The sequence below is a fragment of the Streptomyces sp. NPDC090798 genome (assembly GCF_044768965.1).
In the GTDB taxonomy this organism is placed as follows: Bacteria; Actinomycetota; Actinomycetes; order Streptomycetales; family Streptomycetaceae; genus Streptomyces.
The window spans coordinates 1-112782 of record NZ_JBIVXA010000013.1 but is presented as its reverse complement, the minus strand read 5'-3'; the positions used below and the strand labels follow the sequence as shown (position 1 = coordinate 112782).

General features: G+C 71.1%; 103 protein-coding genes, 1 tRNA gene, 3 pseudogenes and 1 riboswitch (1 of these 108 only partly in view). Of the genes and pseudogenes, 50 read left to right on the top strand and 57 right to left on the bottom strand.

The features are described from left to right. Window positions 1-2142: the 3' portion of a cation-translocating P-type ATPase gene (locus ACIQTP_RS27505; protein ID WP_403404373.1), read on the top strand. The gene continues 258 nt to the left of window position 1, outside the view; only the last 2142 of its 2400 coding nucleotides appear in the window; its start codon lies off the left edge, out of view; its stop codon occupies window positions 2140-2142. 36 nt (window positions 2143-2178) lie between these two features. Beyond that, window positions 2179-2409 carry a hypothetical protein gene (locus ACIQTP_RS27500; protein WP_403404372.1) on the top strand — a complete coding sequence of 77 codons (231 nt, stop codon included), beginning with the start codon at window positions 2179-2181 and terminating at the stop codon, window positions 2407-2409. A gap of 86 nt (window positions 2410-2495) precedes the next feature. Here ACIQTP_RS27500 and ACIQTP_RS27495 read toward each other — a convergent pair whose 3' ends face one another. From ACIQTP_RS27495 to ACIQTP_RS27480, 4 genes are all read right to left on the bottom strand, one after another. After that, window positions 2496-3428 (bottom strand): hypothetical protein, encoded by a 933-nt coding sequence (locus tag ACIQTP_RS27495; protein ID WP_403404369.1) that lies wholly within the window; start codon window positions 3426-3428, stop codon window positions 2496-2498. Between the two features lie 224 nt (window positions 3429-3652). After that, on the bottom strand, window positions 3653-4432 hold the full coding sequence (locus ACIQTP_RS27490) for a calcium-binding protein (protein WP_403404366.1): 780 nt from the start codon (window positions 4430-4432) through the stop codon (window positions 3653-3655). A 284-nt stretch (window positions 4433-4716) separates the two neighbouring features. Beyond that, on the bottom strand, window positions 4717-7917 hold the full coding sequence (locus tag ACIQTP_RS27485; protein ID WP_403404363.1) for a sacsin N-terminal ATP-binding-like domain-containing protein: 3201 nt from the start codon (window positions 7915-7917) through the stop codon (window positions 4717-4719). A gap of 465 nt (window positions 7918-8382) precedes the next feature. Beyond that, window positions 8383-9309 (bottom strand): DUF3027 domain-containing protein, encoded by a 927-nt coding sequence (locus tag ACIQTP_RS27480; protein ID WP_403404360.1) that lies wholly within the window; start codon window positions 9307-9309, stop codon window positions 8383-8385. A 476-nt stretch (window positions 9310-9785) separates the two neighbouring features. On the opposite strand from ACIQTP_RS27480, the gene ACIQTP_RS27475 reads away from it, so the two are divergent. From ACIQTP_RS27475 to ACIQTP_RS27460, 4 genes are read left to right on the top strand one after another with little or no spacing between them, the layout of a single operon-like run. Continuing rightward, on the top strand, window positions 9786-11216 hold the full coding sequence (locus tag ACIQTP_RS27475) for an MFS transporter (RefSeq protein WP_403404357.1): 1431 nt from the start codon (window positions 9786-9788) through the stop codon (window positions 11214-11216). Between the two features lie 59 nt (window positions 11217-11275). Further along, entirely contained in the window at window positions 11276-11761 is a 486-nt protein-coding gene (locus ACIQTP_RS27470; protein ID WP_403404354.1) for a DUF2771 domain-containing protein, read from the top strand. A 26-nt stretch (window positions 11762-11787) separates the two neighbouring features. Beyond that, window positions 11788-12525 (top strand): futalosine hydrolase, encoded by a 738-nt coding sequence (locus ACIQTP_RS27465; RefSeq protein WP_403404351.1) that lies wholly within the window; start codon window positions 11788-11790, stop codon window positions 12523-12525. After that, window positions 12503-13366, top strand: a complete 864-nt coding sequence (locus ACIQTP_RS27460) for a 1,4-dihydroxy-6-naphthoate synthase (RefSeq protein ID WP_403404348.1) — start codon at window positions 12503-12505, stop codon at window positions 13364-13366. The genes ACIQTP_RS27465 and ACIQTP_RS27460 overlap by 23 nt, the downstream gene beginning before the upstream one ends. A gap of 89 nt (window positions 13367-13455) precedes the next feature. Here the strand turns inward: ACIQTP_RS27460 and ACIQTP_RS27455 are convergent, their stop codons facing one another. After that, window positions 13456-13839, bottom strand: coding sequence for a cold-shock protein (locus ACIQTP_RS27455; protein ID WP_054235168.1), 384 nt, complete (start codon window positions 13837-13839; stop codon window positions 13456-13458). A gap of 207 nt (window positions 13840-14046) precedes the next feature. Between ACIQTP_RS27455 and ACIQTP_RS27450 the strand changes: the two genes are divergently transcribed. Continuing rightward, on the top strand, window positions 14047-14313 hold the full coding sequence (locus ACIQTP_RS27450) for a hypothetical protein (protein ID WP_403404345.1): 267 nt from the start codon (window positions 14047-14049) through the stop codon (window positions 14311-14313). Here ACIQTP_RS27450 and ACIQTP_RS27445 read toward each other — a convergent pair. Together ACIQTP_RS27445 and ACIQTP_RS27440 are read right to left on the bottom strand one after the other, a co-directional pair. After that, window positions 14289-14960, bottom strand: a complete 672-nt coding sequence (locus ACIQTP_RS27445) for an HAD family hydrolase (RefSeq protein ID WP_403404343.1) — start codon at window positions 14958-14960, stop codon at window positions 14289-14291. The two genes, ACIQTP_RS27450 and ACIQTP_RS27445, sit on opposite strands and share 25 nt — an antisense overlap. Before the next feature lie 55 nt (window positions 14961-15015). Next, on the bottom strand, window positions 15016-16026 hold the full coding sequence (locus tag ACIQTP_RS27440) for a hypothetical protein (protein ID WP_403404340.1): 1011 nt from the start codon (window positions 16024-16026) through the stop codon (window positions 15016-15018). Window positions 16027-16374: 348 nt separating this feature from the next. Here ACIQTP_RS27440 and ACIQTP_RS27435 point away from each other — a divergent pair, with 348 nt between their 5' ends. After that, a complete protein-coding gene (locus ACIQTP_RS27435; protein ID WP_403404337.1) occupies window positions 16375-18963 on the top strand; it encodes a helicase-associated domain-containing protein in 2589 nt (862 codons plus the stop codon). 75 nt (window positions 18964-19038) lie between these two features. Next, window positions 19039-20682 carry a DNA repair helicase XPB gene (locus ACIQTP_RS27430; protein ID WP_402044686.1) on the top strand — a complete coding sequence of 548 codons (1644 nt, stop codon included), beginning with the start codon at window positions 19039-19041 and terminating at the stop codon, window positions 20680-20682. On the opposite strand, the gene ACIQTP_RS27425 is transcribed toward ACIQTP_RS27430, so the two are convergent. Together ACIQTP_RS27425 and ACIQTP_RS27420 are read right to left on the bottom strand one after the other, a co-directional pair. Continuing rightward, window positions 20640-21728 carry a glycosyltransferase 87 family protein gene (locus tag ACIQTP_RS27425; protein WP_403404645.1) on the bottom strand — a complete coding sequence of 363 codons (1089 nt, stop codon included), beginning with the start codon at window positions 21726-21728 and terminating at the stop codon, window positions 20640-20642. The two genes, ACIQTP_RS27430 and ACIQTP_RS27425, sit on opposite strands and share 43 nt — an antisense overlap. A 174-nt stretch (window positions 21729-21902) precedes the next feature. Beyond that, the gene (locus tag ACIQTP_RS27420; protein WP_402044689.1) at window positions 21903-22097 is read right to left on the bottom strand and encodes a hypothetical protein; all 195 of its coding nucleotides are present in this window, start codon (window positions 22095-22097) and stop codon (window positions 21903-21905) included. Window positions 22098-22514: 417 nt separating this feature from the next. On the opposite strand from ACIQTP_RS27420, the gene ACIQTP_RS27415 reads away from it, so the two are divergent. Beyond that, entirely contained in the window at window positions 22515-24479 is a 1965-nt protein-coding gene (locus ACIQTP_RS27415) for a HelD family protein (RefSeq protein WP_403404643.1), read from the top strand. Here the strand turns inward: ACIQTP_RS27415 and ACIQTP_RS27410 are convergent. Then, a complete protein-coding gene (locus ACIQTP_RS27410) occupies window positions 24476-24757 on the bottom strand; it encodes an ArsR/SmtB family transcription factor (RefSeq protein ID WP_403404333.1) in 282 nt (93 codons plus the stop codon). The two genes, ACIQTP_RS27415 and ACIQTP_RS27410, sit on opposite strands and share 4 nt — an antisense overlap. On the opposite strand from ACIQTP_RS27410, the gene ACIQTP_RS27405 reads away from it, so the two are divergent. After that, window positions 24756-25085 carry a hypothetical protein gene (locus ACIQTP_RS27405; protein ID WP_403404330.1) on the top strand — a complete coding sequence of 110 codons (330 nt, stop codon included), beginning with the start codon at window positions 24756-24758 and terminating at the stop codon, window positions 25083-25085. The genes ACIQTP_RS27410 and ACIQTP_RS27405 overlap by 2 nt on opposite strands. Window positions 25086-25119: 34 nt before the next feature. Here the strand turns inward: ACIQTP_RS27405 and ACIQTP_RS27400 are convergent, their stop codons facing one another. Together ACIQTP_RS27400 and ACIQTP_RS27395 are read right to left on the bottom strand one after the other, a co-directional pair. Continuing rightward, a complete protein-coding gene (locus tag ACIQTP_RS27400) occupies window positions 25120-25824 on the bottom strand; it encodes a copper homeostasis protein CutC (RefSeq protein WP_403404327.1) in 705 nt (234 codons plus the stop codon). Window positions 25825-26605: 781 nt separating this feature from the next. Then, window positions 26606-27280: a maleylpyruvate isomerase family mycothiol-dependent enzyme gene (locus tag ACIQTP_RS27395; protein ID WP_403404324.1), complete on the bottom strand. Its 675-nt coding sequence runs from the start codon at window positions 27278-27280 to the stop codon at window positions 26606-26608. 46 nt (window positions 27281-27326) lie between these two features. On the opposite strand from ACIQTP_RS27395, the gene ACIQTP_RS27390 reads away from it, so the two are divergent. From ACIQTP_RS27390 to ACIQTP_RS27380, 3 genes are read left to right on the top strand one after another with little or no spacing between them, the layout of a single operon-like run. Continuing rightward, window positions 27327-28010: a hypothetical protein gene (locus tag ACIQTP_RS27390; RefSeq protein ID WP_403404322.1), complete on the top strand. Its 684-nt coding sequence runs from the start codon at window positions 27327-27329 to the stop codon at window positions 28008-28010. 29 nt (window positions 28011-28039) lie between these two features. Next, window positions 28040-29269, top strand: a complete 1230-nt coding sequence (locus tag ACIQTP_RS27385; RefSeq protein WP_403404640.1) for a Cmx/CmrA family chloramphenicol efflux MFS transporter — start codon at window positions 28040-28042, stop codon at window positions 29267-29269. A 20-nt stretch (window positions 29270-29289) separates the two neighbouring features. After that, on the top strand, window positions 29290-30393 hold the full coding sequence (locus ACIQTP_RS27380) for a GNAT family N-acetyltransferase (protein WP_403404319.1): 1104 nt from the start codon (window positions 29290-29292) through the stop codon (window positions 30391-30393). A 33-nt stretch (window positions 30394-30426) separates the two neighbouring features. Here the strand turns inward: ACIQTP_RS27380 and ACIQTP_RS27375 are convergent, their stop codons facing one another. Both ACIQTP_RS27375 and ACIQTP_RS27370 read right to left on the bottom strand, forming a co-directional pair. After that, entirely contained in the window at window positions 30427-30693 is a 267-nt protein-coding gene (locus ACIQTP_RS27375; RefSeq protein ID WP_403404316.1) for a DUF4031 domain-containing protein, read from the bottom strand. Then, a complete protein-coding gene (locus ACIQTP_RS27370; protein WP_099921988.1) occupies window positions 30690-31085 on the bottom strand; it encodes a hypothetical protein in 396 nt (131 codons plus the stop codon). Before ACIQTP_RS27370 ends, ACIQTP_RS27375 begins: the two co-directional genes overlap by 4 nt. Before the next feature lie 55 nt (window positions 31086-31140). Here ACIQTP_RS27370 and ACIQTP_RS27365 point away from each other — a divergent pair, with 55 nt between their 5' ends. The 4 genes from ACIQTP_RS27365 (at window position 31141) to ACIQTP_RS27350 (ending at window position 35280) form a co-directional block, all read left to right on the top strand. Continuing rightward, window positions 31141-32064, top strand: coding sequence for a MurR/RpiR family transcriptional regulator (locus ACIQTP_RS27365; RefSeq protein ID WP_403404313.1), 924 nt, complete (start codon window positions 31141-31143; stop codon window positions 32062-32064). Window positions 32065-32220: 156 nt separating this feature from the next. Continuing rightward, window positions 32221-33171 carry an N-acetylmuramic acid 6-phosphate etherase gene (gene murQ / locus ACIQTP_RS27360; RefSeq protein WP_403404310.1) on the top strand — a complete coding sequence of 317 codons (951 nt, stop codon included), beginning with the start codon at window positions 32221-32223 and terminating at the stop codon, window positions 33169-33171. Window positions 33172-33187: 16 nt separating this feature from the next. Continuing rightward, window positions 33188-34696, top strand: a complete 1509-nt coding sequence (locus ACIQTP_RS27355) for a PTS transporter subunit EIIC (RefSeq protein WP_403404307.1) — start codon at window positions 33188-33190, stop codon at window positions 34694-34696. Further along, window positions 34693-35280, top strand: coding sequence for a hypothetical protein (locus tag ACIQTP_RS27350; RefSeq protein ID WP_168492901.1), 588 nt, complete (start codon window positions 34693-34695; stop codon window positions 35278-35280). Before ACIQTP_RS27355 ends, ACIQTP_RS27350 begins: the two co-directional genes overlap by 4 nt. A gap of 30 nt (window positions 35281-35310) precedes the next feature. Here the strand turns inward: ACIQTP_RS27350 and ACIQTP_RS27345 are convergent, their stop codons facing one another. The 3 genes and pseudogenes from ACIQTP_RS27345 to ACIQTP_RS27335 form a co-directional block, all read right to left on the bottom strand. After that, window positions 35311-36684 carry a phosphoribosyltransferase family protein gene (locus ACIQTP_RS27345; RefSeq protein ID WP_403404304.1) on the bottom strand — a complete coding sequence of 458 codons (1374 nt, stop codon included), beginning with the start codon at window positions 36682-36684 and terminating at the stop codon, window positions 35311-35313. After that, a pseudogene (locus ACIQTP_RS27340) lies at window positions 36671-37808 on the bottom strand (CapA family protein). The gene ACIQTP_RS27345 and the pseudogene ACIQTP_RS27340 overlap by 14 nt, the downstream one beginning before the upstream one ends. Window positions 37809-37910: 102 nt before the next feature. Next, entirely contained in the window at window positions 37911-39443 is a 1533-nt protein-coding gene (locus tag ACIQTP_RS27335) for a subtype B tannase (RefSeq protein WP_403404637.1), read from the bottom strand. Window positions 39444-40022: 579 nt separating this feature from the next. Between ACIQTP_RS27335 and ACIQTP_RS27330 the strand changes: the two genes are divergently transcribed. Further along, entirely contained in the window at window positions 40023-40571 is a 549-nt protein-coding gene (locus ACIQTP_RS27330; RefSeq protein ID WP_403404302.1) for a hypothetical protein, read from the top strand. After that, complete coding sequence (locus ACIQTP_RS27325; protein ID WP_403404299.1) at window positions 40568-41236, top strand: hypothetical protein; 669 nt, start codon at window positions 40568-40570, stop codon at window positions 41234-41236. Before ACIQTP_RS27330 ends, ACIQTP_RS27325 begins: the two co-directional genes overlap by 4 nt. 100 nt (window positions 41237-41336) lie before the next feature. On the opposite strand, the gene ACIQTP_RS27320 is transcribed toward ACIQTP_RS27325, so the two are convergent. The 8 genes from ACIQTP_RS27320 to thrC all read right to left on the bottom strand — a co-directional run bounded on the left by ACIQTP_RS27320 (window position 41337) and on the right by thrC (window position 50109). Further along, window positions 41337-42026 (bottom strand): hypothetical protein, encoded by a 690-nt coding sequence (locus ACIQTP_RS27320; RefSeq protein WP_403404297.1) that lies wholly within the window; start codon window positions 42024-42026, stop codon window positions 41337-41339. Beyond that, window positions 42023-42538: an RNA polymerase sigma factor gene (locus ACIQTP_RS27315; protein WP_403404294.1), complete on the bottom strand. Its 516-nt coding sequence runs from the start codon at window positions 42536-42538 to the stop codon at window positions 42023-42025. The genes ACIQTP_RS27320 and ACIQTP_RS27315 overlap by 4 nt, the downstream gene beginning before the upstream one ends. A 149-nt stretch (window positions 42539-42687) precedes the next feature. Next, a complete protein-coding gene (locus tag ACIQTP_RS27310) occupies window positions 42688-44274 on the bottom strand; it encodes a carboxylesterase/lipase family protein (protein ID WP_403404292.1) in 1587 nt (528 codons plus the stop codon). A 139-nt stretch (window positions 44275-44413) separates the two neighbouring features. Continuing rightward, on the bottom strand, window positions 44414-45538 hold the full coding sequence (locus tag ACIQTP_RS27305) for an NADH:flavin oxidoreductase (protein ID WP_403404289.1): 1125 nt from the start codon (window positions 45536-45538) through the stop codon (window positions 44414-44416). Between the two features lie 190 nt (window positions 45539-45728). After that, window positions 45729-47351: a chaperonin GroEL gene (gene groL / locus ACIQTP_RS27300; RefSeq protein WP_403404286.1), complete on the bottom strand. Its 1623-nt coding sequence runs from the start codon at window positions 47349-47351 to the stop codon at window positions 45729-45731. A 365-nt stretch (window positions 47352-47716) separates the two neighbouring features. Further along, on the bottom strand, window positions 47717-47923 hold the full coding sequence (locus ACIQTP_RS27295; RefSeq protein WP_019057200.1) for a cold-shock protein: 207 nt from the start codon (window positions 47921-47923) through the stop codon (window positions 47717-47719). A gap of 460 nt (window positions 47924-48383) precedes the next feature. Beyond that, window positions 48384-48659: a MoaD/ThiS family protein gene (locus tag ACIQTP_RS27290; RefSeq protein WP_030941262.1), complete on the bottom strand. Its 276-nt coding sequence runs from the start codon at window positions 48657-48659 to the stop codon at window positions 48384-48386. Window positions 48660-48780: 121 nt separating this feature from the next. Continuing rightward, window positions 48781-50109 (bottom strand): threonine synthase, encoded by a 1329-nt coding sequence (thrC, locus tag ACIQTP_RS27285; protein ID WP_217567469.1) that lies wholly within the window; start codon window positions 50107-50109, stop codon window positions 48781-48783. Between the two features lie 17 nt (window positions 50110-50126). Next, a riboswitch (SAM riboswitch) is annotated at window positions 50127-50274 on the bottom strand. Between the two features lie 178 nt (window positions 50275-50452). Between thrC and ACIQTP_RS27280 the strand changes: the two genes are divergently transcribed. Then, on the top strand, window positions 50453-51397 hold the full coding sequence (locus ACIQTP_RS27280; protein WP_403404283.1) for a glucosyl-3-phosphoglycerate synthase: 945 nt from the start codon (window positions 50453-50455) through the stop codon (window positions 51395-51397). A gap of 126 nt (window positions 51398-51523) precedes the next feature. Further along, window positions 51524-52912, top strand: coding sequence for a trehalose-6-phosphate synthase (locus tag ACIQTP_RS27275; protein ID WP_403404280.1), 1389 nt, complete (start codon window positions 51524-51526; stop codon window positions 52910-52912). Window positions 52913-53023: 111 nt separating this feature from the next. Here ACIQTP_RS27275 and otsB read toward each other — a convergent pair whose 3' ends face one another. The 3 genes from otsB to ACIQTP_RS27260 all read right to left on the bottom strand — a co-directional run bounded on the left by otsB (window position 53024) and on the right by ACIQTP_RS27260 (window position 55442). Beyond that, on the bottom strand, window positions 53024-53899 hold the full coding sequence (otsB, locus tag ACIQTP_RS27270; RefSeq protein WP_403404277.1) for a trehalose-phosphatase: 876 nt from the start codon (window positions 53897-53899) through the stop codon (window positions 53024-53026). 63 nt (window positions 53900-53962) lie between these two features. Continuing rightward, window positions 53963-54190, bottom strand: coding sequence for a DUF3263 domain-containing protein (locus ACIQTP_RS27265; RefSeq protein WP_067371767.1), 228 nt, complete (start codon window positions 54188-54190; stop codon window positions 53963-53965). A 34-nt stretch (window positions 54191-54224) separates the two neighbouring features. Then, the gene (locus ACIQTP_RS27260) at window positions 54225-55442 is read right to left on the bottom strand and encodes an ABC transporter substrate-binding protein (protein ID WP_403404274.1); all 1218 of its coding nucleotides are present in this window, start codon (window positions 55440-55442) and stop codon (window positions 54225-54227) included. Between the two features lie 210 nt (window positions 55443-55652). Between ACIQTP_RS27260 and ACIQTP_RS27255 the strand changes: the two genes are divergently transcribed. From ACIQTP_RS27255 to ACIQTP_RS27245, 3 genes are all read left to right on the top strand, one after another. Further along, a complete protein-coding gene (locus ACIQTP_RS27255) occupies window positions 55653-56609 on the top strand; it encodes an ROK family protein (RefSeq protein ID WP_403404271.1) in 957 nt (318 codons plus the stop codon). Next, a complete protein-coding gene (gene nagA, locus ACIQTP_RS27250) occupies window positions 56609-57754 on the top strand; it encodes an N-acetylglucosamine-6-phosphate deacetylase (RefSeq protein ID WP_403404268.1) in 1146 nt (381 codons plus the stop codon). Before ACIQTP_RS27255 ends, nagA begins: the two co-directional genes overlap by 1 nt. Before the next feature lie 147 nt (window positions 57755-57901). After that, window positions 57902-58831, top strand: a complete 930-nt coding sequence (locus ACIQTP_RS27245; protein WP_403404266.1) for a 1-phosphofructokinase family hexose kinase — start codon at window positions 57902-57904, stop codon at window positions 58829-58831. Between the two features lie 204 nt (window positions 58832-59035). Here the strand turns inward: ACIQTP_RS27245 and ACIQTP_RS27240 are convergent, their stop codons facing one another. Together ACIQTP_RS27240 and cdgB are read right to left on the bottom strand one after the other, a co-directional pair. Beyond that, window positions 59036-60025, bottom strand: a complete 990-nt coding sequence (locus ACIQTP_RS27240; RefSeq protein WP_403404263.1) for a carbohydrate-binding protein — start codon at window positions 60023-60025, stop codon at window positions 59036-59038. Between the two features lie 140 nt (window positions 60026-60165). Further along, the gene (gene cdgB, locus ACIQTP_RS27235; RefSeq protein ID WP_402044777.1) at window positions 60166-61896 is read right to left on the bottom strand and encodes a diguanylate cyclase CdgB; all 1731 of its coding nucleotides are present in this window, start codon (window positions 61894-61896) and stop codon (window positions 60166-60168) included. Between the two features lie 430 nt (window positions 61897-62326). On the opposite strand from cdgB, the gene ACIQTP_RS27230 reads away from it, so the two are divergent. Beyond that, entirely contained in the window at window positions 62327-62836 is a 510-nt protein-coding gene (locus ACIQTP_RS27230; protein ID WP_403404260.1) for a flavin reductase family protein, read from the top strand. Window positions 62837-62867: 31 nt separating this feature from the next. Here the strand turns inward: ACIQTP_RS27230 and ACIQTP_RS27225 are convergent, their stop codons facing one another. The 3 genes from ACIQTP_RS27225 to arfB form a co-directional block, all read right to left on the bottom strand. Further along, window positions 62868-63842, bottom strand: coding sequence for a sigma-70 family RNA polymerase sigma factor (locus tag ACIQTP_RS27225; RefSeq protein WP_403404257.1), 975 nt, complete (start codon window positions 63840-63842; stop codon window positions 62868-62870). Between the two features lie 84 nt (window positions 63843-63926). Beyond that, window positions 63927-64214 carry a hypothetical protein gene (locus tag ACIQTP_RS27220; RefSeq protein ID WP_067371743.1) on the bottom strand — a complete coding sequence of 96 codons (288 nt, stop codon included), beginning with the start codon at window positions 64212-64214 and terminating at the stop codon, window positions 63927-63929. A 97-nt stretch (window positions 64215-64311) separates the two neighbouring features. Further along, complete coding sequence (arfB, locus tag ACIQTP_RS27215) at window positions 64312-64740, bottom strand: alternative ribosome rescue aminoacyl-tRNA hydrolase ArfB (protein WP_402044785.1); 429 nt, start codon at window positions 64738-64740, stop codon at window positions 64312-64314. A gap of 204 nt (window positions 64741-64944) precedes the next feature. On the opposite strand from arfB, the gene ACIQTP_RS27210 reads away from it, so the two are divergent. The 4 genes from ACIQTP_RS27210 to ACIQTP_RS27195 all read left to right on the top strand — a co-directional run bounded on the left by ACIQTP_RS27210 (window position 64945) and on the right by ACIQTP_RS27195 (window position 67847). After that, entirely contained in the window at window positions 64945-65520 is a 576-nt protein-coding gene (locus tag ACIQTP_RS27210) for a TerD family protein (protein ID WP_101404331.1), read from the top strand. A gap of 219 nt (window positions 65521-65739) precedes the next feature. After that, window positions 65740-66375 carry a hypothetical protein gene (locus tag ACIQTP_RS27205; protein ID WP_403404253.1) on the top strand — a complete coding sequence of 212 codons (636 nt, stop codon included), beginning with the start codon at window positions 65740-65742 and terminating at the stop codon, window positions 66373-66375. A gap of 4 nt (window positions 66376-66379) precedes the next feature. Further along, complete coding sequence (locus ACIQTP_RS27200; RefSeq protein WP_403404250.1) at window positions 66380-67201, top strand: SgcJ/EcaC family oxidoreductase; 822 nt, start codon at window positions 66380-66382, stop codon at window positions 67199-67201. 127 nt (window positions 67202-67328) lie between these two features. Beyond that, a complete protein-coding gene (locus ACIQTP_RS27195; protein ID WP_403404248.1) occupies window positions 67329-67847 on the top strand; it encodes a GNAT family N-acetyltransferase in 519 nt (172 codons plus the stop codon). Window position 67848: 1 nt separating this feature from the next. Here ACIQTP_RS27195 and ACIQTP_RS27190 read toward each other — a convergent pair whose 3' ends face one another. After that, window positions 67849-69270: a M1 family metallopeptidase gene (locus ACIQTP_RS27190; RefSeq protein WP_403404245.1), complete on the bottom strand. Its 1422-nt coding sequence runs from the start codon at window positions 69268-69270 to the stop codon at window positions 67849-67851. A 116-nt stretch (window positions 69271-69386) separates the two neighbouring features. Here ACIQTP_RS27190 and ACIQTP_RS27185 point away from each other — a divergent pair, with 116 nt between their 5' ends. Beyond that, on the top strand, window positions 69387-69887 hold the full coding sequence (locus ACIQTP_RS27185) for a hypothetical protein (RefSeq protein WP_403404242.1): 501 nt from the start codon (window positions 69387-69389) through the stop codon (window positions 69885-69887). Between the two features lie 33 nt (window positions 69888-69920). Here ACIQTP_RS27185 and ACIQTP_RS27180 read toward each other — a convergent pair whose 3' ends face one another. After that, on the bottom strand, window positions 69921-70622 hold the full coding sequence (locus ACIQTP_RS27180) for a pentapeptide repeat-containing protein (protein WP_403404239.1): 702 nt from the start codon (window positions 70620-70622) through the stop codon (window positions 69921-69923). A 161-nt stretch (window positions 70623-70783) separates the two neighbouring features. On the opposite strand from ACIQTP_RS27180, the gene ACIQTP_RS27175 reads away from it, so the two are divergent. After that, complete coding sequence (locus ACIQTP_RS27175) at window positions 70784-71764, top strand: zinc-binding dehydrogenase (protein WP_403404236.1); 981 nt, start codon at window positions 70784-70786, stop codon at window positions 71762-71764. 57 nt (window positions 71765-71821) lie between these two features. Then, window positions 71822-73330: an MFS transporter gene (locus ACIQTP_RS27170; protein WP_403404233.1), complete on the top strand. Its 1509-nt coding sequence runs from the start codon at window positions 71822-71824 to the stop codon at window positions 73328-73330. Here the strand turns inward: ACIQTP_RS27170 and ACIQTP_RS27165 are convergent. Genes ACIQTP_RS27165 through ACIQTP_RS27155 form a run of 3 tightly spaced genes read right to left on the bottom strand, consistent with a single transcriptional unit; the run spans window position 73319 to window position 75944 of the window. After that, window positions 73319-73810 carry a GNAT family N-acetyltransferase gene (locus ACIQTP_RS27165; RefSeq protein WP_403404230.1) on the bottom strand — a complete coding sequence of 164 codons (492 nt, stop codon included), beginning with the start codon at window positions 73808-73810 and terminating at the stop codon, window positions 73319-73321. The genes ACIQTP_RS27170 and ACIQTP_RS27165 overlap by 12 nt on opposite strands. A 60-nt stretch (window positions 73811-73870) precedes the next feature. Continuing rightward, window positions 73871-75280: an NAD(P)/FAD-dependent oxidoreductase gene (locus tag ACIQTP_RS27160; protein ID WP_403404227.1), complete on the bottom strand. Its 1410-nt coding sequence runs from the start codon at window positions 75278-75280 to the stop codon at window positions 73871-73873. 10 nt (window positions 75281-75290) lie between these two features. Then, window positions 75291-75944: a rhomboid-like protein gene (locus tag ACIQTP_RS27155; RefSeq protein ID WP_403404224.1), complete on the bottom strand. Its 654-nt coding sequence runs from the start codon at window positions 75942-75944 to the stop codon at window positions 75291-75293. Here ACIQTP_RS27155 and ACIQTP_RS27150 point away from each other — a divergent pair. After that, window positions 75943-76926, top strand: a complete 984-nt coding sequence (locus ACIQTP_RS27150) for an aminoglycoside phosphotransferase family protein (protein ID WP_403404221.1) — start codon at window positions 75943-75945, stop codon at window positions 76924-76926. The genes ACIQTP_RS27155 and ACIQTP_RS27150 overlap by 2 nt on opposite strands. A gap of 13 nt (window positions 76927-76939) precedes the next feature. Here ACIQTP_RS27150 and ACIQTP_RS27145 read toward each other — a convergent pair whose 3' ends face one another. Together ACIQTP_RS27145 and ACIQTP_RS27140 are read right to left on the bottom strand one after the other, a co-directional pair. Then, window positions 76940-78691, bottom strand: a complete 1752-nt coding sequence (locus tag ACIQTP_RS27145) for an HEXXH motif domain-containing protein (protein ID WP_403404219.1) — start codon at window positions 78689-78691, stop codon at window positions 76940-76942. A gap of 11 nt (window positions 78692-78702) precedes the next feature. Further along, the gene (locus ACIQTP_RS27140) at window positions 78703-78873 is read right to left on the bottom strand and encodes a hypothetical protein (protein WP_402044824.1); all 171 of its coding nucleotides are present in this window, start codon (window positions 78871-78873) and stop codon (window positions 78703-78705) included. Window positions 78874-79054: 181 nt separating this feature from the next. On the opposite strand from ACIQTP_RS27140, the gene ACIQTP_RS27135 reads away from it, so the two are divergent. From ACIQTP_RS27135 to ACIQTP_RS27120, 4 genes are all read left to right on the top strand, one after another. Next, a complete protein-coding gene (locus ACIQTP_RS27135) occupies window positions 79055-79357 on the top strand; it encodes a trypco2 family protein (RefSeq protein WP_054232450.1) in 303 nt (100 codons plus the stop codon). Window positions 79358-79360: 3 nt separating this feature from the next. Further along, the gene (locus ACIQTP_RS27130) at window positions 79361-80476 is read left to right on the top strand and encodes a trypsin-like peptidase domain-containing protein (RefSeq protein ID WP_403404215.1); all 1116 of its coding nucleotides are present in this window, start codon (window positions 79361-79363) and stop codon (window positions 80474-80476) included. 131 nt (window positions 80477-80607) lie between these two features. Further along, complete coding sequence (locus tag ACIQTP_RS27125; protein WP_403404212.1) at window positions 80608-80778, top strand: hypothetical protein; 171 nt, start codon at window positions 80608-80610, stop codon at window positions 80776-80778. A gap of 17 nt (window positions 80779-80795) precedes the next feature. Next, complete coding sequence (locus ACIQTP_RS27120) at window positions 80796-82610, top strand: HEXXH motif domain-containing protein (protein WP_403404210.1); 1815 nt, start codon at window positions 80796-80798, stop codon at window positions 82608-82610. A gap of 10 nt (window positions 82611-82620) precedes the next feature. Here ACIQTP_RS27120 and fxsT read toward each other — a convergent pair whose 3' ends face one another. From fxsT to ACIQTP_RS27105, 3 genes are all read right to left on the bottom strand, one after another. Then, a complete protein-coding gene (gene fxsT, locus ACIQTP_RS27115; protein WP_403404207.1) occupies window positions 82621-86496 on the bottom strand; it encodes an FxSxx-COOH system tetratricopeptide repeat protein in 3876 nt (1291 codons plus the stop codon). 403 nt (window positions 86497-86899) lie between these two features. Then, window positions 86900-88321, bottom strand: coding sequence for a hypothetical protein (locus ACIQTP_RS27110; protein WP_403404205.1), 1422 nt, complete (start codon window positions 88319-88321; stop codon window positions 86900-86902). Window positions 88322-88495: 174 nt separating this feature from the next. After that, window positions 88496-88572: transfer RNA gene (locus tag ACIQTP_RS27105), tRNA-Thr, on the bottom strand. 225 nt (window positions 88573-88797) lie between these two features. Here ACIQTP_RS27105 and ACIQTP_RS27100 point away from each other — a divergent pair. From ACIQTP_RS27100 to ACIQTP_RS27090, 3 genes are all read left to right on the top strand, one after another. Beyond that, on the top strand, window positions 88798-89934 hold the full coding sequence (locus ACIQTP_RS27100) for an ABC transporter ATP-binding protein (protein ID WP_403404202.1): 1137 nt from the start codon (window positions 88798-88800) through the stop codon (window positions 89932-89934). Window positions 89935-90193: 259 nt separating this feature from the next. Next, a complete protein-coding gene (locus ACIQTP_RS27095) occupies window positions 90194-90643 on the top strand; it encodes a hypothetical protein (RefSeq protein WP_054232443.1) in 450 nt (149 codons plus the stop codon). 95 nt (window positions 90644-90738) lie between these two features. Further along, window positions 90739-91470: an NDP-sugar synthase gene (locus ACIQTP_RS27090; RefSeq protein WP_402044845.1), complete on the top strand. Its 732-nt coding sequence runs from the start codon at window positions 90739-90741 to the stop codon at window positions 91468-91470. A gap of 107 nt (window positions 91471-91577) precedes the next feature. Here the strand turns inward: ACIQTP_RS27090 and ACIQTP_RS27085 are convergent, their stop codons facing one another. From ACIQTP_RS27085 to ACIQTP_RS27060, 6 genes are all read right to left on the bottom strand, one after another. Then, on the bottom strand, window positions 91578-93263 hold the full coding sequence (locus ACIQTP_RS27085) for a DoxX family protein (protein WP_403404199.1): 1686 nt from the start codon (window positions 93261-93263) through the stop codon (window positions 91578-91580). 154 nt (window positions 93264-93417) lie between these two features. Then, window positions 93418-94359: a 23S rRNA (guanosine(2251)-2'-O)-methyltransferase RlmB gene (gene rlmB / locus ACIQTP_RS27080; RefSeq protein ID WP_402044851.1), complete on the bottom strand. Its 942-nt coding sequence runs from the start codon at window positions 94357-94359 to the stop codon at window positions 93418-93420. 143 nt (window positions 94360-94502) lie between these two features. Continuing rightward, window positions 94503-95903 carry a cysteine--tRNA ligase gene (gene cysS / locus ACIQTP_RS27075; protein WP_403404196.1) on the bottom strand — a complete coding sequence of 467 codons (1401 nt, stop codon included), beginning with the start codon at window positions 95901-95903 and terminating at the stop codon, window positions 94503-94505. A 130-nt stretch (window positions 95904-96033) separates the two neighbouring features. After that, window positions 96034-96543, bottom strand: a complete 510-nt coding sequence (gene ispF / locus ACIQTP_RS27070) for a 2-C-methyl-D-erythritol 2,4-cyclodiphosphate synthase (RefSeq protein ID WP_403404193.1) — start codon at window positions 96541-96543, stop codon at window positions 96034-96036. Continuing rightward, on the bottom strand, window positions 96533-97309 hold the full coding sequence (gene ispD, locus ACIQTP_RS27065; protein WP_402044860.1) for a 2-C-methyl-D-erythritol 4-phosphate cytidylyltransferase: 777 nt from the start codon (window positions 97307-97309) through the stop codon (window positions 96533-96535). Before ispD ends, ispF begins: the two co-directional genes overlap by 11 nt. 431 nt (window positions 97310-97740) lie before the next feature. Beyond that, on the bottom strand, window positions 97741-98223 hold the full coding sequence (locus tag ACIQTP_RS27060) for a CarD family transcriptional regulator (RefSeq protein WP_003953493.1): 483 nt from the start codon (window positions 98221-98223) through the stop codon (window positions 97741-97743). A gap of 646 nt (window positions 98224-98869) precedes the next feature. Between ACIQTP_RS27060 and ACIQTP_RS27055 the strand changes: the two genes are divergently transcribed. Then, window positions 98870-99559: a DUF461 domain-containing protein gene (locus ACIQTP_RS27055; protein WP_403404190.1), complete on the top strand. Its 690-nt coding sequence runs from the start codon at window positions 98870-98872 to the stop codon at window positions 99557-99559. A gap of 64 nt (window positions 99560-99623) precedes the next feature. Here the strand turns inward: ACIQTP_RS27055 and ACIQTP_RS27050 are convergent, their stop codons facing one another. Both ACIQTP_RS27050 and ACIQTP_RS27045 read right to left on the bottom strand, forming a co-directional pair. Further along, on the bottom strand, window positions 99624-100304 hold the full coding sequence (locus ACIQTP_RS27050; protein ID WP_009340348.1) for a response regulator transcription factor: 681 nt from the start codon (window positions 100302-100304) through the stop codon (window positions 99624-99626). After that, window positions 100301-101578 (bottom strand): sensor histidine kinase, encoded by a 1278-nt coding sequence (locus ACIQTP_RS27045; RefSeq protein WP_403404187.1) that lies wholly within the window; start codon window positions 101576-101578, stop codon window positions 100301-100303. The genes ACIQTP_RS27050 and ACIQTP_RS27045 overlap by 4 nt, the downstream gene beginning before the upstream one ends. A 237-nt stretch (window positions 101579-101815) precedes the next feature. Between ACIQTP_RS27045 and phoU the strand changes: the two genes are divergently transcribed. Further along, the gene (phoU, locus tag ACIQTP_RS27040) at window positions 101816-102505 is read left to right on the top strand and encodes a phosphate signaling complex protein PhoU (RefSeq protein ID WP_403404185.1); all 690 of its coding nucleotides are present in this window, start codon (window positions 101816-101818) and stop codon (window positions 102503-102505) included. A 188-nt stretch (window positions 102506-102693) separates the two neighbouring features. Then, on the top strand, window positions 102694-102846 hold the full coding sequence (locus ACIQTP_RS27035; protein ID WP_167552125.1) for a hypothetical protein: 153 nt from the start codon (window positions 102694-102696) through the stop codon (window positions 102844-102846). Between the two features lie 160 nt (window positions 102847-103006). Here ACIQTP_RS27035 and ACIQTP_RS27030 read toward each other — a convergent pair whose 3' ends face one another. After that, window positions 103007-103279: a hypothetical protein gene (locus ACIQTP_RS27030; RefSeq protein ID WP_403404182.1), complete on the bottom strand. Its 273-nt coding sequence runs from the start codon at window positions 103277-103279 to the stop codon at window positions 103007-103009. A gap of 814 nt (window positions 103280-104093) precedes the next feature. On the opposite strand from ACIQTP_RS27030, the gene ACIQTP_RS27025 reads away from it, so the two are divergent. Together ACIQTP_RS27025 and ACIQTP_RS27020 are read left to right on the top strand one after the other, a co-directional pair. Continuing rightward, window positions 104094-104237 carry a hypothetical protein gene (locus ACIQTP_RS27025; RefSeq protein WP_403404179.1) on the top strand — a complete coding sequence of 48 codons (144 nt, stop codon included), beginning with the start codon at window positions 104094-104096 and terminating at the stop codon, window positions 104235-104237. A 259-nt stretch (window positions 104238-104496) separates the two neighbouring features. Then, the gene (locus tag ACIQTP_RS27020) at window positions 104497-104883 is read left to right on the top strand and encodes a VOC family protein (protein WP_402044881.1); all 387 of its coding nucleotides are present in this window, start codon (window positions 104497-104499) and stop codon (window positions 104881-104883) included. Window positions 104884-104995: 112 nt separating this feature from the next. Here ACIQTP_RS27020 and ACIQTP_RS27015 read toward each other — a convergent pair. Both ACIQTP_RS27015 and ACIQTP_RS27010 read right to left on the bottom strand, forming a co-directional pair. Continuing rightward, window positions 104996-105271 (bottom strand): annotated as a pseudogene (locus tag ACIQTP_RS27015) (transposase family protein); the annotation flags it as partial. Between the two features lie 7 nt (window positions 105272-105278). Beyond that, window positions 105279-105947 (bottom strand): HAD family hydrolase, encoded by a 669-nt coding sequence (locus tag ACIQTP_RS27010; protein WP_403404176.1) that lies wholly within the window; start codon window positions 105945-105947, stop codon window positions 105279-105281. 573 nt (window positions 105948-106520) lie between these two features. Between ACIQTP_RS27010 and ACIQTP_RS27005 the strand changes: the two are divergent. Beyond that, window positions 106521-106827: pseudogene (locus ACIQTP_RS27005) on the top strand (tyrosine-type recombinase/integrase); the annotation flags it as partial. A gap of 100 nt (window positions 106828-106927) precedes the next feature. Here ACIQTP_RS27005 and ACIQTP_RS27000 read toward each other — a convergent pair. Then, window positions 106928-107689, bottom strand: coding sequence for a phosphoglyceromutase (locus tag ACIQTP_RS27000; RefSeq protein WP_402044890.1), 762 nt, complete (start codon window positions 107687-107689; stop codon window positions 106928-106930). 152 nt (window positions 107690-107841) lie between these two features. Between ACIQTP_RS27000 and ACIQTP_RS26995 the strand changes: the two genes are divergently transcribed. Further along, a complete protein-coding gene (locus ACIQTP_RS26995) occupies window positions 107842-109095 on the top strand; it encodes an MDR family MFS transporter (protein WP_403404173.1) in 1254 nt (417 codons plus the stop codon). Between the two features lie 174 nt (window positions 109096-109269). Here the strand turns inward: ACIQTP_RS26995 and ACIQTP_RS26990 are convergent, their stop codons facing one another. Beyond that, on the bottom strand, window positions 109270-109746 hold the full coding sequence (locus tag ACIQTP_RS26990; RefSeq protein ID WP_403404170.1) for a DUF2000 family protein: 477 nt from the start codon (window positions 109744-109746) through the stop codon (window positions 109270-109272). On the opposite strand from ACIQTP_RS26990, the gene ACIQTP_RS26985 reads away from it, so the two are divergent. Then, window positions 109745-110545, top strand: a complete 801-nt coding sequence (locus ACIQTP_RS26985) for an AraC family transcriptional regulator (RefSeq protein ID WP_403404167.1) — start codon at window positions 109745-109747, stop codon at window positions 110543-110545. The genes ACIQTP_RS26990 and ACIQTP_RS26985 overlap by 2 nt on opposite strands. A gap of 187 nt (window positions 110546-110732) precedes the next feature. Next, on the top strand, window positions 110733-110990 hold the full coding sequence (locus ACIQTP_RS26980) for a hypothetical protein (RefSeq protein ID WP_403404164.1): 258 nt from the start codon (window positions 110733-110735) through the stop codon (window positions 110988-110990). Between the two features lie 83 nt (window positions 110991-111073). Here the strand turns inward: ACIQTP_RS26980 and ACIQTP_RS26975 are convergent, their stop codons facing one another. Then, complete coding sequence (locus ACIQTP_RS26975; RefSeq protein ID WP_403404634.1) at window positions 111074-112576, bottom strand: glycosyl hydrolase family 28-related protein; 1503 nt, start codon at window positions 112574-112576, stop codon at window positions 111074-111076. Between the last annotated feature and the right edge of the window lie 206 nt (window positions 112577-112782).

The window sequence follows — 112782 nt, the reverse complement described above, 5'->3', positions numbered from 1 at the left end:
GGGTACGTGATCATCGCCAACACCGGGATCGGCATCATCCAGGAGTGGCGGGCCAAGAAGACCCTGGACTCCCTCGCGGTGATCGGCGAGGCGAAGCCGACGGTCCGCAGGGACGGGGTCGCGGGCGAGGTCAGCACGTCGGAGATCGTGCTGGGCGACATGATCGAGATCGGGCCCGGGGACAAGATCGTCGTGGACGGCTCGTGCGTCGAGGCCGACGGTCTGGAGATCGACGAGTCACTGCTCACCGGTGAGGCGGACCCGGTGGTCAAGCACCCCGGCGACGCGGTGATGTCGGGCAGCTTCGTGGTCGCGGGCGGCGGCGCGTTCACCGCGACGAAGGTGGGGCGGGAGGCGTACGCGGCACAGCTCGCCGAGGAGGCGTCCCGCTTCACGCTGGTCCACTCCGAGCTGCGCAGCGGTATCTCCACGATCCTCAAGTACGTGACGTGGATGATGATCCCGACCGCGATCGGTCTGGTCATCAGCCAGCTCGTGGTCAAGCAGCACGGCTTCAAGGACTCCATCGCCCGTACGGTCGGCGGGATCGTCCCGATGGTCCCCGAGGGCCTGGTCCTGCTCACCTCCGTGGCCTTCGCGATCGGCGTCATCCGGCTTGGCCGGAAACAGTGCCTCGTGCAGGAACTTCCCGCCATCGAGGGCCTCGCCCGCATCGACACCGTCTGCCTCGACAAGACCGGCACCCTCACCGAGGGCGGCATGGACGTCACCGAGCTGCGGCCGATCCAGGGCGCCGACGAGACGTACATACGCAAGGCCCTCGGGGCGCTCGGCGAGTCCGACCCGCGCCCCAACGCCTCCCTCCAGGCGATCATCAACTCCTACCCGGACAGCGAGGACTGGCGCTGCACCGAGTCGCTGCCGTTCTCCTCGGCCCGCAAGTACAGCGGGGCGTCCTTCAGCGAGGGCAACGGAGAGTCGAGTACGTGGCTGCTCGGCGCCCCCGACGTGCTGCTGCCCGACGGGGACCCGGCGCTCGCCGAGACCGGGCGGCTGAACGAGGACGGGCTGCGGGTGCTGCTGCTCGCCAAGGCCTCGAAGGACCTCGACGACCCCAAGGTGACGGAGGGCGCCCGGCCCACCGCCCTGGTGGTCCTGGAGCAGCGGCTGCGCCCGGACGCGGCGGACACCCTGCGCTACTTCGCCGAACAGGACGTCAAGGCGAAGGTCATCTCCGGCGACAACGCGGTCTCGGTGGGCGCGGTGGCCGGGAAGCTCGGCCTGAGCGGCGATGTCGTGGACGCGCGCCACCTTCCCGACGAGAAGGAGGAGATGGCTAAGTCGCTGGACAAGGGCACGGTGTTCGGACGGGTCACCCCGCAGCAGAAGCGGGACATGGTGGGCGCGCTCCAGTCGCGCGGTCACACGGTCGCGATGACGGGCGACGGCGTGAACGACGTGCTCGCCCTGAAGGACGCCGACATCGGCGTGTCCATGGGCTCGGGCTCGGAGGCGACCCGGGCGGTGGCCCAGATCGTGCTGCTCAACAACAGCTTCTCGACGCTGCCCTCGGTGGTCGCGGAGGGCCGCCGGGTCATCGGCAACATCACCCGCGTCGCGACCCTCTTCCTGGTGAAGACGGTCTACTCGGTGCTGCTGGCCATCCTGGTGGTGTGCTGGCGGGTCGAATACCCCTTCCTGCCCCGGCACCTGACCCTGCTGTCCACCCTGACCATCGGCATCCCGGCGTTCTTCCTCGCGCTCGCCCCCAACACGGAGCGGGCGAGACCGCACTTCGTCCAGCGGGTCATGCGGTACGCGATCCCCGGGGGCGTCGTCGCTGCCGTCGCCACCTTCATCACTTACCTGGTGGCCCGTCACCACTACACCGGGCCCGGCGAGTTGGACGCGGAGACCAGCGCCGCCACGCTGACGCTGTTCCTGATCTCGATGTGGGTGCTGGCGATCATCGCCCGCCCGTACACCTGGTGGCGCATCGCCCTGGTGGCCTCGATGGGCCTGGCGTTCCTCGTCGTACTGATCGTGCCGTGGCTCCAGCACTTCTTCGCTCTGAAGCTGGTGGGCGTGCAGATGCCGTGGATCGCGGTGGGCATCTCGGTGGCGGCGGCGGCCACTCTGGAGTTCCTGTGGAGATGGGTGGACCGCCGGTTCCCGGCGTAACCTTGCCGTCCGTCCCACCACGCGGAAAGTGATGCCATGCGGTTCGTTGTCGCCCGCTACAAGAAAGACGCGGACTCTCCGGATTCGGTCACGGAGCTGTCCACCGTCGACGTGAACGCCGTGTCGGCGATGCTGGGAGTTCCGGCCGCCGAACTCACCGACGTTTATCCCTTGGAGAAGCCCCACGGGAGTGAATTGCGGCGCCTTACGGGAGTCGGCCTCGACCTCGACCACTACGAGTATTTTCTTGAGGTCCTGGCCGACTGAGGGTCGACGCACACCGGGAAGAGCAAAGGCCGGGTGCCGCCCGTCAACGGGGCGGCACCCGGCCTTCGTGTCGCGGCTCGCGCGCGTCAGCGCACGTCGATGTAGTCACCCGCGGCGCTGACGGCCGGGGTGGTCGAGGTGCCCGCGAAGCTGTAGCGGTAGTAACCGTCGACGGACGCCGTGGTGGTCGTCTTCAGGTTGCCGTAGCCATCCGTCTTGATCGTCTTGATCGTGGTGTAGGTGGTGCCGCCCTTCTTGCGGAACTGCAGCTTCACGGACTGGCCGGTGTAGCCCGCGTACTTGTTCGTCTCCCAGTTGGCGCGGGTCAGCTTGCCCGTGACCGTGATGGTCTTGCCCTTCTTCACGGGCTCCGGGGAGGCGTTGACCGTCAACTTGGAGTAGCGCTGCACGTTCGGGGAGGTGAAGCCGCCCTTCTCGGCGACTCCGACCTTGGTGATGTCGAAGCTGGAGCTGCTCGGGTCCTGACCGTTGAGCGCGATGGCCAGGCCGGCGGCCTTCCAGGCACCGGCGTCCGAGTTGATGAGGTCGCCCTCGGCCGGGTAGATGTCGATGTTGCCCTTGCAGGAAGCGGCGGTCGACGAGGTGACGGTGCACTTCGCGGCGTCGACGCCGAAGAGCATGTTGTCCGGGTCGCTGAAGGCGCCCTTGTAGATGTAGGGGCCGGTCTGGAAGTCGGCGGCCGTGATGTCGACGTCGGCGCCGTGGGTCAGGGTGTACGTGACCGGAACGGCGACATGGTTGGTGGTACCGACCGCGATGGCCTTGCCGCTGTTCACCTTGAGGTTGGAGAAGGTGACGTCGAGGGCGTAGGGCTCGGCGTCAGCGGCGGTGGTGGCACTGAACGCGGTCCTGCCGGACGCAGAGTGCGCGGCTTCCAGGACCTTGGCGACGTCCGCGCGGTAAGAGGAGGCGGAGTCGGCGGCGTGCGCGGCCGGCACGACGAACGCGGAGAGGGCCAGGGCGCCGGAAACGGCAGCCACAGTGGCTCGAATGCGCATGCGATCCCCAAGTGGAGAAAGGGGCCCCGCCGGTGGTCGTTCCTCACGGCTCGTCGTCACTCGGGGCCCAAGTGATGTGGAGTCTCTTGACTCGGATGATCAGATCCGTGACAGGAGCGAATGGTTGTACGAGTGATGAAAAATTTGTGCCCACATGGCCAGAGACCACGTCCCGCGGCGCGCCGGGTCCTCCCGACTGCGCCGCGGGACGGTGATGGACCGTCTTACTGCACGTCGACGTAGTCACCCGTGGCGTTGACCGCCGGGGTGGTCGAGGTGCCCACGAAGGAGTAACGGAAGGTGCCGTCGACGGACGCCGTGACCGTCGTCTTCAGCGCACCGGTGGTGGACGTCTTGATCGTCTTGACCGTGGTGTAGGCGGTCGCGCCCTTCTTCTTGAACTGCAGCTTCACCGACTGAGTGCCATAACCGGAGTACTTGGCGGCGTCCCAGTTGGCACGGGTCAGGGCACCCGTAACCGTGATGGTCTTGCCCTTCTTCACCGGCTCCGGCGCGGCGTTGACCGTCAGCTTCGACAGGCGCTGCACCTGGAAGCCCTTGGCGTTGTCCTTCTGGACGTAGTCGGCGTCCTTGCCCGTGGCGACCGCCCAGACCTTCCAGCCGCCGGCCACGGAGTTGATCAGGTTATAGGCCGGCTTCATGTCGAAGGTCGACTTGCAGGTCGACGTCGTGGCGTTGACCTTGGTGCAGGTGGCACGGCCGTCGCTGCTGTTGGCGACGGCACCGCTGTCGGCCGCGTCGATGTTCGCGCCGTGGTACAGGATCGCCTGCGCCCAGTCGACGCCCGAGGCGTCCTTGACGGTGAAGCTGACGGTGATGGTCTTCTTCGCGGTCGCGCCGACGACGACCGGCTTGCCGCCGTTCACCACGACGTTCGAGATCGCGGTGTCTCCGTGGACCTCGTCGGCCTGCGCGGCAGGCACGGCGAAAGCGGAGAGGGCCAGGGCGCCGGTGACAACGCCGAGGGTGGCACGCATGCGCATGTGTTCCCCAGGTCGAGAAGGGGCCCCGACGCTCCTCGTTCCACAGCTCGCGGTCACGTACGGGGCCCAAATGATCATGGAGTCTGTTGACTCGGGTGATCAGATCCGCGACGAGAGCGAATGGTTGTACGGGTGATGGAAACTTCGTGCGGGTATGACGAAGGTCACAACACGGGCCCGCCGGAGGGGAGTCGGACGACCGCGCACGCCCTCCGACGGGCTCGCACCCAGCGCCCTCGACGGGCCCGCAGCCAGCTCCCCTCCGACGGGCCCGTACCCCGGGCTCAGTCGAACCAGCGGTCCCGGGCCAGTTCCTCCGTGCGGGACGGGTCCTCCAGCAGGGCCGCGACCTCGAAGCGGCGCGGCCACTGTCCGGCCGCCCAGGCGAGGCCGGCCGCCACGCCCTCCACGGTGGCGGCGTGCAGCACCCCGTCCCGCGTGCGGCGCCAGTCCAGTTCGGTGCCGTCGACGACGAGTTCCTCGTGTTCGACGTACGAGGTGGGGGTCGAGGGACCCAGCAGGACCCGTACGGACTCCGGTACGTCGTGCTCGGTGCCCTCCGAGGTCACCTCGCCGGTCACCGACTCGCTGAGCCGCCGCACCTGGAAGAGCTCGGCGAGATCGGCGGCGCGCGTGGGCCGTACGGGGAGCAGCGGCATACCGCCGGTGAAGGGCAGCAGGTCGGGCGAGTCGACGACCACGGCGTCGGCGGCGTCCACGACGACCACCTCGCCGTCCACCACGGCCCGCAACTCGTCCGGCAGGGTCACCTGTTCGGGTTCGAGGTCGGCCAAGGCCCCGTAGAGGGCGTGGAGTTGTGACCCGGAGACCTCGCGGGCGGGGTCGGCCAGCCGGTCGAGGAGTTCGGCGGCGCCGCCGGGCTCGCCCAGGAGGGCGGCCACGGACGTGCGTACGCCCAGGGCTCGCAGGACCTGCTCGTCGTCGAAACCGGTGGCGTCGGCGGCGTCGTACAGGCCGTGCAGGAGGGGGTCGCCGCCCTCCGCCCGCAGACCGGCCGGGCGACGGCCGTCGAGGACGGGGTGGTCGCGCAGCCACCAGGCCGTGTACGGCCGGACGATCTCGTGCGTGCCGTCCGGGAGGAGGATCCGCACCGGCTGGGTGAGCGCGTCCCGCAGGGGCGGCCGGGAGAGCAGGGCGAGTGCCTGCGGCCAGCGGTCGTCGTCGACCAGGTCCAGGTCCCGTACGGCGACGATCTCCGTGGCGACCGGCGGCACCGGCGTGTCGGGCAGCCGGTCGAGGACGTCCTCGCACCACACGTCGACGGCGTCCAGCAGACCCGCGTCGTCGGGTTCGGCGAAGTCCGAGTCGCGGGGCTCCAGTTCGTCCGGGTCGAGGACGACGTCGGTGGTGCGCACGAGGGTGAAGTTGGCGAGCACACCACAGGCCGCGAGCGGCTGTTCGCCCCAGCGGTCGGCCAGCTCGCCGTCGACGAAGGCGAGTTCGTCCTCGCGCATGACCTGCGCGAAGGGGCTGCCGGGCAGTACGAGCTCGCCCGCGGGGAGGAGTTCGCCCTCCTCGTCGGGCAGGGCGAGGGCGCCGAGCCAGGGTTCGTCGCCGGGTTCGAGGGCGGCGTCGCGGACGAGGGCGAGGACGAGGTCCGCCAACTCCTCGGTGTCCGGGGTCTCCTGGTCCCAGGCCGCCCCCTCGTCATCGAGGGAGGCGGCGACGGCGGCACGCACCTGCGGGGTGGTGAGGACGGCGCGGGGGGTGGCCGGGAGGGCGCCCAGCTTCTCCAGGAGGGGGTGGGCGGCGTCCGGGTGGGCGACCTTGAGGCCGAGGCGGGCCAGCGTGTCGGGGGCGGCGTGCTGGGCGCCGCCGTCGGGGTCGGGCAGCAGGACCTGGCGGGGGCCGATGGTCGTACGGCCGTCGGCAAGCGGTACGGGCAGGCCGGAGAGCCGGTCCGGGTCGACGCCGGCGAGGCTGTCGTAGAGCCGCCACCACCAGCCCGGGTCCTTCTCCAGGCCGGCCAGCCGGTCCACGGCCTCGGTGAGCGGGACGCGGGCGACCCCCAGCGTCCGCAGCTCCACCCGGCGTTCCAGCCCGGCGGGCAGCAGGCTGGGGATCACCTCGGCGAGGACGCGGACGGTGTCGGCACCGGCGCCCTCGACGACCTCCGCGTCGCGCGGCCGGAGGGCGTCCGGGTTCTCCACGATCTCCGCGAGACCGATCCCGGCCCCGGTCCCGCCGTCGCTCTCGGGCCAGTCCGCCGGAGTGTCCTGGTCCTTGGCCCGCGGGACGGCGGGCGGCAGGAAGGCGGTACGCGGCAGCCGGTCCAGGATCGCCTGGCGCAGGGTGCCGTCCAGCTCGCCCTTGCCGAGCGGGCCGGGCACGAGGTCGATGATCCCGGCGTCCACCGGGCGCCAGGCGGCGAGGAGTTCGGCGTAGGCGTCCGCGGCGCGCTCCACCAGGAACTCGGTGAGCGGGCCCGGCGCGGCGTGGCGCCGGGTGGTGTCGAGCGGGAGGGAGGCGATGAGGAGGGCCGGCACGCCGAGGGGTTCGTCGCTGGGCGTGGGCGCGTGCACGACGGGGCTGGTACGGGGCCGGGCGGGCGTGCCGTCCGCGCCCACCGGGACGGCCCAGGTCACGGACCAGTGCGGGCGCAGGCGCTCCTCCACCGGGCGGTCGGCGAGGAGGGCGGGGTCGAGGGGACCGTGGTGGGAGACGGTGCGGTAGGGCGTGGTGCCGTGGCGGGAGTCCTCGATGGTGACGCCGTGCTCGTCGCCGCGGCGCCGCAGCGTGCGTACGTCCTCGCCGCCCTCCCCGAGCTCGACGATCACTTCCTCCAGGCCCGGGAGGGCGAGCAGGAGGGCGTCGTCGACGTTCTGCAGGAGGCGCTCGGCGAGGCCCTCGGCGGCGGGGTCGCGCAGCGGGAGGATCACGACGGTGTCGTACGGGTCGGGGGCGGTGCCCTCGGCCGCGAACGGCAGCCGGAGCAGCGGCACATGGCCGTCGCGCCGACGGATCTCATCGCCCAGCCCCGGGCTGTGGCGGGCGGTGTCCGCCGCCAGTTCGCGGGCCTCGGCGAGGGACCAGCGCACGCCGCCGTGCCGGCCGACCACGGCGGGCTCGTCGGTCACCGCGAGGACGGCCGCGAAGCCGACGCCGAAGCGGCCGACGGCGGTGTCGTGCGCGTCCCGCTTCGCGGAGGCGCGGAGGGTGGCGAGCGATTCGACGCCGGCCGCGTCGAGGGGGGCGCCGGTGTTGGCCGCGAGGAGTACTCCGTCGCGGAGGGTGAGGCGGAGACGGCCGGGGACGCCGGCGCGGGCTGCCGCGTCGGCGGCGTTCTGGGCGAGCTCGACGACGAGCCGGTCCCGGTAGCCGCCGAGGACGAGGTCCTCTTCGGCGTTGGCGTCCTCGCGGAACCGGGCCGGGCTGGTGGCCCAGGCGTCCTGCACGCCGCGGCGCAGGCGGGCCGTGCCGAACGGGTCCGCGCCCTCGGCTGCCGGCCGCACGAACTTGCTCACGGTTCACTCTCCCTCTCGCTTCACGCGATCGCGAGCGCTGGGCTCGGCCGCCGCACGAAGGTACCGCGCGGCGGAAGGGGTTCCGGCCCGGCCCACGGTGCGTGCGAGCCACCGCGGGCCTCTGAACCGGGGCTACGCCCCGGATCCCCGCCCGCAGATCTCCTGTCTACGGGCCGGTGACGGCTGGTCGCGCGGTTCCCCGCGCCCCTGAAAACCCCGAGGCACCCGGCCTTCCAGGGCCCGCACCTCCGCCCCCCCCCGATTCGTTTGGCTGCGGGCCCGGTGGGGGCTGGTCGCGCAGTTCCCCGCGCCCCTGAAGGGGCGCTCGCGCATCTTCAGCCCGTCCGGCGTTTGAGGACGAGGCCGTCAGGCGATGCGGGGGTCCAGGGGGCGGCAGCCCCCGGCGGGGTCGAAGGGGCGCAGCCCCTGGGATGGGACGGGTAGGGGCGGCGGGGGCGAGGGGACCTACGAGTGGCCCAGTTCCGCTGCGGTTTCGTCGGGGGTGAGGGAGACCGAACCGGAGTCCGGGGAGGGGCGGAGCGGGAAGGGGTCGACCTGGGTCTCGTCGATGACCGGAGGGGCCGGCCGGGGAGTTTTGGGCATGACCGCGGCCTCGGAGTGACCGCCACAGCCGTAGGAGAGGGAGACGACACGCCCGTCCGCCGGAGAGAACTCGTTGGCGCACACGCCGAACGCCTGCCCGAGCGAGCCCCCGATGGGATTCAGGAAGCCGCAGCTGACGCAGGACGCGGGGGCGGCCTGGGCCATCGCCGTCTTGGGGCCGTACGACTCCTCCCAGCGGTCGGCCGCGACATGCAGGCCGTACCGGGAGAGGACACGGGCCCGGCGCAGGCCGAGTTCCTCCGCGACGGCCGCGATCGAGCCGCGGCGCGGAGCGACCGGCAGGTGCGCGGGGGTGCCGGCGGTGACCTCGGCGTCCTCCGCCTCGACCAGTTCCGCCATGTCCTGGGAGACCGCGGAGTTCGGCGCGGGCTCGTCCTCCCCGGAGAAACCGGGCTCAAGACGGAGGTCCTCGGCGTCGGTGGGCAGCAGGTCGCCGGGGCCCATGTCCCCGGGGCGCAGCCGCTCGCTCCACGGCACCCACTCGGGGGCGAGCAGGGAGTCGGGGCCGGGCAGCAGCACCGTCTCGTCGAGGGTGACGACCTTCGCGCGGGAGGCACGGGTGACGGTCACGGCCCAGCGCCAGCCGCGGTACCCGAACTCCTTGCACTCGAAGTAGTGCGTGACAACGCGGTCCCCCTCGGAGACCAGTCCCACGTGCTCGCCGACGACGCCGGGGGCGGCGGCCTCCTCGGCGGCGGTACGCGCGAGGTCGACGGCCTCGGCGCACAGGCGGTCAGGGGTGCGGCTTCGCGTTGTCGCTGCGCTCACAGGTATCGCTTCTCTCCTACGCCGTCTCACGGGTGCGCCATTCCTCGGCGGGAGTGCGGACGGAGCGGACCGGTGGGCCGCGTCGACGTCCACGCCCGATCGCACTCGGGCGCACCTACGTCATCCATTCTGCGGGATGACCGAGAGGCGCGCGGCCGAGAACAACCGCCGCAGGCGCGCTACGCACGCTACCTTCTCCTGAGCCCTGGGCCCACACCGGCGGGGCTCTTCCGCACTCCGCGCCGGGTTTCCGGACCGCTCCGAGGCAGTGTTTTCCCACCCCACACCCCCTCTCGTACGGATCGAAAAGAACCTCGCACAACTGTCGCGGTCGGCCGGAAAACGCTCCTCGCCCCCGCCCCGGTCCGGTTCGGCACCCCGACACGCGACCCGCGTGCGGCCCGTCACCAGCCCACTCGGCCGCTATACGCGTGGTAACCGCACTACGTTCGCACTTCTCGGGGCACTATTGCGGGGTGGCAGCCGCGAGGTCGCCCCAGGGAGCCGCCGGTGTCGGCGCTGCCAAGGGCGGCACCAGAAGTGGCGGATCGGGCCGGATGACCGGTTCCGTCCGCGCGGTGGGCCGTGCCCTGCACTTCCCGGTGACCGGAACGGCGCGCGGGATCCGCAAGGCGACGCACGCGCACGGGGCGGGCGAATCCGGGCTCGGGAAACTGATCGAGCTGCACGCGGTGAACGGCGCCGGCGATGTCATGATCACCGTCGCGCTCGCCTCCACCGTCTTCTTCTCGGTGCCCACCGACGAGGCGCGCGGGCGCGTCGCTCTCTACCTCGCCATCACCATGGCGCCCTTCACCGTCCTCGCCCCGGTGATCGGCCCGCTCCTGGACCGTCTCCCGCACGGCCGCCGGGCCGCGATGGCGGGCGCCATGTTCGCGCGGGCCCTGCTCGCGCTGCTGCTGTCGGGCGCGGTCGTGACCGGCAGCCTGGAGCTGTATCCCGCCGCGCTGGGCGTGCTGGTCGCGTCCAGGTCGTACGGGGTCGTACGCAGTGCCGTGGTGCCGCGGCTGTTGCCACCCCGGTTCTCCCTGGTGAAGGCGAACTCCCGGGTCACCCTGGGCGGCCTCCTGGCCACCGGTGCCGCCGCGCCGATCGGGGCGGGGTTGCAGGCCCTCGGCCCGCGCTATCCGCTCTACGGTGCCTTCGTCATCTTCATCGCGGGCACGTTCCTGTCGTTCACGCTGCCTCCCAAGGTCGACTCGGCCAAGGGCGAGGACCGGGCGCTGCTCATCGCGGACGAGGAGCATCTGCACGGACCGCAGCTCATCAGGGACAAGCTGCGGCGGCCGGGCCTGCGCACCGTCGGTACGGCCGTCACCCACGCCCTCGGCGCCAACGCCGCCCTGCGCTGTCTCTCCGGCTTCCTGATCTTCTTCCTCGCCTTCCTGCTCCGCGAGCACCCGCTCACCGGCGAGAGCGCGGCCGTCTCGCTCGGGATAGTGGGCGTCTCGGCGGGCGCGGGCAACGCGCTCGGCACGGCGGTCGGGGCCTGGCTGAAATCGCGCGCCCCGGAGATCATCATCGTGACGGTCGTCGCGGGTGTGCTGGGGGCCGCGATCACCGCCGCCATATTCTTCGGGGCCTTCCTGGTGGCCTGTCTGACGGCGGTCGCGGGGTTCTCTCAGGCGCTCGCCAAGCTCTCCCTGGACGCGCTGATCCAGCGGGACGTGCCGGAACTCGTCCGTACGTCGGCGTTCGCGCGCTCGGAGACGCTGTTGCAGGTGGCCTGGGTGTTCGGCGGCGCGATCGGCATCGTGCTGCCCCTCAACGGCACGCTCGGCCTGTCCGTGGCCGCCGCGATCGTCGCCGTCGGATGGCTGACCACCGTGCGGGGGCTGCTCGGCGCGGCGCGGCACGAGGGCCCGGTGCGGTCACGCGTGGCCTGAGGGCGGCACGCCGTACCCCACGTGGGGGGAGCGGTGGACGTGCCCGATAGCCTTCGGCCATGACCTCCCTGCCCCGCGGCAGAGCCGCCAATGGACATCGCCGTCGCGCCGTTGCCGCTCTCGGCGCCGTTTCCGCCGGACTTCTCGTCCTGTCCGCCTGTGACAAGCCGACGCCGCTGGCCACCATCACGGTCGGCAAGAACTCCGTGAGCTCCGAGACCGCCTGCTACAACGACGGCAAGGCGGTGAAGACCGCGGACCTGGCCAAGTGCCTCAAGGGCACGGACATCAAGTCCATCAAGGTCGACCCCGACGAGACCGTCCGGTTCGGTGTGGACCCGAAGATCGCCGACAACGGCTGGACGATCCTGATGAACGGTCAGCCGCTGACCGACTCCAGCAAGAAGACGTACCGCACGATCCCGGGCAGCGTGTTCTTCAACGCGCAGTACGGCGCGAGCGGCAACTCCACGCTGGTCTCCATCAAGGAGGGCGACAAGACCGTGACCGGGCTGTGGTCCTTCAAGCTCAAGAAGGACGCCTGATCGCTGCCGCTGGGCTGAAGGTGCTGGTGGCCACCGCCGTTCCCGTGGAGAGGGACGCGGTGGCCGGGGCGTTCACTGCCGCCGGCCGTTCGCTGCGGCTGCCCGGGACGACCCTGGAGCGGCTGTCCCCGGCCTCCCGCGACAGCGCTGAAGCCCGCGTGACCCTCGATCTGCTGGCCGCCGGGGTGGGGCCCGCTCCGGCCGCGTCGTCCACCGCGGGCGCGCTCACCGCGGCCGCCCTGGACGGCGCCCCCTACGACCTCGTCGTCTCCACCGGCATCGGGGGCGGTTTTCAGCCTGAGGCCCCGGTGGGATCCCTCGTCGTCGCCGACGAGATCACCGTGGCGGACCTGGGCGCCGAGACCGCGGACGGGTTCCTGCCGGTCACCGAGCTCGGGTTCGGGACCGTCAGCCACCGTCCGCCACCATCACTCGTACGAGACGTCGTGTCGGCCACGGGTGGACGCGCCGGAACCGTACTGACCGTGTCCACCGTGACCGGCAGCGCCGAGCGCGCCGCCGAGCTGCGGGCCCGCCACCCGCGCGCCCTCGCCGAGGCCATGGAGGGCTTCGGGGTGGCCGAGGCGGCCGCCGCGCACGGTGTGCCCGTCCTGGAGATGCGCGCGGTCTCCAACCCCGTCGGCCCGCGCGACCGCGCCGCCTGGCGCATCGGCGAGGCTCTCGCGGCCCTCACCGAGGCGTTCGGGAAGCTCGCGCCCGTCCTGGAGAGTTGGAACCCACATGACCCAGACCACCAGCCCTGACAAGACGCTGCAGATCGCGTACTCGCCCTGCCCGAACGACACCTTCGTCTTCGACGCCTGGGCCCACGGCCGCGTCCCGGGCGCGCCCGCGCTCGACGTGACCTTCGCGGACATCGACATCACCAACGGCATGGCCGAGCGCGGCGAGTTCGACGTGCTGAAGGTGTCCTACGCCGTCCTGCCGTACGTCCTCGACGAGTACGCGCTGCTGCCGTGCGGGGGCGCGCTGGGCCGGGGCTGCGGGCCCCTGGTCCTCACCAGCGAACCGGACGCGGACCTCACCGGGCGCACGGTCGCCGTGCCGAGCGAGCGGTCGACCGCCTACCTGCTCTTCCGCCTCTGGGCCGCGGACACCGTTCCCGGCGGGGTCGGCGAGATCGTCGTCATGCCCTTCCACGAGATCATGCCGGCGGTACGGGACGGGAAGGTCGACGCCGGACTCGTCATCCACGAGGCCCGTTTCACCTACCAGAACTACGGGCTGCACAAGCTCGCCGACATGGGCGAGCACTGGGAGCGCACCACCGCACTGCCCATCCCCCTCGGCGCGATCATCGCCAAGCGGTCGCTGGGCGAGGAGCGTCTGAAGGGCCTCGCCGACGCCGCCCGCGCCTCGGTCCGCGCCGCCTGGGACGACCCGGAGGCCTCCCGCCCCTACGTCCTCGAACACGCGCAGGAGATGGACCCGGCCGTCGCCGACCAGCACATCGGCCTGTACGTCAACGAGTTCACCGCCGACCTCGGAGAGGACGGCTACGCCGCGATCCGGGGCCTGCTCACCCGCGCCGCCGCCGAAGGACTGGTCCCGGCGCTCGGACCCCACGCCCTGTCATTCCCCTGATCCCCGGCCGACGGCATGGACGGGGCCGAGGGGCTGATCACGCCCCTCGGCCCGCATACGCTTCCGGCGCTTCCGTCCGTCCGCGGGGGCTATACGTCGAGTTGGTCGGCGACCGCTCGCAGGAGGCCCGCGATCTTCTTGCCGGAGGCCTTCTCGGGGTAGCGGCCCTTCTCCAGCATCGGCGTGATGTTCTCGAGAAGGGTCGTCAGATCCTGCACGATGGAGGCCAGTTCGTCCGGCTTACGGCGCTGGGCGGCCGCGACGGAGGGGGTCGGGTCCAGGATGGTCACCGAAAGCGCCTGGTCACCGCGCTGGCCGGCGACGACGCCGAACTCCACGCGCTGGCCGGGCTTGAGCACATCTACTCCGGCGGGCAGGACCGAGGAATGAACGAAGACGTCGCCGCCGTCGTCGCGGGAGAGAAAGCCGAAGCCCTTCTCGCTGTTGAACCACTTGACCTTGCCGGTAGGCACGTCTGTCCTCGTCCTCGTACTCGTCGGAAACTGCTCTGAAAACTGCACGGGCGCATACTCGGGCCGTTGCACGGGCAACGGTCGGAAACTGCCCCGGATAGCACTACAGCGGGTCGTCGGACCCGCCGGTACCAAGGCTAATGGTCCCGGGGCCGGTGACAAGACGTCGCCGGATTGTTCCTTCGCGCTGGGAACTACCCTGGTCCGGTGCGTGACAAAACCCAACCGAATTCCGCCGAGCCCGGTGACCGGCTGATCCGTGCCGGTGCCATCGTGTTCTTCGCCGGAGCCGTGGCCACACTCGTCACCGTGGCCCCGCTACTCCTCCATACAAAGCCTTTTCCGACGTACATGTTCGGCCTGAGCATGCTCATGGGCGTCGGGTTCCTGATCGCCGCGGCGGGGGTGCTGCGGTCCGTCGCCGCGGGGCGCCGTCAGGCCCGCGCGGTTCAGGCCCGTACGGCCTCCCGGTAGTCCCCGCGGTAGTCGCTCAACCACGCCGGGAACTCCGTCAGGTCGGCCAGCACCACGTCCGCGCCCGCCGCGCGCAGCTCCGCCGCGTCGCACGGGCCGGTGGCGACCGCGACGGAGTACGCGTCCGCGGTGCGCGCGCCGCGGACGTCGCCGGTGTGGTCGCCGACGTACACGCTCGCGCCGTGCTCCCGCAGCGCCTGCGCCTTCTGCTCGGCCCACAGGTTGCCGACGACCGCGTCGGCGTCGATGCCCAGGTGGTCCAGATGCAGCTTGGCGTTGGGCTCCCACTTCGCGGTGACGACGACCGCGCGCCCGCCCGCCGCGCGGACCGCCGTGACGGCCTCGCGGGCGCCGGGCATCGCGAGCGTGCCGGTGATGGCGTGCTCGGGGTACATCTCGCGGTAGAGGTCGGCCATCGCGGGGACCTGGTCCGCCGGGAACCAGTTGATCAGCTCCTCCGCCAGCGGCGGTCCGAGCCGCGTGACGGCCAGGTCGCAGTCGATGTACGTCCCCGTGCGCTCCGAAAGTGCCTGGTAGCAGGCGTGGATGCCGGGGCGGGAGTCGATCAGGGTCATGTCGAGGTCGAAACCGACGGTCAGCAGGCGGGGAGTTCGGGGCGTCGTCGATGCGATAGGCATATGGACCATTGTGCCCACCTGCTCACGTGCCCATGTGGTGGCCCGTGGCGGTCGGTCGCGCGGGTCAGCGGCGTCGCTGTGAGCGCCACACCAGGTACAGCGCCGAGGCCACGGCCGCGCCCCTGACCACCCACGGCCAGGTCTGCGCGACCGCCTCGTTCATGTGCCCCTTGACGATGGGATCGCCCCAGCGGCCGTCCGTACGGCCCCACAGCCAGACGACGCCCGCCGTCACGGCCAGCCCCGGCATGCCGAGCACGGCCCACTTCGACTCGACGGGGCTCAGCCGGCGGGAGGCCCAGGCGATGAGCCAGCCGAGGCCGAGGGCGAACCAGTTGCCGAGGGCGGCGCCGACGACGAGGAGGACGGCGGCGAGCAGGAGGAGGGGGTTGCTCCAGTTGCCTGGACGGGGGAGCCGGCGACGGGGCGCGACGGCGACGTCGGCCTCTTCGACGGGGGCGGCCTTCTCGGCCTTGGGCGCCTTCTCTGCGGAGTCGGTATCGTCCTCGTCCCCGGTCGCGTCCCCGTCCTCGTGCTTCGGTGGCGGCTTGAGGAGTTCGGGGATCTCCACGCCGCCGACGAATCCCGGCACGCTGTCCCCCAGCCCGAACGGGCTGGTGTCCTTGCGCCACCAGTCCGGATCCGCGGAGCTGTCGCCCAGTTCGTGCGTGCTCGCGAGGTGGGGCGGGGAGGGGGCGTCTTCGGCCGCGGTGGGGCGGGGCGTGGGTTTCGGTTCCGCCGGGCGCGGCCTCGGGACGACTCGGCGCAGGCCCTTGGGGCGGTCGTCGGCCTCACCGGCGCGCTGGGTGGGGACGGCGGCCCAGGTGTCCGTACCGGCCTCGGGGGCGCCCTCGCGGGCGGCGGCGACGATGTCGTCCGGGGTGCCGAGGCGGGAGAGGATGCGGCGGACGGCGGCCGGGCTGTCGACGGGGGCCTTCGCCCGGCGTCGGTCGATCTCGTTGCGCAGCTCCGAGACGAGTCGCATGCGGGTGGCCGAGGGCAGCTGGCGCTGCTGGGCCAGGTCTCCGACGCGGCTCAGATAGTCGAATACGAGCTGGTCGCTCTCAATCCCCACGAAGTCCCCTCCGGGGCGCGCACGTTGTAAACCCCGTGGCCACGACGGTACCGCGTACACCCCGAGTTCTTCGCCCCCGCCGCCCCTACCCGACCCATCCCCACTCGGGGGCTCCGCCCCCAAACCCCCGGGCGGGTTCGTCAACCGCGGCTGGGTGGGGGCTGGTCGCGCGGTTCCCCGCGCCCCTGGAGCACGGGGCTACGCCCCGGCCCCCCTTCCGGGGCGCGGGGAACTGCGCGATCGGCCCCGCCCACCCGCAGCCGGACAACACACCCGGGGTCCGGGGCGTAGCCCCGGGGATGGGGTGGGTAGGGGCGGCGGGGGCGAGAAACCACTACCGTTGAGCGGATGAGCACAGAGGAGCACCCCACGCCGGACCCCGCCCCGCAGGGCACCGCTCCGCGCTCCCTCGCGGAAGCCCTCCGCGCCCGGGACGACGCCTCCCTGTCGGCCCTCCTCCACACCCGCCCCGACCTCATCACCCCCGTCCCCACGGACCTCACCCAGCTCGCCACCCGCGCCGGCACCCGCGCCTCGGTGGTCCGCGCCCTGGAGCGCCTGGACCGGTTCGCACTCCAGACCGCGGAGGCCCTCGCCGTCGCGTCGGACCCGGCGACGCACGACGAACTGCTCGCGCTGCTGGCGGGCGACGACAACGACCCGGCGGTCACGGCGGCGTTCCCGCGCGCTCTGGGGACGCTCCGCGAGCAGGCCCTGGTGTGGGGCCCCGACGACCGCCTGCGCCTCGTACGGACGGCGCGCGAGCTGCTCACACCGTCCCCCCAGCACCCGTCCCCCACGGGCCTCGGACCGACCGTCGCCGAGGCCACGGCCGGGATGTCCCCCGGGCGTATCCAGGAGATCGTGGCCGAGGCCGGACTACCGACCACCCACGACTCCGTCTCCGCCGTCGCCTCGCTCACCGGACTGTTCACCGACCGGGCGCGGATGTCGGCGCTCCTCGACACCGCCCCGGCCGAGGCGGTGGACGTGCTGTCCCGGCTGGTGTGGGGGCCGCCGTACGGCCAGGTGACCGCCGACCCGGCACGTCATCTGCGCTGGCTGATCGACCGCGGCCTGCTGCTGCCGACGGCGCCCGGCACGGTCGTACTGCCCCGGGAGGTCGCCCTGCATCTGCGGGCGGGACGCGCGCACCGGGCGACGGAGCCGGTCGCCCCGGCGGTCGAGGCCGCGCGGACGCACCGTCCACAGGTTGTGGACAGTGCGGCGGCGGGCCAGGCGTACACGGCGCTCGCCACCGTCGAGGAGCTGCTGAAGGACTGGCACGAGGGCGGGCCCGCCGTACTGCGCGCCGGTGGGCTCAGCGTGCGGGACCTGAAGCGGACGGCGGTGGCGCTGGACGTCGCGGAGCCGATCGCCGCGTTCTGGGTCGAGCTCGCCTACGCGGCGGGGCTGCTGGCCTCGGACGGGGAGGCGGACGAGCGGTACGCGGCCACCCCGGGCTATGACGAGTGGCTGGAGAGGCCCGCCGCCGAGCGGTGGGCCGCGCTCGCCTCGGCGTGGCTGACCGCGACCCGTACGGCGGGCCTGATCGGCGGGCGGGACACGAAGGACCGTACGTTGTCGGCGCTGGGCCCCGGGCTGGACCGGTCGGCCGCCCCCGAGGTCCGCCACCGCGTCCTCACCCTCCTCGCCACCCTCCCCGAGGGCGCCGCCGCCACCCCCGACTCGGTCCTCGCCCACCTCCAGTGGGAGCGTCCCCTGCGAGGGGACCGGGGCACGGCCGAGGATCTGCGGGTCCGGCTCGCCCGGTGGACGCTGTCCGAGTCGGAGCTGCTGGGAGTCACCGGCCGGGGCGCCCTCTCGGCACAGGGGCGGGCGCTGCTGGGGCTGCCCGCGGCGAGCGTGCGGGAGACCGGGACGCGCGCCCCGTCCGGTCCCGGCGACAAGCTCCCCGCCCACAAGCACCACCGCCCCGCCGTCGAGGCCCCCCTCTCCGTAACCCCGCACTCCCCCGCCGAGCAGGCCGCTGCCGCCGCCCACGCCGCCCGGCTCCTCGCCCCGCTGCTGCCCGAACCCCTGGACCACGTCCTCCTCCAGGCGGACCTGACCGCCGTCGCCCCCGGCCCGCTGGAACGTCCCCTCGCCGACGCGCTCGGCGTGCTCGCGGACGTCGAGTCGAAGGGCGGGGCGACGGTCTACCGCTTCACCCCGGGGTCGGTACGGCGGGCCCTGGACGCGGGCCGGTCGGCCTCGGACCTGCACGCGTTCCTCGCGGCCCACTCCCGCACGCCCGTCCCGCAGCCGCTCGCCTATCTGATCGACGACGTGGCGCGCAGACACGGCCATCTGCGGATCGGGGCGGCCTCGGCGTACGTCCGCTGCGACGACGACGCGCTGCTGAGCGAGATCCTCGCCGACAAGCGCTCGCAGGGACTGCGGCTGCGCCGCCTCGCGCCCACCGTGCTCGCCGCCCAGGCCGACCCGGCGGCCCTGCTGGAGGGCCTGCGCTCCATGGGCTTCGCGCCCGCGGCGGAGTCCGCCGAGGGTGATGTGCTGATCACCCGCGCCCACGCCCACCGCACCCCGCCGCGCTCCGCCCCCGTGCCGGTCCCGGAGGGCCCGCCGGTGCCCGACGCCACGCTCCTCGGTGCCGCGGTCCGCGCCATCCGCGCCGGTGACCTGGCCTCCACGACCCCGCGCAAGGACACGCAGACACCGGCGCCGGGCAACGGCGAGCTGCCGCGCACCAGCTCCGCCGAGACCCTCGCCACCATGCAGGCCGCCGTCATGACCGGCGAGGCGGTGTGGATCGGGTACGTGAACGCCGAGGGCGCCGCCAGCCAGCGCGTGATCGCCCCGATCCGGGTGGAGGGCGGCTTCGTGACGGCGTACGACCACACCGCGGACGAGGTCCGCACGTACCCGTTGCACCGCGTGACGGGGGTCGCCGAGCTCGCCGACGACCAGCCGTGATCACCGCCCCTTGAGGCACACTGGACGTTTGGCCGGTCATCCGCGCGGGGTGACGGCACGCAGAAAGGGACGGGTGTGAACGGACCCCTCATCGTCCAGAGCGACAAGACCCTGCTCCTGGAAGTCGACCACGAGCAGGCCGACGCCTGCCGTCGGGCCATCGCGCCGTTCGCCGAGCTGGAGCGGGCGCCCGAGCACATCCACACCTACCGGGTGACACCGCTCGGCCTGTGGAACGCGCGCGCCGCGGGCCACGACGCCGAGCAGGTCGTCGACGCGCTCGTCGAGTTCAGCCGCTACCCCGTGCCGCACGCGCTGCTCGTCGACATCGCCGAGACGATGGACCGTTACGGTCGTCTCACCCTCAGCAAGCACCCGGCCCACGGGCTGGTCCTGACCACCACCGACCGGCCCGTCCTGGAGGAGATCCTCCGGTCGAAGCGGATCATCCCGCTCGTCGGCGCCCGGCTCGACCCGGACACCGTGGCCGTGCACCCCTCCGAGCGCGGGCAGATCAAGCAGACGCTGCTGAAGCTGGGCTGGCCTGCCGAGGACCTCGCCGGGTACGTCGACGGGGAGGCGCACCCGATCGAGCTGGCCGAGGACGGCTGGGCGCTGCGGCCGTACCAGAAGCAGGCCGTGGAGAACTTCTGGCACGGTGGGTCGGGCGTCGTCGTCCTGCCCTGTGGAGCCGGCAAGACGCTCGTCGGGGCCGGGTCCATGGCGCAGGCCAAGGCCACCACGCTCATCCTCGTCACCAACACCGTCTCCGCCCGGCAGTGGAAGCACGAGCTGGTGAAGCGGACCTCGCTGACCGAGGACGAGATCGGCGAGTACAGCGGCACGAGGAAGGAGATCCGCCCGGTCACCATCGCCACCTACCAGGTGCTGACGACCAAGCGGAAGGGCGTCTATCCCCACCTGGAGCTCTTCGACTCCCGGGACTGGGGGCTCATCGTCTACGACGAGGTGCACCTGCTGCCCGCGCCCGTCTTCAAGTTCACGGCCGATCTCCAGGCGCGGCGGCGGCTGGGCCTGACCGCGACCCTGGTCCGCGAGGACGGACGCGAGTCGGACGTCTTCTCGCTCATCGGGCCCAAGCGGTTCGACGCGCCCTGGAAGGAGATCGAGGCGCAGGGCTACATCGCGCCCGCCGACTGTGTCGAGGTCCGCGTCAACCTCACCGACTCCGAGCGGCTCGCCTACGCGACCGCCGAGACCGAGGAGAAGTACCGCTTCTGCGCGACGACCGCGACCAAGCGGAAGGTGACCGAGGCGCTGGTGCGGAAGTTCGCGGGGCAGCAGATCCTCGTGATCGGCCAGTACATCGACCAGCTCGACGAGCTGGGCGAGCACTTGAACGCGCCCGTCATCAAGGGCGAGACCAGCAACGCGCAGCGGGAGAAGCTGTTCGGCGCCTTCCGGGAGGGCGAGATCAGCGTGCTCGTCGTGTCGAAGGTCGCCAACTTCTCCATCGACCTGCCGGAGGCGACTGTCGCGATCCAGGTGTCGGGCACCTTCGGCTCGCGCCAGGAGGAGGCCCAGCGGCTTGGCCGCGTGCTGCGCCCGAAGGCCGACGGCCACCAGGCGCACTTCTACTCCGTGGTCGCCCGCGACACCATCGACCAGGACTTCGCCGCGCATCGGCAGCGGTTCCTGGCGGAACAGGGGTACGCCTACCGGATCGTCGACGCTGACGAGCTCCTGGCCGACAACTGAACCAGCAGCACCAACCCCAGCAGGGGGTACGGCGAGGCAAACGGCTGCTGCCACCAGGGTAGATGGAGGTCCAGATCGCCCTGGTGCGGGACCAGCCAGAGGGTGCGGGCCGCGAACACCGCGGCGGTGGCGGCGGCCGGGCGCGGGCCGTGTTCGGCGTACAGCACGGCGATCAGCGGGACGCACCACACCCAGTGGTGCGACCAGCTGATGGGCGAGATCAGCAGGGCCGTGAGGGCGGTGACGAGGACGCCCTGGCGGTCGGTGCGCGCGCGGCGGGCCAGGCACAGCCCCGCGGCCGCGACGGCCAGCGCGGGTGCCGCCCACAGCGGACCGGGCGCCGGATCCCCCAGCAGCCGGGCGATCAGCCCCTGGAGCGACTGGTTGTCCACGATCCACACCTTGCCGACGCGGCCGGTCTCGTAGAGCCGCCGGGTCCAGAAGTCGACGCTCGCGGCGGGAAGGGCGAGCGCTCCCAGGAGTACGGTCCCGGCGAAGGCCGCCAGGGCGGTGGCCGCTTCCCGTCGCCGGCCCCTGAGCAGCAGATACGCCACGAAGACGGCGGGGGTCAGTTTCACCCCGGCCGCGATGCCGAGAGCGATGCCCTTGCCCGGGGCGCCGGGCGGCCGTGTCAGGTCCCAGAGGATCAGGCAGGCGACGGCGAGGTTGATCTGGCCGAAGAGCACGGTCTGGAAGACGGGTTCGAGCCACAGGGCGAGCGCGGTGGCGGCGCAGAGCGCGGGCAGCCGCGTCGGCAGGCCCGCGAGACGGCAGGAGAGCCGGACCAGCACGGCCAGCAGGGCCACGTTCCCGGCGACGAAGGCCGCCTTGAGAAGGGGCAGCGGGAGCCAGGCCAGCGGGACGAAGAGAACCGCCGCGAAGGGCGGGTACGTGGCGGGCAGATGCCACTCGGTGACGGTGAACCCGTAGAGATCCGTGCCGTGGACGACGGCCGCACCCTCGGCCCGGTAGACGAGCGCGTCGGCCATCGGGGTGCGCCGGAGGAGACACAGCGCGGCGAACGCCGCGAGGGAAGCGGCAAGCAGAAGGACGGGCAGAAGGAAGGGCGGAAGGGAGCGGGGGAAACGGGAGGCGGAGAGGCGGAGGACGGAGAAACGGGGGACGGAGAACGGGAGAACTTCGTCGAGTGAGCGATCGGTCACGTTCCGCTGAAGCACGGAGCGACCCTAGTGCCGGGGCGGTTCACCCCGGGGGACGGCTCACCGGCGTCGTACGCCCGCCTCCTCCTCGTACTCACCGAGGAGCACCACGCCGAACGCCGCGCCCACGAAGACCTTGACGGCGCGCAGGGCGTCGCCGACACGGTGGCGGTGGTGGCCGACGGAGAAGGCGGTCGCGCCACGAGCGGCGGGACCGCGTTGGGAAGGGCCTGGGGTGAAGGTTGCTGCGCTCATGTATCCATGATGAAATGCGCGACCCCTTATGGCGTCGGCCTATGGACCGAACCTCGGCGGCCCCTCGTACGCCTCCAGGCCTCTGCGTGTACGCCTCACGACGGACGGCGACCCCTAGAGATATGGGGGTCGCATCCCTGATGCCGCGCATGACGCCGCGAGCGATCCGCGAGCGATCCGCGAAAAAGGGTTGGCCCGGACCTCCTCCCCTGACCTAGAATCTCCGCTCTTGCCCGCCTCCCTCGACGGAGTGCCGCCGCCCGGCCGGAAACCGGACAGCATCCAACGGCTCGACCGCCGTACCCACTCACACGCAGCAGGTCTTCCGGAGGCACCACGTTGTCCACCCCACCCGCCCACGACCCCCTCTCCCGCGAGCGCGCCCACCTCGGCGAGTCCCGCGCGGCACTGCGCGCGATGCGCGAGGACGTGGAGAACCTCGACATCCGGGACGTCACCGCGAACTGGGTGAACGCCGCGGTCCTCCAGCACCAGATCGACGAGCGGATCAAGGCCCTCGCCGACCTCAGCCACACCCCGCTGTTCTTCGGCCGCCTCGACTATCTGCACGCGCCCGGCGCCGACAAGGCGGAGGGCGCGGAGGGGGAGCGTTTCTACATCGGGCGCCGACATGTGCACGACGCCGAGGGCGACCCGATGGTCATCGACTGGCGCGCGCCGGTGTCGCAGCCGTTCTACCGGGCCTCCAAGAAGGACCCGATGGACGTCGGACTGCGCCGCCGCTTCGGGTACACCGCCGGCGACCTCACGGCGTACGAGGACGAGCACCTGTCCGACCCCTCCGAGGCCGCGGGGACCAGCAAGCTGCTCCAGCAGGAGATCGAGCGCCCGCGCGTCGGCCCGATGCGGGACATCGTGGCGACCATCCAGCCGGAGCAGGACGAGATCGTACGGTCGGGTCTCGCGGGCTCCGTGTGTGTGCAGGGCGGCCCCGGCACCGGGAAGACGGCCGTCGGCCTGCACCGCGTCGCCTACCTCCTCTACGCCCACCGGGAGCGGCTGGCCCGCACCGGCACCCTGGTCATCGGGCCGAACAAGTCCTTCCTGCACTACATCGAGCAGGTGCTGCCCGCGCTGGGCGAGCTCGAGGTCAAGCAGGCGACGGTCGACGACCTCGTCGCGCATGTGGAGGTACGCGGAACGGACGACGCGACCGCCGCCGTCGTCAAGGGCGACGCCCGGATGGCCGAGGTGCTGCGCCGGGCCGTCCGCTCGCATGTGACGCTCCCGACCGAGGGCGTCGTGGTCGTGCGCGGCTCGCGGCGCTGGCGCGTCCCGGCGTACGAACTCGAGACGATCGTCGCGGAGTTGCTGGACCGCGACATCCGGTACGGCGCCGCCCGCGAGGCCCTTCCGCAGCGGATCGCGCACGCCGTGCTGGTCCAGATGGAGCGCTCGGGCGAGGCGCCGGACGACCGGGTGCAGGACGCCGTGGCCCGCAACACCGCGGTGAAGGCGGCCGTCAAGGCGATCTGGCCGCCGGTCGACCCCGCCAAACTGGTCCTGCGGCTGCTCACCGACGCCGACTTCCTCGCCGTCCACGCGGAGGGGCTCCTCGGCGAGGACGAGCGGAAGGAGATCCTCTGGCCGAGGCCGGTGCGGTCGGTGAAGTCGGCCAAGTGGTCGGCCGCCGACGCCGTCCTGATCGACGAGGCCACCGATCTCGTCCAGCGCACCCACTCACTCGGCCATGTCGTCCTCGACGAGGCGCAGGATCTGTCGCCGATGCAGTACCGGGCGGTGGGGCGGCGCTGCACGACGGGTTCGGCGACCGTGCTCGGCGATCTCGCCCAGGGCACGACCCCCTGGGCGACGCGGAGTTGGGACGAGGCGCTCGCCCACCTCGGCAAGGGGGAGGCGGTGATCGAGGAGCTGACCGCCGGTTTCCGCGTCCCCACCGACGTCATCGCCTATGCCTCCCGACTGCTGCCGCACATCGCGCCGGGCCTGACCCCGGTGGCGTCGGTCCGTGAGAACCCGGGCTTCTTCGAGGTGCGGCCGACGACCGCCGACGAGCAGGTCGTGAGCGCCTGCGAGGAGTTGCTGCGCAATGAGGGTTCGATCGGTCTCATCGCCGCCGACGCCCGGATCCCGGCGCTCGCCGAGGCACTGTCGGCGGCGGGCCTGACATACCTGGGCCCCGGCGAGGAGACGACGGCACAGACCCGCCTCACCCTGGTTCCGGCCTCACTCGCGAAAGGGCTGGAGTACGACTATGTCGTCTTGGACGAGCCGCAAGCCGTGGTGGACGGCGAACCGGACGAACGCACCGGCCTGCGGCGCCTGTACGTGGCCCTGACCCGAGCGGTGTCGGGCCTGCTCGTCACCCACGCGGCGCCGCTGCCGGAGCAACTGACTTAGTCAGGAAGGGACTTCAGCAGCGCGTCCAGGAGGCCGGGGAACCGGGCGTCGAGGTCGTCGCGGCGCAGCCGTACGAAACGGTTGCGGCCGACGGCCCGCGTCGAGGTGAGCCCGGCCTCACGCATGATCCGCATGTGGTGCGAGACCGTCGACTTGTGCAGATGTTCGTCGGCGGGCGGACGGCTGGTGGACCAGTGGGGCCCGCGGACGGTGATCGTGTGGGGCAGCGCGGCGTACGTGGTGCTCGCGGCCGCCTCACCCTGGACCCTGCGCACCATGCCGACGGCGCTCGCGGCCTCCGCGCTCACCCCGCTCGTCGGCTGGGCCATCGCGGTGGCCCTGATCACCCGCCTCGCCTCACTCGACCCGCCGAACGCGCCGGTCCTGGTCTCCCTCAACAGCAGCGCGCTCTACCTGGGCGTGGCGGCGGCGGGCGGCACCGGCAGCCTGGCGATCACGCTGTTCGGGGACCGCTGGTTCCTGCTGGTGGGGGCGGGGCTGATGACCGTGGCGACGGCGGTGGCGACGATCACGACACGGACACCACGGGCGGCCTCCGAGGGTGCGCACCAAGGCCCACCACAGCTCAAGCGCGCGCTGCCGTGACAGTCGGGAAGGCCCGGCCGCCCGGCCTCGTCCGCTACGCGTCCAGGGCCTGCCGCCACTCCCGTACGGCCGCCACCGCCACCGGGCCGTGCCACCCGCCGGGCCGGGCCGCCCCGCCGATGTGGAAGGCGTCGATCCCCGCGGCCCTCAGCCGGGGAACATGATCGAGACGCAGCCCGCCGCCCACCATGATCCGGGGCTCGTAACCGGGTTCGGTGCGGCGGGTGGCCTCGGCGAGGAGGGTCGGGAAACCGTCGTCCACACCGTCCGGGGAACCCGCCGTGAGGTACGCGTCCAGGCCCGGCAGGTCCGCGAGCTGCTTGCGCAGGGAGTCGCGGTCGGCGGCGCGGTCGATCGCGCGGTGGAACGTCCAGGGGCAGCCGTCCAGTTCGGCGACGATCCGCTCCACGGCGGACAGGTCGGGGCCGCCGTGCTCGTCGAGGAACCCGAGCACGAACTCGTCCGCTCCGGCGGCCCGCATCTCCCCCGCGATCCGTACGAGCGCGTCGACGCCCTTGGCGCCGCCCGCCGCGAAGCCGTCCGCGCGCCTCAGCATCACGCGCAGCGAGATGTCGACGGCGGCGCGGATCCCGACGAAGGTCTCCACCGCCGGGGTGAGCCCGTCGGCGGCCATGTCGGTGACCAACTCCAGCCGGTCGGCGCCTCCGGCCTGGGCGGCGACCGCGTCCTCCACGCCGAGGGCGATCACCTCCAGAACTGCACGCTTGCGCTCGCTCATGGGACCTCTTCCTCTGGGCGGCTACAGGTCTAGTCCAATCCCAGCGTACGCCGGGCCCACCGACCACCGCGAGAAGGCCTCGCCCTTTACCGAGGGCACAAAGTCGGGGCTCCGCCCCGATGCCCCGTCCACTCGGATCCGTTCACCTGCGGGTGGGCGGGCGCTGGACGCGCAGTTCCCCGCGCCCCCAGACGGGGCTCCGCCCCGATCCCCGTCCGCGCGGAGTGCTTCGACTGCGGCGCGGTGGGGGCTGGACGCGCAGTTCCCCGCGCCCCCAGACGGGGCTCCGCCCCGATCCCCGTCCGCGCGGAGTGCTTCGACTGCGGCGCGGTGGGGGCTGGGCGCGCAGTTCCCCGCGCCCCCAGACGGGGCTCCGCCCCGATCCCCGTCCGCGCGGAGTGCTTCGACTGCGGGACGGCGGGCGCTGGGCGCGCAGTTCCCCGCGCCCCGGAAAACATCCGCCCGGCCCGGCGTCCGAGGGACCCCTGATCCCGGGGGCCACACCCCACCCACCCCCGCCCGCACCCTTCAGCCCGTCCGACGCCTGAGGACCAGGCCGGGGGCCGAACCCCACCCACCCCGGCCGCACCCCCTCAGCCCGTCCGGCGGTTGAGGACGAGGTCGTTCAGGGCGATGCGGGGGGCCGGGGGGCGGCAGCCCCCGGTGGGGTGCAGGGGCGGAGCCCCGCGGGGTTCGGGGTCGAAGGGGCGGAGCCCCTGGGGATGGGACGGGTAGGGGCGGCGGGGGCGAGGAACGGCTGGGGGGCTGCCGTCCCGACACGTCAGCCGAAGATGTTCAGGTCTCGCTCGGCCGCCCCGGCCAACTCGTACCCCGTGCCGGAAACAGGACGTCCGGCATACAGCCGAATCAGCGTCGGGGCGTCGCCGATGTAACGGGCCGGCGGCCGGTCCCCCGCCGCGCCCCCCAACCGCAACGGCTCGTCCAGATCATCGAGGTCGGCGTGCACAGGAACATGCCCCCTCTCGCGGCTGACGCGCGCGAGCAAGGTCAACGCATAGGGAAGCCCCGCCCCCGCATACGCCCCCGGCTCCCCGAACGCCTCACGCACATCCCCCGCATGCACCCACTCCCCGAGCGCGACCCCATCCAGCACCCCACCCGCCTCGGCGATGACCACCCCCGCCTCATTCATCCCCCGCTCCAGCTCGTCCACGATCTCCCCCACGGACCAGCCGGCCCGCTCGGCGATGTCACGGTCGTTCGCCTCGGGCGAGAACACCCCCTCCTCGAACCGGCTCTCCACCACCCGGGTCAGCGCGGCCCCGCAGTGCGCGAGCACATCCCGCACGGTCCACCCAGGACACGCGGTCGGCAGCCCGAAGTCCGCCCCCGGCCGGCCCCGCAGCAGCGGTATCAGCACGTCTCGCTCCACGGTCAGCAGCCGCCCCGGCAGCCCGGGGTCCCTCGCCTCGTACACGTCAGCAGAAGTCGTCATGCCCTCCACGCTAGGGCCGGCGAAGCCCGAGCGGGAGAATCGACGCATGCCCGACCTCGACGCGCTGCGCACCCGCTGGTCCCACGCCCTCGACGGCGCCCGCTCCCCCGGCGGCCCCGACCCGGCCCCGTACGCGGACAACCTCCTCACCCGCTGGCAGGAACCACAGCGCCGCTACCACACCGTCGCGCACCTCACCGCGGTCCTCGACCACATCGACGTACTGGAGGAGTACGCGGACGACCCCGCCCTCGTCCGCCTCGCCGCCTGGTTCCACGACGCCGTCTACCTCCCCGACCGCTCCGAGAACGAGGAACGCTCCGCCCGCCTCGCCGAACGCGCCCTCCCCGAGGCCGGGGTGAGGAAAGACGAAACAACCGAGGTCGGTCGTCTCGTCCGGCTCACCGTCAGCCACGCTCCGACCGACGACGACCGCAACGGCCAGGTCCTCTGCGACGCCGACCTGGCGATCCTCGCCTCGCCCCCGGACACCTACGCCGCCTACACCGCCGCCGTCCGCGAGGAGTACGCCTTCGTCCCGGACGAGGCGTTCCGGGCGGGCCGGGCCACCGTACTGCGCCAACTCCTCGACCTGCCAAGGCTGTTCAGAACGCCACACGGAACACGGGAGTGGGAGGAGCGGGCCCGGGAGAACATCCGGCGCGAGCTCGCCCACCTCACCGGACCCACCCCGGACTCACCCAACCCACCCCGGAAGGCCGCCAAGTGACCCGCCCCAGTCCGCCGTCCGGCCCCCGCATGCCCCTCGCCGTCTACATCCTCGCCCTCTCCGTCTTCGCCCTCGGGACCAGCGAGTTCATGCTGTCGGGGCTCCTGCCGCCCATCGCCGACGACATGGGTGTCACGATTCCGCAGGCGGGTCTGCTCATATCGGCGTTCGCCATAGGCATGGTCGTCGGCGCGCCACTGCTCGCCGTGGCCACCCTCCGCCTCCCCCGCCGTACCACCCTCGTCTCACTCATCGCCGTCTTCGGCCTCGGCCAGATCGCCGGCGCGCTGGCGCCGACGTACGCCGTGCTCTTCGCCTCCCGGGTCGTCAGCGCCCTCGCCTGTGCGGGCTTCTGGGCGGTGGGCGCGGCGGTGGCGGTCGCGATGGTCCCGGTGACGTCCCGGGCCCGCGCGCTCGCGGTGATGATCGGCGGGCTGTCGATCGCGAACGTGCTCGGGGTCCCGGCCGGTGCCTTCCTCGGCGAGCACCTCGGCTGGCGGTCCGCGTTCTGGGCCGTCGGCACGGCCTCCGCGATCGCCCTGGCCGGAGTCGTCACCCTCATCCCCCGTATCCCGCTCCCCGACGAGAAGCCGCAGCTCAGGCGGGAGGTCACCATCTACCGTGACGCGCAGGTCTGGCTCACCGTCGCTCTCGTGATGCTCGCCGCGGGCGGGGTCTTCTGCACGTTCAGCTATCTCTCGCCGCTGCTCACGGATGTCGCCGGGCTCGACGACGGCTGGGTGCCGAGCGTGCTCGCGCTCTTCGGGGTCGGGGCGCTGATCGGTACGACGATCGGCGGGCGGGTCGCCGACGCGCACCTCTTCGGGGTGCTCCTCTCCGGTACCGCGGCCTCGACCACCGTCCTCGTGGCGCTCGCGCTCCTGGGGCAGTACGCGATCGCGGCCGTGGCTCTTTCCTTCCTCCTCGGCGTCACCTGCTTCTTCACCGCCCCGGCGCTCAACGCCCGGCTCTTCGACGTCGCCGGGGCCGCCCCCACCCTGGCCGGTGCCACCACCACGGCCGCCTTCAACCTCGGCAACACCGGCGGCCCCTGGGTCGGCGGCACGGTCATCGACGCGGGTCTCGGCTACGCGGCGACGGCCTGGGCGGGCGCTGCCATCACGGTGACGGGCCTGGGGGTGGCCGCGGTCTCGCTGCGCCTCCAGCGCCGTACCCGGGCCTCCCGTGTGGTGGTGTCCATGAACAAGAAGGCCGAGAACGCCGACAGGACCAACAATCCAGTACGTAACGACGTCTGACCGCGCCTATCCTCAGCCGCATGCGATCCATGGGTGGGGACCAGGTGGAGGAAGCCGTCGCCGGCGCCGTCGCGCTGCTGCGGGCGGTGGCAGGGCGGGACTGGGACGGGGTCGGGGCGGGCCGTCTCGAGTGGAGTTGCCGCAGGACCGCCGAGCACATCGCGGACGATCTCCTCGCGTACGCGGGGCAGTTGGCGGGGCGGGCCAGCACGGCGTACGTGCCCTTCGGGATCACCCTGGACGACGGCACCGACAACGCGGGCGTCGTCGACGTGATCGAGACGACCGGCGCCCTGCTCGCAGCCGCCGTGCGCACCGCGCCGCGCGAGGTGCGCGCCTTCCACCCGTACCCGTTCCTCAGCGCGAACCGCGAGGGCTTCGCCGCGATGGGTGTCACCGAGGTGCTGCTGCACACGCATGACATCGCGCAGGGCCTTGGGATCGCCTACGAGCCGCCGACCGAGCTCTGCGCGGACGTACTCTCCCGGATCTTTCCGCACGTCAGGCCGGGGTCCGACCCATGGCCCACCCTCCTGTGGGCGACCGGCCGCGGCGACCTGCCCGGCCGCGCCCCGCTCACCGAGTGGCGCTGGAGCAACAACCTGGTGATCGAGGCCGAACGGCTCACGCTCCAAGGAGTCAGCCCGGCGGCCGCCGCCGATCTGCGCGCGGGTGGCACCGGTGGCTTCGAGTGGATCGAGGGCGGCCCGTTCGACGGCACGCGGGACGCCGCCGGCATGGTCATGAAGGCGTACGAGAGCGGGGTGCACCGCCCGGAGTGGGGCATGTTCGTGCTCGTACGGAGCGAGGACGGCCGGGCGGTCGGCGCGATGGGCTTCCACGGCGCCCCCGACGAGGACGGCCGCGCGGAAGTCGGCTACGACCTCGCCGAGAACGCCCGCGGCCACGGCTACGCGACCGAGGCCCTGCGCGCCCTGGCCGCCTGGGCCCTCGCCGGCGACGAGCTCGACATCCTCTTCGCGGCCATAGAGCGGACCAACGCTCCCTCCCAGCGGGTCATCGCGCGCGCCGGGTTCACTCGGGTGAGCGAGGACGAGGAGAAGTACGCGTACGAGCTGCGCGCGCTGGATCCGTCGCTGCGGGTGTACGCCCGTACGGACTGACCTCTGCCCAGCGGGGCGGGCCGACCGGCCCTGCTACCGGTTGACGTACTTGCGCCGGCGCAGCCCCGCTCCGTACAGCAGCCGCACCACCTCGCGGCTGCTGACCTCCACCGCCCCGGCGCGCACGGCGTCCGCGTACCGGTGGGAGGGAAGGTCGTAGTGATCGCGCTCGAAGGCGCGCGGAGGTACGCCCAAGTCCGTGGCGAACAGGTGCAGTTCCTCGTACGAGACGTCGCTGACCAGGTGGGACCAGAGCCGCCCGTGCCCCGGCCAGGTGGGCGGGTCGATGTAGACGGTCACGAGGACGGCGTCTCGCCGGTCGCCGACCCCAGGCACCCCACGGACGCGACCTTCACGCCCGCCTTGTGGCAGACCCAGTGCGGGTCGGGCCCGAGCTCCGGCTCGACGTCGAGGGCGTGCGGGTCGCCCGAGCCGCAGACCGGGCACAGCGGCCACCGCCCGTACCGCTCCAGCAGCGCGTCCTGGACGTCCTGGGCGACGAGCCCGGCCACATAGCCGACGCCCTCCGGCCACTGTTCGACCCACCATCGGCGCTGCACCACCGAGTCCTCGACGAGCGAGACGACATCCGCCTCGGCGACCTCACCCGCGACGAGATCGGCGAGAACGAGGGCGCGGGCCGCGTGCAACGCCTGCTCCAAGGGGCTAACGGGATGGCTGGTGGGGTCCATGCACCCATTGTGCGCACCCTTGACCGCATACCCCAGCAGAAAATATCTTTCACAAGTGACCCCAGACGTGAAGGAAATTTTCGCCGGTGAGGCTCCGCCCGCTCCCGCCGCCCTCGCGGCCAAGGTCCGCACGCTCGCCCCGTCGATGACCCGTTCCATGCAACGGGTCGCCGAGGCCGTCGCCGGCGACCCGGCCGGCTGCGCGGCCCTCACGGTCACCGGCCTCGCCGAACTCACCGGCACCAGCGAGGCCACGGTCGTGCGCACCGCCCGCCTGCTGGGCTACCCCGGCTATCGGGACCTGCGCCTCGCGCTCGCCGGCCTCGCCGCCCAGCAGCAGTCGGGCCGCGCCCCGGCCGTCACCGCGGACATCGCGGTCGACGACCCCATCGCGGACGTCGTCGCGAAACTCGCGTACGACGAGCAGCAGACCCTCGCCGACACCGCGGCGGGGCTCGACACGGTCCAGCTGGGCGCGGCCGTCACCGCGCTCGCCGCCGCCCGCCGGATCGACATCTACGGCGTCGGCGCGTCCGGGCTTGTCGCCCAGGACCTGGCCCAGAAGCTGCTGCGCATCGGACTCATAGCCCACCCGCACAGCGATCCGCACCTCGCCGTCACCAACGCGGTGCAGCTGCGGGCCAAGGACGTGGCGATAGCGATCACCCACTCCGGCTCGACGGGCGACGTCATCGAGCCGCTGCGGGTCGCCTTCGAACGCGGGGCGACGACGGTCGCGATCACCGGCCGCCCAGACGGGCCCGTCACGCAGTACGCCGACCACATACTCACCACGTCCACGGCCCGCGAGAGCGAGCTGCGGCCTGCGGCGATGTCGTCGCGCACCAGCCAGTTGCTGGTGGTGGACTGTCTGTTCGTGGGGGTCGCCCAGTGGACGTACGAGACGGCGGCGCCGGCGTTGTCCGCGTCGTACGAGGCGCTGGCGCACCGCCACAGTCCTCGGGGACGTATGCGGTAACGCTCCGCTGGGAGCCTGTGAGAACTGGATGCCGTCGTCACTCTGCGGGCCCGTTGTGGCTGGTCGCGCCCACGCGGCGGAGCCGCATATGTTCGCAGCCCCGCGCCCCCCAAGGGGCGCGCCTTCACCACCCAGCACTGGAAAGAGCCGTTCGTCATGACCTTTTCCACCGCCGACGCCTCCTCCAACCACCACTCCCTGCGGGCCGAGTTGGAGACGTTGACCACTGAGGCGTTCCGTCCTGAGCTGTCCCAGATCGACCGGCTGTCGACGCTGGAGATCGCGAAGATCATGAACGCCGAGGACGCGACCGTGCCGACGGCCGTCGCGACCCAGCTGCCCCGTATCGCCGCCGCGATCGACGCCGTCGCCGAGCGCATGTCCCGCGGCGGCCGGCTGATCTACGCGGGCGCGGGCACCGCGGGCCGCCTCGGGGTGCTGGACGCCTCCGAGTGCCCGCCCACCTTCAACACCGACCCCTCCGAGGTCGTGGGCCTGATCGCGGGCGGCCCGGGCGCCATGGTCACCTCGGTCGAGGGCGCCGAGGACTCCAAGGAGCTCGCCGAGGCCGACCTGAAGGAGCTCTCCCTGACCCCCGACGACACGGTGGTCGGCGTCTCCGCCTCCGGCCGCACCCCGTACGCCGTCGGCGCGGTCGAACACGCCCGCGCGCGCGGCGCGTTGACGATCGGCCTGTCCTGCAACGCGCACAGCGCGCTGGCCGCCGCGGCCGAGCACGGCATCGAGATCGTCGTCGGGCCCGAGCTGCTGACCGGCTCGACCCGCCTCAAGGCGGGCACGGCGCAGAAGCTCGTCCTGAACATGCTCTCGACGATCACGATGATCCGTCTCGGCAAGACGTACGGGAACCTGATGGTCGACGTCCGCGCCTCGAACGAGAAGCTGCGGGCCCGCTCCCGCCGTATCGTCGCCCTCGCGACCGGCGCCTCGGACGAGGAGATCGAACGCGCCCTCGCGGCCACCGACGGCGAGGTGAAGAACGCCATCCTCACCATCCTCGGTGGGGTGGACGGGCCCACCGCGGCCCGCCTTCTGGAGGAGAGCGACGGCCATCTGCGCGCGGCACTCGCGGCATCGACGGGCTGACCAGCACCCTCGTGGAGTGCGCACAACGAACGACCTCACCCCCCATGCCGCCACGGCCGCCGCGATCCTCCCCCTGGTCGGCGGCGCCGCGAACGTCGCCTCCGTCGCCCACTGCATGACCCGCCTGCGCCTGGGCCTGCGGGATGGGACGCTCGTACGCGAGGACGCTCTCAGGTCCCTGCCCGCCGTACTCGGCGTGGTCGCGGACGACGACAGCTACCAGATCGTCCTGGGACCGGGCGCGGTCGCGCGGGTGACCCCCGAGTTCGAGGCACTCGTCGCCGGCACGGCCGGTGCGCCGGTCACCGGCACGGCCGACGCGCTGGCCGCACGGGGCGCCGAGTGGAAGGCGGCCCGGCAAGAGCGCAACGCCACCCCCCTCAAACTCCTCCTCCGCCGGATCGCGAACATCTTCGTCCCCCTGATCCCCGCCCTGATCGGCTGCGGAGTCATCGCGGGCCTGGGCGGCCTGCTGGTCAATCTGGGGTGGCTCCCCTCCCTCACCCCCGCCCTCGCCGCGATCGCCTCCGGCTTCATGGCCCTGATCGCGGTCTTCGTCGGCCACAACACGGCGAAGGAGTTCGGCGGCACCCCGGTCCTGGGCGGGGCGGTGGCGGCGATCGTCGTGTACGCGGGGGTCGCGAAGGTGACGGTCTTCGGCATGACCCTGGCGCCGGGCCAGGGCGGGGTACTCGGCGCACTGGCCGCCGCGCTCCTGGGAACGTACGTAGAGAAGTGGTGCCACCGCCGGGTCCCCGAAGCCCTCGACGTCCTCGTCACCCCCACCCTCACCGTCCTGTTCACGGGCCTGGTGACGCTCTACGCCCTGATGTACACGGCAGGCGAGCTGGCCACGGCCATCGGGACGGGCGCGAACTGGCTCCTCGACCACACGGGCGTCTTCGCGGGCCTGGTCCTGGGCGGCCTGTTCCTCCCCCTGGTGATGCTGGGCCTTCACCAGGCCCTGATCCCGCTCCACACCACCCTCATCCAGCAGCAGGGCTACACGGTCCTGCTCCCCGTCCTGGCGATGGCGGGCGCCGGGCAGGTCGGCGCGGCCCTCGCGGTCTACGTCCGCCTCCACCACGACCAGTCCCTCCGTACGACGATCAGGTCGGCGCTGCCCGCGGGCCTTTTGGGCGTCGGCGAACCCCTGATCTACGGCGTCTCGCTCCCCCTCGGCCGCCCCTTCGTCACCGCCTGCGCGGGCGGGGCGGCGGGCGGCGCCTTCGTCGGCTTCTTCTCGATGCTCGGCGACAAGATCGGCTCCACGGCGATCGGCCCCTCGGGCTGGGCGCTGTTCCCCCTGCTCAAGGGCACGGGCGGACTGGCCCTGACGGCGGCGATCTACGCGGGCGGCCTGCTGACGGGGTATGTGGTGGGGTTCGCGGCGACGTACTTCTTCGGCCTCGGGAGGACGGTCGGGGGTGTGGGGGCTGTCGGAGGCGGGGGCGCTGTCAGTGGCGTGTGCGATTCTTCGAAGGAGGGGCAGGACACCGAACCGGGAGGGAATCCACCACCGTGAACCACGCACAGCTGACCGCTCTCGGCCGCGCCCTGCGCGTGCTCGGCGAGCACGGCGACGCGCTGAACGCCGACACGCCCGACGCGAAGCTGCACGAGGTGAAGGCCGACCTGAAGCGGGCGCTTGACCTGCTGGAGGAGACGGTGACGACGGCGGTGCCCACGACGCGCTGCGCCGAGCACCCCAATGGCCCGGTGGACGAGGGCGCCGTCGACCTCTGTCTGCTCTGCGAGACCCGGCGGCGCACCGCCCGCCGCACCGAGGTCAACGACGCCTTCCCGCAGGGCCGCCCCAGCGGCGCCGACGAGGCACCCGAGCGCACGATGTCCCGGTACGGCGTGCGGGCCGACCGCCCCCAGCCCCAGCAGCGCTGGCTGCCGGAGGTATGGACCGGGCAGGCGTGGCAGCTGTGCGGGACCCCGCGCCGCGACCGCGTCGAGGCGGAGCGGTATCTCGCCGCGGAGCGCCGCACCCCGCGTCCCGGCATGGCCTACCGCCTGGTCCACGAGTTCACGGACTACGAGGTGCTGCGCATCTGGGGCACCCCGGTGAAGGTGGACATCGAACCGATGGGCAACCTGTAGCCGGTCCAGACGCGTTGATCACAGTGTTGATCACAGGCGCCCGGGTCGCCTGCGGGCTCCCGCGCTCGGGACGGCAGAGGCGAGATGCCTGCTGAACCAGTCCGTGGCCAGCTCGGCGGCCGATTCCAGGGTGCCGGGTTCCTCGAAGAGATGGGTGGCACCGGGGACGACGGCCAGCTGATGCTCACAGCTCAGGCGCGCCGCGGCCTGCCGGTTGAGGTCCAGTACGACATGGTCACGGCCCCCGACGACGAGCAGCGTCGGAGCCTTCACCTCCGGCAGCCTGGCGCCGGCCAGGTCCGGCCTGCCCCCGCGGGAGACGACTGCCGCGACGTCCGCCGCGGGCTCCGCCGCGGCCCACAGCGCGGCGGCGGCGCCTGTGCTGGCACCGAAGTAGCCGAACTCCATGCCCTCGGTGCCGGGCTGCTCACGCAGCCATTCGGTCGCCCGGATCAGACGGCGGGCGAGCAGCGCCGTGTCGAACACGTTGTCCCGGTTCACCGCCTCGGACTCGGTGAGCAGATCGAACAGAAGGGTGCCGAGACCGGCGCGGTTCAGCCCGGTGGCGACGAAGCGGTTGCGTGGGCTCTTCCTGCTGCTGCCGCTGCCGTGGGCGAAGAGGACGATCCCGGGGGCGTCGCGGGGTACCGTCAGCCGCCCGTCGAGCGCGGCGCCCGTGGCCGGTATCCGGACCTCCCCCTCATAGGGCGCGGGAGCGTGCTCCGGGGAGGCGCTGCCCGCGGCCGGCGGTGCGTCGGACGTGGCGTGCGCCGCGCGGTTGTGCTCCAGACAGGCGATGACCTCCTCGTCGCTCGTCTGCCCGAAGTCCGTGTAGAACTGACCGATCGCGTAGAACAGCCGGGGGGTGTGCAGACAGACGCCTTCGTCTGCCGCGCTTCCGAGGCGGGCCGACCAGTCGTGCGGCGCCACGGGAACCGCCAGCACGATCCGCGAGGCGCCGCGGGCGCGCGCGATCCGGCAGGCCGCGAGTGCCGTGGAGCCGGTCGCCAGCCCGTCGTCCACCACCAGGACCGTCCGGCCCTCGTACCGGGCCGGCTGCCGCTCGCCCCGGTACTGACGGGCCCGCTCCTTCAGGACGCCGCGTTCGTGTTCCTCCACCGCCGCCAGATCACGGTCCGTCACACCCGTCGCACGCAGCACCTCTTCGTTGATGACGCGGACGCCTTCCTCGCCGATGGCGCCCATGGCCAGCTCCGGCTGGAAGGGCACCCCCAGCTTGCGCACGAGGCAGACGTCGAGCGGGGCGCCGAGGACCTCGGCGACCTGCGCGGCGACCGGGACGCCGCCGCGGGGAAGTCCCACGACCACGAGGTCCTGGCCCTTGAGGTGGTGCAGCCGGGCGGCGAGCCGTCGGCCCGCGTCGGTTCGATCAGCGAAAATCATGGTCGCCTCCCAGGGCCGGCCGGACGGTGAGGGTGCCGTCCGGGTCGAGTTCGACGCGTGCGCCGTAGGGCCGGCTGATCCGGCTCAGAACGTCCCGCATCCATCGCGAGTCCTCGACCGTCGCGCGCTCCAGCCGCATCCGCCGGGATCGCGTCGGGACGATGCGCACGTCGTGGAACCTGCCGTCGTCCGGGTCCACGGTGACGAAGTACAGCAACCGGAGATCGTCGCGGTACTCCTTGTAGCCGTCGATGCCCTCGTAGTCGTTGATCAGGTCGCCGCAGCCGTGGGTGATGAGCTTTCCCCGGTACGACTCCAACGGCCGCGGATGGTGCGAGGAGTGCCCGTGCACGACGTCCGCGCCGCCGTCGACGAGCGCGTGGCCGAAAGCGGACCTGGTCACGCGGGACGAGGTAGCCCCAGTTGGAGCCCCAGTGGACCGAGACGACCACGATGTCGCCCGGCCGCCTGGCCGGGCGCAGCCGGGTTGCGATCCCGGCCGCGGCGGCTTCCGACGGCTCGGCGACGAAGTCGACCCCGCTGCGCGCTGCCGTGGCGGCCCAGCTGCTGGGTATGCCGCTGGAGGCCAACCCCACGGAGAAGACCAGGACGCGCCGGCCGCCTGTGAGGGGGACGATCGCGGGACGCCGGGCCTCGTCGGCGTCGCGTCCCGCTCCTGGCGCGCGAAGTCCCGCGTCCGCCAGGGCGTCGAGGGTCTCCTCCAGACCGCGGCGGCCGTAGTCCAGCACATGGTTGTTGGCCAGGGCGCAGGCGTGCGGACGGGCGGCGGTGAGGCAGGGCAGGTTGGCCGGGTGCATCCGGTAGTGGACCTCTTTGCCGGGCGCGGCCTCGTCGTTCCGCGTGACGGCGGTCTCCAGGTTGAGGATCCGGGCGTCGGGTGCCGCCGCCGCGAGCACGTCCAGCGCGTCGCCCCAGGGCCAGGAGAAGGCGGCCGGTCGGGGAATCGTGCCGTTCGCCGCCTCGGCCAGCTCCACATAGGCGCGGGCATCCTTGATGTACGACTCCCGCAGCTTCGGATCGCCGGGGTGCGGAAGGATCTGGTCGACGCCGCGGCCGAGCATCACATCGCCGGCCAGGAACAGCGTGACGAGGTCACCGCCCATTCCTCCAGGCTAGGCCGGTTCGGCGGGTATCGCCGCCGGACGGCAAGGGGCCCGCCCGGGGCCCCTTGCCGTCCGTTCCCGGGGTGCGGGACGCTCGGCGTTCTAGCCCTTGTAGCCCTTGTAGCCCCTGTAGCCCGACACCGTGGCGATCCACTTGATGAAGTCGCCCGGGTCGTTGTCCGCGCCGTGGCCGGCGTCCCAGTAGTACGAGGTGTCGACGTCGTCGCCGAGGTTCTTCAGGCGGGCGGCGAGGTTGCTCGCGACGGTGAGCGCGGTGTCGCTGTCCTTGGTGCCGAGGCGGATCCACCAGTGCTTCGACCGGTTCCCGTTGACCTTGTCCACGAGGTGGTACATCGGGTTCATCAGGTGGAGCTTCGCGGGGATGTCACTGTCGAGGCGCGCACTGGCACCCGCTTCGTGGCGCAGGCTGTAGAGGGTGAAGTGCCGGTTGGCGGTGGTCCCCGTACCGAACTCGTTGTTCTCACCGGCGGACAGGTCGAAGGCGTCGAACGCGGGGGTGTCCTTCTTGCGGGCGCCCACGTGGGTGAGGAAGTCGGCCCAGGAGAAGGCCGCCCTGCCGTCGGACCACGTGATGAACGAGTTCGCGGCCAGGTAGGTCGAGCGGTCCGCGTCCGACAGCGCCGCGAGGTACTTGGTGGCCGACGGCTCCAGGTGGGTCTTCACCAGGTACGCGTCGAGGTTGCGCGCCGTTAGGGTGCCGAAGCCCTTCGCCGTCAGCCTCAGGGAGGCGAGGTAGTCGCCGTACGCGGTGGTCAGCGCCTTGGAGACGGTCTGGTCGACGGTCGAGCCGCTGCTCAGCGCGTTGGCGCCCCAGTTCCACTCGTACGCCATGTCGGCGTGTTCGAGGTCGGTGATCGGGCACCAGGCACCGGTGGCGAAGATGGCGTCGCTCGCGTCGGCCGCGCCCAGCTCCTCCAGGTAGGAGTCGTAGACCGGACTGTCGCCGGACGCACCGAGCAGCGAGGACAGCGCGCCGCCGGCGCTGACTCCCGCGGAGACGATCCGGTCCACGTTGCCCGGGATGCGCCCCCTGTTGAACTTCACGTACCGCACCGCGGCCTTGAGGTCGACGATGGCGGCGGGCGCGGTGCCGTAGTACGTCCCGCCGGAGTCGACCAGCGACCGCCCGCGCGCGCCCGGCTCCACGACGACGTACCCGGCGGCGAGCGCCAGCTGCTGGCGGCTCGCGGCGGAGTCGGCGGCGGGAGCGGGGCCGCCCGGGCCGCCGGGACCCATGGCTCCGCCGATTCCGGTGGCGTTCGCGACGGACGACGGCATGTAGCCGCCGATCTGGTTGGCGAAGAGGATGGGAGCGCCGGACGCGTCCACGGCGCTCCCGTCGATCTGCACCGGAACGCTGACGTTGAGGGACTGGTAGGTGGCGTTCACCGGGTTGGCCACGTACGAGGCCACTTTGTAGAAGTGGTAGACGACCTCGTGGGCGGTGCCGGCGGTGTCCGTGATGGTGGTGGTCAACTCCGTGTAGCCGCTCGGATCGAAGACCAGGGAGGAGTCCGTGGACGCCGCGGACGACGCCGCGGACGTTCGGCTCGCCGCCTGCGCACCGGAGGCGAACCCGACCGCGGGCACCGCGGCACCCACGGTGAGCCCCATGACCACTGTCCTGCGCTTCACTGACTTCACTACCGTCTCCTGTCTTCGCGGCTCGTTCGAACAACGAGGCCCCAGGACAACAGCCGTTCCTTAGGCCCTCCTTTGTGTCTCCAGTGACAGCACCGGAACCGGCCACCGCCCTGACCAGCCGCAACCACGCTCACCCTGCTTTGTCGGTCTGCAAACCGAACCAATCGCCCGCAAAATTGTCAGCAATTTTGGCGCGATCTGACGCCCGGCCGAGGCCCCCTCGGTGCACCGACCACGAAGTGCCGCGCGTCCAGGGCGTATCACGAACTCGAGCAGCCGCCCTGTCAACTCCCTTACCGCAATAGCCAATTGGGCCCACGAACCCCATTGACCACCCTTTAATTCGCACATACGATCCGTTTACGTGGCCTGCCGAGACACGGGGGAAGCTCGGCCCTTTCTTTGATGCAGAACCGGAATCCGCATCCGCCACTTCTCCCACGGTCTCCGTTTCCGGGGGACATGGACTGATCACCCATGCTCCGGCCGCGAACACACGACCATGCGCGGGGCGCTGCCGCCCGCGAACACAGACACGGGGAAGTCTCTTTGACGATCAAATACGCCCGAACCGCAGCCAGACTGGCCGCCGGAACCGCCCTGACCACGGCGATCGCCATCGGCGGAGCGACGGTCGCCCATGCCGACTACTACGACGGCGGCATGCCGTCGCGCAGCTGGAACGTCAAGGCGGTCGGCATCAATGACACCTGGGTCGGATTCCTCGACACGGGACGGAAGAACTGGAACAACGCGGGCGCCGGAGCGAGCATCGGACGGACGTCCGGTGCCAAGGCCGAATTCACGGCGGGACGCTATTCCCAGAGTTGGTACGGGCTTTACTCACCGTCCGGCTTCCGCCACATCAACCGCGTCTTCAAAATCAAGGTCAACGCACGCACCCTGGAGCGCGACTCCGGCTCCCACATGACCGAGTGGTGCCGCAGCACGGCCACGCACGAACTCGGGCACGGGCTCAGCCTCGACGACAACCCGAACACGTCGAGGGCGTCGCTCATGAAGCACAGCCGCAACCGCACGACCGTGCAGAAGCCGCAGCCGTACGACGTCTCCGAGGTGAAGGGGATCTACTCATGACCGCGGTCAGGAACGTCCTCGTGGCCGGTTCGGCGCTGCTCGCCGCCGTCGTCCTCGTCGGCTGCTCCGCCGATGGTCCGGCCAAGGAGAAGGCCGGGAACAAGACCGGTGCCGCGGCGGCGGACGTCGTCCCGTACGAGGCCGACTACCCGTCGTACGACTCGGTCGACGCACTGGTGAAGCAGTCGGACGTCATCGTCCGGGGCACCGTCGTCGGCTCCCAGGTACGGGAACTGAGCCCGGAGGCGCCCACCGGCGACGACCCGGTGGCCAACCCTCAGGCGGGGCTTTCGCCCGAGGAGGCCGCCGAGTCCGACCCGGTGGTCGTCACCGTCTCCACGGTCAAGGTCGCCCAGGTGCTCTCCGGCGCCGGCGACGTGAAGGTCGGGGACACGGTCGAGGTGTCCCAGCTCGGCGGCACGCTGGACGGGGTCACGTTCCAGGAGAAGCAGACCACCACCCTGGCCGAGGACGACACCCAGTACGTCCTCATGCTCGCCGACCAGGGCGACAAGAACCCCTACGACCTGCTCAACCCCGAGCAGGCTCTCTACACCGTCGGTTCCGACGACCAGGTCACACCCGTGGTCGACGGCGGGTTCGACGGCATCGGCAAGGTGGACGAACTCGCCGCCAAGGCCGCGGCGATCGACGAAGCGAAGTAGCTTCGCTGATCCCACTGGTTCCACTGGTTCCACTGGTTCCACTGGTTCCGCTGGTTCCGCTGGGGGCGGCCGTCGCTCGCGGCGGCCGCCCTCGGCTCCGTCAGGGCGTCAGCTTCAGGGCCTTGAGCACTCCCGCGCTCAGGGTGACGTCGTTGTCGGCGCCGGCGACCGCGTGCCCGCCATCGACCCCGTACACGCCCTGGGTGGTGTTGACCGGGGTGAAGCGCCCGCCGTCCAGCTCGTCGAGCAGCAGGACGTACTCCTTCCCGGCGGCGAGGTCCGCCGTCTCGGGCCCGGACCCGGGTGTCGTGTAGGCCAGCTCGATCCTGCCGCCCGTCGGGGACGTGCCCTTGGCCGTTGCCAGCACCTGAGCCGTGGCGACGGTCTCGGTGAGGCCGTCGGACGTCTCCTCGTGCCCGGCACCCAGCCGCGCGCGGACGATCAGGACCGAAGCGGACTCCAGCTCTGCGGTCGTCTTGAAGTACGGCTCGTCCGCCAGCGGGTCCCCGCCGCCCCCGCCGGGCTCCTTCGGGTCGTTCAGGGCGAAGACGGCGACTCCCGCGACCACCGCGGCGGCCGTACAGGCGACGGCGGCCACGAGGACCCCCCGGCGGGACGGCCTCCGGGCCGGTCCCCGCCGCTTCGTCTCGACGGCCCCGACCAGGTCGGACCCGATCAAGTCGGACCCGATGAGGGCGGCGAGTTCGCCCCGCGCGCGCGCCGACATGCCGTCCGTGGGCGCATCCGGCACCGGATTGACGTGCTGGACAAGGGATTTCACATTGATCATGCCGACTCCTCGGATGGGAGGGACGCGGGTGAGGAGTAACCGTCGCGGAAGGCTTCGCGGGCGCGGTGCAGCCGGACCCAGACCGCTGGGCCACTGCACCCGAGGACCTCGGCGGTCTCGGCCGTGCTGAGGCCGTCCCAATAGCGCAACAGCAGGACGTCCCGGTGTCGTTCGGGAAGCCGTTCGAGGGTTTCGAGCACCACGGAGTCCTCCGTGGACGCCGGCGCACGGTCCAGTTCGTCGGTGATGCGCCGGTGCAGCTCGGTCAGCCGGGTCGCGGCGCGGTGGTGATTGCTCAGCAGATTGCGCGCGGTGATGAACAGCCAGCCGGTGGTCGCCTCCGTGCCCCCGAGCGCGCGTTCCCAAGCGATCCGGAAGACCTCGGCCGTGAGCTCCTCCGCCGCATCGCGGTCGCCCACCCGCCGGTGCACGAAGGCGGACACACGCGGGTGGTCGCGGACATACAAGGCCGTGAACCGTGCGGCGCGTTCACGGTCGGTCGCGGTCTTCATGTTCTCCACACCCTGTAGATGTCATGAGCCCGGCATTTCCTTACAGGCGCCGCAGTCTTTCTCTCTTCGGCAACCACCTCACGGCAGCCGCCCCTCCTCGAACTCCCGGCGCCCGTGCACATCACCCTGGAAGCCGAGAAGCTCAAGGACTACGCCGACTGACCGATCAACGGCAGCGCCCCGAAGGCATGGTGCTCCCAGAGGCGGCGCGAGGTCTCGTGCGGGTACGGGGTGACCGCGGAGTCCGTGTCGAAGACCTGGGTCGGCCGCCGCTCGGTGTCGTACGCGGGCCAGCCCGGGTCTCCGGTCGTGGCGAACACCGTCCAGACCGCGCGGAAGCGGGACGACAGGGCCTCGGCCTCCGGGGACGCCCCGACCCCCGCGAACAGCATCAGGCCGAGGTCGGCGGCGAAGGTTCCGAACAACAGCGGTATGTCGAGGCCGTGGCAGGCGCCCAGCGCGCCTCCGTAGGCGGGGGCGGCCCAGGCCAGCTCGTAGACGTGCGCACGGCCACCGCCCCCGATCTGCGCCTCGGCCAGGCGCAACGAGGGCATACGGAACACCGCGTCGGAGTGCACCCACTCGTACAGCTCCTCGGGCGAGGCGTCGGGGAAGGCGGCGCGGTAGGCCCGCTCACCGTCAGCCCCGGAGCCCGGATCCGACCCCAGCCCCACTCCCGCTCCCGACCCCAGCCCCGCTCCCGGTCCGAAGACGCGCAGTGCCGCCGTCGCCTGCTCGTCGGTGATCGTCCCGAGTTGGCCGCCCAGCGCGGCGAACAGCCGGTACTCGTCCCGGGTGTGCCCGACGATCAGCTCCACGTCCCGTGCCGAGCCGGCCGCCAGCGCCTGCCAGGGGGCGGTCGGCAGTACCTCTCCGTCGACGACGGGCGAGAAGGCGGTCCGCGTGTGGGCGACCATGCCCCACCTGTCCTCGAACTCCCGCATCTTGGGCCCCAACGCCTCGCCCACGGCGGGCAGTCGGCGCGGATCCACCGAGGACAGGTCGGCGGCCGTCGGGCGCAGGCCCGCCTCGGCGGCGATGGCGGCGGCGATGTCGCGGGCGAGGTCGTCGGAGAAGAAGGGGCCGGGCACGCTCTGCGCGATCGCCCGGCCGAACAGCCCGGCCGCGCTCGGCATGGCCAGCAGCGAGGCGACGGACCCGGCGCCCGCGGACTCGCCGAAGACGGTGACCCGGCCGGGGTCGCCGCCGAAGGCCGCGATGTTCTCCCGTACCCATTCCAGGGCGGCGACCTGGTCGAGCAGTCCCCGGTTGGCGGGGGCTCCGTCGATCCGGGCGAAACCCTCCACGCCGAGGCGGTAGTTGAGGGTGACGACGACCAGGTCGCCGTCGCGGGCGATGCGGCGCGCGTCGTATCCGGGGCTGCCGGAGTGGCCGAGCTTGTAGGCACCGCCGTAGATCCAGACCATCACCGGACGGCGGGCGGCCGGGTCCGGATCGGGCGTCCAGACGTTCACGGTCAGCCAGTCGTCGCCCATGGGGGCGTCGATCACCCCGGTACGGCCCTGGAATCCCGACTCCTGCGGGGGCGGCGGCCCGAAGGCGAACGCGTCCCGGGTGCCGTCCCAGGCGGTCACCGGACGCGGGGCGGCGAACCGCGCGTCCCCCACCGGCGGTTCGGCGAACGGAATGCCCCGGAAGACCGCCAGCCCGTCCTCCCGGCGGCTACGCACCGCACCGGCGTGGGTACGCACCACGCTCGCTTCCGCTGACGTCACGACGGCTCCCTGGGTACGGGTGGAACGGAACGGGTCCTTGAGGGAACAGCGTGCTACGAAACAGTCAGGCGATCACCCCCCGGGCATGGGGAGGTGATCGCCTGGATGCGGTTTCGGACAGACCGGGCCGGCCCGAGGTTCAGCTGAGTGTGCTCAGCGCCTTCGGGTCGTACGACCCCAGCTCCTCGATCCGTCCGTCCAGTACCTTCGCCGCCCACTCCGGGTCCTGGAGGAGGGCGCGGCCCACGGCGACGAGGTCGAACTCGTCGCGCTCCAGGCGGTCGAGGAGGTTGTCGAGGGAGGCCACCGCGGAGCCCTCGCCCATGAAGGCCTTGATGAAGTCGCCGTCGAGGCCGACCGAACCGACGGTGATGGTGGGCTTGCCCGTGAGCTTCTTGGTCCAGCCCGCGAGGTTCAGGTCGGACCCGTCGAACTCGGGGAGCCAGTAGCGGCGGGTGGAGGCGTGGAAGGCGTCGACGCCGGCGGCGGCGAGCGGCGTCAGGATGGCCTCCAGCTCCTCCGGGGTCTCGGCGAGCCGGGCGTCGTAGTTGTCCGACTTCCACTGCGAGTAGCGGAAGAGGACGGGGAAGTCGGCCGAGACCGAGTCACGGACCGCGGCGACGATCTCCGCCGCGAACCTCGTACGGGCGACGGGGTCGCCGCCGTACGCGTCCGTACGCCGGTTGGTGCCCGCCCACAGGAACTGGTCGAGCAGGTAGCCGTGAGCGCCGTGCAGTTCGACGCCGTCGAAGCCGATGCGCTCGGCGGTGGCGGCGGCCTCGGCGAACGCGGCGATGACCTCGTCCAGGTCGGCCTGGGTCATGGCCTTGCCGGTGCCCTCGGTACCGTCGAGACGGATGCCGGAGGGGCCGACCGCGGGGGCGTCGGCGTACGGCGGCTTCCCCGCCTTGCGCACCATGCCGATGTGCCACAGCTGCGGAACGATCGTGCCGCCCGCCGCGTGCACCGCGTCGGCGACCTTCGTCCAGCCCGCGAGCTGCTCCGTGCCGTGGAAGCGCGGGACGCGGTCGCTCTCGCCCGCCGAGTCGTGGCCGACATACGTGCCCTCGGTGACGATGAGGCCCACGCCCGCGGCGGCGCGGCGGGCGTAGTACCCGGCCACGTCCTCACCGGGGACGCCGCCCGGGGAGAACTGCCGGGTCATCGGTGCCATCGCGATCCGGTTCGGGACGGTCAGGCCGTTCAGCGAGACGGGGCGGGACAGGATCTCGGCCGCGCGGGAGGCGGGGGCAGTCGTAGACACGTGTGGGGGCTCCTCGGGTACCGGATGGTATGTGCGTATGCATCGATCATGCTTCAACGACAACTCCCCGGCCGGTCATGTCATTCCGGCCGCCCGGCACCTCGCTCTGTGACCCCGGACACGCCCGAGGGCGGTACCCCCTGTTTCCAGGGAGTACCGCCCTCGGCAGGAAACCCGATCCTCGGAAGGATCAGAAGTCCATGTCACCGCCCGGCATGCCGCCCGGAGCGGCCGCGGCGGCCTTCTCCGGCTTGTCGGCGATGACGGCCTCGGTGGTCAGGAACAGCGCGGCGATGGAGGCGGCGTTCTGCAGAGCAGAGCGGGTCACCTTCGCCGGGTCGATGATGCCTTCGGCGATCATGTCGACGTACTCACCGGTCGCGGCGTTCAGGCCGTGGCCGACGGGCAGGTTGCGCACCTTCTCGACGATGACGCCACCCTCGAGACCGCCGTTGACGGCGATCTGCTTGAGCGGGGCCTCCAGGGCGAGCCGCACGGCGTTGGCGCCGGTCGCCTCGTCACCCGTCAGCTCCAGCTTCTCGAAGACCGAGGAGGCCTGGATGAGGGCCACGCCACCACCGGCGACGATGCCCTCCTCGACGGCCGCCTTCGCGTTGCGAACGGCGTCCTCGATGCGGTGCTTGCGCTCCTTGAGCTCGACCTCGGTGGCGGCACCGGCCTTGATGACGGCCACGCCGCCGGCCAGCTTCGCCAGGCGCTCCTGGAGCTTCTCGCGGTCGTAGTCCGAGTCGGAGTTCTCGATCTCGGCACGGATCTGGTTGACCCGGCCCTGGACCTGGTCGGCGGAGCCGGCGCCGTCCACGATCGTGGTCTCGTCCTTGGTGATGACGACCTTGCGGGCACGGCCCAGCAGGTCCAGACCCGCGTTCTCCAGCTTGAGGCCGACCTCCTCGGAGATGACCTCGCCGCCCGTGAGGATGGCGATGTCGCCGAGCATGGCCTTGCGGCGGTCACCGAAGCCCGGAGCCTTGACGGCGACGGACTTGAAGGTGCCACGGATCTTGTTGACGACCAGGGTCGACAGGGCCTCGCCCTCGACGTCCTCGGCGATGATCAGCAGCGGCTTGCCGGACTGCATGACCTTCTCGAGAAGCGGCAGCAGGTCCTTGACGTTGCTGATCTTCGAGTTGGCGATCAGGATGTACGGGTCGTCGAGGACGGCCTCCATACGCTCCATGTCGGTGGCGAAGTACGCCGAGATGTAGCCCTTGTCGAAGCGCATACCCTCGGTGAGCTCGAGCTCCAGACCGAAGGTCTGGGACTCCTCGACGGTGATGACGCCTTCCTTGCCGACCTTGTCCATCGCCTCGGCGATGAGCTCGCCGATCTGGGTGTCGGCGGCGGAGATGGAGGCCGTGGAAGCGATCTGCTCCTTGGTCTCGACATCCTTGGCCTGCTCGAGCAGGGCACCGGAGACGGCCTCGACGGCCTTCTCGATACCGCGCTTGAGAGCCATCGGGTTGGCGCCGGCGGCTACGTTGCGCAGGCCCTCGCGGACGAGCGCCTGGGCGAGGACGGTCGCGGTGGTCGTACCGTCACCGGCGACGTCGTCCGTCTTCTTGGCGACTTCCTTGACCAGCTCGGCGCCGATCTTCTCGTACGGGTCCTCGAGCTCGATCTCCTTGGCGATGGAAACACCATCGTTGGTGATCGTGGGGGCGCCCCACTTCTTCTCGAGGACGACGTTGCGGCCCTTGGGGCCAAGGGTGACCTTGACGGCGTCGGCGAGCTGGTTCATCCCGCGCTCGAGACCGCGCCGTGCCTCCTCGTCGAACGCGATGATCTTGGCCATGTGAAGTGGTCCTCCCGGACTGGGGTGGATTGCTCCGGACCGCGCTGGCGCCCGCGACGGACGGCCTGCCTGCCCCGTGGTTCCTTGCACCACCTGGCCTGCGGGCCTCACCGACCCGGTCCTTCGTTATCACTCTCACCTTCAGAGTGCTAACGCCAATGATTAGCACTCGCCCCTGCCGAGTGCAAGCGCCTCACCTTGATCCGCAGGTGAGAAGGGGCGCGCAACCCGCGCGTCGCGCCGGGGCGCGAGCGGGCCCGCGCCGACGGTCCGGACAGCCGCGCCGCCGGACGGACAGACCGAAGGGCTCGCACCCCATGGGATACGAGCCCTTCGTCACGTCGAACAGTCAGTCGGCGCGTGCTTCAGCTGGTCGCGAGTCGGACCATGTCCGCCTGCGGCCCTTTCTGGCCCTGCGAGATCTCGAAATCGACCCGCTGACCCTCTTCCAGGGTGCGGTAGCCGTCCATCTGAATCGCGCTGTAGTGGACGAATACATCCGCACCACCGTCGACCGCGATGAAGCCGTACCCCTTCTCCGCGTTGAACCACTTGACGGTGCCCTGAGCCATGCCTAACTCCCCTATTACTGGCCCTTGCACAGGACCGCACTTCGCGGACCCGGGTCAGACCTCACCCCCCAACGGTTGGGGGTGTGCGCCGGAACGCGTCGACCGCGGCTGAATGTATCTGTCCAACTGCCGTCTGCAACAGGTCAATCGGACGAGAATTCCGGGCACGACTGATCGGGAATATGGGGAGAATTTGCGAATATTCAGGGCAAGTCGGGCCCCATAAAAGCCATATAAGGCTCAAAAACGCGGGACACTTTGGCTACTTCTTGCCGGACTTCGGGCGCGAACTCATATGCGCCCGGCATGCGAAGTGGAGCGGGTTCCCCAACTGTACCGCGCTCAACCATGCAGAATTGCCCCCTCCGCTTCTCTCACGGAGGGGGCAATTCGATGAACTCTCGGTAATTGGCATTACCAAGGGTAACAATCTCACCCTGGGTAACGGCCCGCGAGGCGGTCAGCCACCGGCGACGGCGGGGATGATCGAGACGCCCGCGCCGTCCGGCGTCGCCGTCTCCAGGCCCTGCTCGAAACGGACGTCGTCGTCGTTCACGTAGACGTTGACGAACCGGCGCAGCTTGCCCTGGTCGTCCAGGACGCGCGCGGCGATACCCGTGTGGTTCTTCTCCAGGTCCGCGATGACCTCACCGAGGGTCCCACCCTCGGCCGTCACCTCGGCCTGACCACCGGTGTAGGTGCGCAGGATGGTGGGGATGCGGACGTTGACGCTCATGCGGTGACCTCCCGGTCGGATTTTGGCGTACGGATGGGGAGCGCCCCGTCAGGGGCGCGGGGAACTGCGCGACCAGCCCCCACCAGCCCGCAGCCGAAAGACAGCCCTTCCAACGAAGCGCTTACGCAAGCCCAGCTTCCCGGAAGGAGTCCAGGCTCGGACGAATGGTCGCCGTCAGACCCGTACCGGCCACCGCGTCCAGCGTCTTCAGACCATCACCGGTGTTCAGGACCACGGTCGTCAGACTCGGGTCGAGCAGCCCGTTCTCGATCAGCTTCTTGGTGACACCCACGGTCACCCCGCCCGCCGTCTCCGCGAAGATCCCCTCGGTACGCGCGAGCAACTTGATCGCGTCGACGACCTGCTCGTCGTTCACGTCCTCCACGGCCCCACCCGTGCGCCGCGCGATGTCCAGCACGTACGGCCCGTCGGCCGGGTTGCCGATGGCGAGCGACTTGGCGATGGTGTTCGGCTTCTGGGGCCGTACGACGTCGTGGCCCGCCTTGTAGGCGACGGACACCGGCGAGCAGCCCTCGGCCTGGGCGCCGAAGATCTTGTACGGCTTGTCCTCGACCAGTCCGAGCTTGATCAGCTCCTGAAGACCCTTGTCGATCTTCGTGAGCTGGGAGCCGGAGGCGATGGGGATCACCAGCTGGTCGGGGAGCTTCCACCCCAGCTGCTCGCAGATCTCGTACGCGAGGGTCTTGGAGCCCTCCGCGTAGTACGGCCGCAGGTTGACGTTGACGAAGCCCCAGCCCTCGCCGGCCGGGTCGCCGATCAGCTCGGAGCAGAAGCGGTTCACGTCGTCGTAGTTGCCCTCGATGCCGACGAGCTCGCCGCCGTAGATCGCGGCCATGACGACCTTGCCCTGCTCCAGGTCGTGCGGGATGAACACGCAGGAGCGGAAGCCGGCGCGGGCGGCGGCGGCACCCACGGCGCCGGCGAGGTTGCCGGTGGAGGAGCAGGAGAGGGTGGTGAAGTCGAACGCGCGGGCGGCCTCGATGGCCTGGGCGACGACGCGGTCCTTGAAGGAGTGCGTCGGGTTGCCGGAGTCGTCCTTGACGAAGAGCTTGCCGGCCTCGACGCCCAGCTCGCGGGCGAGGTTGTCGGCCTTGACGAGCTTGGTCCAGCCGGGGTTGATGTTCGGCTTGTCGGCGACGTCGGCCGGGACGGGCAGCAGCGGCGCGTAGCGCCAGATGTTCGCGGGGCCCGCTTCGATGCGCGCCCGGAGCTCTTCGGTTTCGTAGGCCGAGAAGTCGTACGCGATCTCCAGCGGGCCGAAACACTCCTCGCAGGCGAAGACCGGGCCGAGCGGCACGCGGTGCCCGCACTCGCGGCAGGAAAGCGCGGCGGCGGGTCCGAGATCCACACCGACTACGGTGGTGGTGTCGCCCGCGACAGGGTTCGTGGTGCTTGCAACGGTCGAACTTGCAACAGTCTGCGCAGCCATGGAGGCGAGGCCCTTTCTCCTCATCTTCCTCACGACGCACTTCGCCGTGAGACGGATTTGGCACCTTCCCTAGCCGGGAGCCTCGCCACATCAATGTGACAGGAACCAGCTGGAGGGTTGCCGGGGCTTCATCGGGCCGTATCCCTCTGCCCCTCTGGATGAGCGGTATTCGGTTGTGTCGTGCGGTGGTGCGGTGGTCCGCAAATGATCTACGACATGCGATGGTCATCCGCGTTGTTCAAGACTGTAACCGAAGGCCAGGACAGTTGAGATAGTCGTCCGAACCGCGAGATGGATCACACCGTGAGACACCGGGTGATCAGACAGTGAGGAGCCGCAGACTGTGCTGAAGGAAACTGAGCGCTGGCTGAGCAATCGCTCCTGGTCCGTGACCGATCGCCCGCTCCACCAACTCATGTCCGCCAAACGGGCCACGGGCTCCTCGGTGAGCGTCGTCCTGCCGGCGCTGAACGAGGAGGAGACGGTCGGCGAGATCGTCGCCATCATCCGCCACGACCTGATGCAGCAGGTGCCCCTCGTCGACGAGATCGTCGTCATCGACTCGGGCTCGACCGACCGCACCTCGGAGGTGGCCGCCGCGGCGGGCGCGCGCGTGGTGCACCGGGACGAGATCCTGCCGCGCATCCCGACCGTGCCCGGCAAGGGCGAGGTGCTGTGGCGTTCCCTCCTCGTGACGAGCGGGGACATCATCTGTTTCATCGACGCGGACCTGAAGGAGTTCTCCTCGGACTTCGTCGCCGGGATCGTGGGACCGCTGCTCACCGAGCCCGGTGTGGACCTCGTCAAGGCGATGTACGACCGTCCGCTCGGCGGTGCGGCGGGCCAGGGCGGCCGGGTCACCGAACTCATGGCCCGCCCCCTCCTCAACATGCACTGGCCGCAGCTGGCCGGCTTCGTGCAGCCGCTCGGCGGGGAGTACGCGGCCCGCCGCTCGCTGCTCGAACAGCTCCCCTTCCCCGTCGGGTACGGGATCGAGCTGGGCATGCTGGTCGACGCCCTGCACCTGGTGGGCCTGGACGCGCTCGCCCAGGTCGACGTGGGCGTGCGCAAGCACCGCCACCAGGACGGGCAGGCACTGGGCCGGATGTCCGCCGCGATCTACCGCACGGCCCAGCTCCGGCTGGCCCGCGGCCACCTGATCCGCCCGGCCCTCACCCAGTTCGAACGGGGCGGGGACGGTTTCGAGCCGCGCACGTACTCGGTGGACACGGAGGAACGTCCCCCGATGGTCGAAATCGCCGAGTACCAGAAACGAAGGGCGGCGTAGCAGCGCCCCCGCAAGGGGCGCGGGGAACTGCGCGCTCAGCCCCCACCGGCCGGAAGATCACATACGACCCCTCATATGGCCAACGGGAACGTTTGAGCGTTTCCATGCGGGGCTAAGTTTCGAGGCATGGTTTCAACGCAAGGCGCCCACCACATCCTCGTCGCGTCCAACCGCGGCCCGGTCACCTACGAGGTCCAGGAGGACGGCTCGCTGCGCGCCAAGCGCGGTGGCGGCGGGCTGGTCTCGGGCCTCTCCGCGATCGGGCCGGACGCGGGGGCCCTGTGGGTGTGCTCGGCGCTCGGCGACGGCGACCGCGAGGCGGTCCGGCGCGGGGTCGCCGAGGAGGGCGTACGGATGCTGGACATCGACGCCGACGTGCACGCGGACGCGTACAACGGCATCGCGAACTCCGTGCTGTGGTTCGTCCACCACATGCTGTACCAGACCCCGCTGGAGCCGGTCTTCGACGCGGAGTTCCGGCGCCAGTGGGCGTCGTACGAGGCATACAACCGCGCGTTCGCCGAAGCGCTGGCCGCGGAGGCGGCGCAGGGCGCGGTGGCGATCGTCCAGGACTACCACCTGACCCTCGTCCCCGGGATGCTGCGCGAGCTCCGCCCCGACCTGCGGATCGGCCACTTCTCGCACACCCCCTGGGCGCCGGTCGACTACTTCCGGATACTGCCCGACGACATCGCCGAGCAGGTGCTGCGCGGCATGCTCGGCGCGGACCGGCTCGGCTTCCTCACCCGGCGCTGGGCGGACGCGTTCACCGCCTGCTGCGACGCGCTCGTCGGCGGGCTCGGCGACACCCGGATCGGCGTGCACGGGCTCGGCGCGGACGCCGACTTCCTGCGCAGGCGCTCGCACGAGGCGGACGTCGCGGACCGTATGGCCGCGCTGCGCGAGCAGGTCGGCGAGGGCCGCAGGACGATCGTGCGGGTCGACCGGACCGAGCTGTCGAAGAACATCGTGCGGGGTCTGCTGGCGTACCGGCAGCTGCTGGAGGACCACCCCGAGTGGCGCGAGCGCGTCGTCCACGTGGCCTTCGCCTACCCCTCCCGCCAGGACCTGGCCGTCTACCGCGACTACACGGCCGAGGTGCAGCGCGTGGCGACCGAGATCAACGCCCGCTACGGCACACCGGGCTGGACCCCGGTCGTCCTCCACGTCAAGGACGACTTCGCCCGCTCCCTGGCCGCGTACCGGCTCGCCGACGTCGCCCTCGTCAACCCCATCCGCGACGGCATGAACCTCGTCGCCAAGGAGGTTCCGGTCGTCTCCGACGAGGGGTGCGTGCTGGTGCTCTCACGGGAGGCGGGGGCGTACGAGGAGCTGGGCGAGGACGCGGTGGTGGTGAACCCGTACGACGTGGTCGGCACCGCGCGGGCGCTGAACGCGGCGCTGACCATGCCGGTGGGTGAGCGGGCGGAACGTACGAAGCGGTTGGCTGCCGCCGGGACCGCGTTGCCTCCGGCGCAGTGGTTCTTGGAGCAGTTGCGGGAGTTGGAGGGATAGCGGGGTCGGTCGTCTGTCGGTGCGGGTCGCGTGTGGCTGGTCGCGCCCACGCGGCGGAGCCGCTATGTCACAGCCTCGCGCCCCTGACGGGGCGCTGTAGTCGGCCGGGGATCAACGGTCCAGGCGACTCGCCAATGCCTTCAGCAGGCGTACCACTCCCGCGGGGCCGTCGACCACAAGATCCGCTCGTTCGGTCAGTTCGGTGACTTCCGCGCTGCCGCTGCACACCAGCAGGCCCGGGACGCCGTCCGAGCGGAGTTTGTCGACGGCGGCGAAGGCGGGGAGGTCGCCCAGGTCGTCGCCGGCGTACATGACGGCTTCGGCGTGGACCTCGCGGACGTACTCCAGGAGGGCGACGCCCTTGTCCATGCCCGGGGGACGGAGTTCGAGGACCATCCGACCGGGTTCGACGATCAGGCCGTGGCGGGTGGCGAGGTCGGTGAGGGGTTCGCGCAGTGCCTCGAACGCGGCCTGGGGATCCTCCGCGCGGCGGGTGTGGACGGCGACCGCGCGGCCCTTCTCCTCGATCCAGGTGCCGTGCCAGGCACCGATGCTGTCGAGGACCCCGGGCAGCTCGGCGCGGACGGCGGCGACGCCGGGGTGCGGGGCGGGGGCGGTGACGGTGCCGGTGCGGGCGTCCCAGCGTTCGGCGCCGTAGTGGCCGAGGACGACGAGGTGGTCGAGGCCCGGGACGCCCGCGAAGCCGCCGTGGCGGACCGCCACGCCGGCCGGGCGGCCGGTGACGACGGCGACGGAGGCGACCTTCGGGGCGAGGGCCGCGAGGGCGGGGACCGCGTCGGGGTGGGCGCGGGCCTGCTCCGGGTCGGCGACGATGGGGGCGAGTGTTCCGTCGAAGTCGAGCGCGATGACGGCCCGGCCGGGCCGGGTGAGGATGGCGTCGAGGCCGTCGCGTCCGGCGGGGGTCACGGGTGTCGGCAAGGGTTCCGTGACGTCCGGGGATTGCGGGGTTTCCGAGTGGCTGCCCATGCCCCGACCCTATCCGCGCACCCCCGGGCGCACCCACGGCTCACCGAGTCACACCGGGCGGTGTCAGCGTTCCGCGCGGCGAGTGTCCCGGATGCGGCGGAGGCGGTTCACCGTGATCGGGTCGTGGGCGAGGGCGCGGGGGTCGTCGAGGAGGGCGTTGAGGAGTTGGTAGTAGCGGACGGGGGCGAGGCCGAGCTGCTCACGTATCGCTCGCTCCTTCGCGCCGGGCCCCGCGAAGGAACGGCGCTCCATGGCGAGGATCCCCCGCTCCCTCCCGCTCAGTTCGTCCATGACCGCACCGTAGCTCCCGCCACCGACAACGGAACTACCCCGCGGAGTCCGTCGTGGTCGCCGTCTGCTGGAGCGAGCCGAGGATCCCGGCCGGGCTGCCGTCCGGGGAGACCGCCCTGCCGATCTGCTTCTTGATGTCGGCGCTGACGGAGGCCCAGGACGTCTTGCCGACCGGATAGAGCTGGGAGGAGGGGAGCTCGTCCAGGAACGGGGTGAGGTCCGCGTCGTCGCTGTCCGCCGCCATCGCCTCGGACGCGGACGTCGTGACCGGCAGCAGGTCGTACTCGTGCGAGAAGGCGAGCACGTTCTTCTCGCTGTAGACGTAGTCGAGGAACGTACCGATCTGATCCTGGTGGCCGTTCTTCTTGAAGGCCATCATCCAGTCGGCGACACCCATCGTGGCCCGGGTCTTCCCGCTGACGCCGGGCATCGGCACCATTCCGAACTTCACGCCCTTGTCGGCGGCCATCTTCATCAGCGTGGGGTGCCCGTTGAGCATCCCGACCTCGCCGCGCGCGAACGCCGCGAAGGCGTCTGCGCGATTGAGCTTCGCGGGCGCGACCGGTCCGGTCAGCCCCTTGCCGACCAGGTCGTCCTTGAGCCAGGTGAGGGTGGCGACGTTCTGGGCGGAGTCGAGGCTGTAGGTGCCGACGTCGTCGGTGTAGCCGTCGCCGCCGCTCAGCAGCCACTGCATGGTCTCGGCCTGCGCCTCCTCGGGACCGAGGGGCAGCGCGTACGGGATCTTCACGCCCCGGGCCTTCAGCGCCTGCGCGTCGGCGGCCAGCTCGCTCCAGGTCGTCGGCGCGCTGATACCCGCGGCGGAGAACAGCTTCTTGTTGTAGAAGAGCAGCCGGGTGGAGGCGGCGAACGGCATGCCGTACTGCACCCGGTTCATCTTCCCCGCATCGGTGAGCTGCGCGACGAAGTCGGCCTGGACGGGTATGGAGAGCACTTCTTCGGCCTTGTACAGCTCGCCCTTGTCGGCGTAGTCGGCGTACGCGCCGATCTGCGCCATGTCGGGGGCGTCGCCCCGGTCCACCATCTCCTTGACCTTGCGGTCGACGTCCGTCCACGGGTAGACGCTGACCTCGACCTTGGTCCCGGGGTGGTCGGCCTCGTACGCCTTGACGAGCTTGTCCCAGTACTTCTGGGAGCTGTTGGCCTTGGAGTCCCCGTAGTCGGCGGCCACGAGTCTGAGGGTCACATCCCCCGAACCGGCCGAGCTGCCGCAGCCCGCGAGGGTCGCCGTCATGCCCAACGCGGACGCCGCCGCGATCAGTACCGTTCTACGTCCTGTCCTACGCCGCTGCACCGCGCTACTCCCAACCCCCGGCCGCCCCTGTCCAGAGGCTGTCCGTCTTTGCTTCTGCGTCCGTTGCATCCGTCTCGGAATGCGGATACAAGGTCTACACCACGCGAGTGGACTAGACCTCTCCTGGGGTAAGGGGCGACACTGTCCCCCGTGAGACATGTCATCGCCCTCGATGTGGGCGGCACCGGGATGAAGGCCGCCCTGGTCGGGCCGGAGGGCGAGCTCCTCCACCAGGCCCGCCGCGCCACCGGCCGCGAGCGCGGTCCGGACGCCGTGGTCGACGCGATCCTCGACTTCGCCGCCGAGCTGCGCACCTACGGCGAGCACCACCTCGGCGAGTCCGCGGCGGCCGCCGGAGTCGCCGTCCCCGGCATCGTCGACGCCGGCCGGGGCGTGGCGGTGTACTCGGCCAACCTGGGCTGGCGCGACGTCCCGATGCGCCGGCTGCTCGGCGACCGGCTGGGCGGGGTGCCGGTGGCGCTCGGACACGACGTGCGCACCGGCGGGCTCGCGGAGGGCCGGATCGGCGCGGGGCAGGGGGCCGACCGTTTCCTGTTCGTCCCTCTCGGCACCGGCATCGCGGGCGCGATCGGCATCGACGGTGGCGTCGAGGCGGGCGCGCACGGTTTCGCGGGCGAGATCGGGCATGTCGTCGTACGCCCCGGCGGGACCCCGTGTCCGTGCGGGCAGCACGGCTGTCTGGAGCGGTACGCGTCCGCCGCCGCCGTCAGCCTGGCCTGGGCCGAGGCCTGCGGGGACCCGGCGGCGGACGCCGCCGACTGCGCGAAGGCCGTCGAGTCCGGGGACGCGCGGGCGCGGGAGGTCTGGCAGGACGCCATCGACGCGCTCGCCGACGGGCTCGTCACCGCGCTCACCCTGCTGGACCCGCGCACTCTGATCATCGGTGGCGGACTCGCCGAGGCCGGGGAAACCTTGTTCACACCGCTACGGGCCGCCGTCGAGCGGCGCGTCACCTTCCAGAAACTGCCGTCCCTCGTCCCCGCGGCCCTCGGGGACACGGCCGGCTGCCTGGGCGCGGGCCTGCTGGCCTGGGACCTGCTGAATCAGCCGACCACTTCCCCATCGACTTCGGAGGTAACCACCTGATGGCCCCTAGAACGGTTCTCGCCGGTGCCAGGGTGGTACTGCCCACCGGAGTCGTCGACGACGGTCGTGTGATCGTCGACGGCACACGCATCGCCGGCAGCGCGCCCTCGTCGGCGCGGACACTGGACCTGTCGGGCCACTGGCTCGTCCCCGGCTTCGTGGACCTCCACAACCACGGCGGCGGCGGTGCCTCCTTCACCTCCGGGACCGTCGAGGAGGTCCTGCAGGGCGTCCACACCCACCGGCTGCACGGCACCACCACCCTCGTCGCCTCGACCGTGACCGGTGACATGGACGGCCTCGCCCAGCGCGCCGGGCTGCTCTCCGAGCTGGCCGAGCAGGGCGACATCGCGGGCATCCACTTCGAGGGCCCGTTCATCTCGCCGTGCCGCAAGGGCGCGCACTCCGAGGAACTGCTGCGCGACCCGGATCCGGCCGAGGTCCGCAAGCTGATCGACGCGGCGCGCGGCCGGGCCAGCATGGTCACCCTCGCCACCGAGCTGCCGGGCGGCATCGACTCCGTACGCCTGCTGGCCGAGCACGGGGTGATCGCGGCGATCGGGCACACGGACGCGACGTACGAGCAGACGGTGGAGGCCATCGACGCGGGCGCGACCGTGGCCACGCACCTGTTCAACGCCATGCCCGCGCTCGGACACCGCACGCCCGGCCCGATCACCGCCCTCCTCGAGGACGAGCGGATCACCGTCGAGCTGATCAACGACGGCACCCACCTCCACCCCGCCGCGCTCCAGCTGGCGTTCCATCACGCGGGCGCGGACCGGGTGGCGTTCATCACGGACGCCATGGACGCGGCGGGCTTCGGCGACGGCCGCTACCGGCTCGGCCCGCTGGAGGTCGAGGTCAGCGAAGGGGTCGCCCGGCTGGTGGAGGGCGGCTCGATCGCGGGCTCCACGCTCACCCTCGACCGCGCCTTCCAGCGGGCGGTGACCGTCGACCGGCTGCCGGTCGAGGACATCGTCGCGGCCCTGTCCGCCAACCCGGCCCGCCTGCTCGGCCTGTACGACACGGTGGGCTCGCTGGAACCGGGCAAGGACGCCGACCTGGTGGTCCTGGACGCGGAGTTCACCCTCAAGGGCGTGATGCGCCGGGGCGAATGGGTGGTTGACCCACAACTGGGCTGATTCGCCCTCCGATTGGAACGCGATGTGACGTACGGCGGTCGTCCTGGGACTGGGCCGACCGCCATTGTCTTTGGCATGATCGAGCCTCCGGATTCTCCGGAACTCGAAACTGTCGGCCAGCGCATTCATCGGGGGAGGTCGGTCCGGGTGATCCTCACGGTCACACTGAACACCGCTCTCGACATCACCTATCGCGTACGGTCCCTGCGCCCGCACACCGCGCACCGGGTGACCGAGGTGACCGAACGCCCCGGCGGCAAGGGCCTGAACGTGGCCCGGGTGCTCGCCGCCCTCGGCCACGAGGTGATTGTCACGGGCTTCACGGGCGGCGTGACGGGCCGCACCCTGCGGGACCAACTCACGGACACGCCCGGGGTGGTGGACGCGCTGATCCCGGTCGAGGGGCCGACGCGCCGCACGATAGCCGTGGTCGACACGACGACGGGTGACACCACTCAACTCAACGAACCAGGACCGGAGATCACCCCTGCCGAGTGGGCAGCCTTCCAGGAGGCGTACGAGGTGCTGCTGCGCTCCGCCTCAGCGGTGGCCCTGTGCGGCAGCCTGCCGCCGGGGGTTCCGGTGGGCGCGTACGCGGGGCTGATACGCGCGGCCCGCGCGGCGGCCGTCCCGGTCCTCCTGGACACCAGCGGCGAACCTCTGCGCCGGGGCGTCGCCGCCCGTCCCGACATCGTCAAGCCGAACGCCGACGAACTGGCCGAACTCACCGGCTCCCACGAGCCGTTGCAGGCGACCAGGGACGCCCGCAGGCGCGGCGCGCACGCCGTCGTGGCCTCACTGGGGGCCCAGGGCCTGCTCGCCCACACCCCGGACGGCCTCTGGCGCGCCACCCCACCGCGCCGCGTCCACGGCAACCCGACCGGCGCGGGCGACTCGGCGGTCGCGGGCCTGCTGTCGGGGTTGGTGGAGCGGCTGTCCTGGCCGGACCGGCTGGCCCGCGCGGTCGCCCTGTCGGCGGCGACGGTGCTGGCGCCGGTGGCGGGGGAGTTCGACCGGGGTGCGTACGAGGAGCTGGTGGAACGGGTGTCGCTGACCGGGGAGATCAGCGCGGCCTGAAACCGACCAACTGTGGCCGTCTCCATGAGTGCGACGGCGTCGGCCGATCGGTGAAGTGGGACGGAACGACGGGTTGGGTAGCCGTCCTCTGCGTCGAAGGCGGACGCATCTGAGCCATGCTGGTGACCGTTCCTGGCGTCACCTCGGCGGCCGTCGGAAGCCCACACCTCCGACGGCCACCGAGGTTGGGATCCCCCCAGGGACTCAGCCGCCGGAATTGACCCAGCCGTTGACCAGCCACATCTGGTCGATGAGGGCGTCGCACTGGTTGCCCTGCTCGCACGAGAGCTTGATGGTGTTCGTGCCCTTGTCGAGCTGGATCCAGTTGTAGGTCTTCGTCCAACCCTTCTCGTAGGCGCCCGCGGCGGCGCCCGTCCAGTTCTTCAGGCCGACAGGCGTCTTGGAAGCCGTGCCATTAACCGTGAGGGTGGCGGTGCCGTCCTTGCCGGGGACGCTGTAACCGACGTACACGCTGTACTTGCCGGACTTAGGGATGCCGTTGACGGTCCAGGTGACGGAGGCGCCGACCTGGTTGAAGCCGGTCACGTAGACGCCGCCGTCCGCCTTGGCGCCCTTGACGTCTGACGCGGTGGCGGTTCCCCCGTCCAGCCGCAGGGCCTTCGCGTCGCTCTTCGGCAGGTCCCCCGTGCTCGCGCTGCTGCTGGCCGACTGGCTCGGCTGGGCGCTCTGGGACTGCGACGGGGTGGAACCCGCCGTGTCCTTGCTCTTGTCGTTCGAGTTGCCGTTCATCATCGCGACGCCGATGCCGATGACGACCGCGGCGACGACCGCGATGGCGCCGATCAGCAGGCCCTTGGTGTTCGGTCCGCGGCCACGGCCACCGCCGCCCCCCGACGACTGCCGGCCGGTCGGGGCACCGCCGGGGACCGTCTCGGGTGCCGAGTAGTGCGCGTTCGGCTGGCCGTAGGCGCCCTGCTGCGGCACCTGGCCGTACGGTGCGGTCGGGGCGGCCTGCTGGCCGTACTGCGCGGTCGGGGCCTGCTGGCCGTAACCGGACTGCTGCTGTCCGTACTGGCGCTCGCCGACCGCCCGCACCCGGTTGACCGAGCCGGGGTAGCCGTAGCCGCCGCCTCCGCTGGGCGGAGTGGCGCCGTTGGCCTGACCGTCGGCGTACAGATAGCCGAACGGGTCGTCGTCCTCGGGCGTGCTCGCGCCGTTGTTGCCGGGCGTCATCCCTACGTACTCCTCAACAGGTGCGGTACAGATGCGGTTCACGAAAGGAAGGGCGTAAATGCCGAGCCTACCCGCTCCCAGAGGACCAAACGGGTGGGCTTCCTCGCATCAACCCAGTGACCTGCGACTTATCCGGCGACTTATCCGGCACGCCGATGCTGTTTGGGACGAGACCGTTTCTCGACGTACATCCGTTCGTCAGCGGATTTCAAGACCTCGTCCGCCGTCATGCCACAGTGTGCCCAGCCGATGCCGAAACTGGCGCCCACCCGGACGGCCCGGCCGTCCACACGGATCGGCGGGATGATCGCGTTCCGCAGTCGTACGGCGAGGTCAGCGGCGTCCGCGCGGCCGAGCCCGTCGGCGAGCACCACGAACTCGTCGCCGCCGAGCCTGGCCACCGTGTCGCCGTCCCGGACACCGTTGGTCAGGCGTCTGGCGACCTCGATGAGCACCGCGTCGCCCGCGTTGTGCCCGAAGCGGTCGTTGATCGACTTGAAGCCGTCGAGGTCGCAGAAGAGCACCGCGAGCCCCTTGGTGCCGTCGTCCGTCTCACCCTCGGGCGCGATGGTGTGCACATGGTGGTCGAAGGCGTCGTACGCGTCGAAGCCCGGCGCGAGGTCGAACCCGTGCCCGCTCCCGTTGCCCGCGGTGCCCGCGTCGCCGCCGAGGTGGCCGTCGTAGGCGTTGGCGTTGTGCTCGGCCGCCTGGTCCGCGAACGGGCCGTGCCCGTACGCGGCGTCCAGGGACTCGACCGTGCCCGGCTGAAGGGCTCCGGGGCGCCGGCAGAGGCGGGAGCCCAGGCGGGAGCGCAGCTCGGCCGAGTTCGGCAGGCCGGTGAGCGAGTCGTGCGAGGCGCGGTGGGCGAGCTGAAGCTCGCGGCGCTTGCGCTCCTCTATGTCCTCGACGTGCGTGAGCAGGAAGCGGGGGCCGTCGGCGGCGTCCGCGACCACGGAGTTGCGCAGTGAGACCCAGACGTAGGTGCCGTCGCGGCGGCCGAGTCTGAGCTCGGCGCGCCCGCCCTCGGCGGACGTCCGGAGCAGGGTGCCGATGTCCTCGGGGTGCACGAGGTCGGAGAAGGAGTAGCGGCGCATCGCGGAGGCGGGGCGGCCGAGGAGGCGGCACAGGGCGTCGTTGGTGCGCAGGATGCGGCCGTGCTGGTCGCCGCCCATCTCGGCGATGGCCATGCCGGAGGGGGCGTACTCGAAGGCCTGCCGGAAGCTCTCCTCGCTGGCGCGCAGGGCCTGCTGCTCGCGCTCGAGCCGGACCAGGGCGCGCTGCATATTGGCTCGTAGACGCGCGTTGCTAATGGCGATGGCGGCCTGGAAGGCGTACATCTGGAGCGCCTCACGCCCCCACGCGCCGGGGCGCCGTCCGTTGCGCGGCCGGTCCACGGACAGGACGCCGATCAGCTCACCGGTGCTGCCCCCGGAGATCCCCGGGGTGTACATGGGCGCGAAGAGGCGGTCGGAGGGGTGCCACTCGTCCTCGAAGCGGGGCGCGGGCCCGTCGGTGTACCACTGCGGTACGTCGTCGTCGTCGAGGACCCAGCCCTCGGTGTGCGGAATGAAGCGCAGATCACCCCAGGCCTCGCCCATGTTCAGCCGGCGGTCCCAGGAGGTGCGGGAGCCGACCCGGCCGGTGATCAGTGCTTCGGCGGCGGAGTTGCCGGCGAGCGCGGCCACCACGAGGTCGCCGTCGGGGCGTACGAGATTGACACACGCCAGCTCGTAGCCGAGGCCCGTGACCACGCCGTCGGCGACGGTCTGCAGCGTGTCCGCCAGGCTCCGCGCGGTGTTCATGTCCGCCATCACCTGATGCAGCTGCCGCAGGGTCGCAAGACGGACATAGGGCTCCGACTCGGTCTCCATTCGCCCTCCCCTCGAGACCTCGCAGCAACTCCAGGGTTGTCTTCGGCGTACCTGGTTCTCTTACGGTTCTCTCGCGTACTACTTGGTAGCTTCGTGCATAGCTTCCCCGCCACTGAATCACAGCGCGCTGCCCACTCGGTACACAGGGTCAACAAAATATGGCTCCTGTGACTCAAGTCACAGCAGAAGATGAGCAATTGAGTGGGGTTTCTGCATTTCCCCCGTGTGTTTACTGAACGCTTATTTGGACGCTGTGTAGACACTGTGAGCAGTTGTGTCCGTCCCGAGACCTAGGACCGGCTCAGGGCCAGGCTTAGGACCCGGCTCGGACCGAGGCCCGATGTGGCACCCCGGGGTCGGAGACTAGCGTTTCGGCGTGCTGAACACTCCCTCTGCCGCTCCACTCACCCCCTCCGTGCATGCTGAGGGGGTGAGCAACGACGAGTTCCGTGCCGCCATGTCCCGGCTGGCCGCGGGTGTGGTCCTGGTGACCGCGCACGAGCCCGCGCTGGACCCGGACGGCCCCGGCGGCGAGGACGTCGGCATGACGGCGACGGCCTTCCTGTCCGTCTCCCTGGACCCGCCACTCGTCATGGTCAGCCTGCGCGAGGGCTCCCGCATGGACGACCTGCTGGACGAACAGCCCCTGTGGGCCGTCTCCGTACTCTCCGAGAGCCAGCGCCACATCGCGGGCCGCTTCGCCATGAAGGGCCGCATCAGCGACCGCCTGCTCTTCGAGGACATCCCGTACGTCCGTGGCGAGACGTCCGGGGCACTCCTGGTGGGCGGCGCCCTGGCGACCCTGGAGTGCCGCACCGAGCAGCGGGTCGCCGCCGGTGACCACACCCTCGTCATCGGGCGGGTGCTGGCCGCCTCGGTACCGAGCGGGGACGGCGGACCGCTGCTGTACTTCAAGGGGCGCTACCGGCAGTTGGGCTGACGCCCTTTCTTCGGGGCCCGGGGGCCGGGGGCTACCGGTCGAGGACGGTGACGTCCAGCCCGGCCAGCCGCCCCGGGTCGTTGAGGATGTCGATGACGGCGATCCTGTCGTGCACGACCGTGAAGGCGAGGACACCGACGGGGCGTCCCTCCGCGACCACGACCACACCCGCGGCGCCGTTGACGAGGGCGGGCCGCGCGATCCGGGCCAGGTGCGCGTACCCGCTCGCCCCCGAGGCCACGGCGATCGCACCGGCCGTCACGCCGGCCGCGCTCCGCGCCACCACGTCCGGGTCGAGCACGGCGACGAGCGCGTCGAAGTCACCCTCCCGCGCCGCCGCGAGGAACGCGTCCACGACCGCCCGCTGTCGCGCCAGGTCGGGATCGGGCGCGGGCGCCCCGCCCTGGACCCTGCGCCGGGCCCGGCTGGCGAGCTGACGGGACGCCGCCGACGTACGGCCCACGAGGGGCGCGATCTCCTCGAAGGGCACCGCGAACAGGTCGTGCAGCACGAAGGCGAGCCGTTCGGCGGGCGTCAGCGTCTCCAGTACGACCAACAGGGCGAGGCCCACCGAGTCGGCGAGCAGCGCCTCCTGTTCGGGGTCGATGCCCGAGACGGGGCTGAGCACCGGCTCCGGCATCCGGACGCCGGGCCCTTCCGCCAGGGGGCCGAGCGGCTCCTCACCACGACTTCGGCGGGAGCGCAGCATGTCGAGACAGACCCGGCCGACGACGGTCGTCAGCCAGCCGCCGAGGTTGTCGACCCGGTCGGCGTCGACGCGGCTGAGCTTGAGCCAGGCCTCCTGGACGGCGTCGTCGGCCTCCGCGAGCGAGCCGAGCATGCGATAGGCGACGGCGCGGAGGTGAGCGCGGTGGGATTCGAATCGCGCGGCGAGAAATTCGTTCGCGTTCGCGCCGTCCTTCGCGTTCTCGGCCTTCTTCGCGTTCGCGTTCTTCGCATTCTTGTCGTCATTCCCGTTCTCTCCGGGAAATTCGCTGTCGCTCATACGTCACATCTCCTGGTCGCCGCCGCGGTCCGGCACGGACTTGCCCGTCATGGCATTGACGGACCGCGGCCTGCTGATGTGACGTCACGTCTCGGGGACGGCGCTCAGCCGCAGCCGGCTGCCGTCCCCGGAGCGCTCCACTTCGACCTCGTTCACGGAATCGTCCGCGAAGCGGAGGGTGAAGTACGGACTGGCCTCGATCAGGAACTGCATGTCCTCCCGCGCGCCGCTGTCCAGCGGCGCGGAGACGACGGCGTCCCACGCACGGGCGTCGGGCACGGCGGCCTGCCGCAGCCGGACGGGGATCCGCGCCAGGCAGGTCGATCGATTGGCCCACCACTCCAGGTGCGCCCTGTCCTCGTATCCGTCCATTCCATGAGATTAGCGACAACTCGCCACAAAGGCCTGTCGCCTCATGGCGTCTCATGCCTATGGCAGTGGCCGACACGCCCGCTGAAGACTCTCGGGCCTAACCCCAGTCGCGTCCGGAGCGGCCCCGCTTGGTGTCGGAGCGTTGCTTCTTCTCGCGCAGCCGCCGCTCGTTGATCCCCCGGGGGATGCGGGTGGCCCGGCGGGGCTTGGGCGGTGGCGCGGTGGCCTCGGCGAGCAGGGAGGCGAGCCGTACGGCCGCGGTCTCCCGGTTGCGCCACTGCGACCGGTGTTCGGACGCGCGGACGCTGATGACGCCGTCGACGAGCCGCCCGGCGAGCTTGACGAGGGCGCGCTCCTTCCAGACCGGGGGCAGCGCCTCGGTCTTCGCGAGGTCGAACCTCAGCTCGACCTGCGAGTCACTGGTGTTGACGTGCTGTCCGCCGGGCCCGCCGGAGCGGGAAAAACGCCACAGGAGCTCGGCCTCGGGGAGGGAGACGGAGCCGCGGATGACGTAAGGACCGGACATGGGTCCATGGTCGCGTGGATGTCCGGTCCACGTCACCCCGTTTTCGCCGCCACGTGTCCGCCAAGAGGGTAAAGAAAGTAAAGAGGGCAGGAACCTTCGACACCCCTCTTGGCGTTCTTAGGGGTAGCTGTAGCTTCGTGCCCGTACGAAGCCCATACGTACGGGCACAGCGCACGTACGTAACGAGGGAAGGGACTCCCAACAATGGCTGTAAGCCTGTCCAAGGGTGGCAACGTCTCGCTCACCAAGGAGGCTCCGGGCCTGACCGCCGTCACCGTGGGCCTCGGCTGGGACGTCCGCACCACCACGGGCACCGACTTCGACCTCGACGCCTCGGCCATCGCGGTCAACACCCAGGGCAAGGTCTACTCCGACGCCCACTTCGTCTTCTTCAACAACAAGCAGACCCCGGACCAGACCATCGTCCACACCGGCGACAACCGCACGGGCGAGGGCGCGGGCGACGACGAGGCGATCAACGTCAACCTGGCGGGCCTCCCCGCCGACGTCGACAAGATCGTCTTCCCGGTCTCCATCTACGACGCGGAGAACCGCTCGCAGAACTTCGGCCAGGTCCGCAACGCCTACATCCGCATCCTCAACCAGGCCGGCGGCACCGAGATCGCCCGCTACGACCTGAGCGAGGACGCCGCCACCGAGACGGCCATGGTCTTCGGCGAGCTCTACCGCAACGGCGCGGAGTGGAAGTTCCGCGCGGTCGGCCAGGGTTACGCCTCGGGCCTCGTGGGCATCGCCCAGGACTTCGGCGTCAACGTCTGATCCGTACAAGGCGGTTGAAGGAGCCCCTGACCCGGGACACCGGGCCGGGGGCTCCTCGCGTTCCCACAGCCCACAGCCCACCACCCTCGCTCCCTGTCCCATAGGGATATCCCCACGTTCCGAACAAGTTACTGAAACCTTCAAGCATTCACCTCTAGGCTCCCAGGCGTCCCACCCACCCCCCACGGGAAACGGAGCCCCCACCTCATGTCCCACTCCATGTCCGACTTATCGGACGAGCACTGTACGGACGACAGCGCTCCCCCCACCGTCCTGATGGACAACCAGGCACTCGACGACTTCCTCACCGCCGCGGTCACCGAGTACCAGCTCATCACCCCCCGAACCCCCCTCCCCTGCTTCGCCCTCCTCCTGGGCAACGCCGGCCGGGGCACCCTCCACATCGAACGCGTCGCCTTCGGCCGCAACGCACGCACCTCGGACCCGGCCGCCCGCCTCGAGTTCAGCGAGACGATCGTGCCCCGCTTCGGACCGGCCTACGAGAACGAGCACCGCGCCTGGTGGATCGACTCCCGGGACCTCCTCAAGGCCTCCAAGGAAGCGGACGCCCTGGGCCTGGAACTGCTGGGCTCCATCCACATGCACCCCGACTGGCACCGCATAGGGCCGCCGCAGGAACGCGCCGTCGTCCTCAGCGAGCGCCCCACTCCCATGGACCGCCACGTCTTCGGGCAGACGGCCTGGCCGATCAACATCATCTGCTACCTGGAGCGCCGGGCCGACGCGTTCTACCACGCGCTCGCGGCCTGGGCCCCGCCCCCGGCCGAACATCTCGACAGCGACTGCACCGAACTCCCCCTGCGCGTCCGTACGAGCACCGCGGTAGGTGTCTGACGTCATGACGACCGCCGAAACGCACTCGATCCACGCCCTGTGGGAAACAATGGCCCGCGCCTGGGCATCGGCCGACGCCGCGCTCTTCGCCTCCGTCTTCTCCCCGGACTGCGACTTCACCACCGTGCGGGGGGACAAGCCGCCGGGCCGGGCGGGCATCGCGGCCGGCCACGACCGCCTGTTCCGCACCCGGTACGCCTCGACGCGCCTGGACGTGAGGATCGTCGCCGTCCGTCACCTGCGCCCCGACCTGGCGACGGTCGAGGCCGAGTCGACGGTCCTCACCGCCGCGGACACGCCCCTGGCGAAGACACACGCCCTGGCGATAGCGGAACGGACCGCCACCGGGGACTGGCACCTCACCGCGTTCCACAACATGATCCCGGCGATCCCGAAGGAGACAGCCGCCGTGCCGCAACCCGCCGAGTCCGAACAGGCCCGTCCCAAGCTCCGCCACCTGGCGATCGTCGCCAAGGACCCGGAGAAATTGGCCGCCTTCTACACGTCGATCTTCTCGATGGAACTCTTCCACCGGGACCCCGACGGCAGTTGCTTCCTCTCCGACGGCCACCTCTCCCTGGCCCTCATCAAGCACCGCCTCGACGGCGACACCCCGCTCGGCATGAACCACTTCGGTTTCCACATCTCCGACACGGAAGCCACCTCGGCGGCCCTGGTCGAAGCGGGCGCGGACAAGCCCGCCGAACGCTTCACCGACCGCCCCTTCGCCGAATACCGGGCCATGGACCCGGAGGGCAACTGGTTCGACCTCTCCGAACACGGCTTCGGCGGCCCCCGCCCCCCGTCCACCCCTGACAAGACCTGACCGTCCCCCGCTCCTCCTCACCCGTGCCCGGCCACCACCGGGCACGGGACCGAGTGACCAGTGCAGCGGCAGGCAAGGTCTGCCCGCCGGGGCGAACGTTGCCTGTCGCGGCACTAGCCTGCACCGCGTGATTCTCGAAGCCCTCGCACCCGGCCACGACATCCCCGTCGCCCTCCTCACCGAACTCACTTCCCTCTACGCCTCCCAGCACGAGTTCTTCTCCCTGAGCGGGGACTTCCCCGACGCCCACGACATCCGGCCGGAGCAGGTCGCGGCGGCGCTCACCGAGGAGATGGCACATCCGGGTGTCGAGGTGCTGCTCGCGCGGAGTGCGGAACTGCTCGTCGGGGTCGCGATCACCCTCGCGCACCACCCTGACCCCACCGATCCGGATCCGTGGATCGGACTGCTGATCGTGGACGCGAGGGAGCGGCGGAAGGGCTACGGGCGTGAGCTCGTGGCGCTCGTCGAGGAACGGTTCCGCCGCGCGGGCCGAGAAGCCGCCCGCCTCGCCGTCCTCGACAACAACCCCCGGGGCCTCGCCTTCTGGACCGCCCTCGGCTACGAGACCATCGGGCACCGCGAGGACCGCCAACTGGGCCGCCCCTGCGCGGTGCTGCGCAAAGCGCTGAACGGGAGGACCTGAGTCACGCCCGGGACGGCTTGCCCTCTCCGTACAGCCAGTCCTTCCAGATGCCACTGAAGTCCTTGTCCGGGGCCTTCTTCTCGACGTACGCCGTGAAGTCGGCCGTGGACGCGTTGGCGTGGCGGTGGGTGGCGGCCCAGCCCTGGATGATGTCGTAGAACGTGTCGTCGCCGACGGTCCGGCGGATCTTGTGCAGGACCATCGCGCCGCGGTCGTAGACGGGCGGGTCGGAGATGTGGGCCGCGCTGGAGGGCCTGGCGGGCGGAAAGGCCCAGACCGCCTTGTTCTTCTCGGGGGTGTCGTAGTAGTCGCCCCGGTAGAGGGAGTTGAAGATCTCGTCGGCGCTCTCGCCGTCGTGGTCCTCCTGATACAGCCACTCCGCGTATGTGGCGAAGCCCTCGTTGAGCCACATGTCCTGCCACGACTTGGGCGTGACGGAGTCGCCGTACCACTGGTGGGCCAGTTCGTGGACGAGGGTGCCGGTGTCCGGGGCGCCGGGGAAGACGGGGCGGGTCTGGGTCTCCAGGGCGTAACCCGCGTCGTCGCCTCGGTCCACGATCGCGCCCGTCGAAGAGAAGGGGTACGGGCCGAAGTTGTACGCCTCCCAGTCCATGATCTCGGGGATCTCGGACAGCACCTTCTTCGCGGCCGCGGTCTGCGTCGGGTCCACCGCGACATACACGGGCAGGCCGTTCTTCGTCGTCGAGCGCGTGATGACGTACCGGCCGATCGCGACCGTGGCGACATAGCTGGCCATGGGTTCGGCGGTGTGCCAGGTGAAGGTCTTGCGGCCGTCGGCCGCCGTCGTCTCGCTCTTCAACTCGCCGTTGGAGACCGCCTGCAGGCCCTTCGGGACGGTGACGGCGATGTCGTACGTCGCCTTGTCGGAGGGGTGGTGGTTGCCGGGGAACCAGGCCATCGAGCCGGTGGGTTCACCGAGGGCGAGGGCGCCGTCGGCCGTGCGCAGCCAGCCCTCCTGCGAGCCGTCCGGGTCGGTGAGCGTCTCGGGGGTGCCGGAGTAGCGGACCGTCGCGCGGAACGTCTCGCCCCTGTCGAGGTCGCTGTGCGGGCGCACGGTCAGCTCCTGGCCCGCCCGGTTCCAGCGGGCCTCCTTGCCCTCGACGGTGACGGCGGCGACGTCCATGCCCTTCAGGTCCAGGTCGAAGGCGCTGAGGTTCTGGGTGGCCCGGGCGGTGATCTCGGCGGTGCCGTCGAGATGGCGCGCCTTGGGGTCGTAGGAGAGGGTCAGGGCGTAGTGCGTGACGTCGTAGCCACCGTTGCCCATCTTCGTGAAGTACGGATCCCGGACCCCGGTGGCACCGGGCTTGCCGTGCACACCACCGCCGCCGCACGCGGTGAGGGTGAGCGCGAGAGCGAGGGCCGGGGCCGGGGCAAAGCGGACGGCGATGGAAGATCGGGGCACACCAGCGATCCTACGAGGCCCTGACAACCCCACTCCAGGCCGCGCGCGTCTTGCGGAGCGGGGCCCCGTCCCCGGAGCCGTACCCCCTCCCCCAGGCCCATGACACCATCACCTACGTGCTCGACATCGGCTACGCCCTCTCCAACCGCTTCCCCGACCCCCCGCAGACCGACTACCGCCGCGCGGACGTCCACGCGCTGCGGCACGACCTGTTCTGCGGTGACGTCTATCTCGCCGACACCAAGGCGGACCGGGAGCTGTCCACAGCCTGGGGATGGGTGCCGGTGCTCGACTTCGCGTGGGCCCTGTGCGACATCGTGGAGCAGCTCGACCGGGACCCGCGCGGCAGCCGTGCCTCGCGCCCCCAGCACGCGGAGCTCGACTTCACCGAGTCGACGGACCGCATGCTCTTCGAGCGGCGCTTCGGCTGGGTGGACATCGAGGCCGACTGGATGCCGGGCGAAGAGGAGCCGCTGACCTTCTCCCACTCCGCACTCCGCCGCGAGGCCCGCGACTTCCTGCACGACCTGATCGCCGACCTCACGGACCTGCACGACGACCTCGCCGAGAACCCGGCGATCTGGACCCTTCAGGCCCGCTTCCCCCGAGTGGGCTGAGACCCCCGTACCCCCCCACTCGGCCCCGACTCCTTACGCTCCCGGTCCCGGTCCCCCGTCCACCCGCACCCCCAGTGCCGCGGCGAACACGGGCGCCAGGTCGAGCAACTGGCTCGGACTGATCACCGCCCCCGCCAGCCGGTCCACGCCCCGAGCGATGTCCAGCTCCGCCGCGTGGCGCAGGTCCACGTCCGTCAGGGTGGCCGCGGTGAGGTCCGCCCCCTTCAGGACGCAGTCCACGAACTCCACGCGCTCCAGCCGGGCGCCCCCGAAATCCGGCTCGACCAGCACGCATCCCTCGAAGACGACGTCCTTGAGCCGGGCCTTGCGCAGGTTCAGGTAGTCGATCTTGCCGCCGCGGATCAGAACCCGCTCCAGCACCGCCCCGTGCAGCTGCACCCCGCCCAGCCGGGCGTCCACCAACTCGACGTCGCGCAAGGTCGACTCGGCGAGATCGGTGCCCACGCCCCGTATGCCCGTCAGGACCGAGTCCAGCAGCCGCGCGTGGTGCAGTCGCGTCTCGTCCAGCGCGCACCCCGTCAGGGCGCAGTCCATGAAGGTCGCTCCCGCGCCGTCCTGCCCGACGAAGTCCGCCTCCCGGAACTCCAGCCCGTCATAGTCCCCGTCCGGCTCCAGCTCGGAGCCGTCATGGGGTTCCAGCGGCGGCAGCCGCACCTCCGGCCGCCGCGCCCCCTGGCCCCGCCCGCTCGCCCCGCCCGCCGCTTTTCGCACCATGCCCCCATCCTGCACTCCGCCACTGACAACACCCCCGACCCGCGCCCGTGACCACGCCCCGCACCCGCGCCTTGACCTCAAGCGCGCTTGAGGCTGAACGCTGAGCCGCACCACCACCGAGCAGTCGAGCACGCCTGAGCACGTCAGCGAGGGAGACCGTCATGCACGCCATCCGCCTGCACAGCTTCGGCCCGGCCGAGAACCTCACCTACGAGAAGACCGAGGATCCCGAGCCGGGCCCGGGCCAGGTGCGTATCGCCGTGGCCGCGGCCGGTGTCCACCTCCTGGACGCCGCCCTGCGCGCGGGCGCCCGGGGCCCGGCGCCCGCCCCCACGCCGCTGCCCACGATCCCCGGCCGTGAGGTCGCCGGCACCGTCGAGTCCCTCGGCGCGGGCGTCGAGGGCCACTGGCTCGGCAGGCCCGTCGTCGCCCACCTCGGATTCGCCCCCGGGGGCTACGCCGAGCTGGCCGTCACCGACGTCGACCGCCTGCACGAGATCCCGGGGAACCTGGACTTCGCCCAGGCCGTCGCCATGATCGGCACGGGCCGTACGACGATGGGGATCCTCCGGTTCGCCGAGCTGGGCCCCGGCTCCGTGGCCCTGATCCCCGCCGCCGCGGGCGGTATCGGCACCCTGCTCGTGCAGTACGCCCGGCACACGGGTGCCACCGTGATCGGTCTCGCGGGCGGCCCGGAGAAGGTGGCCCGCGTCCACGAGAACGGCGCCGACCTGGCCGTCGACTACAAGGACGCCGACTGGCCGGACCGGGTCCGCGCCCATCTGGGAGGGAAGCCGGTCACGGTCGTCTTCGACGGTGTCGGCGGTGACGTCGCCCGCGCCGCCGTCGGCCTCCTCGGCCCCGGCGGGAGACACCTCGTCTTCGGCTGGTCGGGCGAAGGCATCCGGAGCGGCGGCCCGCTGCTCGTGGAGGGCGTGTCCGAGCAGGTCCTCGGGCCCGTGATGCTGCGCGGGGCGGGCGGTCCCGACCCTGTCCGCACCCTGGAGCTGAGGGCTCTCGCCGAAGCCGCCGCGGGCCGCCTCACCCCGGCCGTGACCCGTTTCCCGCTGGCCGCCGCGGCCGCCGCCCACCGAGCCCTGGAGACCCGCGCCACCCTCGGAAAGGTGGTTCTGGAGCCATGAACCGGGATCACTGTCCGGAAAGATGCGATACATACCAATTCATGGTCTTCTGGGCAAGTGAGCGCCCCCCGATCAGGTGAACGCGGAGCCCCTGGAGCCTCCCAAGGCGCCGACTCCCGCCGCTGGTGGGGCCTGGTGATCATCGCCCTCGCGCAACTGATGGTCGTCCTCGACGCGACCATAGTGAACATCGCGCTTCCCTCCGCGCAGCGCGCTCTGGGCATGTCCGACGGCAACCGGCAGTGGGTCATCACCGCGTACACGTTGGCCTTCGGCGGTCTCCTGCTGCTCGGCGGGCGGATCGCGGATCTCGTCGGCCGCAGACGCACCTTCGTCTGCGGCCTCATCGGCTTCGCGGCCGCCTCCGCGATCGGCGGCGCGGCCGACAACTCCGCCATGCTCTACGGCGCCCGCGCCCTCCAAGGCGCCTTCGCCGCCGTCCTGGCCCCCTCCGCGCTCAGCCTGCTGACCACCACCTTCACCCACCCGAAGGAGCGCGGAAAGGCCTTCGGCGTCTACAGCGCCCTCGCGGGCAGCGGCTCGGCGATCGGGCTCATCATGGGCGGGCTGCTGACCGAGTACCTGAACTGGCGCTGGTGCCTGTACGTCAACATCCCCATAGCCGTCGTCGGGGTCTTCGGCGCGTTCGCGCTGCTGCCCGACCCCCCGGGCAACGCCCGCGCCCGGCTCGACATCCCCGGTGTGCTGCTCGGCTGCGGCGGACTGGTCACGATCGTCTACGGAGTCAGCGAGGCGGAGGCGCGCGGCTGGACGGACCCGCTGGTGCTGGCCCTCCTCGCGGGCGGAATCGTGCTGCTGACCGCGTTCGTGTACTGGCAGACGAGGGCCCCGAGCCCGCTGCTGCCCCTCCACATCATCAAGGACCGCACGCGCGCGGGCTGTTTCCTGACGATGGCCCTCGCCGTCATCGGCATGTTCGGCATTTTCCTGTTCATGACCTACTACTTGCAGGTCGTCCTCGGATACTCGCCCGTGTGGACGGGCCTGGCCTTCCTGCCCATGACGGCCGCGATCGTCATCTGTACGACGCAGATCTCGGCGCGGCTGCTGCGCCGGGTGGCACCGCGCGTGCTGATGGTCCCCGGAGCGCTCCTCGCGGCCTCCGGGATGCTGTTCTTCACCCACATCACGGTCAACGCCGACTACGCGGGCCGGCTGCTGCCCGGTCTGATCCTGATGGGCCTCGGCATGGGCCTGATCTTCATGCCGATCTTCGCCACCGCCACCGCCGGGGTCGCCCCGCAGGACTCCGGCGCTACCTCCGCGACCGTCAACACCTCACAGCAGGTGGGCGGTTCGATCGGTACGGCCCTGCTGAACACCATCGCCACCACCACCGGCGCGGCCTACATCACCGCGCACCTCACCAACCCCGCCCGGAAGACCCTGATCGTCCGCGAGGGCGTCGTGCACGGCTACACGGTCGCCATCTGGTGGGCCGCCGGAATCATGCTCCTGGCCGGTCTGGTCGCGGGCCTCATGGTCACCGCGAGGACCCCCGCGCAGGCGGCCGCACCGGCCCCCGTGCCCGAGTCAGTCCCCTGAACCCGGCTTCCCCGGCTCCCCCAGCTGCCGCAGCGCCCCGTCCGTCAGCCGGTACACCGTCCACTCGTCCTGCGGACGGGCGCCCAACGCCTCGAAGAACTCGATGGAAGGCCGGTTCCAGTTCAGGACCGACCACTCCAGACGCTCGTACCCGCGCTCGGCGCAGATCCGCGCCAGCTCGGTGAGCAGCGCCTTCCCGTGCCCGCCGCCGCGCGCCCTGGGCCGGACGTACAGGTCCTCCAGGTAGATCCCGTGCACCCCGCGCCAGGTCGAGAAGTTCAGGACCCACAGCGCGAAGCCGACCGGTTCCCCCGCCGCCTCCGCGATGTGCGCGAACGCGGCCGGCCGCTTCCCGAACAGCGCCTCGTGCAGCTGCTGCCGGGAGGCCTTCGCCTCGTCCGGCACCTTCTCGTACTCGGCGAGTTCACGGACCATCGCGTGGATGGCGGGGATGTCGTCGGGGGTCGCGGTGCGAATCATGGGCGCAGTTTCACACACACGTGAAGGGCCCCTCGTAGAGGGACAGAGGCCGCCCGGTGATCAGTGCCGGCCCGCGACGCGGTCCGCCATCCGTGCGAGCCGCGACGACTGCGCACTGTGCGTGGTGAGTTCCCGGCGGTCGGCCGTGCGGTAGGTGGCGTACATCCCCTGCACGCCCACCCAGCGAAACGGCTCCGGCTCCCACTTGCGGACCTTGTGGTCCACCCACGGGAGGGCGGTCAGGTCGGTCGGGCCCGCCTGGCCCGAGTCCTGCTGGATCAGGTCCCGCAGGGTGCGCGCCGCGAGATTCGTCGTCGCGACGCCGGATCCGACGTAGCCGCCCGCCCAGCCGAGGCCGGTGGAGCGGTCCAGGGTGACGGTGGCGCACCAGTCACGGGGGACGCCTAGGACGCCCGACCAGGCGTGCGCCACCCGTACGCCGGCCAGGGAGGGGAAGAAGCGGACCAGGATCTCGTGGAGGGCGTCGATGGTCGCCCGCTGGGTGCGGCCGTCGTTGTCGGTGCGCGAGCCGAAGCGGTACGGGACGCCCCGGCCGCCGAGCGCGATGCGGTCGTCGGCGGTGCGCTGGGCGTACATGTAGGCGTGCGCCATGTCGCCGAGCGTCTCGCGGCCCTCCCAGCCGATCGTCGCCCACTGCTCGGGGGTCAGCCGCTCGGTCGCGATCATGGAGGAGTTCATGGGCAGCCAGGTGCGTTTCTGGCCCTTCAGGGAGGCCGTGAAGCCCTCCGTGCAGCGCAGGACATAGGGGGCGCGGACCGTGCCGTACGGCGTCACCGCGTGCTTCGGGCGGATCTCCGTGACCGGCGTCTTCTCGTGGATCGTGACGCCGAGTGCCTCGGCGGCCGCCGCCAGCCCCTTGATGAGCTTCACCGGGTGCAGACGCGCCCCGTGCGGGGTCCAGGTCGAGCCGACCGCGTCCGCGACCCGGACGCGCTCGACGGTCTCCCGGGCACCGTAGAGCTCGCGGTCCTTCTCGCCGTACGAGAGCTCGTGCTCGTGGAAGGCCTTCAGACGGGCCAGCTGGGCGGGCGTGTAAGCCACTTCGAGGACACCGCCCTGGTGGACGTCCGCCTCGATGCCCTCCTCGGCGGCGACCCGGACGACCTCGTCGACCGTCTCGTTCATCGCCTTCTGAAGGCGGACCGCCGCCTCGTGGCCGTGCAGCTTGGCGTACCGGTCGCGGCCCGCGATGCCGTTGTAGAGCCAGCCGCCGTTGCGCCCGGAGGCGCCGTAGCCGCAGAACTTCTGCTCCAGGACGGTGACACGCAGGAAGGGGGCCGACTTCTTGAGGTAGTACGCGGTCCACAGACCCGTGTAGCCGCCGCCGACGATCACGACGTCGGCGGTCGCGTCACCCGCCAGAGGCTCACGGGGCTCGGGCAGACCGTCGTCCGCGTACCAGAAGGAGATGCCGCCGTTGACCGCGCCGCTTCCTGTGCTGCTGCTCATGGGCGGGACGTTAACCCCTGAGGGTGGCCACTGTCTCCTTCGGATTCCATGCTTTTCCGCGGCCTCTGACCAGCGGATAGCAGCAGAGACCTATCAGGATCGATATGAAATGCCCGAAATCGGTGAAGGTGCGGCCGGTGAGCAGCGGCAGGCCGTAGACGACGAGGATCACCGTCAGATAGAGGTACCGCCACGGCGCCGCGACCCGGTACGTGAGGACCCCCATGGCGCCCGCCAGCGCGTAGCTCACCCCGATGTCCAGGGTGTCGACCGCCGAGTGCGGCGCCGCCCCGCGCCGGATCGCGCCCAGCAGCGCCCCCTCGCTGATCAGCGTCGCCATGACGTGCGCGGCCACCGCGACCGCCAGCCAGCGCAGGGTGCCCAGCCAGCGCTCCGCCTGGGCGTGGAAAACGGTGAAGAGGACGGCGTACGGCAGCCAGAAACCGCCGTCGATCCACATCGCACTGGTGATCAGCACCCGCACGGGGTTGTCCGACAGCTCGTGGATGTTGGTGGACCGCTGACGCAGGAAGTCCTCTTCGAAATCCGGAGACATGTGGTGCAGAGCCACGGTCGTGACGAAGAGGATCGCCAGCCACACGTAGGTACCGGGGGCACTGCGCATGTAGCTCCCGGCGCGGCGCAGGACCCCGTTAATTCGCATGAGCCGCTTCACCACCGCACGTAGGCTCGGCCCCGTGATCGACGTGCCGGTGGGCCTGGCCGCCTCGCAGGCCAAGTACAACGGAGCGGCGGGGCGCGCCTTCGTCGCCGGGCTGCCCGAGCGCGCCGCGCACTTCCTGGAGCGCTGGGAGCTGCGCCTCGATGGCCCCTCCATGCACGGTGTCACGGCGCTGGTCCTGCCGGTACTGCGGGCCGACGGCACCCCGGCCGTGCTCAAGCTCCAGCTCCCGGACGAGGAGAGCGCGGGTGAGCCGGCGGCCCTGCGTGTCTGGGACGGCGGCGCGGCCGTACGCCTCCTCGCCCACGACGAGGCCACCTGCACCCTGCTGCTCGAACGACTCGACCAGACTGGCTCGTTGGCGCACCTCCCCGACACACGCGAGGCCGCCCTGGTCGTCGCACGGCTGCTGGCCCGGCTGACGGCCGCGCCGGCGCCGAAGGGGATGCGGCGGCTCGGTGACATCGCGGAGGCCATGCTGGAGCGGGTGCCGGGGGCCCTGAAGCTGATCGTGGACCCGGCGGAGCGTCGTCTCGTCGAGGACTGCGCGGCGGCGGTGCGCGAGGTGGCGACCGAACCGGGTGACCGTCTCCTCCACTGGGACCTCCATTACGACAACGTCCTCCAGGACCTCCAGGCCCCCGACGGCCTCCAGGACGGGGACGCCCGCTCCGTCGGCCGCGGGCCCTGGGTCGCCATTGACCCCAAGCCGCTCGCGGGCGACCCCGGCTTCGACCTCTGCCCGGCGCTCGGCAACCGCTTCGAGCCCGCAGAGATCCGCTGGCGCTTCGACGCGATGACCGACGTCATGGGCCTGGATCGCGAGCGGGCCCGTGCCTGGACCCTCGGTCGTGTCCTACAGAACACTCTGTGGGAAATCGAGGACGGCCGCCCGCTGGAGGCGGTCCAGCTGGAGATCGCGCGCCGGCTGCGGGGCGCTCCACAGCCGACGCGCGGAGCCTAGGCCCTCCTTCGGCTCAGGCCCGGTCGGCGAGAGCACGTCCCAGTGCCAGCGGATCGGCCTGTCCGTTCAGTTCGCCGTGCAGGGCCATCGCCAGTTCCGGGCGGGCCAGCAGGGCGTCTCCCGCCGGGTCTCCGGCGGCCCGTGCCGCCAGGCCGAGCCCCACCCAGGTCTCGGGATCGCCGTCGCCGCGGCCGATGCGCGCACGGAACGCGGTCAGGGCCTCGGCGGTGCGGCCTTCCACCAGGGCGATGTCCTCGGGACGCGCGCCGGCGACCACCGCGCCGGGATCGTCCCGCAGCGCCGCGAAGCCCTCGGGGTCCGCCAACAGCCATCGCAGCAGCACCGCCCGGGTGTCGATGCCCCGCGCCGGACTGCCCGGCACGGGCTCGGGCCGGGGGTCGTCCGTCGTCCTGGGCAGCGGGTTTCCGTCGGTCCAGGCTGCCGCGTGGGCGCGGAGGATCCCCGGCGCGGGCCGCAGATGGCAGGCGCGCCAGGTCGCACGGTGGTCGGCGACCGCCAGGGCCGCCGCGGCCCGGGCCCGGGAGTCGACCGGTTCGTCCAGCCAGGGCTCGATGCGCCGCGTCAGCTCGGCCACCAGCCGCCGCCCCAGATCGTTGAGGCCGTCCGCCGAACCGACGGCGTGCAGCGCGTACGCGGTCTGGCTCCGCCACAGTGCGAACTCGAACTGCCCGAGGGCGTGGCCGCGCCGCCGCCAGAACGCGGTGACGCCGAAGAAGGCGTACACGCCCTGGAGGAGGCCACCCAGGGGGCGGGGGTCGTCGCGCCAGGGGGCGTAGTGGAGCCGGGTGTCCTGGTCGTCGAACAGGGTGAACAGGTGCATGAACGCGCTGAGCTTGTTGTGCTGGAACTCGTGCACCAGCGTCGAGGCGAACTGCTCGGCGTCGTCCGGGGCCGACGCCAGGGCGGTGCCGAAGGCATCACCGGAGGACGCGCTGTGCGGCCGGAACCTCTCGGCGCGCGGACGGGGCACCACCGACACCAGCCCGCCCGCCAGCGCCTCGGCCACCTCGGTGTCGGTACGCCGCAGGATGTCCCAGGCGGGGCCGAACAGTTCCTGCCACTCGGCGGCGGAGTCGATCGGTTCCACCCCGGCCGGTCTGCGCAGGTCGCGGTAGGGGTCGGTGTCGTCCAGGACCAGGGTGCAGCCGTCGGCGCGCAGCTCGGTCGGGGCATGCCAGTCCGGTCCCCCGAGTGGGCGCCCGGCGATCAGCACGGATCCCGCGGAGGCGCGGACCTCGGTCACGTCCCAGTCCGCCCGGCCGGGCACCCGCATCGCCCCGAGCGCGGGCAGGACCACCCAGCCGTGGCGGACCGGGACGTCGGTACGGAACTCCAGGCCGACGCGGACGGCCGCAGCGGCGGCGATCGCGTGGAGGTGCCCGGTGTCCGCCCAGAGGGGTGCGTCGTCCTGGGCCGTCCCGCGCAGCCGGCGCAGCGTGTGCGCCGCCCACACGCCCACGGCCGGATACGCCAGCAGGTCCTCCACCGCCTCCTTGGACACGGCCCAGGCGCGCGACAGCAACTTCCAGCCGTCCGCCAAGGGGGGCAGCGGGCCGGCCGGTGCCGTCACGGCCGAGTCCAGCAAGGCCCGGACGACGAGCAGCCGCCAGCTCCGCTCGCTCACACGCAGACGGTCCACCGTCGCGGGACCGCCCCCGCCGCCCAGCAGTTCGTCGAACGAATGCGACGGCAGGACGTGGGGCAGGGCATGGGGCAGGGCGTGGGACCGGGCCGTCTGGTGCACCTCTCGCGCCGCTACGCGTCGCGCTGCGGGTTGTAGCCGCCGAGGCTGCTCGCGGGGTCGTCCACACGGCTGAGCAGCCGTCGCATGGAGGCCTGTGCGGCCGGCAGGTCCAGACGGGGCCACGCGTCCAGCGGAACGTCGCTGAGGTCGATCAGCTCGGACTCGACTCCGGACTTCTCCATGGCGGCGCCCCTGTGACAGTGAGGTGATGCGATCAATGCCTTATATATCACTGAATACGGCGTTTCCAGGGATTTCAGGCTACTTGGGGTGACCCTATTGCATCAAAGCCGTCACACAGGGCCACAGCGCGGAATCGGCCCGGATCGAGTGACGCGAGGGCGGTGCGGGTAGGGACCGGGTGTGATTGAACTCGCTGAACTGATCGAGGAGTTGCGCAGGGAACTGACCGCGGCCCGGACGGCCGCGGAGGGGGAGGATCTGTACTTCGAGGTGGGTCCGGTGGAGCTGGAGGCGGCCGTGGTCGTGGAGCGGTCGGCGACGGCGGGCGGCAAGATCCGCTTCTGGGTGGTGGAGGCGGGCGCGGACGGACGGGTGGCGGACAGCGTCACGCACCGGGTGAAGCTGACGCTCGACCCGCGCACCCACAGCGGCGGCGGACGGGCCCCGTGGGTGGGCGGGGCCGAGGCCGAACGAGAGCGCTGAGCCGTGGCGGCACAGGATCCGCGCCGCGGACTGGATCCGGTCCGGGTGGCGGAGGTGATGGTGCGACCGCTCGCGGGTCGGGGCCCCGGGCGGCGCGGTTCCGGCTACCGGGTGGGTCCCTGGTGGGTGCTCACCGCCGCACACGTCGTCCGCGACGCGGGCACAGGAACCACCGGCGTACGGTTCGAGGCCGACCGCGCCGACGAGTGGACCGTGACCGCCCGGGTGGTACTGGCCTCGGAGAAGGCCGACGTGGCGCTCCTGGAGCTGGACGGATCCGCGCCGCACGGCGTCCACGCGGCCGTGACCCAACCCCCCTCGTACGGGGCCGTGCCCGACGCGGACCTCGTCCTGCCGTGCAGCGCGATGGGCTTCCCCCGGTTCAAGCTGCGCGAGGACCGGATGCGACGGCTCGACGACGGCTCGGCGTCCCAGTACCGCGACTCCTGCCACGCGACGGGCATGACCTCGGTACTGTCCAACCGCCGCGAGGGCACGCTGGAACTCGCCGTCACCCCGCCCGAGTCGGACGCCGAGCCGGACCGGTCGCCCTGGGAGGGCATGTCGGGCGCGGCGGTCTGGCACGACGACGCGATCGTGGGCCTGGTCAGCGCGCACCACCGCACGGACGGTCTCGGCCGCCTCGCCGCCGTCCGCGTGGACCGCTGGTACGAGCTGTTGACCAGGTCCGAACTGGCCCTGCTGCACGAGTGCGCCGGCCTGCCCGCGTCGGCGCCCGAGCTGCCCCGCATCCCGTCCGCACGCAAAGCCGCCGCGGGCCCGGTCACCCTGGCCGGCCTGCGCGACGACCTGCCGCTGCGCGAACTCGACGGCCTGGTAGGTGCGTTGACGGCACTGCCCACGGTGAGCGACCGCACCACCCTGGCCCTGGTCCTGGGCAGCATCAACCCGGCCGTCGCGGCCATGAGTCCGAGGGCACCGGCGCTGAGACCGGACGTGTTCGGAATCCTGCGGACCTGTCTTCGCTACCCGGGGACCTTGGACCAACTCCTCGAGGCGATACGGTTGATGGAGGGCGACTCCGCCGGGGTGGCCCGCATGGACGAAGAGGCGGTGGAGTTGTCCCGGCGCCACCGTCGAGCCGGTGAGAGCCGCTGACCTGATATCGCGCCGCCCCGCGGGTGCGGGGTTTCATCCTCGGCACGGCGGGCCATTATCAGGAGGATGTGAGCAGCCCGCATCCACAAATGCAGCCGGGGGGAAGGGGTTTGGCCGTCATGGAGCCGTCTGTGGCCGCCGTCGAGTCCAGCCTGGTCGATCTCGCGGGGGTATCTCTTGAAACACTGCGCTCCATTGACCGCCGGGTCCTCGCCGCGTCGCTGGACGAACTGCAGCGAAGAATCGACCACCAGATGGCCAGCGTCAGCGGAATCGACGGCGGCGCCGAGCGTTTCGACTGACACCGCCGGGGCCGCTCGTGAGTGCTGAGCCGTCCCTGCCGCACCATCGCCTGCCGCCCGACAGCCTGGCCGAACTGGTCCGTGGTGAGGGCGGCCCGGACACCCTCACCTCTTTGCTCGGGGCCGAACGCAGCCGTCGTCTGCTGCTGCTGAGGATGCTCGACGACGCCACGGAACTCGGCCCCGCGTGGGACCTCCTCAGCCAGGCCCAGCAACGCGCGCCCGCCCTTGTCGACGACCTGCTCATGTATCCGCAGACGGGCATGTGGCTGGCCACCGCGCTGCACCGGCTGCGCGGGACGGCATCCGCGGCGGAGCCGCCGCCCTGGGTGGTGCTCGGCCACTTCTCGGCGCTCGCTGCGGCGGCAGCGCTACGCGCGGAGCTGGACTTCGGCATCGAGGTGCCGGTTCGGCACGGCCGGGTGCCCCTGCCGACCCTGGGCTGTGCGGTGCTGCCCACGACCGAGCCATGGACGACGGCCACGGTGCGGGCCGAGGCCGGACGCGCCGTGGTGGAAGCGTCCGGGGCCAGGGTCGTGATACCGCTCCCGTTCGGTTCGGCGGGAGCGGGGTGGCATCCGGTGCGCCGGCTGACGGTCGGCCCGGCAGGCCGGCGGCTCGAGATCGCACTGGACGACGTGGATCCGTACCGGACGTATCCGCAGCCGACCGAGCCGCGTCCCCTGTCCGAGGAGGCCGCCGCGCACTGGCGGCAACTGCTGGAGCGGGCTTGGGCGGTGTTGCTGGGAGAGCAGACCGGCACGGCGGAGGCCATGCGGCGGAGCGTGTTCTCGCTGACACCGACAGCGGCCAGGGAAAGGTTTCGGCCACGCAGTGTCACAGCTGGGGAAGCCTTCGGGGGCATCGAGGCCTCGGAACCGGACGACGCCATCGAACTGGCCGTCACCCTCGTGCACGAGTTCCAGCACACCAAACTGGGCGGACTGCTCCATCTGACGCCACTGCTGACGGACGGCTCCGACGGCGGCAGTGAGCTGTGGTACGCGCCTTGGCGGGACGATCCCCGGCCTCTTGAGGGGCTGCTGCAGGGCATTTACGCGTTTGTGGGGATCACCCGCTTCTGGCGCGCGCACCGCACGGCCGCAGCCGCGCAAACCGCCATGGCGCAGTTCGAGTTCGCGCTGTGGCGCACCCATGTGGCGACGGCGATGGAGCAGGTCCACCGGCATCCGCGCTTCACACCGCTCGGCACGGCCCTGCTGGACACACTGCGCGACCACTGCGCGCGGTGGCTGACGGAGCCGGTTCCCGAGGAGCAACGGGCCCTGGCCCGGTTGTGCACCGACGACCACGTCGCGCGCTGGCGGGCACACCACCTGCGGCCCGCCACGCCGGCGGTCGACGCGGCCGTACGCGCCTGGCTGGACGGGGCGAGCGGGCCGCCCGGTGCCCTGGCGGCCGAGCCCGAGGTCGTGCCCGATCCCGCGGCGCGCTGGCTGGACAGCCTGGCGATGCTCGTCCGCTACCGCCTCAGCGACACGGACGACGACCGGCCCCCGCCCGACTGGCCCGAGAAGGCGGCGGCCCGCGTCACCGGAGCGCTGACCGGCGACGCCCTCCTGGCCGCGGGCGACGCCACGGCGGCCCGGCACGCCTACCTGGCGGACCTGGCCGCGGAGCCCGACCGGGCCGGAGCCTGGGCCGGCCTCGGCTCTGCCCTCGCCCTGGCGGACACCGAGCCGACGGCGGCCCACCTGCTGTGCCGCCACCCCGAACGGGCGCGAGCGGTGCACCGCTCCCTGCGGCAGGTCACGGACACTCCACCGGACCCGATCCGCCTCGCCACCTGGCTCGGCTCGCCCCCGGTCTGACCCGGACGGATCACATCGGCATCGGGTCGATGTCGCAGTCGGTCCGCTTCCTGGCCCGGGCCTGCACGGTCGCCGGGTGGGGAGCGGACTCGGCAGACCGGAGGCGCGGCCCGTCCAGGACCCTCTCCATACGGGCCAGGGTGTCCGCGCGCAGCGCCTCGCCCGCCGCCTCCTCCCCGAGGGAGACCAGGTCCAGGGAGAGGTTCGCCGCACCCACCAACGTGGTCGGGTGGTCCTCACCCAGCCGCACCCGGCACAGCGCCACGGTCTTCTCGCCGAGTTCGCGGGCTTCCTCCACCCGCCCCAGCGCACTCAGATCGCTCGCCAGGTTGATGGCACAGGCCAGCGCGATCGGATGGCTCTCGCCGAGGCGGCCGGTCAGTGACTCCAGCGCCGCCTCGTCGAGTTGCCTGGCCTCCTGCGCCCGGCCCAGCAGCCGCAGCGTCACCGCCAGGTCCACGTCGGCCGCCAGGACGTGGGGGTGGTCGTGCTGGTAGATCGTTCGGAAGCGTTCGCCGGCCTTCTCGCCGCGTTCCCGGGCGGCCTCCAGCTGGCCGTTCTGCCGCAACGCCACCGACAGGGCGAGCGCGGCGGTCAGGGACTCCGGGTGCGTGTCGCCGTAACGGCGGGTGAACTGGTCGAACGTGTCGCGTGCCAGTTCCAGCGCGGTGGTGTGGTCGCCCTCCTTGCGGCACGCCTCGCTCAGTTGCCGCACGGTCCGCAGGGTCGTGGGGTTACCGGCTCCGAAGGCCGCCCGGTAGCCGTCGACGACCGCCTGCTGCAGCGACCGCGCGCCGACGTAGTCACCCGTCTCGCGCACGTCGACGGCGACACTCGCCTCGGTCACCAGTGCCTGCTGGTGATCGCGGCCGAACAGCCGTGTCTTCATCGCGTGCGTGTGCCGGTCCAGTTCCAGCGCGCGCTGGAACTCGCCGACCAGCCGGAGGCTCACCCCGAGGTTGTGAGCGGTGACCAGCGTGGTGGGGTCGTCCTCGCCGAAGGCGCGCCGAGCCCGCTCATAGGCCATCTCGTCCAGTTCGGCACCGGCACCGAAGTCCCCCTGGTGGCGGCGTACCGCGGCTTCGAGGTTCAGCGCCACCAGGGCGTCCTCGCGTGTGTCCTCCTGGTTGGCGGGCGCGGTGCGGTCGTAGACGTCCCTGAGCTGGGCCACGAGCCGGGAGGCGTCGTCGTAGCGCCCCACCATCAGGTACAGGAAGCCCAGCCACCAACCCATCAGAAGCGTCTGCTGGTCCTCCTCCCCGAACAGCCGCCGCCACACCTCCCAGGCCTGCTCCGAGAACTCACGGGCGACCTTGTGATCCCCCCAGTACCAGAGGTACTTGGCGACGTTCATCACGAGCTCGCGGACCCACGGCTGGTCGGACTCGACGGCGCCCGACGCGATGACATGGCCGTAGAGCTCGGCGTAGCGCGGCCAGTTGGCCGACTGGTTGGGTCCCTTGGGGTCGGAGGCGGCCAGAAGGGTGTGGGCCCCATTGCGCATGCGGTTCTGTTCCTCGGGGGTCATGCGGTTGATCAGCACGGCCTGCACCAGGCGGTGCATCTCGATCGAGTTGGTGCGGTGGTCGATGCGGGCGAGGGAGTAGCGGTTGATCTCCCGAATGGCGCGGGCGAGCCGCATCGGGTCGTTGAGGGCCCGGTCGAGTTCGGGGTCGATGCTGGAACCGCCGAGGCCGGAGAAGATCGAACGGGAGATGGGGTCCGGCGCGAAGTACGAGCAGAGCTGGAGCAGACGCAGCGCGGCGAGGCTGCGCGTCTCCAAGTGGTCCAGAGAGACGTTCCACGCGGCAGCGACCGGAAGCTGGTAGTCCGGCGGCGGTGACACCTCGAGGAGTTCACTGCGCTTGTCCTCGAACAGGCGCAGGTACTCCGACACCGGCATTCCCGTCTCCGCGCGCCAGGCGGCGGCCTGTTCCAGCGCGAGCGGGAGGTCACCGAGGGCATTGGCGAGGCGGTCCGCCTCGGTGTCGTCGAGGTCCCCGGGGGAACCCGAACGCCGCAGCAGCTCCTTGCTCTCCTCCCGGGTGAAGACGTCGACCTCCAGGGAGGGACCCACGACGCTCCAGCGCCGGTTGCGGGAGGTGACGAGGATGGTGCCGCTGCCGCCGGTGGGGAAGTAGTCGCGCACGCGTTCGGGACTGTCGGCGTTGTCGAAGATCAGCAGCCAGCGGGAGTACGGCCGTCCCTCGCGCAGCGCCTCGCGCACCGCGGGTCCGGCGATGTTGGCCTCGGCGCTGGTGCCCAGACCGAGCCGCTGGGCGAGTTCCACCAGCGCCTGGCCGATCTGGCCGGGGCGCTCGGCGGGGATCCACCAGACGACGTCGTACTCCGACTGATGCCGGTAGGCGTACTCGATCGCCATCTGGGTCTTGCCGACACCGCCCATGCCGTGAATGGCCTCGGGCAGCACGGTGGTCGTGCCTTCCTGAAGGCGCTCTCGCAGTCGTTCCAGAAGGTCCACGCGGCCGGTGAAGTTCGGATTGCGCGGGGGGATGTTCCCCCAGATGCGCGGCTGCGCCGAGCGCGCGCTCTCCACCGCGGGCTGCTGCGTGGTCGCCATGGTCGTGGCTCCTTCTGAAGTTGTCTCGGGCCCCCTCGGGGCGTGTGCGGCATCCCGGTGGGCCCGGGTGGCAGGGTCCTGGTGCCGCGTGTGGGTACGTGCGTCCTTGCCCAGGTTGACCGTGTTCTGCAGGTCGTACGCGCGCAGTGCCCGGGCAAGACGCTCGGCCTGCGGCAGGAAGCGTCCGGACAGGGCGCGCAGCGCCGCCAGTTCGATGCGCAGGAACGCCACGTTCCGCGGGGTCACGGGCGGGACGACGGTGGCCTCGAGGAGTTCGTCCGCGGCGGGCAGGAGCGGGTCGGAGCCCTCCGGGAGCGCCATCAGCACCCGTACGTCGTGCAGCACGCGGATGGTGTCCCGGCGGCGGGCCAGCGCCAATAACTCCTGGCGGATGTTCGGGCCGAAGGCGAAGACCACGTCGGCCGCGCGTTCGGCCTCCGCGCCCGCGGGCCGCACCAGACCACTCATCAGCAGCTCGGTGAGGTGGGCGGGTCCGGCACCCGGCACCGAGGCCGTCAGGGCGCTCATGAGGGGCAGCGTCAGAGGAGCCGCCGCGAGGCGGGTGGCCAGCGCGAACGCGGTGGGCGAGGCGGCGGCCCGGAACTCCGAGACACGCTCCCACGGGGGTACGGCGCTGGCGGGGTCGGGCACGTCGTCGACCCAGGGCACGGCACGCGCGGCGTCCGGCCGCCGCTTCCAGTCGCGGGCCCGCACGCCCGACATCTCCACGCCCTGGGAGGCCCTGCCCGTCACCAGGTCGACCCAGCAGGTGAGGGAGTGACCGGTCCGCTCCAGGACCGGGACGGGCACCACGCCGGCCCGTGCCGCCGAGTCGTCGTCCACCGGTTCGAGGGGTGAGGTGCGCAGCTCCCAGCCCAGGGAGTCGTTGGGCGCCCAGGGGCGCCCGGAGCCCAGGCGCATGCGGTAGACGTCCAAGCCGGTACGGAACCACAGCCGTTGGGGCAGCAGGTGCAGGACCGCGAGGGGCTCGGAGCGGCCCAGTTCGCGCAGCAGCGGCAGCACCGCGTCCGAACGCCAGCCCGCGGCCAGTCCGTCGGTCAGCACCAGCACCACCCGGTGTTCACCCACGGGCGGGGGCAGGTGCTCCAGCCGGATCCGGCCCGGTTCGGTGTCGTCCGAACTCAGCAGCCGTAAGCGGATGATCGGGCCCAGCGCCTCCTGGCGGGCGAGTTCGTCGGCCAGTCGGGCGACCGTCTCGTCCCAGACCCGCATGGTCACGTAGTCGTCGACCACGAGCAGTACGTCCGGACGGTCCGCGGAAGACGCCCGTCCGAGACCACGCAAGGCGTGCGACACCACGCCTAGTGACGCATCGTCAGACACCGATGCCGATACCGATGCGGATGGTGGTCGTGGACCGTCGTCACACTGCATAAGCGCCCTCAGAGCGTCCGGTCATGCCCGACGACGGAGGGAGCACCGAGGAGGAGTCCCGCAGTCCGCGGGCATGCGTGACATCCACGTGCCAAGCCTGGCAGTGGTCTGCTTGCGGTGCAACATGGCAGGCCACAGGAGACGGTAGAAGGGTCCGAAAGTCAATCGCCGGGTGGTACTTGCCCCCTGGGGACAGCCGGTGGCGCTGTCTCGTCAATAGCGTGACAGTCGGCGTCGGCGTGTGCAAGACCGTGCGGCGTCCGCCTCCGCGCGCCGGTCGGAGGCCCCTTCCGGGCCATGGGCACATGATGACCTACACCGGGCCGGGCGGACTCGGCTTGCGTTCGGGGTCGTCGAGCAGAATGGCCAGATGGCGACCCACGTGCAGGTCCCACGCCCCGGGGCCGAGGGCCAGCGCGTCCTTGCGCCACTCCCCGACCCGTTCCGCCAGGCTGCCCAGCCCCCGGTCCTGGAGTATCTCGCCGATGGCGTCCTTGAATTTCGGGTCCCCGCAGTCGTTGCGGTGCCAGATCATCGCGGGCACCCCGGCCCGTAGCCCGGCCAGGACCTCACGGCGGCCGGTGCCCGACTCGTCGCCGGGGGGCTGACTGAGCACCAGGCACACCGCGTGCCGGTCCTCCTTCAGCTCACGCTCCAGATGGAAGAAGTACGCCTCGTCCCGCGCCGGGCTGCTCCAGTGCGGGTGGCTGTCCGCCGGGCGCTCCCGCAGCTGCCGCCACTTGTGGTGCCAGGGCCGGTGCCAGGCGGCCCGCTGCAGGCGCTCGATGCTGCGCACCACCACCGGATAGTCCATGACCAGCGGGGTCGGAGCCTCGGAGCCGGACTCCTTCGACCACCACTCCACCGGCTCGTTGAGCAGTTCCCAGGGCAGGATGAACTCCAGGATCACCGGCTGCCGCAGGTCGGCCCATTTCTCCTCGGCCTCCTCTATCAGCCGCTCCACCGCGCCCGGGAGCTCCTCCCGGCCCAGGTGGACGGTCTCGCCGCGCACGGGATGCCAGCCCTCGGAGTCGGACTGGCGCCAGTGCGAGAGGTAGTACCTGTCCGGCTCGATCCGGTCCGGCTCGAACTGGATCATCAGATACGCCGGGACGAGGGAGGGCTCGGGCTGCGGAAAGTCCGAGTGCTGCCAGTCCGCCAGCAGGCCCTCCATGCCCAGGGCGAGGGTCTGGGTGCGGTTGAAGCGGCGCAGCACCTCGGCGGCCTCCGCCTGGCCGTCCTCCATCAGCCGATCGGCCGACAGCGCCAGGAAGGCCATGCTGGGCGGGAGTTCACCGGCCGGGGAGTTCTCGCCCGCCAGCCGCAGGAAGACCTGCCACCCCGTCTGGCACCATCCGGGCAGCTCCTGGACCCGGGAGCGGCTCGCGCGGCGCGCCATGACGGCCAGATCCGTGGAGCCCATCGCCAGCAGGACGGGCCGCAGGTGACCGAGATCGGCGTTGTTGAAGAAGTCGACGGCCTCCCACTCGTCCACGAGCGGCCACAGCTCGGCGACCGTCGCCGACTGCTGTTCCACGTACTCCAGCGACCGCACCAGGCAGGCCAGGCCGTCACCGACGGCGGTGCACCCCTTCACCACCTGTAACAGCCAGGGCCGCAGCCGATCCCCGCCGAAGGGTTCCACGGGTGCGGCCAGTTCACCGGCCAGCAGATCCCGCCAGACCTCGCGGCTGCTCGCCTGGCCCACCGTGGCCGACCCCTGCAACGCGTCCACGATGGAGACAATGAGCTCGTTGCGGACCCGATCCGGACTGCGCCCTCTCACCCCGTTACCTCCACACAGCTGGCGCGGCACCCTGATGGTGCCCAACAGGGTAAGGCCGTACAGCGGGGCATGGCAGGGAAAAGCACGGGCATCACCGCGGGATGTCCGTGTTGTTTGCGCTGTTGGAGCCCCCTGTCGGATTCGAACCGACGACCTTCGCTTTACAAGAGCGGCGCTCTGACCAGCTGAGCTAAGGAGGCCTGCACGCGTGTGCCCGTGCAGTGTACCCAGGTCCCAGCCGCGGCCTCTCGAAAATTTCCGCGAAGTTCACAGCCGCCGGGCTACTGACAGACCAGGTGAACGCCAGGTACCGTCCTGAGCCAGTTCACTCTTGTGGACTACACCACCACGAAAGCTTCGCGGTGGACACCACCTTTACAACGGATCGTCCGGCACGTTCCTGCCGGTGAAGGGGGCCCCTCACCATGGCCACTGTCTCGTTCGACAAGGCGACCCGGATCTACCCGGGTTCCGAGAAGCCCGCCGTCGATGCTCTGGAGATCGACATCGAGGACGGCGAGTTCCTCGTCCTCGTCGGTCCCTCCGGCTGCGGCAAGTCCACCTCGCTCCGCATGCTCGCGGGGCTCGAGGACGTGAACGCCGGCGCCATCCGCATCGGTGACCGCGACGTCACGCACCTGCCGCCCAAGGACCGGGACATCGCCATGGTGTTCCAGAACTACGCGCTCTACCCGCACATGACGGTCGCCGACAACATGGGCTTCGCGCTCAAGATCGCCGGTGTCCCGAAGGCCGAGATCCGCCAGAAGGTCGAGGACGCGGCGAAGATCCTCGACCTCACGGACTACCTCGCCCGCAAGCCGAAGGCCCTCTCCGGCGGTCAGCGCCAGCGTGTCGCGATGGGCCGCGCCATCGTGCGTGAGCCCCAGGTCTTCCTCATGGACGAGCCGCTGTCGAACCTCGACGCCAAGCTCCGCGTCTCGACCCGTACGCAGATCGCCTCGCTGCAGCGCCGCCTCGGCATCACCACCGTGTACGTCACCCACGACCAGGTCGAGGCCATGACCATGGGCGACCGTGTGGCCGTGCTCAAGGACGGTCTGCTCCAGCAGGTCGACTCGCCGCGCAACATGTACGACCGCCCCGCGAACCTGTTCGTCGCCGGGTTCATCGGATCCCCCGCCATGAACCTCGTCGAGGTCCCGATCACGGACGGCGGCGTGAAGTTCGGCAACTCCGTCGTGCCGGTGAACCGCGAGGCCCTGAAGGCCGCCGCGGACAAGGGCGACCGCACCGTCACGGTCGGCGTCCGCCCGGAGCACTTCGACATCGTCGAGCACAACGGCGAAGCCGCCAAGTCGCTGTCGAAGGACACCGCGGACGCCCCGGCCGGCCTCGCCGTCTCGGTGAACGTCGTCGAGGAGCTCGGCGCCGACGGTTACGTCTACGGCAGCGCCAAGGTCGACGACAGGCTCACGGACCTGGTCGTCCGCGTCAGCGGCCGCGCGGTCCCGGACAAGGGCGCCACGCTGCACGTCGTGCCGCGACCGGGCGAGACCCACGTGTTCTCGACCTCCACGGGCGAGCGCCTCTCCGACTGATCGCTGCCTGATCGCCGCCTGATCGCCGCGAAAAGCAAGTCGGGCGGACGAAAACCGCGACGCGGTCGAATTCACCCAAGTTGACGAAGAAGGCTCCGCAGCCCGCTGCGGGGCCTTCTTCGTTGTCGACAAATACCCCGGCAAGCCGGTCATTTCGATCCCTGTACGTCAACTCGCCGCCCAGCGAAAGCCGTTCCTCTATCCCCCGAACTGATTACTAAATGTCGCCAAATCATCACCCCGCGCTACCCTCACTCGCGTGAAGCACTCCACCACTAACCAACGGACCCGGCGTGGCCGTGGCCCCGCGCGCCGGATCGGTCGCACCCTCGCCCTCGTTCTGCCTGTCGTCCTGGTGCTCTCCGGGACCCTCGCGGTCACCCGAGTCAACTGGTCGGGGAACTCCTCGGACTCGGTGCTCACCGCCTCCTCCTCGGACGTCTCCTCGCGTGCCGTCTCCCGTGCGCCGCAGGACGTGCTGCGCGACCGGCTCCTGCTGGAGCTCCAGGAGAAGAACCCGGGCGTCGCCCTCACCCACCTCCAGGAGGCCGTGAACGGCCGCCCGTCGCTCGCCAAGCACTGCGTCTCCATCGCCCGCGCCCTCGGCCGCGCCGCGGTCCGCGCGTACGGTCCGACGCGCGCCCAGGCGTTCGCGCGCCCGGTCTGCGACACGTCCTTCGCATCGGGGGTCGCGGCCACGCATCTCTGAGCCCCACCGGCCACACCTGTTCTGTCAGGTAACAGCTGCTTAAGGGAACGGTTGCCGACAGAAGCCGCGAGCGGGGCGCCACGTACAGTTCGGGCATGACCCATCCGAACGCCGCGTCACGCCCCGTTCAAGCCGTCGTCCTGGCCGGTGGTCAGGGCTCCCGACTGCGTCCCTACACCGACGACCGGCCCAAGCCGATGGTCGAGATCCCCGGCACCGGGACCCCGATCATCGGTCACCAGCTGACCTGGCTGGCCGAGGAAGGCGTCACCGACGTCGTCGTCTCCTGCGGCCACCTCGCCGAGGTCCTCCAGAAGTGGCTGGACTCGGCCGACCTCCCGGTCAACATCACGACGGTCGTCGAGACGGAACCCCTCGGCCGGGGCGGCGGCCTGAAGTACGCCGCCGCGCACCTCCCCTACCCGGACAAGCCCTGGTACGCGACGAACGGCGACATCTGGACCCGTTTCTCGCTGCGTGACATGGCGGACTTCCACACCGAGCGCGACGCCGTCGCGACCCTCGCCCTCGCCCGCCCGCGCATCCCGTGGGGCGCCGTCGAGACCGACGGCTTCGGACGCGTCACGGACTTCATCGAGTCCCCGCCGACCACGTACGAGATCAACGCGGGCGTCTACGTCTTCTCCGCCGAGTTCGCCGACCTGCTCCCCGAGCGCGGCGACCACGAGCGCACCACGTTCCCGCACCTGGCCCGCGAACGCCGCCTGGCCGGCTTCTCGCTCCCGCAGGGGGCCTACTGGCGCGCCATCGACACCGCGAAGGACCTCACGGAGGCGGCGAAGGAACTCGCGGCCCTGGGACGCTGAGAACCCCTTCCTCCCTGTACGAGGACGGCCCTCAAGGCAGTACGAGGACGGGCCCCGCACATCTGATGTGCGGGGCCCGTCCTCGTACTGTCAGCGGGCGTTACGCGCTACCCGAGGAGACCGCCGACCAGCTTGTCCGAGCCGCCGGAGGTGCCACCGCCGCCGCCGCTCGAACCGCCGGAGGAGGTGCCGCCGCCCGAGCCGGTGCCGCCGGTGCTGGAGCTGCCGCCGCTGGACGTCGGGCCCGCGCTGGTGCTCGGGGCCTGGTGGACCGGCGAGGACTGCTGGGGCGGGGCCTGGCCGGTGCCCTGGGTCTGGCTGGGGCCACTGGTGACCGTGCCGCCCGTCTCGCGGACCGCGGCGCCCGGCGTGGTGGCCGCGCCCGACGGCGAGGAGGAGCTGCCGTGGGTGGGCGCCTTGGCCGAGGCCGACGGAGTGGTGGCCTTCCGCTGGGGCGTGCCGGGCTCCTCGGGAAGCGGGGAGCCGGGCAGTTCGTTGCGCGGGGCCTCGCCCGGTCCCGGCACGACCACACGGTCGGCGTCACGGACGGCGCCGCCGAGGAGCGAGCCGATGAGGAGCGTGACGCCGACGACGATGGCCGTGACGAGCGCGCCGCGGCGTAGCACCCGGTGCCGCAGGTCCCAGATGTCGGCGCGGGGCCCGAGCGTGCGCCAGGCCTCGCTCGCGAGGCGTCCGTCGACGGAGTAGACGGGAGCGCCCGCGATGATCAGCGGGGACCAGGCGGCGAGGTAGATGATGTCCGGCGCGTCGTACGCCGGGACCGTCTTCCAGCTGACGGTGACGATGAGCGCGGCCGACAGCATCGCGCCGACCACGGCGGCGACCCGCTGCCACAGCCCGAGCACCGTCAGGACGCCCACGATGACCTGGAGGAAGGCGATGACGAGCCCGGAGCCGACGGGGTGCTGGAGCGCGAACTGCCGCAGCGGCTCGGCGACGTCCCAAGGGTGCAGCGTGTTCAGCCACTTGACCATGGAGCCGCGCTTGCCGCCGTCGAAGTAGACGGGGTCGCAGAGCTTGCCCATGCCGGCGTAGATGGAGATGAAGCCGAGGAAGACGCGGAGCGGGAGCAGCACCACGCCGAGATTCATCCGGCGCCCGGGGTAGTAGGCGTGCCGGACCGGATCCGAGCCGTGCCGCCTGGCCGGTGTGCCGCCGCCCTCGTCGTCGTCGGGGTCCTGCGCCGCGAACTGCCCGCCGGTGTAGCGCGGTTCGTCGTACGCGCTGTCCACGCTGCGCATGTTCGGCAGCAGCCGGGTCCCCGCGGAGTCGTGGTCGTGGCCGCGCTGGCTGCCGACGAGGGGCGTCTCGACCGTGTCGAGGCTCAAGTCGCCCGCGTAGCCCTGGTGTTCGTCGAGGCGGGGGATGACCTGGGTGGCGCCGGCGTCGCCCGTCGGGTCCGCGGCGCCGTGGCGCACGCTGGTGCTGCGCACGGCCTGCAGAAGGCGGTGGGCGCCGGTGTCGTCGGGGTCGGACCGCCCGCTCCAGACGACGGGCGCGCGGCGGCGGGCCCCGGCGGCCGGGCCGCCCGCTCTGCCCGCCGTTCCGACGGCGGGGATCCGCGCGGTGTCGTCGCCGGCGCTCAAGTGCCGTCCGACGCGCGGGGATTGGGTCCGCGTCGCGCCGCCTAGCTGCACGCGGAAGCTCGCATGATTGACGATGACCTGCGCCGGATCGCTCGGCACCTTCACCATGCTCAGCGCGGGAGCGTCGTCGAATCCCGACGAGCGGTCCCCCGTGGGTGTGCGGGGTGTTCTGGTGTCCACACTCATCTAACCGAGTGATGTGTGTTTAGGACACTGCTTTGACTGCGCCGATCTGTCCGGACCGCGTCAAGGTCATCCCGAACATCCCGATTGCCCCACGGGGGTGACTCACTCAGACGTCTGCTCAAACGCCTGTTCAGTTATCCGTTCGGACGTCTGTTCAGACGCGCCGGCGCGAGGCCTCGTACAGCACAACTCCCGCCGCGACACCGGCGTTCAGCGACTCGGTGCCGCCCGGCATCGGAATCCGCACCCGGAAGTCGCAGGTCTCGCCGACCAGTCGGGACAGGCCCTTGCCCTCGCTGCCGACGACGATGACGACGGGACCGCCGAGGGCCTCCAGATCACCGACCTCGACCTCGCCGTCCGCGGCGAGTCCGACCACGACGAGGCCGGCCTTCTTGTACGACTCGAGGGCCCGCGTCAGGTTGGCGGCGCGGGCGACGGGCGTACGGGCGGCGGCACCGGCCGACGTCTTCCAGGCACCGGCGGTCATGCCGGCCGCGCGCCGCTCGGGCACGACGACGCCGTGGCCGCCGAAGGCCGAGACGGAACGGACGACGGCACCCAGGTTCCGGGGATCGGTCACGCCGTCGAGGGCGACGATCAGCGGGTCCTGGCCCTCGTCGTACGCGGCGGCCGCGAGGTCCTCGGGGTGCGCGTACTCGTAGGGCGGGACCTGGAGGACGAGACCCTGGTGGTTGAGCCCGTTGGTCATGCGGTCGAGCTCGGGGCGGGGGGCCTCCATGAGGTGGATGCCGCCGCGCTCACCGGCGAGCTGGAGCGCCTCGCGCACCCGCTCGTCGTTGTCGATGAACTGCTGCACGTACAGCATCGACGCGGGCACGCCCTCGCGCAGCGCCTCCACGACCGAGTTGCGCCCGACGACCATCTCGGACGTGCCCTTGCCACCGCGGCCCCGGGGGGCGGGACGGCGGACGCTCTGCTTCGCCTTGGCGTTGGCGACGCGGTTCTTCTTGTGCCCCTTGCGCATCTCGGCGGGCGGGGTGGGGCCCTTGCCTTCCAGGCCCCGGCGTCGCTGGCCGCCACTGCCGACCTGCGCGCCCTTCTTGCCGGACATGCGGCGGTTGTTAGCGGCCATGACCTACCTGTCTGTGTGAGGCGAGCGTGCGTACGTACTTGAAGTGTCGTATATGCAGTGTGCCGCCCGGAGGCCCGGGCGGCACAATCGATCAAGGCCGCGGGGCCCCGAAGAGGCCCCGGGAAAGCCCCGAGGGGGCCCGCTCAGCGGGGGCCGAGCGTCCAGCGCGGTCCCTGCGGGCCGTCCTCGATGACCAGGCCGGACTGGTTGAGCTGGTCGCGGATGGCGTCCGCGGTGGCCCAGTCCTTGCGGGTGCGGGCGGCCTCTCGCTGGTCGAGGACCATCCGGACCAGGGTGTCGACGACGCCGTGCAGATCCTCGCCGCGGTCGCCCTCGCCGGCCCACTGCTCGTCGAGCGGGTCGAGCCCGAGGACGCCGAGCATGGCCCGGACCTCGGCGAGGCGGGCGACGGCGGCTTCCTTGTCGTCGGCGGCCAGGGCGGAGTTCCCCTGTCGCACGGTCGTGTGCACGATGGCGAGCGCCTGCGGGACACCCAGGTCGTCGTCCATCGCCTCGGCGAAGGCGGGCGGCACCTCGGCGGCGGGCTCGACGACGCCCCCCGCCTTCTCGACGACCCGCTGCACGAAGCCCTCGATGCGGGCGAACGCCGACTCGGCCTCGCGCAGGGCCTCTTCGCTGTACTCGATCATCGAGCGGTAGTGCGGGGTGCCGAGGTAGTAGCGCAGCACGATCGGACGCCACTGCTTGACCATCTCGGAGACGAGTACGGAGTTGCCCAGGGACTTGGACATCTTCTCGCCGCTCATGGTGACCCAGGCGTTGTGCACCCAGTACATGGCGAACTCGTCGCCGAAGGCCTTGGCCTGCGCGATCTCGTTCTCGTGGTGCGGGAAGATCAGGTCGATACCGCCGCCGTGGATGTCGAACGCGGGGCCCAGGTACTTGTGGGCCATGGCGGAGCACTCCAGGTGCCAGCCGGGGCGGCCCCGTCCCCAGGGCGTCTCCCAGCTCGGCTCGCCCGGCTTCGCGGCCTTCCACATGGCGAAGTCGCGCGGGTCCCGCTTGCCGGTCTCGCCGCCGCCGGACGGCTGCTGGAGGTTGTCCAGCTCCTGGTTGGACAGCTGGAGGTACCCGGGGAAGGACCGCACGTCGAAGTAGACGTTCCCGTCCGCCTCGTACGCGTGCCCGCGCTCGATGAGCCCGCGCATCATCTCCACCATCTCGGTGATGTGCCCGGTGGCCCGCGGCTCGTAGGTGGGCGGCAGGCAGCCGAGCGCGGCGTACCCGTCGTTGAACGCGCGCTCGTTCTCGTACCCGATCGACCACCAAGGGCGGCCCTGGTCCGCCGACTTGGTGATGATCTTGTCGTCGATGTCGGTCACGTTGCGGATGAACGTGACGTCGTAGCCGCGGTAGTCGAACCAGCGGCGCATGATGTCGAAGTTGAGGCCCGAGCGGATGTGCCCGATGTGCGGTGCGGCCTGCACGGTGGCGCCACACAGGTAGATCGAGACACAACCCGGCTTGAGCGGGGAGAAGTCACGGATCTGCCGGGCGCTGGTGTCGTACAGGCGAATAGTCACCACTCCAGGGTAGTGGGCCACGGGGAGTGCCCCGCGACCTTCCCTCGCAAGGAGGACGTATTCGTGACATCCGAGGCTCACGGGTACCCGGCGGCGCGCCGAACCGCCGGCCGCGTCGTACCGACCGGCGTCAGGGCGTGCGGACCACCAGGGCGGTGGCGATCGCCATCAGGCCCTCGTCGCGGCCCGGGAAGCCGAGGCCGTCCGTCGTGGCGCCGGAGACCGACACCGCCGCCCCGACCGCCTCGGAAAGGATCTTCTGCGCCTCGTCCCGTCGCTTCCCGATCTTCGGACGGGGTCCGACGACCTGGACGGCGACGTTGCCGATGGTGAAGCCCGCCGCGCGGACGATCCGCGCGGCCTCCGTCAGGAGCGTGACCCCGGACGCGCCGGACCACTCGGGCCGCCCGGTCCCGAAGTGGGCGCCGAGGTCGCCGAGCCCCGCCGCCGAGAACAGCGCGTTGCAGGCGGCGTGCGCGACGACGTCCGCGTCGGAGTGCCCGGCAAGCCCCGGTCCCTCGCCCTCCCACAGCAGCCCGGCGCACCACAGCTCCCGCCCCTCTTCGAAGGCGTGGATGTCGGTACCGATGCCGACCTGCGGCAGCACCACGGGCACCGGCGCTGGTGACTCAGAAGCCATCGTTGGCCCTCCTGCGCGCGAGGACCGCCTCCGCGAGGACGAGGTCCAAAGGACGCGTCACCTTGAACGCCTCCTCGTGCCCCGGCACGACCACCACGCGCTCCCCGAGCTGCTCGACCATGCTCGCGTCGTCGGTCACGTTGTCGGTGACGGTCTCGTGGGCGCGGACGAGGGTGGCGCGGTCGAACCCCTGCGGCGTCTGCACGGCCCGCAGCCGCGCCCGCTCGGGCGTGGCGACGACGGGCTCCGGCATCCCCGGCTCGCTCGCCGGCTCGACCTGCTTGACGGTGTCCGCGAGTGGCAGCGCGGGCACGACGGCGGGCGCGCCGTCGCGTACGGCCTCGATGACGGCGTCGACCGTGTCGACCGGCACGAGCGGGCGGGCCGCGTCGTGCACGAGGACGATGTCGATGCCGGGGGGCAGCGCGTCGAGCCCGTACTTCACGGACTCCTGACGGCTGTCCCCGCCGGGAACGACGAGGAAGTCCGTGCTCCCCCAGCTACCGCTGGGGGTGCCCCCAGGCAGCGCGTGCGTGTCGAGCAGCGCCTTCACCTCGGCGGCACCGTCGGGCGGGGCCACGACGACGACCAGCGACACCGCGCGGGAGGCGGCCATGGCGCGCACCGCGTGGATGAGCATGGGGGTACCGTTCAGCGCGCGAAGCGCCTTGGGGGCGCCCGGACCGAGGCGCACGCCCCGTCCGGCGGCCGGAATCACGGCCGCCGTGCGGCCTCCGGGCAGCGAGGAGCGCGAATCGTCAGACATCGGTTCCTGTCAGGTTTGTGTACTCGGCGTGCTTGGGTATGGCCTGGGCGTGCCCCTTGCTCGAGCGAAGCCGAGAGCTCGGGGCGGTGCCGGGCGCGAGCCCTGACCGGACCCTTCCGTGACATCCGGTCGAGCAAGCTGTCCGGGCCCGGCACGCCAAGTATCGGGGACGCGGGTATCGACGCGGGGCATCGGGGACGCAGGCGCATGGGACACAGGTGTATTCCATGGGACGCAGGTGTATTCGAGGCCACACGTTTCCGAAATCGCGCGGGTACGAACATGCCGCAGCGCCCGGCGACAGCCATCGTGTGGAGCGACAGCAATTACGTCATCGGGCACCGCGGCATTTCATTGCGCAGCTGTGCGGCCTTGTGTGGATGTCGGGACGACCGCCGGGTGAGCGGCCACCGTCTCGACGACTGCCTGCGTCAGGACGCGAGAACCTCGTCGAGCAGAGCCTCGGCCTTGTCCTCGTTCGTGTTCTCCGCGAGGGCGAGCTCGCTCACCAGGATCTGCCGGGCCTTGGCGAGCATGCGCTTCTCTCCGGCGGAGAGTCCGCGCTCGCGCTCACGACGCCACAGGTCACGTACGACTTCCGCGACCTTGATGACATCGCCGGAGGCGAGCTTCTCCAGATTTGCCTTGTAACGACGAGACCAGTTCGTGGGCTCCTCGGCGTACGGTGCACGCAGCACCTCGAAGACCCGGTCCAGCCCATCCTGACCGACCACATCACGCACGCCGACGAACTCCGCATTGTCCGCTGGCACACGTACCGTCAGGTCGCCCTGGGCGACCTTCAGCACCAAGTAGGTCTTGTCCACGCCTTTGATCTGGCGAGTTTCGATGGCCTCGATCAGCGCGGCCCCGTGATGGGGATAGACCACGGTGTCGCCAACCTTGAACGTCATGTGACAGGTACCCCTTCCGTGGCTATCCAGGGTAACACGGAAACGGCGTCTTCTGAATGGCGTTTTCGCAGGTCAGGGCATATCTCGGGGCTTGACAACCGCGACAGGAACGTGCTGCGAAGGGGGAGCGGAAGAGGGTATTCGCAGGTGGGAGCGGCTGTTCAGGGCCAGAGAAACGCGTACGTTACACACACCGGACGTTCCTGACCAGGGTCTGAACATCCCGGTTTGTCCCGCTCCAGGAGCTCGACTTCCGCTACTCCGTTCGGTGAGCGGAGTCGGGTACGAGACGAATCCGGAATTGATCACGGGCCACGCCGATCTACCGATGATCAATTTTCCGGACCGCCGTGGATTCCTTACCGGAAAACCCCAAGCGGATCTCGTGGCTACTCTCGCGGCAACCCGTACAGCCGCTTATGTGAATGGCGGACGAACAGAAGCTCAAAGTAGCTGATGAGGCGGACTCGAACCACCCGAGGACCGGGGCGCACGAGCGGCGCAACGGGGCTCGCGGGAGCCAAGGGGCGGGTCGGGTGCGGCGGCGTGAGAACGGCTCGGTAACCTAAGGCCGCTGACAGACCCTTAGGGCGGCTTTACACCGGAGCCGCTCTGCTTCGCCCACGTTCAAGGAGTTGCCGCCGCCGTGAGCAGCAGCCTTCGACACGGCGCCCTCGCCGCCGCCGCCATCGCGTTCTCGATCGCCTCGCTCGCCGCGTGCGGCGCCGGCAACAACGCACAGACGCTGGAGGTCAAGCCGGACAACGCGGCGACCCGCGTCGGCGACATCAAGATCCAGAACGTCCTCGTCATCACCCAGCCCGACGTGATGTCCAAGGGCCCGGCGGTGGTCTCCGCGACCGTCTTCAACAACGGCCGCACCCCGCAGACCCTCGACTCGATCAAGATCGGTGGCGACGGCGTCGCCCAGATCACGCCCGCCAAGGGCGGCGGCAAGCTGACCATCCCCGCCGGCGGCCACGTCATCCTGGGCGGCGAGGGCAACGCCTCCGCGGCCGTGAGCAACCCCGGCCAGGCCGTCAGGGACGGCAACGCCCAGCCGATCACCTTCACCTTCAGCAAGACCGGTGACGTGAGGCTGCGCGCGTTCGTCGTCCCGGCCGAGGGCTACTTCACCAAGTGGGGCCCCTCCAACATCCCCGCGGCGCCCGGCGCGACGGCCACCGGCTCCGCGACCTCCTCGAAGTCGCCGAAGGCCTCGAAGTCGCCGAAGGCCTCGACCTCGCCGTCCGACTCCGCCTCGGGCACGCCCACCGACGCGGCCTCGGCGAGCGCGACAGCCACCGCGACGGCTTCGACGTCGGCCGGCCACTGATCCAGCACGCGCGAAGGGCGGTACCCCGAAGGGTGCCGCCCTTTGTCGTACGTACGGTTTCGGTTTACGGCTCGAACTTGTAGCCGAGGCCACGCACCGTGACCAGGTACCGCGGCGCGCCAGGGTCCGGCTCGATCTTGGCGCGCAGACGCTTCACGTGGACGTCCAGCGTCTTGGTGTCGCCCACGTAGTCGGCGCCCCACACCCGGTCGATGAGCTGCATACGGGTCAGCACCCGGCCCGCGTTCCTGAGCAGCATCTCCAGGAGGTCGAACTCCTTCAGGGGGAGGTCGACCTTGGAGCCGGAGACCGTCACCACGTGGCGGTCGACGTCCATCCGGACGGGACCCGCCTCGAGAGCGGCCGGGGTGACCTCCTCCGGCTCCCCGCGGCGACGCAGGACGGCCCGGATGCGGGCGACCAGTTCGCGGGAGGAGAAGGGCTTGGTGACGTAGTCGTCGGCTCCTATTTCCAGCCCGACGACCTTGTCGATCTCGCTGTCCTTGGCGGTGACCATGATCACCGGGACGTTGGAGCGGCCACGCAGCTGGCGGCAGACCTCCGTACCGGGCAGCCCCGGCAGCATCAGGTCGAGGAGGACGAGGTCGGCGCCGTTGCGCTCGAACTCGTCGAGTCCGTCGGGCCCGGTGGTCGCGATGGCGACCTCGAAGCCCTCCTTGCGGAGCATGTACGACAGGGCGTCGGAGAAGGACTCCTCGTCCTCGACGACGAGCACACGGGTCACGGAAGGACCTCCGGAGCGGGAAGCGGTTCATACGGGGATGTGACGGTGGTCGTCCCGTCGGGCTGCCCGTTCTCGTCCTCATCGTCGAGTCCGGGCATGTCGTGGTCGATCCCGCGGTCGCGGGCCACGGCCGCCTCCGGCAGCCGCAGGGTGAACGTGGAGCCCTGACCCTCGGAGCTCCACACCGTGACCTCCCCGCCGTGCGAGGCGGCCACGTGCTTGACGATCGCGAGACCGAGACCCGTACCGCCGGTCTGGCGGGAACGGGCCGGATCGACGCGGTAGAAGCGCTCGAAGACGCGCTCCCGGTCCTTCTCCGAGATGCCGATGCCCTGGTCGGTCACGGCGATCTCGATGAGGTCTCCGCCGGGCGCGGTCACCCGGCGCGCGGCTATGCCCACCCGGGTGCGGGCGGGCGAGTAGTTGACGGCGTTCTCTACGAGGTTGCCGAGGGCGGCGGCCAGCTGGCCCCGGTTCCCCCAGATGCTCAGGTCGGCGGTGCCGCCGGCGGCCATGGTGATCTGCTTGGTGCCGGCCTGGTGGCGGCACCGGTCGATGGCCTCGGCGACCAGCTCGTCCACTCGGACCGGCTCGGCGTCCTCGAGGGGATCGTCGTTCTGCACCCTCGACAGGTCGATGAGCTCCTGGACGAGGTTGGTGAGCCGGGTGGCCTCTATCTGCATACGTCCGGCGAAGCGCTCGACGGCCTCCGGATCGTCCGAGGCGTCCATGACGGCCTCCGACAGGAGGGAGAGCGCGCCGACGGGCGTCTTGAGCTCGTGGCTGACGTTCGCGACGAAGTCGCGCCGTACCGCTTCGATCCGCCGGGCCTCGGTGAGGTCCTCGACGAGGAGCAGCACGAGCCGGGAACCCAGCGGGGCGACTCGCGCGGAGACGGCCAGGGCCTCCCCCCGTCCGGTTCCCCGCCTCGGCAGATCCAGCTCGACCTGGCGTATTTCCCCGTCGCGACGGGTGTCGCGGGCCATCTGCATCATCGGTTCGACGGCGAGCTTGCCGCCGCGCACCAGCCCGAGGGCGTACGCGGCGGAGCTGGCCTTGACGACGGCGTCGGCCTCGTCGAGGACGACGGCCGAGGACCGGAGCACGGAGAGCACCGTGTCGACGCCCGGCGGAAGCACCGGGTCCGTGTGCAGAGATGTGCGGGTGGGGCGTTTCTGGTCGCGCTCGCTCCAGCGGAACGCCAGCATGGCGATGACACCGGTGAGCACTCCGGCGATCGCTGCCGCTGCGGCGACCGCCGCGTTCACGTCCATGCCCCCAGGTTAGGCATGTCGTCACGCCAGGCCACAGCCATCGGAGTGCGACCTCGAACACTCGTCGCCCAGAGTTCACCCAGGAGCCAGGGATGGTTCATTTGGGGTGCCGGAAACGGACGCGTACGGGCCGGAACGTGGGAGCGTGGGGTTCACGGGGCCCGTCCGGCGGTCCGTCCGGCGGTCAGGGCAGCCCGGCCCCGGGCCCCAAGGTGACGTAAGAGAGGGACAAACCAGATGCGTGACGCGTACCACGAGGAACTTGACTCGATCGGCGACGGCCTGGTCGAGATGGCCCGGCTCGTCGGGTCGGCGATCGGGCGCGCCACGACGGCCATCCTCGACGCCGACCTGAAGCTGGCCGAGAGCGTGATCGCGGCCGACCAGAGGGTCGACGATCTCCAGCACGAGCTCGAAGCCCGCGCGATAGCCCTGCTGGCGCGCCAGCAGCCGGTGGCGACGGACCTGCGTATCGTCGTCACCTCGCTCCGCATGTCCGCCGACCTGGAGCGCTCCGGCGACCTGGCCCAGCACGTGGCGAAGCTGGCCCGGCTGCGCTTCCCCGAGCGGGCGATCCCGCACGACCTGCACGCCACGATCCTGGAGATGGGCCAGCTCGCGCAGCGCCTGATGGCGAAGGCGGCCGAGGTGATCATCACGAAGGACGTCGACCTGGCGCTCCAGCTGGAGCAGGACGACGACGAGATGGACCTGCTGCACCGCACGCTCTTCCAGCACCTGCTGGACGACCGCTGGAAGCACGGCATCGAGACCGCCGTCGACGTCACCCTGCTGGGCCGTTACTACGAGCGCTTCGCCGACCACGCGGTGTCGGTGGCCAAGCGTGTGGTCTACCTGGTGACGGGTGAGCACGCGGACGAGCTCCAGCCCGACATCCAGCCGGTCACGGGGGCAGAGGGCGTCTGAGGTCCGGGAGTACCCGGGGGCTGCCGTCTCACTCCGGGGGCGCGGGCGAGCCTCAGTGCGCCGTTGATGCGCCCAGTGGAGCGGGCATGCAATGGGGGTAGGCACCCGCGCCTCGCCTAGGCGTACAGGCGTATAGGCGTAGGCACCCGGCCTCGATGCCTCATTGAGGCCTCATTCAGGAGGACACCATGGCCGATTCTCCCGCCACGCCCGACCCGACCCTGGACCGCGACACCGACCAGCCCGCCGACATCAAAAGCCTCCCGCTGTTCGGCGCCTGCGGCTGCGGCTCCGGCTGCGGCTGCGGCTGCCAGTCGGGCAATCCGTGCCAGTGCGGCTGATCACGTAGCTCCACCCAGAGGGGCCCCGTCACCACGACGGGGCCCCTTCTGGCACCACGACGGGGCCCCTTCCGCATGCGGTCGCCGGCCCACGCTGATCGGTTCGAGCTTCGACCAGAGCAACGATCGACGGCCGACACGTGTATGCCGGCGGCGGCCGTCACGGGGGGTTGGCCGCCAGTCGGCAGGCACCGTTCGCGGCGCCGCCCGGCGTGCCGGCCTGGGTCAGGGCGCTCACACAGCCCCGCAGGTCACCGTGCACGCCTTGGTTGCACGCCATTCTGACGGCGTCCGAGACCTGGACGCCCGTTTGTTGGACCATGTTCGTGCAGGCCGGGATGTCCGCGTGGGCGGCGGGGGCAACGAAGGCCACGCCGCCGAGTGCGAGGGTCAAACCGGTGAGGACACCGGTGATACGGGCCGCCGTGCGCATATGAGGCACCTACTCTCCGGGGCTGGTCGGGGATGCGCGGATTCAAGGCGCCGAGCAGCGGACGCGCCCGTGTACGACCGTGGCCTCGGGCCCCGCGCCCGACCGCTCGGCAGGACTGCCCCTCCTCTGTTCGACGCTAGAACAACCAGCCGCCACGCGCACTGCGGCCCCGACGGCGGCACACTCCTCGCCGACTCATTCCTCCTGGAGGAGCCGGTAGCCCGCCCGCTCGCGTACCGCTCCCTCCGGTGGAGGAGGACATGGAGCAATCCCAGTGGTTGCCCCTTGGGACCCGCTCTAGGGTCGAGGTCGGAGCCCGAAGGAGCGGACGATGGCAGACCCGGACTGGCAGCACACGGGGGAACCACGTCGCGAAGAACGACCTGCACCTTTACCGCCCATGCCCGCGGAGGGCGGGCCGCCTCCTCCTCAGACCCCGCCGCCTGACACGTGGCGACGTCACCGTGCGGGAGGGGAGGAGCTCATTGATCTGGCTTACGAGGCGGCCACGGCCAAACTGGCGAGTCAGACCAGCGCTTTCGAAAGCCTCAGAACCCGGGCGTCAGGAATCCTCAGCGTCGCAGCACTTGTGACGTCCTTCTCGGCCGGGCTGGGGTTGGTCAATACAGACCCGGCGCAGGGCAGACTCCTGCCCGTGTGGGCGCCCTGGGCCCTGTTCGGAGTCCTCCTGTCTCTCGGGTGCTGCGCCTTCGTCATCCTGCTTCCGACGCGGCAATGGCTGCACGGTCCATCGGCTCGGATCATCATGGAGATGTGGCGCGACGGTTCTGACACGAGGGACGCGAAGGTGAACATGACCGCCGCGATGGTGGACGCCCAACGCCGGAACAGCGAAGCGCTGGGCAGACGGTCCCTGGCCTACCGGGTGGCCGTCCTACTCCTCATGGCCCAGATCCTGACCCTCATCGTGGCCGTGGCGCAGTCCTCGGCCGTGTAGGACCAGTCACGGCCGGTCAGGTCAGGCCCCGCCGATACAGCTGGAAGACGTGTGGGCCGGCGGCGGCCAACGTCGACCAATGACGGCCTCTGTGAGGGGGCGGACCAGGGGGGCCAGGAAGGGTCCTCGTTCCCCTGGTTCTCGGTCTCGGTCTCGGTCGTAGGTCGGAGCTGGACGGGACCAGAGACGGATGGCGTCGGCCCGGGTGGTTGCTAGCGTGGAAAGTGGTTCTGGCACCCAGGGGGAAGGAAGCCGACCGATGGCAGTCGAACTCAACCACACGATCGTCGCCGCGCACGGCAAGTTGGCGTCCGCACGGTTCCTCGCGGATCTGCTGGGTTTGGAGGTGGCACCGCAGTACGGTCCGTTCGTCCCGGTGCAGATGCCGAACGGCGTGACGTTGGACTACATGGACACGGCCGAGTCGATCAGCCCACAGCACTATGCGTTCCTCGTCTCCGAGGACGACTTCGACGCGATCTTCGCCCGTATCCGCGAGGCGGGCCTGACCTACTGGGCGGACCCGCATCACCACCACCCCGGCGAGATCAACCACAACGATGGCGGCCGCGGGGCGTACTTCGACGACCCCAACGGACACAACCTGGAGATTCTGACCAGGCCGTACGGCAGCGGCGAGGACTGATACCAGCTTGTTGGGAGGGTGGTCGGCCCTCCCCTGGACTGACTTCCAACCGTGGTGATCATCGGTCTCTGTGTGCCGTCGTTGCCGTCAGGGTCGCCGTCACTCACGGATCACGCAGCGCGAGCTTCGGCCCCAGGTCGTCGATGATGCGGCCGGCGGCCGACTTCGACACCCCGAACAAGGGGGCGAGCTGGCGCATCGTCAAGTTGGTCCGCCAGTACGCCGCGACCAGCAGCGCCCGGTCTTCCAGGGACAGGCTCCACGGCCGCCCCCTACGAACCGCGTCTGCGCCCGCGCGCCGCAGCACGGTCACCAGCTTGGCGAACTGGCGCGGGTTGAGCCCGGTGAACGGGGCTATCCAGGACGACGCCGTGATCACACCAGCCACACCGTGATCATCCCATTTCGGCTGATCCCTCCAGCCGGGCGTAGGCGAGGATGTCGGGGACCGCTTCGCGCAAGCTCGCGAAGTGACGGTGCACGCCGGTCACCGCAGCCGGGGTGTTGACGCCCCACACCGTCATGCCGGCCCGCAGCCCTGCTTCGACTCCGGAGGGGGCATCCTCAATGACCAGGCAGTTCTCGGGCCGGACACCGAGCTGATCGGCGGCCAACAGGTAGGGCACGGGCGAGGGTTTGCCTTCTTCCACTGCGGCGGCGTCCACGATGACGCGCGGGACCGGCAGGCCCGTACGAGCAAATCGCCCGCGCACCCGGTGCTCGTAGTTGGAGGTCACGAGCGCCCACGCCCCCGACGGCAGGTTGTCCAGCAGCCGCGACGCGCCGTCGAACGCCGCGTAGACGCCGGACCGGACGTCCTCGTCCTCCAGTTCGTGCAGTGCAGCCAGGCACTCCCTTGGATCCTGGTCCGGAGCCACCTTCGCGAAGGTCTCCATCGGCCGCGTCCGCAGGGCCACCCGATAGACCTCAGTCGCATCCAGTCCGTATCGCCCCGCCCACCTTGCCCAGACCCCGCGCTGATTGTCCACGGCGTCGATCAATGTGCCGTCGACGTCGAAGAGGACGCACTTCCTGGGGCCGGGCTGCATACGCTCACTGGTCACGCTGTGATCATGCCAGGAGGACCTGAAGATCATTCATGGGACGGTCCTTAGCGGGCCCGTATTTCGCCGCTGGTCAGAGAGGTGCACGCCCCAACTGAACTGCGGTCGGGCGGTCGTTGGTGGCCGTTGCCTGTCGTCGTTGGTCCTCCTCGGAGGGCCCAGACAGGGCCCGGCGGTGTCCGCCCCGGATCCTCACTCACGAAGAGGAGCAGCCTCCCACCGGGCTTGCGAGCACGGCCCCCCTCCGCCCGCCGGGAAAACGCAAGAGGCTCCGGATCTCTCCGGGGCCTCTTGTCTGTTTGCACTCGGCAGGGATTCGAACCTGCAACCTAGCTCGCCACTCGGCTCTTGGCGTGGGCGTTGTCGTCCTTGGTTTGGGCGCGGGTGCCGGGAGTTACGCAGACCAGGTCACTGGCTGTCGCCTCCCGCCACACGTACCCCGACTTACAAGTATCCGCTGCTTGAGGCGTTCTCACCGCCGCGACAGCCGCCTCGCCGTGGCACAGGTCGCCGATACATCGCGCACCCTGCCCACGCGGTACCTGAACTCCTTCGGAGGTCGCCGCACTCCTCGGCGTGCCGGTGACCAAGCGGCTGATCTTCACCGGACCGCGCGGTGGTCACGTGGCGGACGTCGCTCAACGAGGAGGCGTGGAAGCGGGCGCTGGCCTCGGCCGGCGTGATCCCCGAGCGGAAGCCTGGCGAGTCGCACGCCGAGTCCCGCGAGAACGGCATGCATGCCCTCCGCCACTTCTACGCCTCGGTGCTCCTGGACGCTGGGGAGAACATCAAGGCTCTAGCCGAGTACCTCGGCCACTCGGACCCCGGGCTGACGCTGCGTGTGTACATCCGATTCCGCCGCTCGCGTCGGCACCCCTGACGGCCCGACCGAGCACCTGACGGCCCAGAGACGGCCCAGCCCCAGCAAAAGGCCCCCGCCCTGCCACGAAACAGCAGGTCGGGGGCCTTTCGGCGTCGCGTTACTTCTTCTTGCCCTGGTTCTTGACCGCCTCGATCGCGGCCGCGGCCGCCTCCGGGTCGAGGTACGTGCCGCCGGGGTTGAGCGGCTTGAAGTCGGCGTCGAGCTCGTAGGCGAGCGGGATGCCGGTCGGGATGTTCAGGCCCGCGATGTCGGCGTCGGAGATGCCGTCGAGGTGCTTGACGAGGGCGCGCAGCGAGTTGCCGTGGGCGGCGACCAGGACCGTGCGGCCGGTGAGGAGGTCGGGGACGATGTTGTCGTACCAGTACGGCAGCATGCGGAAGACGACGTCCTTCAGGCACTCCGTGCGGGGGCGCAGCTCCGGCGGGATCGACGCGTAGCGCGGGTCGTTCGCCTGCGAGAACTCGCTGTCGTCGGCGATCGGCGGCGGCGGGGTGTCGTACGAGCGGCGCCACAGCATGAACTGCTCCTCGCCGAACTCGGCGAGGGTCTGGGCCTTGTCCTTGCCCTGGAGCGCGCCGTAGTGCCGCTCGTTCAGGCGCCAGGAGCGGTGGACGGGGATCCAGTGGCGGTCGGCGGCCTCCAGCGCGAGCTGGGCGGTGCGGATCGCGCGCTTCTGGAGCGAGGTGTGCACGACGTCGGGCAGCAGGCCGGCGTCCTTCAGCAGCTCACCGCCGCGGACTGCCTCCTTCTCGCCCTTCTCGTTGAGATTGACGTCCACCCATCCGGTGAACAGGTTCTTCGCGTTCCATTCGCTCTCGCCGTGGCGGAGGAGGATCAGCTTGTACGGTGCGTCGGCCATACGTCCGAGCGTAATGGAAGCCTTCGTCCCCTCGCGCCCCTGCCCGGAAGGCGGACAGTTGACGGCATCTGCTAATTGAGTGGCTCCCGGAAACCTCCCGCTCGTAAGTTGCCATCAGTACATGAGCCGCTTACATCCGTGGGGGACGACCGATGCCACTCGCCGTCATGCGACGCGCCGCCCGAGAGACCGTCTCGGGGCTCCCCCGCGAGTTCTGGTGGCTGTGGACCAGCACCCTGGTCAACCGACTTGGGGCTTTTGTCGCTACTTTCATGGCTTTGTACCTGACGCTCGACCGTGGCTACTCCGCCTCGTACGCGGGTCTCGTGGCGTCCCTGCACGGCCTCGGCGGTGTCGTCTCCTCGCTCGGCGCGGGCGTGATGACCGACCGGCTCGGGCGCCGGCCCACGCTGCTCGTCGCACAGACCTCGACGGCCGCCTCCGTCGCTCTGCTCGGCTTCATGCACGACCCGGTGACCATCGCCGCGGTCGCCTTCCTGGTCGGGATGGCCAGCAACGCCTCCCGGCCCGCCGTCCAGGCGATGATGGCCGACATCGTGCGGCCCGAGGACCGCGTCCGGGCGTTCTCCCTCAACTACTGGGCGATCAACCTCGGCTTCGCCGTCTCCTCCATGGCCGCCGGTTTCATCGCCGAGTTCAGCTACCTCGCGGGCTTCCTCATCGAGGCCGGCATGACCCTGGCCTGCGCGCTCCTCGTCTTCGCGAAGCTGCCGGAGTCCCGGCCGGTCCAGTCGGCCAAGGAGTCCACGGACGACGTCGGCCTCGGGACCGTGCTGCGCGACCGGCGCTTCATGAGCGTCGTAGGGCTGTCCTTCCTCGTCGCCCTGGTCTTCCAGCAGGGCTCCGTGGGACTGCCCGTCGCGATGGGCGAGGCGGGCTACACCCCGGCCGACTACGGCATGGCGATCGCCGTCAACGGCGTCCTCATCGTCGCGCTGCAGATCCCGGTCACCCGTTTCATCCAGCACCGGGACCCGCGCCGGCTGCTCGTGATCTCCTCGGTGCTCGCCGGGTACGGCTTCGGGCTCACCGCCTTCGCCGGGTCGGTCGGCGTCTTCGCACTCACCGTGTGCGTGTGGACCCTGGCCGAGATCGTCAACGCGCCCACCCAGACGGGCCTGGTCATCCAGCTCTCTCCGACCCACGGCCGGGGCCGCTACCAGGGCATGTACACCCTCTCCTGGTCACTCGCCGCGCTGATCGCTCCCCTGATGTCCGGCGTGGTCATCGACCGGTTCGGGGCCGAGTGGCTGTGGGGGCTGTGCGCGCTGGTGGGCACGGTGGCCGGGCTCGGGTACGGCCTGCTGATGCGGCGGCTGCCCACGGAGGAACCGGCGGTGCAGGCCGGCCCGGCAGTCGCCGAGCCCGAGGTCAGCGCGGCCTGACGCCCGGACGCCTGTCGCGGGCCCCGGGGCCTTCGGAGTCGACAGCCGTCCGCACACCAACGTCACCCGTTTCCTGGCCGCCGCCCTGGCAGCCCAGGGAAAGACCTACGACGCCCGGCGGCTGCGGGCCTCCTTCAAGCGCAAGGGCTCCCCAAAAAAGCGCCGCCGCCGACCTCACGGATGCATCCGCGCCCCCTTCACCACCTTGTCCACCGCGTTGCGAGGCCCGTACACAGCCAGCCCCACCACATCCAGCCCAGCCGTGGCGACAGCCCGCACCGCCGCCCGGTTGTCCCGGTCGTTGCCGGTGCTGAAGAGATCCGACGTGAAGACGGCCCGGGGCAGCGCACGGCTGAGGGCCCTGCCATGTGCCGCCACGAGGACCTCCTTCGTCCCCTCGAAGACCAGCACGGGCTGCCGGAACATCGGCAGATACGACACCCCGTCCGCATCCTCGTACGGCTCCCCGATCACCTCGGGGACCTGCGTGCCCAGGCCGCTGACCAGGAAGGACGTGACGTTCAGGCGTTGCCAGGGCTCAAGGTCGTCCCGCAACAGGACGGTGATCTTCGTGTCGAAGCGGATCGGTTCACTGTTCATACGTCGAGACTGCCGACCGTCGTACGACGCCGTCTTGTACGTTCTTTGCATGGTCGCTCAGCCGGAGGTCTCCGCCTGGCGCCCGCGCGTTCCGGGTGTCAGGGAGGTCTTCCATGCCCACTTCACCGAGTACGCCTATCCGATGCACGTGCACGAGGCCTGGACGCTGCTCATCGTCGACGACGGGGCCGTACGGTACGACCTGGACCGGCACGAGCACGGCACCCCGCACGACACGGTGTCCCTGCTGCCGCCGCACGTCCCGCACAACGGCTCCCCGGTCACCGCGCACGGCTTCCGCAAGCGCGTCGTCTATCTCGACGGCACGCATCTGGGCGAGGACCTCATCGGGTCCGCGGTGGACGGGCCCGACCTGCGTGACCCCGTGCTGCGGCTGCGCGTCGGCCAGTTGCACACCGCGCTCGGTCACCCCGGTGACGAACTGGAGGCCGAGAGCAGACTGACGCTCATCGCCGAGCGGCTGCGCACGCATCTGCGGCCCAGCACTCCCGCCGCCACCCCGGGCAACTCCCCCGCGCTCGCCCGCACCCTGCGCGAACTCCTCGACGGACGCCTCACCCAGGGCATCGGCCTCGACGAGGCCGCGCGGCTCGTGCACGCCCATCCCGCCCATCTGGTACGGGCGTTCAGCGGCGCCTACGGCATCGCACCCCACCAGTACCTGATGTCCCGCCGTGTCGACCGGGCCCGCCGTCTCCTCCTCGACGGCCGGCCGCCGGGCGAGGTGGCGTCGGCGACCGGCTTCTACGACCAGTCCCATCTCACCCGGCACTTCAAGAAGTTGGTCGGGGTGACTCCGGGGCGCTACGCGCGCTCGGGGCCGGAGTGAACCCCGTCGGTACGCTCCGCGCACGGACTGGCATACGTGGCACGACGCGTACGACACTCCCGACTCCTACCTCGGCCGGCGACTGGCCCTCGTCCAGGAACGCGTCCGGCTCGGCCTCGACGAGGCTCCGCCCGGACCCCTCACTGTCGTCAGCGTCCGCGCCGGGCAGGGCCGCGACCTGATCGGCGTGCTCGCCGGGCACCCACGCCGGGGCGATGTCCGCGCGCGGCTCGTCGAGCTGGACGGGCGCAACGCCGAGATGGCGGTGCGCGCGGCCGGGGCCGCCGGGCTGTCGGGGGTCGAGGTCGTCGTCGGGGACGCCGCGTCGACCGATCACCACCAGGACCTCGCCCCGGCCGACCTCGTCCTGCTCTGCGGTGTCCTCGGCAATCTCACCGACGAGCGCGCTCGGATTCGGCGTCGGGGCCCACCGGTACGCCGGTGAGCCCCGGCCGCTGCCGTCCGGGGAGCGGATGTTCACCTTCGTCGGGTACGACACGTTCGTCGGGTACGACACGCTCGGCTGAATCAGAGGTCCCGCTGGGCCTCGTACAGATTGCGTGGGCGCACGACGTCCGTGGTGCCGTACAGCTCCAGCCGGGAGTGCAGGTCGCCGGTGAAGTCGGGGACGTCGATCTGGTCGAACTCGGTCACCTCGTTGAGGCCGACGGTGGCGGAGTAGGGCGCCAGACCGTCGATCTTCATCAACCCCGCGCGGCCGTTCGTGACCCGTATGTTCCAGTGGGTGAAACGGGCGCCGAAGAGCGGACCGGCGCTCGCGTCGCCGCCGTGGCGGCCGTTGTTGTCGACGGTGATGTCGGTGCGGACGTTGGCGAAGGGCAGGCCCCGGTGGGAGTCGAAGGTGCCCATCCGGAGGTCGCCGCGCGACCAGACGTTGTAGGAGGAGAGGCCTTCCACGTTGATGCCGTGGAGCTGGGTGTTCGGCGGGGCCGGGACCGTGCGCTGCTCGATGGTGAAGTCCTCGACGAGGTTGTCGTGCGAGCCCTCGCGGCAGAAGTACGGGTGGTGCGAGCCGCGGCCCGCCACACGGGTGCGGCGCAGGGTGCAGGCGGAGGCCGCGACCAGACCGAAGCCGTTGTCGACGTGGCGGACCGTCACGTCGTCGACCCAGCAGTCGTACGCGCACTGGAGGACGACCCCGTTGTAGCCCTTGTCGAGGAGGTGCGGGGACTGGGGCGTCTCGACGGCCTCCAGGGTGAGGCCTTCGACGCCGGAGCCGGTCAGCGGCTCGACGTGGGTGGTCAGACGCGGGTCCCACTCGGGGCGTACGTCGAGCGGCAGCGGGCGCTCCAGGGTGACCTTTGTGCCCCGCACACGCGCGATGCGTACGGGCCACTCGTAGGGGACGTAACTCGTGAGCTTGGTCTTGTCGTCCCAGTAGTACGCCTCGGGACCCGGGCCGCCGCCCGCCATGTGCTCCAGGAGGGTGTGGCCGGCGTCGTCGGCGAGCCGCAGGACGACGAGCCGGCCCGGCTTCAGCGGGCCGGGGTCGGCGACCGTCACCGACCAGGAGCCGCGGGTGGCGGGGGCGACGGTCGTCAGGGTCTCCCACTCGTCGCGCTTGTTGCCGGTCCAGCCCTCGAAGGGCCAGGCCTTGTCCTTGATGGCGGCCACCAGGGAGTCCCAACGGGCCGTGGGCGCGAGCCAGATGAGGCCGCCCGCCCAGGACCAGGACGACTTGTCGCCGCCGTAGCGGGAGCCGTAGGCGCCGATCAGCTCGGTGAGGTTCTTGGTCGCGTACAGCTTCGTACGGTCGCTGCCGGCGCCGCGCAGCACGACGTTCGAGTGGCCGATGCGGATCAGGCCGTCGATGCGGAAGGTGCCGGGCGGGATGAGCACCGTGCCACCGCCGGCCCTTCCGGCAGCGGCGATGGCACGGTTGATCGCGGGCGCGCAGTCCGTGGTGCCGTCGTCCGCGACGGCGCCGTAGGCGCGGACGTCGGCCACGACGGGGCGGCGGGGGAAGCGTGCCGCCCCGCCCCGGTAGCCGGCCCTGCCGACGTACGGGATCTGCGGGTGGGTGAAGGGGGTGTGGGTGAACTCCCGCCAGAGGGCGGGGACTTGACCCCCGCCTTGCGGTCGCGCGGAGCCTGTCCGCGATGGTGTGGCGGGGGGGGGGGGGGGGCGCGGGGGGGGGCGGGGCGCGCCCCGCGGGTCGGGAGCGCGGCTGCCACGCTGACTGGCGGCGACCCGCGGGGGGGTGAGTGGAACGACCG

Bases quoted from the DNA above. Each gene is read 5' to 3' on its own strand.
- ACIQTP_RS27140 (WP_402044824.1), bottom strand. From the start codon at position 78,873: ATGGAGAAGTCCGGAGTCGAGTCCGAGCTGATCGACCTCAGCGACGTT.
- ACIQTP_RS27315 (WP_403404294.1), bottom strand. From the start codon at position 42,538: ATGAAGACCGCGACCGACCGTGAACGCGCCGCACGGTTCACGGCCTTG.
- ACIQTP_RS27415 (WP_403404643.1), top strand. From the start codon at position 22,515: ATGCGCGAGGACGTGGAGAACCTCGACATCCGGGACGTCACCGCGAAC.
- ACIQTP_RS27090 (WP_402044845.1), top strand. From the start codon at position 90,739: ATGACCCATCCGAACGCCGCGTCACGCCCCGTTCAAGCCGTCGTCCTG.
- ACIQTP_RS26990 (WP_403404170.1), bottom strand. From the start codon at position 109,746: ATGCAAAGAACGTACAAGACGGCGTCGTACGACGGTCGGCAGTCTCGA.
- ACIQTP_RS27045 (WP_403404187.1), bottom strand. From the start codon at position 101,578: ATGGACGTGAACGCGGCGGTCGCCGCAGCGGCAGCGATCGCCGGAGTG.
- ACIQTP_RS27210 (WP_101404331.1), top strand. From the start codon at position 64,945: ATGGCTGTAAGCCTGTCCAAGGGTGGCAACGTCTCGCTCACCAAGGAG.
- ACIQTP_RS27020 (WP_402044881.1), top strand. From the start codon at position 104,497: ATGGCAGTCGAACTCAACCACACGATCGTCGCCGCGCACGGCAAGTTG.
- rlmB (WP_402044851.1), bottom strand. From the start codon at position 94,359: ATGGCCGCTAACAACCGCCGCATGTCCGGCAAGAAGGGCGCGCAGGTC.
- ispF (WP_403404193.1), bottom strand. From the start codon at position 96,543: ATGGCTTCTGAGTCACCAGCGCCGGTGCCCGTGGTGCTGCCGCAGGTC.
- ACIQTP_RS27295 (WP_019057200.1), bottom strand. From the start codon at position 47,923: ATGGCTCAGGGCACCGTCAAGTGGTTCAACGCGGAGAAGGGGTACGGC.
- ACIQTP_RS27460 (WP_403404348.1), top strand. From the start codon at position 12,503: ATGACCCAGACCACCAGCCCTGACAAGACGCTGCAGATCGCGTACTCG.
- cdgB (WP_402044777.1), bottom strand. From the start codon at position 61,896: ATGGAGACCGAGTCGGAGCCCTATGTCCGTCTTGCGACCCTGCGGCAG.
- otsB (WP_403404277.1), bottom strand. From the start codon at position 53,899: ATGGGCAGCCACTCGGAAACCCCGCAATCCCCGGACGTCACGGAACCC.
- murQ (WP_403404310.1), top strand. From the start codon at position 32,221: ATGACCTTTTCCACCGCCGACGCCTCCTCCAACCACCACTCCCTGCGG.
- ACIQTP_RS27370 (WP_099921988.1), bottom strand. From the start codon at position 31,085: ATGGACCCCACCAGCCATCCCGTTAGCCCCTTGGAGCAGGCGTTGCAC.
- ACIQTP_RS27260 (WP_403404274.1), bottom strand. From the start codon at position 55,442: ATGACGGCGACCCTCGCGGGCTGCGGCAGCTCGGCCGGTTCGGGGGAT.
- ACIQTP_RS27030 (WP_403404182.1), bottom strand. From the start codon at position 103,279: ATGCGCACGGCGGCCCGTATCACCGGTGTCCTCACCGGTTTGACCCTC.
- ACIQTP_RS27200 (WP_403404250.1), top strand. From the start codon at position 66,380: ATGACGACCGCCGAAACGCACTCGATCCACGCCCTGTGGGAAACAATG.
- ACIQTP_RS26995 (WP_403404173.1), top strand. From the start codon at position 107,842: ATGCCACTCGCCGTCATGCGACGCGCCGCCCGAGAGACCGTCTCGGGG.
- groL (WP_403404286.1), bottom strand. From the start codon at position 47,351: ATGGCCAAGATCATCGCGTTCGACGAGGAGGCACGGCGCGGTCTCGAG.
- thrC (WP_217567469.1), bottom strand. From the start codon at position 50,109: ATGGCTGCGCAGACTGTTGCAAGTTCGACCGTTGCAAGCACCACGAAC.
- ACIQTP_RS27180 (WP_403404239.1), bottom strand. From the start codon at position 70,622: ATGGTGCGAAAAGCGGCGGGCGGGGCGAGCGGGCGGGGCCAGGGGGCG.
- ispD (WP_402044860.1), bottom strand. From the start codon at position 97,309: ATGTCTGACGATTCGCGCTCCTCGCTGCCCGGAGGCCGCACGGCGGCC.
- ACIQTP_RS27385 (WP_403404640.1), top strand. From the start codon at position 28,040: ATGCCCCTCGCCGTCTACATCCTCGCCCTCTCCGTCTTCGCCCTCGGG.
- ACIQTP_RS27150 (WP_403404221.1), top strand. From the start codon at position 75,943: ATGAGCCGCTTCACCACCGCACGTAGGCTCGGCCCCGTGATCGACGTG.
- ACIQTP_RS27060 (WP_003953493.1), bottom strand. From the start codon at position 98,223: ATGACGTTCAAGGTTGGCGACACCGTGGTCTATCCCCATCACGGGGCC.
- nagA (WP_403404268.1), top strand. From the start codon at position 56,609: ATGGCCCCTAGAACGGTTCTCGCCGGTGCCAGGGTGGTACTGCCCACC.
- ACIQTP_RS27500 (WP_403404372.1), top strand. From the start codon at position 2,179: ATGCGGTTCGTTGTCGCCCGCTACAAGAAAGACGCGGACTCTCCGGAT.
- ACIQTP_RS27495 (WP_403404369.1), bottom strand. From the start codon at position 3,428: ATGCGCATTCGAGCCACTGTGGCTGCCGTTTCCGGCGCCCTGGCCCTC.
- ACIQTP_RS27205 (WP_403404253.1), top strand. From the start codon at position 65,740: ATGTCCGACTTATCGGACGAGCACTGTACGGACGACAGCGCTCCCCCC.
- ACIQTP_RS27320 (WP_403404297.1), bottom strand. From the start codon at position 42,026: ATGATCAATGTGAAATCCCTTGTCCAGCACGTCAATCCGGTGCCGGAT.
- ACIQTP_RS27335 (WP_403404637.1), bottom strand. From the start codon at position 39,443: ATGGGGCTCACCGTGGGTGCCGCGGTGCCCGCGGTCGGGTTCGCCTCC.
- ACIQTP_RS27435 (WP_403404337.1), top strand. From the start codon at position 16,375: ATGAGCACAGAGGAGCACCCCACGCCGGACCCCGCCCCGCAGGGCACC.
- ACIQTP_RS27345 (WP_403404304.1), bottom strand. From the start codon at position 36,684: ATGATTTTCGCTGATCGAACCGACGCGGGCCGACGGCTCGCCGCCCGG.
- ACIQTP_RS27025 (WP_403404179.1), top strand. From the start codon at position 104,094: ATGACCGCCGCGATGGTGGACGCCCAACGCCGGAACAGCGAAGCGCTG.
- ACIQTP_RS27290 (WP_030941262.1), bottom strand. From the start codon at position 48,659: ATGAGCGTCAACGTCCGCATCCCCACCATCCTGCGCACCTACACCGGT.
- ACIQTP_RS27165 (WP_403404230.1), bottom strand. From the start codon at position 73,810: ATGATTCGCACCGCGACCCCCGACGACATCCCCGCCATCCACGCGATG.
- ACIQTP_RS27390 (WP_403404322.1), top strand. From the start codon at position 27,327: ATGCCCGACCTCGACGCGCTGCGCACCCGCTGGTCCCACGCCCTCGAC.
- ACIQTP_RS27155 (WP_403404224.1), bottom strand. From the start codon at position 75,944: ATGCGAATTAACGGGGTCCTGCGCCGCGCCGGGAGCTACATGCGCAGT.
- ACIQTP_RS27395 (WP_403404324.1), bottom strand. From the start codon at position 27,280: ATGACGACTTCTGCTGACGTGTACGAGGCGAGGGACCCCGGGCTGCCG.
- ACIQTP_RS27225 (WP_403404257.1), bottom strand. From the start codon at position 63,842: ATGAGCGACAGCGAATTTCCCGGAGAGAACGGGAATGACGACAAGAAT.
- ACIQTP_RS27160 (WP_403404227.1), bottom strand. From the start codon at position 75,280: ATGAGCAGCAGCACAGGAAGCGGCGCGGTCAACGGCGGCATCTCCTTC.
- ACIQTP_RS27470 (WP_403404354.1), top strand. From the start codon at position 11,276: ATGACCTCCCTGCCCCGCGGCAGAGCCGCCAATGGACATCGCCGTCGC.
- ACIQTP_RS27000 (WP_402044890.1), bottom strand. From the start codon at position 107,689: ATGGCCGACGCACCGTACAAGCTGATCCTCCTCCGCCACGGCGAGAGC.
- ACIQTP_RS27220 (WP_067371743.1), bottom strand. From the start codon at position 64,214: ATGGACGGATACGAGGACAGGGCGCACCTGGAGTGGTGGGCCAATCGA.
- ACIQTP_RS27405 (WP_403404330.1), top strand. From the start codon at position 24,756: ATGCCGACGGCGCTCGCGGCCTCCGCGCTCACCCCGCTCGTCGGCTGG.
- ACIQTP_RS27175 (WP_403404236.1), top strand. From the start codon at position 70,784: ATGCACGCCATCCGCCTGCACAGCTTCGGCCCGGCCGAGAACCTCACC.
- ACIQTP_RS27325 (WP_403404299.1), top strand. From the start codon at position 40,568: ATGACCGCGGTCAGGAACGTCCTCGTGGCCGGTTCGGCGCTGCTCGCC.
- ACIQTP_RS27380 (WP_403404319.1), top strand. From the start codon at position 29,290: ATGCGATCCATGGGTGGGGACCAGGTGGAGGAAGCCGTCGCCGGCGCC.
- ACIQTP_RS26985 (WP_403404167.1), top strand. From the start codon at position 109,745: ATGGTCGCTCAGCCGGAGGTCTCCGCCTGGCGCCCGCGCGTTCCGGGT.
- ACIQTP_RS27035 (WP_167552125.1), top strand. From the start codon at position 102,694: ATGGCCGATTCTCCCGCCACGCCCGACCCGACCCTGGACCGCGACACC.
- ACIQTP_RS27445 (WP_403404343.1), bottom strand. From the start codon at position 14,960: ATGGTCCATATGCCTATCGCATCGACGACGCCCCGAACTCCCCGCCTG.
- ACIQTP_RS27100 (WP_403404202.1), top strand. From the start codon at position 88,798: ATGGCCACTGTCTCGTTCGACAAGGCGACCCGGATCTACCCGGGTTCC.
- ACIQTP_RS27400 (WP_403404327.1), bottom strand. From the start codon at position 25,824: ATGAGCGAGCGCAAGCGTGCAGTTCTGGAGGTGATCGCCCTCGGCGTG.
- phoU (WP_403404185.1), top strand. From the start codon at position 101,816: ATGCGTGACGCGTACCACGAGGAACTTGACTCGATCGGCGACGGCCTG.
- ACIQTP_RS27490 (WP_403404366.1), bottom strand. From the start codon at position 4,432: ATGCGCATGCGTGCCACCCTCGGCGTTGTCACCGGCGCCCTGGCCCTC.
- ACIQTP_RS27275 (WP_403404280.1), top strand. From the start codon at position 51,524: ATGGTTTCAACGCAAGGCGCCCACCACATCCTCGTCGCGTCCAACCGC.
- ACIQTP_RS27410 (WP_403404333.1), bottom strand. From the start codon at position 24,757: ATGGTGCGCAGGGTCCAGGGTGAGGCGGCCGCGAGCACCACGTACGCC.
- ACIQTP_RS27265 (WP_067371767.1), bottom strand. From the start codon at position 54,190: ATGGACGAACTGAGCGGGAGGGAGCGGGGGATCCTCGCCATGGAGCGC.
- ACIQTP_RS27240 (WP_403404263.1), bottom strand. From the start codon at position 60,025: ATGACGCCCGGCAACAACGGCGCGAGCACGCCCGAGGACGACGACCCG.
- arfB (WP_402044785.1), bottom strand. From the start codon at position 64,740: ATGTCCGGTCCTTACGTCATCCGCGGCTCCGTCTCCCTCCCCGAGGCC.
- ACIQTP_RS27085 (WP_403404199.1), bottom strand. From the start codon at position 93,263: ATGAGTGTGGACACCAGAACACCCCGCACACCCACGGGGGACCGCTCG.
- ACIQTP_RS27420 (WP_402044689.1), bottom strand. From the start codon at position 22,097: ATGAGCGCAGCAACCTTCACCCCAGGCCCTTCCCAACGCGGTCCCGCC.